Source organism: Sphingomonas sp. PP-CE-1G-424 (assembly GCF_004341085.1).
In the GTDB taxonomy this organism is placed as follows: Bacteria; Pseudomonadota; Alphaproteobacteria; order Sphingomonadales; family Sphingomonadaceae; genus Sphingomonas.
The window spans coordinates 745,463-860,805 of record NZ_SLXW01000001.1 but is presented as its reverse complement, the minus strand read 5'-3'; the positions used below and the strand labels follow the sequence as shown (position 1 = coordinate 860,805).

The 115,343-nt window shown below is 64.3% G+C and carries 90 protein-coding genes and 2 tRNA genes (2 of these 92 running past the window's edge); 44 read left to right on the top strand and 48 right to left on the bottom strand.

What is annotated here, in order from left to right; genetic code table 11:
* Positions 1–2,511, bottom strand: partial view of a leucine--tRNA ligase gene (gene leuS / locus C8J43_RS03875; RefSeq protein ID WP_133029774.1) — the 5' portion only. The gene continues 159 nt to the left of window position 1, outside the view; 2,511 of the gene's 2,670 nt are visible here — the first part of the coding sequence; the start codon lies at positions 2,509–2,511; its stop codon lies off the left edge, out of view.
* 11 nt (positions 2,512–2,522) lie between these two features.
* Complete coding sequence (locus tag C8J43_RS03870) at positions 2,523–2,954, bottom strand: DUF3576 domain-containing protein (RefSeq protein WP_056053843.1); 432 nt, start codon at positions 2,952–2,954, stop codon at positions 2,523–2,525.
* Positions 2,955–3,267: 313 nt separating this feature from the next.
* Between C8J43_RS03870 and C8J43_RS03865 the strand changes: the two genes are divergently transcribed.
* On the top strand, positions 3,268–3,975 hold the full coding sequence (locus C8J43_RS03865; RefSeq protein WP_183129138.1) for a hypothetical protein: 708 nt from the start codon (positions 3,268–3,270) through the stop codon (positions 3,973–3,975).
* A gap of 49 nt (positions 3,976–4,024) precedes the next feature.
* On the opposite strand, the gene C8J43_RS03860 is transcribed toward C8J43_RS03865, so the two are convergent.
* Complete coding sequence (locus C8J43_RS03860; RefSeq protein ID WP_133029773.1) at positions 4,025–4,579, bottom strand: thiamine phosphate synthase; 555 nt, start codon at positions 4,577–4,579, stop codon at positions 4,025–4,027.
* A 58-nt stretch (positions 4,580–4,637) separates the two neighbouring features.
* Here C8J43_RS03860 and C8J43_RS03855 point away from each other — a divergent pair, with 58 nt between their 5' ends.
* Positions 4,638–5,312 carry a YggS family pyridoxal phosphate-dependent enzyme gene (locus C8J43_RS03855; RefSeq protein WP_133029772.1) on the top strand — a complete coding sequence of 225 codons (675 nt, stop codon included), beginning with the start codon at positions 4,638–4,640 and terminating at the stop codon, positions 5,310–5,312.
* Positions 5,309–5,989 (top strand): HAD family phosphatase, encoded by a 681-nt coding sequence (locus C8J43_RS03850; RefSeq protein WP_133029771.1) that lies wholly within the window; start codon positions 5,309–5,311, stop codon positions 5,987–5,989. The genes C8J43_RS03855 and C8J43_RS03850 overlap by 4 nt, the downstream gene beginning before the upstream one ends.
* Positions 5,990–6,125: 136 nt before the next feature.
* Here C8J43_RS03850 and C8J43_RS03845 read toward each other — a convergent pair whose 3' ends face one another.
* From C8J43_RS03845 to C8J43_RS03820, 6 genes are all read right to left on the bottom strand, one after another.
* The gene (locus C8J43_RS03845) at positions 6,126–6,608 is read right to left on the bottom strand and encodes a YdcF family protein (RefSeq protein ID WP_165899539.1); all 483 of its coding nucleotides are present in this window, start codon (positions 6,606–6,608) and stop codon (positions 6,126–6,128) included.
* Positions 6,609–6,637: 29 nt separating this feature from the next.
* A complete protein-coding gene (gene ribA / locus C8J43_RS03840; RefSeq protein WP_133029769.1) occupies positions 6,638–7,684 on the bottom strand; it encodes a GTP cyclohydrolase II in 1,047 nt (348 codons plus the stop codon).
* Complete coding sequence (locus tag C8J43_RS03835) at positions 7,681–8,463, bottom strand: exodeoxyribonuclease III (RefSeq protein ID WP_120300828.1); 783 nt, start codon at positions 8,461–8,463, stop codon at positions 7,681–7,683. Before C8J43_RS03835 ends, ribA begins: the two co-directional genes overlap by 4 nt.
* Before the next feature lie 343 nt (positions 8,464–8,806).
* Entirely contained in the window at positions 8,807–9,436 is a 630-nt protein-coding gene (locus tag C8J43_RS03830) for an outer membrane lipoprotein carrier protein LolA (protein ID WP_133029768.1), read from the bottom strand.
* Positions 9,437–9,643: 207 nt separating this feature from the next.
* Positions 9,644–10,987 carry a carbohydrate porin gene (locus tag C8J43_RS03825; protein WP_243645392.1) on the bottom strand — a complete coding sequence of 448 codons (1,344 nt, stop codon included), beginning with the start codon at positions 10,985–10,987 and terminating at the stop codon, positions 9,644–9,646.
* A gap of 253 nt (positions 10,988–11,240) precedes the next feature.
* A complete protein-coding gene (locus C8J43_RS03820) occupies positions 11,241–13,553 on the bottom strand; it encodes a DNA translocase FtsK (RefSeq protein WP_133029766.1) in 2,313 nt (770 codons plus the stop codon).
* A gap of 143 nt (positions 13,554–13,696) precedes the next feature.
* Between C8J43_RS03820 and C8J43_RS03815 the strand changes: the two genes are divergently transcribed.
* On the top strand, positions 13,697–14,911 hold the full coding sequence (locus C8J43_RS03815) for a UbiH/UbiF/VisC/COQ6 family ubiquinone biosynthesis hydroxylase (protein ID WP_133029765.1): 1,215 nt from the start codon (positions 13,697–13,699) through the stop codon (positions 14,909–14,911).
* Positions 14,912–15,090: 179 nt separating this feature from the next.
* Positions 15,091–15,807 carry a DUF3800 domain-containing protein gene (locus C8J43_RS03810; protein WP_133029764.1) on the top strand — a complete coding sequence of 239 codons (717 nt, stop codon included), beginning with the start codon at positions 15,091–15,093 and terminating at the stop codon, positions 15,805–15,807.
* Positions 15,808–15,993: 186 nt separating this feature from the next.
* On the opposite strand, the gene C8J43_RS03805 is transcribed toward C8J43_RS03810, so the two are convergent.
* From C8J43_RS03805 to C8J43_RS03780, 6 genes are all read right to left on the bottom strand, one after another.
* Positions 15,994–16,179, bottom strand: coding sequence for a Trm112 family protein (locus C8J43_RS03805; protein ID WP_279388822.1), 186 nt, complete (start codon positions 16,177–16,179; stop codon positions 15,994–15,996).
* Positions 16,176–16,817, bottom strand: coding sequence for an LON peptidase substrate-binding domain-containing protein (locus C8J43_RS03800; protein ID WP_056064511.1), 642 nt, complete (start codon positions 16,815–16,817; stop codon positions 16,176–16,178). Before C8J43_RS03800 ends, C8J43_RS03805 begins: the two co-directional genes overlap by 4 nt.
* Positions 16,814–17,710 (bottom strand): tetratricopeptide repeat protein, encoded by an 897-nt coding sequence (locus C8J43_RS03795; protein ID WP_133030031.1) that lies wholly within the window; start codon positions 17,708–17,710, stop codon positions 16,814–16,816. Before C8J43_RS03795 ends, C8J43_RS03800 begins: the two co-directional genes overlap by 4 nt.
* A 248-nt stretch (positions 17,711–17,958) precedes the next feature.
* On the bottom strand, positions 17,959–21,486 hold the full coding sequence (locus C8J43_RS03790) for an error-prone DNA polymerase (RefSeq protein ID WP_133029763.1): 3,528 nt from the start codon (positions 21,484–21,486) through the stop codon (positions 17,959–17,961).
* A 7-nt stretch (positions 21,487–21,493) separates the two neighbouring features.
* The gene (locus tag C8J43_RS03785) at positions 21,494–22,963 is read right to left on the bottom strand and encodes a DNA polymerase Y family protein (protein WP_243645421.1); all 1,470 of its coding nucleotides are present in this window, start codon (positions 22,961–22,963) and stop codon (positions 21,494–21,496) included.
* Positions 22,932–23,729 (bottom strand): hypothetical protein, encoded by a 798-nt coding sequence (locus C8J43_RS03780; protein WP_133029762.1) that lies wholly within the window; start codon positions 23,727–23,729, stop codon positions 22,932–22,934. Before C8J43_RS03780 ends, C8J43_RS03785 begins: the two co-directional genes overlap by 32 nt.
* Before the next feature lie 358 nt (positions 23,730–24,087).
* On the opposite strand from C8J43_RS03780, the gene C8J43_RS03775 reads away from it, so the two are divergent.
* The 3 genes from C8J43_RS03775 to C8J43_RS03765 all read left to right on the top strand — a co-directional run bounded on the left by C8J43_RS03775 (position 24,088) and on the right by C8J43_RS03765 (position 28,284).
* Positions 24,088–27,102, top strand: a complete 3,015-nt coding sequence (locus C8J43_RS03775; RefSeq protein ID WP_133029761.1) for a TonB-dependent receptor — start codon at positions 24,088–24,090, stop codon at positions 27,100–27,102.
* A gap of 191 nt (positions 27,103–27,293) precedes the next feature.
* Positions 27,294–27,368 (top strand) — tRNA-Gly (locus C8J43_RS03770).
* 121 nt (positions 27,369–27,489) lie between these two features.
* On the top strand, positions 27,490–28,284 hold the full coding sequence (locus C8J43_RS03765) for a DUF72 domain-containing protein (protein ID WP_133029760.1): 795 nt from the start codon (positions 27,490–27,492) through the stop codon (positions 28,282–28,284).
* A gap of 91 nt (positions 28,285–28,375) precedes the next feature.
* On the opposite strand, the gene C8J43_RS03760 is transcribed toward C8J43_RS03765, so the two are convergent.
* Together C8J43_RS03760 and C8J43_RS03755 are read right to left on the bottom strand one after the other, a co-directional pair.
* Positions 28,376–28,666: a hypothetical protein gene (locus C8J43_RS03760; RefSeq protein WP_060526145.1), complete on the bottom strand. Its 291-nt coding sequence runs from the start codon at positions 28,664–28,666 to the stop codon at positions 28,376–28,378.
* A gap of 171 nt (positions 28,667–28,837) precedes the next feature.
* A complete protein-coding gene (locus C8J43_RS03755; protein ID WP_133029759.1) occupies positions 28,838–31,111 on the bottom strand; it encodes a CDC48 family AAA ATPase in 2,274 nt (757 codons plus the stop codon).
* 281 nt (positions 31,112–31,392) lie between these two features.
* Between C8J43_RS03755 and C8J43_RS03750 the strand changes: the two genes are divergently transcribed.
* On the top strand, positions 31,393–32,277 hold the full coding sequence (locus tag C8J43_RS03750; protein ID WP_133029758.1) for a LysR substrate-binding domain-containing protein: 885 nt from the start codon (positions 31,393–31,395) through the stop codon (positions 32,275–32,277).
* 119 nt (positions 32,278–32,396) lie between these two features.
* Here the strand turns inward: C8J43_RS03750 and C8J43_RS03745 are convergent, their stop codons facing one another.
* The gene (locus tag C8J43_RS03745; RefSeq protein WP_060526148.1) at positions 32,397–32,855 is read right to left on the bottom strand and encodes a peptidylprolyl isomerase; all 459 of its coding nucleotides are present in this window, start codon (positions 32,853–32,855) and stop codon (positions 32,397–32,399) included.
* Between the two features lie 108 nt (positions 32,856–32,963).
* Between C8J43_RS03745 and mgtE the strand changes: the two genes are divergently transcribed.
* Positions 32,964–34,373: a magnesium transporter gene (gene mgtE, locus C8J43_RS03740; RefSeq protein ID WP_060526149.1), complete on the top strand. Its 1,410-nt coding sequence runs from the start codon at positions 32,964–32,966 to the stop codon at positions 34,371–34,373.
* A 31-nt stretch (positions 34,374–34,404) separates the two neighbouring features.
* Positions 34,405–34,809: a DUF1489 domain-containing protein gene (locus C8J43_RS03735; protein WP_056053914.1), complete on the top strand. Its 405-nt coding sequence runs from the start codon at positions 34,405–34,407 to the stop codon at positions 34,807–34,809.
* A 265-nt stretch (positions 34,810–35,074) separates the two neighbouring features.
* Here C8J43_RS03735 and C8J43_RS03730 read toward each other — a convergent pair whose 3' ends face one another.
* From C8J43_RS03730 to C8J43_RS03705, 6 genes are all read right to left on the bottom strand, one after another.
* The gene (locus C8J43_RS03730; protein ID WP_165899538.1) at positions 35,075–35,800 is read right to left on the bottom strand and encodes a DUF2807 domain-containing protein; all 726 of its coding nucleotides are present in this window, start codon (positions 35,798–35,800) and stop codon (positions 35,075–35,077) included.
* Between the two features lie 37 nt (positions 35,801–35,837).
* On the bottom strand, positions 35,838–36,569 hold the full coding sequence (locus C8J43_RS03725; RefSeq protein ID WP_133029756.1) for a head GIN domain-containing protein: 732 nt from the start codon (positions 36,567–36,569) through the stop codon (positions 35,838–35,840).
* Positions 36,570–36,742: 173 nt separating this feature from the next.
* Positions 36,743–37,276 carry a CarD family transcriptional regulator gene (locus C8J43_RS03720; RefSeq protein WP_056053923.1) on the bottom strand — a complete coding sequence of 178 codons (534 nt, stop codon included), beginning with the start codon at positions 37,274–37,276 and terminating at the stop codon, positions 36,743–36,745.
* Between the two features lie 202 nt (positions 37,277–37,478).
* Positions 37,479–37,820, bottom strand: coding sequence for a ferredoxin FdxA (fdxA, locus tag C8J43_RS03715; RefSeq protein ID WP_031393648.1), 342 nt, complete (start codon positions 37,818–37,820; stop codon positions 37,479–37,481).
* A gap of 278 nt (positions 37,821–38,098) precedes the next feature.
* Positions 38,099–38,407: an RNA-binding S4 domain-containing protein gene (locus C8J43_RS03710; protein ID WP_243645391.1), complete on the bottom strand. Its 309-nt coding sequence runs from the start codon at positions 38,405–38,407 to the stop codon at positions 38,099–38,101.
* Positions 38,400–40,892, bottom strand: coding sequence for a helicase-related protein (locus C8J43_RS03705; RefSeq protein WP_133029755.1), 2,493 nt, complete (start codon positions 40,890–40,892; stop codon positions 38,400–38,402). The genes C8J43_RS03710 and C8J43_RS03705 overlap by 8 nt, the downstream gene beginning before the upstream one ends.
* 198 nt (positions 40,893–41,090) lie before the next feature.
* Between C8J43_RS03705 and C8J43_RS03700 the strand changes: the two genes are divergently transcribed.
* The gene (locus C8J43_RS03700) at positions 41,091–42,590 is read left to right on the top strand and encodes a M23 family metallopeptidase (RefSeq protein WP_243645390.1); all 1,500 of its coding nucleotides are present in this window, start codon (positions 41,091–41,093) and stop codon (positions 42,588–42,590) included.
* A 523-nt stretch (positions 42,591–43,113) separates the two neighbouring features.
* On the opposite strand, the gene C8J43_RS03695 is transcribed toward C8J43_RS03700, so the two are convergent.
* The 6 genes from C8J43_RS03695 to bamE all read right to left on the bottom strand — a co-directional run bounded on the left by C8J43_RS03695 (position 43,114) and on the right by bamE (position 49,809).
* Complete coding sequence (locus C8J43_RS03695; protein ID WP_133029753.1) at positions 43,114–44,808, bottom strand: DUF87 domain-containing protein; 1,695 nt, start codon at positions 44,806–44,808, stop codon at positions 43,114–43,116.
* A gap of 76 nt (positions 44,809–44,884) precedes the next feature.
* A complete protein-coding gene (locus C8J43_RS03690; RefSeq protein WP_056054789.1) occupies positions 44,885–45,604 on the bottom strand; it encodes a TIGR02186 family protein in 720 nt (239 codons plus the stop codon).
* Between the two features lie 56 nt (positions 45,605–45,660).
* Positions 45,661–46,575 carry a sulfite exporter TauE/SafE family protein gene (locus tag C8J43_RS03685; protein ID WP_133029752.1) on the bottom strand — a complete coding sequence of 305 codons (915 nt, stop codon included), beginning with the start codon at positions 46,573–46,575 and terminating at the stop codon, positions 45,661–45,663.
* Positions 46,576–46,618: 43 nt separating this feature from the next.
* Positions 46,619–47,635, bottom strand: a complete 1,017-nt coding sequence (locus C8J43_RS03680) for a hypothetical protein (protein ID WP_133029751.1) — start codon at positions 47,633–47,635, stop codon at positions 46,619–46,621.
* The gene (locus C8J43_RS03675) at positions 47,632–49,062 is read right to left on the bottom strand and encodes a glycosyl transferase family protein (RefSeq protein WP_207893315.1); all 1,431 of its coding nucleotides are present in this window, start codon (positions 49,060–49,062) and stop codon (positions 47,632–47,634) included. The genes C8J43_RS03680 and C8J43_RS03675 overlap by 4 nt, the downstream gene beginning before the upstream one ends.
* Before the next feature lie 237 nt (positions 49,063–49,299).
* Entirely contained in the window at positions 49,300–49,809 is a 510-nt protein-coding gene (gene bamE, locus C8J43_RS03670; protein ID WP_121885801.1) for an outer membrane protein assembly factor BamE, read from the bottom strand.
* Positions 49,810–49,953: 144 nt separating this feature from the next.
* Between bamE and C8J43_RS03665 the strand changes: the two genes are divergently transcribed.
* Positions 49,954–50,460 carry a ubiquinol-cytochrome C chaperone family protein gene (locus C8J43_RS03665; RefSeq protein ID WP_243645389.1) on the top strand — a complete coding sequence of 169 codons (507 nt, stop codon included), beginning with the start codon at positions 49,954–49,956 and terminating at the stop codon, positions 50,458–50,460.
* Complete coding sequence (locus tag C8J43_RS03660; protein ID WP_133029750.1) at positions 50,457–50,981, top strand: DUF177 domain-containing protein; 525 nt, start codon at positions 50,457–50,459, stop codon at positions 50,979–50,981. Before C8J43_RS03665 ends, C8J43_RS03660 begins: the two co-directional genes overlap by 4 nt.
* A gap of 251 nt (positions 50,982–51,232) precedes the next feature.
* Here C8J43_RS03660 and C8J43_RS03655 read toward each other — a convergent pair whose 3' ends face one another.
* Positions 51,233–51,769, bottom strand: coding sequence for a histidine phosphatase family protein (locus C8J43_RS03655; protein ID WP_133029749.1), 537 nt, complete (start codon positions 51,767–51,769; stop codon positions 51,233–51,235).
* 8 nt (positions 51,770–51,777) lie between these two features.
* On the bottom strand, positions 51,778–54,477 hold the full coding sequence (locus C8J43_RS03650) for an ATP-dependent DNA helicase (protein WP_133029748.1): 2,700 nt from the start codon (positions 54,475–54,477) through the stop codon (positions 51,778–51,780).
* A 223-nt stretch (positions 54,478–54,700) separates the two neighbouring features.
* Here C8J43_RS03650 and C8J43_RS03645 point away from each other — a divergent pair, with 223 nt between their 5' ends.
* The 5 genes from C8J43_RS03645 to C8J43_RS03625 all read left to right on the top strand — a co-directional run bounded on the left by C8J43_RS03645 (position 54,701) and on the right by C8J43_RS03625 (position 59,736).
* Positions 54,701–55,006 carry a hypothetical protein gene (locus C8J43_RS03645; protein WP_056053958.1) on the top strand — a complete coding sequence of 102 codons (306 nt, stop codon included), beginning with the start codon at positions 54,701–54,703 and terminating at the stop codon, positions 55,004–55,006.
* Positions 55,007–55,063: 57 nt separating this feature from the next.
* On the top strand, positions 55,064–56,629 hold the full coding sequence (locus C8J43_RS03640) for a lysine--tRNA ligase (RefSeq protein WP_133029747.1): 1,566 nt from the start codon (positions 55,064–55,066) through the stop codon (positions 56,627–56,629).
* 216 nt (positions 56,630–56,845) lie between these two features.
* Positions 56,846–57,403, top strand: a complete 558-nt coding sequence (locus C8J43_RS03635) for a 2'-5' RNA ligase family protein (RefSeq protein WP_133029746.1) — start codon at positions 56,846–56,848, stop codon at positions 57,401–57,403.
* Between the two features lie 91 nt (positions 57,404–57,494).
* The gene (locus C8J43_RS03630) at positions 57,495–58,499 is read left to right on the top strand and encodes a histone deacetylase family protein (RefSeq protein WP_133029745.1); all 1,005 of its coding nucleotides are present in this window, start codon (positions 57,495–57,497) and stop codon (positions 58,497–58,499) included.
* Position 58,500: 1 nt separating this feature from the next.
* On the top strand, positions 58,501–59,736 hold the full coding sequence (locus C8J43_RS03625) for an MFS transporter (protein WP_243645388.1): 1,236 nt from the start codon (positions 58,501–58,503) through the stop codon (positions 59,734–59,736).
* Between the two features lie 167 nt (positions 59,737–59,903).
* Here the strand turns inward: C8J43_RS03625 and C8J43_RS03620 are convergent, their stop codons facing one another.
* Entirely contained in the window at positions 59,904–61,145 is a 1,242-nt protein-coding gene (locus tag C8J43_RS03620) for a dipeptidase (protein ID WP_133029743.1), read from the bottom strand.
* 95 nt (positions 61,146–61,240) lie between these two features.
* On the opposite strand from C8J43_RS03620, the gene C8J43_RS03615 reads away from it, so the two are divergent.
* On the top strand, positions 61,241–62,371 hold the full coding sequence (locus tag C8J43_RS03615) for an acyltransferase (RefSeq protein ID WP_243645387.1): 1,131 nt from the start codon (positions 61,241–61,243) through the stop codon (positions 62,369–62,371).
* On the opposite strand, the gene C8J43_RS22525 is transcribed toward C8J43_RS03615, so the two are convergent.
* The 4 genes from C8J43_RS22525 to sucC form a co-directional block, all read right to left on the bottom strand.
* On the bottom strand, positions 62,357–63,121 hold the full coding sequence (locus C8J43_RS22525; RefSeq protein ID WP_133029742.1) for an energy transducer TonB: 765 nt from the start codon (positions 63,119–63,121) through the stop codon (positions 62,357–62,359). The genes C8J43_RS03615 and C8J43_RS22525 overlap by 15 nt on opposite strands.
* Positions 63,122–63,555: 434 nt before the next feature.
* Positions 63,556–64,485: an electron transfer flavoprotein subunit alpha/FixB family protein gene (locus C8J43_RS03605; protein WP_133029741.1), complete on the bottom strand. Its 930-nt coding sequence runs from the start codon at positions 64,483–64,485 to the stop codon at positions 63,556–63,558.
* Positions 64,482–65,228, bottom strand: a complete 747-nt coding sequence (locus tag C8J43_RS03600) for an electron transfer flavoprotein subunit beta/FixA family protein (protein ID WP_056064107.1) — start codon at positions 65,226–65,228, stop codon at positions 64,482–64,484. Before C8J43_RS03600 ends, C8J43_RS03605 begins: the two co-directional genes overlap by 4 nt.
* 245 nt (positions 65,229–65,473) lie before the next feature.
* Positions 65,474–66,676, bottom strand: coding sequence for an ADP-forming succinate--CoA ligase subunit beta (sucC, locus tag C8J43_RS03595; RefSeq protein WP_056053980.1), 1,203 nt, complete (start codon positions 66,674–66,676; stop codon positions 65,474–65,476).
* A gap of 321 nt (positions 66,677–66,997) precedes the next feature.
* Here sucC and C8J43_RS03590 point away from each other — a divergent pair, with 321 nt between their 5' ends.
* Complete coding sequence (locus C8J43_RS03590; protein WP_056053983.1) at positions 66,998–67,327, top strand: PilZ domain-containing protein; 330 nt, start codon at positions 66,998–67,000, stop codon at positions 67,325–67,327.
* Between the two features lie 205 nt (positions 67,328–67,532).
* Here the strand turns inward: C8J43_RS03590 and C8J43_RS03585 are convergent, their stop codons facing one another.
* Positions 67,533–68,204, bottom strand: coding sequence for an RlmE family RNA methyltransferase (locus C8J43_RS03585; protein WP_133029740.1), 672 nt, complete (start codon positions 68,202–68,204; stop codon positions 67,533–67,535).
* Positions 68,201–69,274 carry a Ppx/GppA phosphatase family protein gene (locus tag C8J43_RS03580; protein ID WP_243645385.1) on the bottom strand — a complete coding sequence of 358 codons (1,074 nt, stop codon included), beginning with the start codon at positions 69,272–69,274 and terminating at the stop codon, positions 68,201–68,203. The genes C8J43_RS03585 and C8J43_RS03580 overlap by 4 nt, the downstream gene beginning before the upstream one ends.
* A gap of 164 nt (positions 69,275–69,438) precedes the next feature.
* On the opposite strand from C8J43_RS03580, the gene C8J43_RS03575 reads away from it, so the two are divergent.
* From C8J43_RS03575 to C8J43_RS03560, 4 genes are all read left to right on the top strand, one after another.
* Positions 69,439–69,512: transfer RNA gene (locus C8J43_RS03575), tRNA-Gln, on the top strand.
* A gap of 403 nt (positions 69,513–69,915) precedes the next feature.
* Positions 69,916–70,521: a hypothetical protein gene (locus tag C8J43_RS03570; RefSeq protein WP_133029739.1), complete on the top strand. Its 606-nt coding sequence runs from the start codon at positions 69,916–69,918 to the stop codon at positions 70,519–70,521.
* Positions 70,518–71,669, top strand: coding sequence for a YaaC family protein (locus C8J43_RS03565; protein WP_133029738.1), 1,152 nt, complete (start codon positions 70,518–70,520; stop codon positions 71,667–71,669). Before C8J43_RS03570 ends, C8J43_RS03565 begins: the two co-directional genes overlap by 4 nt.
* Before the next feature lie 158 nt (positions 71,670–71,827).
* Entirely contained in the window at positions 71,828–72,136 is a 309-nt protein-coding gene (locus C8J43_RS03560) for a hypothetical protein (RefSeq protein WP_133029737.1), read from the top strand.
* A gap of 138 nt (positions 72,137–72,274) precedes the next feature.
* Here C8J43_RS03560 and C8J43_RS03555 read toward each other — a convergent pair whose 3' ends face one another.
* Both C8J43_RS03555 and C8J43_RS03550 read right to left on the bottom strand, forming a co-directional pair.
* On the bottom strand, positions 72,275–73,099 hold the full coding sequence (locus tag C8J43_RS03555) for an RES family NAD+ phosphorylase (RefSeq protein WP_133029736.1): 825 nt from the start codon (positions 73,097–73,099) through the stop codon (positions 72,275–72,277).
* Positions 73,096–73,656 carry a hypothetical protein gene (locus C8J43_RS03550; protein ID WP_133029735.1) on the bottom strand — a complete coding sequence of 187 codons (561 nt, stop codon included), beginning with the start codon at positions 73,654–73,656 and terminating at the stop codon, positions 73,096–73,098. Before C8J43_RS03550 ends, C8J43_RS03555 begins: the two co-directional genes overlap by 4 nt.
* A gap of 447 nt (positions 73,657–74,103) precedes the next feature.
* Between C8J43_RS03550 and C8J43_RS03545 the strand changes: the two genes are divergently transcribed.
* A complete protein-coding gene (locus tag C8J43_RS03545) occupies positions 74,104–76,473 on the top strand; it encodes a DGQHR domain-containing protein (RefSeq protein ID WP_165899536.1) in 2,370 nt (789 codons plus the stop codon).
* A 29-nt stretch (positions 76,474–76,502) separates the two neighbouring features.
* On the opposite strand, the gene C8J43_RS03540 is transcribed toward C8J43_RS03545, so the two are convergent.
* From C8J43_RS03540 to C8J43_RS03525, 4 genes are all read right to left on the bottom strand, one after another.
* Positions 76,503–76,946, bottom strand: coding sequence for a hypothetical protein (locus C8J43_RS03540; RefSeq protein WP_133029733.1), 444 nt, complete (start codon positions 76,944–76,946; stop codon positions 76,503–76,505).
* Positions 76,947–77,011: 65 nt separating this feature from the next.
* Positions 77,012–78,541: an ATP-binding protein gene (locus C8J43_RS03535; RefSeq protein WP_133029732.1), complete on the bottom strand. Its 1,530-nt coding sequence runs from the start codon at positions 78,539–78,541 to the stop codon at positions 77,012–77,014.
* On the bottom strand, positions 78,538–80,160 hold the full coding sequence (locus tag C8J43_RS03530) for a radical SAM protein (RefSeq protein ID WP_133029731.1): 1,623 nt from the start codon (positions 80,158–80,160) through the stop codon (positions 78,538–78,540). The genes C8J43_RS03535 and C8J43_RS03530 overlap by 4 nt, the downstream gene beginning before the upstream one ends.
* Positions 80,160–81,173, bottom strand: coding sequence for a DGQHR domain-containing protein (locus C8J43_RS03525; protein ID WP_133029730.1), 1,014 nt, complete (start codon positions 81,171–81,173; stop codon positions 80,160–80,162). Before C8J43_RS03525 ends, C8J43_RS03530 begins: the two co-directional genes overlap by 1 nt.
* Before the next feature lie 305 nt (positions 81,174–81,478).
* On the opposite strand from C8J43_RS03525, the gene C8J43_RS03520 reads away from it, so the two are divergent.
* The 11 genes from C8J43_RS03520 (at position 81,479) to C8J43_RS03465 (ending at position 97,424) form a co-directional block, all read left to right on the top strand.
* Complete coding sequence (locus C8J43_RS03520; RefSeq protein WP_279388824.1) at positions 81,479–83,371, top strand: PIN-like domain-containing protein; 1,893 nt, start codon at positions 81,479–81,481, stop codon at positions 83,369–83,371.
* A complete protein-coding gene (locus tag C8J43_RS03515) occupies positions 83,371–84,933 on the top strand; it encodes an ATP-binding protein (protein WP_133029728.1) in 1,563 nt (520 codons plus the stop codon). The genes C8J43_RS03520 and C8J43_RS03515 overlap by 1 nt, the downstream gene beginning before the upstream one ends.
* A 1,382-nt stretch (positions 84,934–86,315) precedes the next feature.
* Positions 86,316–86,546 (top strand): helix-turn-helix domain-containing protein, encoded by a 231-nt coding sequence (locus C8J43_RS03510; RefSeq protein WP_133029727.1) that lies wholly within the window; start codon positions 86,316–86,318, stop codon positions 86,544–86,546.
* A 215-nt stretch (positions 86,547–86,761) separates the two neighbouring features.
* Positions 86,762–87,529 (top strand): TnsA endonuclease N-terminal domain-containing protein, encoded by a 768-nt coding sequence (locus C8J43_RS03505; protein WP_133029726.1) that lies wholly within the window; start codon positions 86,762–86,764, stop codon positions 87,527–87,529.
* Positions 87,530–87,662: 133 nt separating this feature from the next.
* Positions 87,663–89,837, top strand: a complete 2,175-nt coding sequence (locus C8J43_RS03500; RefSeq protein WP_121904980.1) for a DDE-type integrase/transposase/recombinase — start codon at positions 87,663–87,665, stop codon at positions 89,835–89,837.
* Entirely contained in the window at positions 89,834–90,781 is a 948-nt protein-coding gene (locus C8J43_RS03495; RefSeq protein WP_133029725.1) for a TniB family NTP-binding protein, read from the top strand. The genes C8J43_RS03500 and C8J43_RS03495 overlap by 4 nt, the downstream gene beginning before the upstream one ends.
* Complete coding sequence (locus C8J43_RS03490) at positions 90,778–92,625, top strand: TniQ family protein (protein ID WP_133029724.1); 1,848 nt, start codon at positions 90,778–90,780, stop codon at positions 92,623–92,625. The genes C8J43_RS03495 and C8J43_RS03490 overlap by 4 nt, the downstream gene beginning before the upstream one ends.
* Before the next feature lie 280 nt (positions 92,626–92,905).
* A complete protein-coding gene (locus C8J43_RS03485; protein WP_056409626.1) occupies positions 92,906–93,490 on the top strand; it encodes a recombinase family protein in 585 nt (194 codons plus the stop codon).
* 309 nt (positions 93,491–93,799) lie between these two features.
* Positions 93,800–95,638: a recombinase family protein gene (locus tag C8J43_RS03475; protein WP_347812494.1), complete on the top strand. Its 1,839-nt coding sequence runs from the start codon at positions 93,800–93,802 to the stop codon at positions 95,636–95,638.
* Positions 95,635–96,534: a plasmid partitioning protein RepB C-terminal domain-containing protein gene (locus tag C8J43_RS03470; protein WP_056409769.1), complete on the top strand. Its 900-nt coding sequence runs from the start codon at positions 95,635–95,637 to the stop codon at positions 96,532–96,534. Before C8J43_RS03475 ends, C8J43_RS03470 begins: the two co-directional genes overlap by 4 nt.
* Before the next feature lie 74 nt (positions 96,535–96,608).
* On the top strand, positions 96,609–97,424 hold the full coding sequence (locus tag C8J43_RS03465) for a plasmid partitioning protein RepB C-terminal domain-containing protein (protein WP_133029721.1): 816 nt from the start codon (positions 96,609–96,611) through the stop codon (positions 97,422–97,424).
* Between the two features lie 1,570 nt (positions 97,425–98,994).
* Here C8J43_RS03465 and C8J43_RS03460 read toward each other — a convergent pair.
* Positions 98,995–100,296 (bottom strand): UDP-glucose/GDP-mannose dehydrogenase family protein, encoded by a 1,302-nt coding sequence (locus C8J43_RS03460; protein WP_121885787.1) that lies wholly within the window; start codon positions 100,294–100,296, stop codon positions 98,995–98,997.
* A gap of 268 nt (positions 100,297–100,564) precedes the next feature.
* Here C8J43_RS03460 and C8J43_RS03455 point away from each other — a divergent pair, with 268 nt between their 5' ends.
* The 4 genes from C8J43_RS03455 to C8J43_RS03440 all read left to right on the top strand — a co-directional run bounded on the left by C8J43_RS03455 (position 100,565) and on the right by C8J43_RS03440 (position 110,630).
* Positions 100,565–105,673 (top strand): hypothetical protein, encoded by a 5,109-nt coding sequence (locus C8J43_RS03455; protein WP_133029720.1) that lies wholly within the window; start codon positions 100,565–100,567, stop codon positions 105,671–105,673.
* Between the two features lie 184 nt (positions 105,674–105,857).
* Entirely contained in the window at positions 105,858–107,993 is a 2,136-nt protein-coding gene (locus C8J43_RS03450) for a type I secretion system permease/ATPase (RefSeq protein WP_133029719.1), read from the top strand.
* The gene (locus tag C8J43_RS03445) at positions 107,990–109,381 is read left to right on the top strand and encodes an HlyD family type I secretion periplasmic adaptor subunit (RefSeq protein WP_133029718.1); all 1,392 of its coding nucleotides are present in this window, start codon (positions 107,990–107,992) and stop codon (positions 109,379–109,381) included. Before C8J43_RS03450 ends, C8J43_RS03445 begins: the two co-directional genes overlap by 4 nt.
* A 184-nt stretch (positions 109,382–109,565) precedes the next feature.
* Positions 109,566–110,630: an acyltransferase gene (locus C8J43_RS03440; RefSeq protein WP_165899533.1), complete on the top strand. Its 1,065-nt coding sequence runs from the start codon at positions 109,566–109,568 to the stop codon at positions 110,628–110,630.
* Here C8J43_RS03440 and C8J43_RS03435 read toward each other — a convergent pair.
* Positions 110,623–111,954 carry a hypothetical protein gene (locus C8J43_RS03435; RefSeq protein ID WP_133029716.1) on the bottom strand — a complete coding sequence of 444 codons (1,332 nt, stop codon included), beginning with the start codon at positions 111,952–111,954 and terminating at the stop codon, positions 110,623–110,625. The two genes, C8J43_RS03440 and C8J43_RS03435, sit on opposite strands and share 8 nt — an antisense overlap.
* Positions 111,954–113,090: an acyltransferase gene (locus C8J43_RS03430; RefSeq protein WP_133029715.1), complete on the bottom strand. Its 1,137-nt coding sequence runs from the start codon at positions 113,088–113,090 to the stop codon at positions 111,954–111,956. The genes C8J43_RS03435 and C8J43_RS03430 overlap by 1 nt, the downstream gene beginning before the upstream one ends.
* A gap of 285 nt (positions 113,091–113,375) precedes the next feature.
* On the opposite strand from C8J43_RS03430, the gene C8J43_RS03425 reads away from it, so the two are divergent.
* The 3 genes in view from C8J43_RS03425 to C8J43_RS03415 are tightly spaced (each overlapping or abutting the next) and all read left to right on the top strand, a layout consistent with a single transcriptional unit that may run on beyond the window.
* Positions 113,376–114,692, top strand: a complete 1,317-nt coding sequence (locus C8J43_RS03425) for a hypothetical protein (RefSeq protein ID WP_133029714.1) — start codon at positions 113,376–113,378, stop codon at positions 114,690–114,692.
* The gene (locus C8J43_RS22135) at positions 114,689–115,267 is read left to right on the top strand and encodes a DapH/DapD/GlmU-related protein (RefSeq protein WP_207893314.1); all 579 of its coding nucleotides are present in this window, start codon (positions 114,689–114,691) and stop codon (positions 115,265–115,267) included. Before C8J43_RS03425 ends, C8J43_RS22135 begins: the two co-directional genes overlap by 4 nt.
* Positions 115,264–115,343, top strand: the start of a protein-coding gene (locus C8J43_RS03415) for a glycosyltransferase (RefSeq protein ID WP_133029713.1). Its footprint extends 1,159 nt past the window's final position; 80 of the gene's 1,239 nt are visible here — the first part of the coding sequence; the start codon lies at positions 115,264–115,266; its stop codon lies off the right edge, out of view. The genes C8J43_RS22135 and C8J43_RS03415 overlap by 4 nt, the downstream gene beginning before the upstream one ends.

Here is a 115,343-nt window from a genome sequence, read left to right as displayed (position 1 = left end):
GTTGACCTGCACCGCGATCGTGACCTCGTCGTCGACCAGCATCGCCGGGTCGACGATCGGCCAGGTGGCGTCGGCGATCAGGCCGTCATTGCCAGCGGTCGCCCAGGCTTCCTCGGCGACGTGCGGGACCATCGGGCTGACGAGCAGCAGCAACGTGCGGATCGCCTGGTCGCGGTCTGCGGAGGGCGCTGCCTTCTCGATCGCGCTGCACAACGAATAGAGCCGTGCGACCGCCTTGTTGAACTGCAAGGCATTGATATCGCTCTCGATACCGATGGTCGTGCGGTGGCAGAGTTTGCGCAGGGCGATGTCGTCGCCTTCGGCCTTGGCGGAATCATCGGACTCGATCAGGCGCCAGAGACGCTGGACGAACCGCCACGCGCCTTCGATGCCGGATTCGCTCCACGGAAGATCGCGTTCGGGGGGCGAGTCGGAGAGCACGAACCAGCGCACCGCGTCGGCGCCGTACTGGTCGACGATCGGCTCGGGATCGACGGTGTTCTTCTTCGACTTCGACATCTTCTCGACCCGGCCGACAGTAATGGGACTTCCCGTCCCAATCTCGACTAGGTTACCGTCTTGTCGCTCCACATCGCTAGGCGCAACCCAACGCATTGGTAGCCCTTCGCGAGCTTCATCGCCGCTCGTTCGCGCAATTGGAGTTTGATACGTCTCGTGCGTGACCATGCCTTGCGTGAACAGCCCGGCGAACGGCTCGGCGATGTCGAGCATGCCGATATGCTTCAGCGCGCGCGTCCAGAAACGCGCGTACAGCAGATGCAGGATCGCGTGCTCGACGCCGCCGATATACTGGTTGACCGGCAGCCATTTCTCCGCGCCCGTCCGGTCGAACGGCTTGGCGTTCGGCTGGCTGGCGAAGCGGATGAAATACCACGACGAATCGACGAATGTGTCGAGCGTATCGGTCTCGCGCCGCGCGTTCGCACCGCAGGACGGGCAGGGGACGTGCTTCCAGGTCGGGTGGCGATCGAGCGGGTTGCCGGGGATGTCGAACGAGACGTCCTCGGGCAGCACGATTGGCAGCTGGTCCTTGGGCACCGGTACCGCGCCGCACGCGTCGCAGTGGATGATCGGGATCGGCGTGCCCCAGTAACGCTGGCGGCTGACGCCCCAGTCGCGCAGGCGGAACACGGTCGTGCCCTTGCCCCAGCCTTCGCCCTCGGCACGCTCGATCACGACGCGCTTGGCGTCCTCGATGTCCATGCCGTCGAGAAAGTGCGAGTTCACGATCGTGCCGGCGCCGGTCCAGGCGGTGTCGCCGACAAACACGGGGGCCTCGTCATCGCCTTCGCTGACGACGCGCTTGACGGGCAGGTCGTATTTGCGCGCGAAATCGAGATCGCGCTGGTCGTGCGCGGGGACGCCGAACACCGCGCCGGTGCCGTATTCCATCAGCACGAAGTTCGCGATGTAGACGGGGAGGTGCCACGTCTTGTCGAGCGGATGCACCGCGCGGATGCCGGTGTCGAAGCCGAGCTTTTCCTGCGTGTCGAGTTCCGCCGCGGTGGTGCCGCCGCGCTTACAGAGCTCGATGAAGGCCGCGGCGTCGGGGTTCGTTTCGGCGATGGCGCGCGCGATCGGGTGATCCGCGGCGACCGCGACGAAGCTGGAGCCGAACATCGTGTCGGGACGGGTGGTAAAGACCTCGACGAATTCCTCCCCGGAACGGGGAGGGGGACCATCCGCAGGATGGGGGAGGGGGCTGTCAACGGGCGCTGCCGTATGTGGCGCGCCCCCTCCACCCCCGGCTTCGCCGGCGGTCCCCCTCCCCGTGCCGGGGAGGATTGCGAACTTGAACTGTAGCCCTTGGCTGCGGCCGATCCAGTTTTCCTGCATCAGCTTGACCTTGTCCGGCCAATGCTCGAGCGCACCCAACCCGTCGACCAGCTCGTCGGCAAAGTCGGTGATCTTCAGGAACCACTGCGACAGTTTCCGCCGCTCGACCAGTGCGCCAGAGCGCCAGCCGCGACCGTCGATCACCTGCTCGTTGGCGAGCACGGTCATGTCGACCGGGTCCCAGTTGACCGCCGATTCCTTGCGGTACACGAGCCCCGCCGCGAACAGGTCGAGGAACAGCGCCTGCTCGTGGCCGTAATAGTCGGGCTCGCAGGTCGCCAGCTCGCGCGTCCAGTCGAGCGCGAAGCCCAGGCGCTTCAGCTGCGCCTTCATCGTCGCGATGTTGGCGCGCGTCCAGGTGCCCGGATGCACGCCCTTTTCCATCGCCGCGTTCTCCGCGGGCATGCCGAACGCGTCCCAGCCCATCGGATGGAGCACTTCCATGCCCTTCATCCGACGGAACCGCGCGAGCACATCGCCCATCGTGTAGTTCCGGACATGCCCCATGTGGATGCGCCCCGACGGATAGGGGAACATCTCGAGCACGTACGAACGCGGCTTGGTCGACAGGTCGTCGGCGGCGAACGTCTTGCGCTCGTCCCAGACCTTCTGCCACGCCGCGTCCGCCTTCAACGCATTGAAACGCGACGCCATTATATCGGTCCTCAGCCCGCGATCGAGGCGCGGCGCAGGTCGCGGGCCTTGGTCAGGATGATGTCCTCGAGCTTCTGCGTGGTCGCGGCCTGGACCGGCGACGAGACCCACTGGCCGTTGCGGTTCACTTCGCGGAGTGCCGCGACGCGCAGCGCATCGGCGCGCAGATCCTGGTCGAGGATCGACACGGTGACCTTCATGCGCTCGGTCGGCGTCTGCGGATTGATGTACCAGTCGGTGACGATCACGCCGCCGTTGGAGTCGGTCTGGAGCAGCGGCATGAAGCCCAGCGTGTCGAGGCTTGCGCGCCACAGGTAGCTGTTGACGCCAATGGTGGTGATCTTCGACGCGGCGAGATCCGCCTTGGGACGTGCCGAACCGCCGCCGCAAGCGACAAGAGGCAGGGCAAACAGCACGACTGCGATACGCGAGCGGCGGAACATGGGCATCATCCTGGCAAGAAAATCAGCCCTTGCTCTACAGGCGAGCCCGCGCGCCCGCAAGCAGACGCGGGTATCCCAGCCATAGGGCTGAGCGAGCGCCGGACGGGACGATATTCGCGCGGCAAAACGAGTCGGTTAGGACCGATCCGGTAGCGCTAACGCAGCGATCTGTGTGCTGATTGCAACACTGTCCGACAAATCAGCGACGAAGAGGGCAATCCGCCGGGTCTGCGGCCTTTGCGGTGGATCAATTCGTGATAGACGCAGTTTCACGAGGATCCGATTACGGGATTCGAAGGACAGATTCGTTGTGATGACGCGTGGGGGAATTTTCGGGGTGGTTGCCGGGGCGCTTGTCGCCACCGCCGCAATCGTCGCGCCTGCCTTCGGCGCCAGCGAACAGCCCGCCCGTATCGCCAAGCACAACGTCGCCGCGGTTCGCGGTATCGGATCGTTTACGCCAGCCGCTGCGGACCCCCGCCTTGCCGCGATGTTCGCGCGCGGTGGCTTCGACGCCGGCAGCTTCCGCTTCACGCCTGCCGAAACGCGCCAGGACAACCGCGCGGTGACCGTTGCAGTGCGTGCGCAGACCAACCGCGGTATCGCGAACACGGCCAGCCTTGCTTCGACCACGCCGACCGTCGGTATTGCACCGATCGCGTATAACCTCGGCATGTCGGTCGGCTGGAAGCGGTTCGCGATCTCGGGCGACGTGAACAAGCTTGATCTGGGTGCTATGCCGGGTGGCCGTGAAGCGGCCGACCTCGCGGTGAGCTATAGCGCGAAGAAGTTCAGCGGCACTGTGAAGGCTGTAGCGGATCGTCCGCTCGCCAACGCACCGCACCTGGTCGAGGAAGCGCCGAGCTATTCGGTCGATGTCGGTGGCTCCTACGCCCTGACGCGCAGCCTCGCAGTGACCGCGGGAGTCCGGTACAGGTCTGACCGCGAGCGCTTCGTGAAGGTCGACGACGACCGTCGCGATAGCCAGGCCGTGTATCTGGGTACAGCCTTCCGCTTCTAGGCATCCGGTGGAGCGATGCTCGGCTTTCTTCCCGTCATCCTGACGAAAGTCAGGATCCAGTGCCATGAGATGCAGCGATCAGTAACCCTAGGTCCTGACTTTCGTCAGGATGACGGCGCACTGTAGGCATCCAGGCATCGATCGCGGCCCAGCCGTGGAAGCCGAACCGTCGGATGCGCCGCCAGCGCGACTCGTTCATTCCGCCGAGCGCGATCAGTGGTATCCCGAGTCCTCGTCCGATCCGCATAGCCTGCGCCGAGCCGATGCCGGCCGCACCCTGGTGCGATCGAGTGACGTGGATCGGCGACACGAACAGGGCAACTGCTCCGGCGCGCTTGCCAGCCAAGGCCTCGCTTCTCGAATGCGCTGGCCAGGTTCTGATCCCGTGAGTCTGTGCCCGACCATGCACGCCGTCCGCCGCGATCATAGACTTTCCGGCCACCACGACGACTAGCCGCCGCGAAAGTGCGATGCGCTTGACCCTCCGCAGCAACGTCCGCTGTTCCCGCTCAGGCGTGGCATAATGCCGAAACACCACGCCGGATCCCGGCGGCAACCGGCTGAGCGCACGCCACAAAGCGTTGCCCATACGCTCGTCGGTCATCAACCAGCGTGTGGGAATGGGGTTACGACGAGCCACGCCGCTGCCTATAGCGCGCCGCATGATTGCTGACGACACCACCAAATTGCAGGCCATCCGCAGCCGGATCGCCAAGGCCGCTGAGATCGCGGATCGCCGCGCGGACGACGTGACGCTGATCGCGGTCTCCAAGACGCATCCGGTCGAGGCGATCGAACCGCTGCTCGCCGAGGGCCAGCGCGTTTTTGGGGAAAACCGTGTGCAGGAAGCCTCGGAGAAATGGCCGGCGTTGCGCGAGAAATATCCCGACGTCGAACTGCACCTGATCGGCCAGCTCCAGTCGAACAAGGCAGCCGAGGCGGTGGCGTTGTTCGACTCCATCCACGCGGTCGATCGCCCGTCGCTGGTCACCGCGCTGGGGAAGGCGATGGCGGCGAGCGATCGTCGGCCGGACTGCTTCCTCCAGGTCAATATCGGCGACGAGCCGCAAAAGGGCGGCTGCGCGATCGCGGACCTGCCCGCGCTGATGGAACAGGCGCGCGCCGCCGGCCTGCCGATCGCCGGGCTGATGTGCCTGCCGCCCGCGGACATCGAGCCGGCGCCATATTTCGCGCTGCTCGCCAAGCTTGCGCGCGATCACGGGCTGACCGGCCTCAGCATGGGCATGTCGGACGATTTCGAGACTGCGGTGACGATCGGCGCGACTCACGTCCGGATCGGCAGCGCGTTGTTCGGCGCAAGGGGGACGGGCGCATGAGCATACCGGTTCGGTTCGATGCGCTGCTGTTCGACTTCGACGGTGTGCTGATCGACAGCGAAGCCGTCGGCAACCGCCACATTGCCGAATGGCTGACGGCCGCTGGTCACCCGACCACCGCAGACGAGTCGATGGCGAACTTCATGGGGCTCGCCGGGCCGCAGTTCATCGATGCGATCGAGCGCTGGATCGACCGGCCACTGACCGAGGACTTCTACGCCGCTCGGGAAGCTGAGGACGAGCGCGTATTGGCGGCGGGGGTCGACGCGATCGACGGCGCGGTGGCGTTCGTCCGCTCGCTCCCTGCCGACCTGCCCAAGGCGATCGTGTCGTCTAGCCCGGTCTCGTGGATCGCGCGTCATCTGGAGCATATCGGGCTGCGCGATGCGTTCGGCGACCATCTCTATAGTGGGCGGGAGCATGTGACGAACGGCAAGCCGGCGCCGGACCTGTACTTGTTCGGGGCGCGGCAGTTGGGCGTCGATATTGCGCGGACGGCGATCCTCGAGGATTCCCCTGTGGGAGCGACTGGGGCGGTAGCTTCGGGGGGCTATGTCATCGGCTTGTCGGCGGGGTCGCATTGCAATGCCGAGCATGGTGCGCGGCTGAAGGCGATTGGTGTCGACGCGCTGGCGGAGAGCTTCGCCGACGTGACCCGGTTGATTGAAAGCATTTGATCGGAGCCTTGGGGTCTCCTGCCTTCTTGTGCTCCTGCGAAGGCGGGGGCCCAGTCTGGGTCCCCGCCTTCGCGGGGAAACAAACTAGACGACGGCCAAGGGTGCTCCGCTCGACCAGCGTGGAGGCGATGGTCGCTTAGCCCGCCCGCTTCCGCTGCCAGATCGCACCGATCCCCGCGACCAGATCATACGGGATCGCCGCCGCTTCCCGCGATCGCATTTTGAGCTGGTACCGCCGGCTCCCGCCGTGCGGCACGTGGATCGCGCTCGCCGGCATGCCCAGCATCGCGAACAGCATCCGGATGCGCGGTTGGTGATAGCCGTCGGTGCAGATCATGCACTGCGCGTACTCGCCCGAGCGTGCGAACGCGGTCGCGGCGACGACGCTTTGCAACGTGTCTACGCTGGCCTGGTCGAGATGTATTCGCGACCGGTCGACCGTCTCGGCCAGCACATCCGCCATCACCGATGCTTCCGAAGGGCCATGCGCCCCCTTTGCGCCGGAGCAGAACAGGTCCGCATCGACGTAGCGCGCCGCCGCCGCCGCTGCGAACGCGATACGACGGGCGAGGGTGGGGCTGGGGCTGCCATCGGGACGAACGGCCGCGCCGAACACCACGATCAGGCGCCGTGAGGGTGGGATATCGGTCAGAACTGGTGCCCCGTGCGGTCGCGCTTGGTCGCGAGATACTGGGCGTTATGCGGGTTCGAGGGGAGGAAATGCGGCACGCGTTCGATCACCGTCACGCCTGCGGCTTCGAGCCCCGCCACCTTGGCGGGATTGTTGGTCAGCAACCGTACCTCGCGCTGGCCGAGCAGAGTCAACATCCGCGCCGCCACGCCGAAATCGCGCGCATCGACCGCAAAGCCGAGCCGCGTGTTCGCGTCGACCGTATCGAAGCCCTGGTCCTGCAATGCGTACGCCCGCAGCTTGTTGACTAGGCCGATCCCGCGACCTTCCTGCCGCAGATACAGCAGGATACCCCAGCCGCTCTGCTGGATCGCGTGGATCGCGGCGCGCAGCTGCGGCCCGCAATCGCATTTGAGGCTGCCGAGCACGTCGCCCGTCAGACACTCGCTGTGGAGGCGGACGAGCGGCGGCTGGCCGTTGGGCTGGCCGATCAGCAGCGCGATGTGCTCGTCTGCGCTTTCGGGGCTGCGGAACGCGACGATTTCCGCATCCTCCGCGCCCTCGACCGGAAGCCGTGCGCGCGCCGCGAGCGTCAGGCGGTTCGCGTCTTCGTGTGCGTCGATGTCCGCAGTGGTTATGTCGACTTCGGGTTCGCCGGTGCCGAGGAAGAAGGCGGGCAGCAGTCCGGCAATCCTCGCTAGGCGTAATGCGGCGGCCGCTGCTTCGGGATCGGTTACCGGGAGCGTACGGAACGGACCTTTCAATGGCGTCGCCAAGTCGAATTGCGGATCGGCCAACGCGGTAGCGGCGGCGAAGTCGATCCAGGGGGGGCGATCGACGAGTACGGGCTCGGTCGGATCCGCCGCCGCGAGCTGGTTCGCGAGCTTCAACGTTGCCGCGCGCCCCGACGAGATCAGCACGCCGCCATTCGCCTCCGGATCGAACGCGGCCAACCGCTCAGCATCCGCCGTCTCGACCGCGAGCAACACCAGCCCCTCGATCGAGATCGGCCAGCCACGTCTGAGCGCATCGACCGCGCGGGCGGCGGCGCGAGGGTTGCTCAAAACGCGAACTCGGTCATGATCGGGACGTGGTCGGACGGTTTGAGCCAGCTTCGGCAGCGTTCGTAGACGTGGTGCGACACCGCGGCTTCGGCGGCCGCACCGGTCGCCCACATGTGATCGAGCCGGCGGCCGCGATCCGACGCGGCCCAGTCCTTGGCGCGGTAGCTCCACCATGTGAACAGGCGGGCGGGGGCAGGGTGGAAGCGGCGGCCGAGATCGACCCAGTCGCCTGCCGCCTGCAACTTGCCGAGCGCCTCGACCTCGATGGGGGTGTGACTGACGACGTCGAGCAACTGCTTGTGGCTCCACACGTCCGATTCGAGCGGGGCGATGTTGAAGTCGCCGACCAGGATCGTGGGGCCGGGCAGCGTTTCGGACCAGGTCGTCATACGTTCGATGAAGTCGAGTTTCTGGCCGAACTTGGGGTTCACCTCGCGATTGGGGACGTCGCCGCCGGCGGGGACGTAGACGTTCTCAAGCCGGACGCCGTTCTCCAGCCGGACGCCGATGTGGCGCGCCTCGCTGTTCGCCTGCCAGTCGAATCGGTCGTCCTCGACGATCGGCACACGGCTCAGGATCGCGACGCCGTGGTGCATGCGCTGGCCGTGCAGGACGATGTGTTCGTAACCCAGTGCGCGGAACGCCTCCAAGGGGAAGTCGCCGTCGATCACCTTCGTCTCCTGCAGGCACAGGATGTCGGGCTGCTCGTCGCGCAGAAACTGTTCGACGATGGCGATCCGGAAACGGACCGAGTTGATGTTCCAGGAGACGATCTTCACGAGCGCGATGTAGCGTTGCCTTGGGGTGGGGACAAGGAACGCTGCTGGGGGTGGGAAGAAGGTGAGAAGTTAGAAGGCGCCATCGGCAAAGCCGCTGTCGTCGACCGGGCTTGGCCCGTCGGCCGCGCTTGAGCGAGTTAGGAAAATTGATTTTCCTGCCGCTCTACGCGAAAGACCCCCGCTCCGGGGGCATGGAGCGAGGGCCAACTCAGCGTTCGTCACGCAGGCAAGAAATGGGGAAACCATCCGGGCAACAGGGGGAAAAATCCCGAATGCCCCACATCCGCAGGCCACTCTCTAGGGGGCCGAACCTGTCGCTTGCATGAATGACACCGATTTTATGTTACTTTCTTACACCCGTGCGGCGTGGATCGTTCCAGCGGAAGGTGTTGTCGCTGACCGGTTCGCCGAACTTCTGGTTGGTCAGGCGGATCGTCGTGCGGTTGTTCTGGCTGTCGAGCGCGACCCAGCCCTGCAGCATCAGCCCGCCCGGCGCGGTCGCGTTGCGGACGAACACCAGCGTGATCCGGCCATATTCCGGGTGCTTCGGATCGTTCGCCTCGACCGACACGATCCGCTGGTCGTAGCCGGGGACGAGCTTCGCATAACGCGTGATGTCGCGGGTCGGATCGAGCAGCACGCCCAGCGGCGAGTTCTTGATCGGCCAGCGCTGCACCTGCTTCACCGAATAATCGATGAAGGTGAGCGCGCCGCCCTCGGCGACGATCAGGATCGGCACGCCTTTCTCATACTGGAAGCGCAGCTTGCCGGGCTTCTTCAGCGTCAGCACGCCGGTCAGCACCTTGCCGTTGCGATCCGCCTGCGAGAAATTCGCGGTCATCGTCTCGACGGATTGCAGGTGCTTCTGCACGGCGGCCAAGTCACCGGTCGCCTGCGCGGCGATCGGCGAGGGCACGGCAACGACGGACAAAGCGGCGATCGTCGCGATCACCACGGGGCGGGTATTGAACATCGAAATCTCCTTGGCGCGGACCGTTGCCCGCGCGCGCTTGAACCGCCACTGAATTCGATGTGCGGTCACTGCACAACCTGCATCCGTCATCCTGACGAAAGTCAGGACCCAGGATGAAGCAGGGCAGCGAGTGTTACTCTGGATCCTGACTTTCGTCAGGATGACGGGGGAGGCGGATGTCGGCAACGTGTAAAGTCGATACCCCCGTTACAGCGTAATCGCGCCCTTCAGGCCGAGCACCGCGACGTCGTTCGCGTCATGCACACCCCCGGGGTTGTGGATGAACTGCACGTTCGGGCGCAGTTCCAGCCACCGCGTCGGATGCACGCTGTAATAGATCTCCGACGCATATTCGGCGTCCTGCACGGCGGGCCGCGTCGGATCGAGCGCCTCGCCCTTCGCGACGCGCCCGTTGACGTTGGTCCGCGCGATGCCGAAGCCGAGGATGTCGCCCGGCCGCCACGGCACCAGGCCCTTGTAGAACAGCCCGGCGGCGATCTGGTTGTCGGTGGTCGAGGTCGCACGATCGGCCTGCGTCGCGTTGAGGAAGACGCTGAGCCCGGTGACGGACTTGCCGTCCTTCGACGTGCCGGTGACCTGTTGCTGGAGATTGAGATACACGCCGTAGCGTGCGCTGCGGCGGAGGGGTTCGAGCCCGGTGATCGCGATCGGCTGGCGGTTCACATCGTAGAACACGTCGTCGCCGTTCGACGTGTTGACCCAGCCGCCGACCTTGTACGCGCCGACCCGGCCATCGTTATCGCCGCGATGCCATTCGGCCTCGACCGGGATCAGCGCGCCGATCGCGCCATGGAACCGGCCGATCACGAAGGCCTTTTCGAGATTGCGCGGGTTCACTTCGTAGGCGGCGGTCTTCAGCGTCAGATGATCGTTGACGTCGTAGCGCAGCCGCGCGCCCCATTGGCCGACCGGCCAGTTCTGCCAGTAATCGCCGACCAGATTGCCGGGCTGCGCGCCGCAGAAGCTGAGGTTCTGGAAATAGCAGGAGAAGACCGCGAAATCCTCGCCGGGATTGGTCCGGCCCGCCTTGATCTCGAATTTCTCACCGATCTTTTGCTCGTACCAGAATTGCGTGAGGCGGACGGTCTGGCCGCGGCCGTATACTTCCTGGACCTGTTGCAGCACGCCAAGATTGGCGTCCGCGCCGAGATCGCGGCCACGGCGATAGGTGACGGTCGCTTGGAATGCGCCGCCCTTCAGTCCAACCACCTTGTCGAGATCGAGCAGTACGCCGACGTCGAACTGGCCTGTCTCGCGCAACAGCTTCCGGTCGCCGCCCGAGAAATTGTAGCCGCTTTCCGAGGCATAGCGGGCGCTGACACCGATACCGCGATCCGCGAGGCGCTTGCGGATGTCGAACCAGTCGGCGAACAAACCGGGGGGCGGGGTGCGCCGCGTATCGGCGGTCAGCGCGGAAGGGGAGAGATCGCTGTCGCGGCGAACGCCCGCGCGGGGACGGTGCTGCGTGTCGGTCGCGGTACTGCCGGGGGTCTGCTTGGCGGTGTCCTGCGCGGAGACTTGACCGGACATGGCGAGCGCCACCGCTGCCGTAAACAACCGCCGATACTGCATCACGCCCACCTGTTTTTCGTAACTTGTATCAACCCCGTATACCGGGCGTAGGCTGATCGAAACCCCGGTCTGCGTGCGTCACTTAGTGAAGGGCGCCCTCCCAGTTCTCCCGCGAAGGCGGGAGCCCAGGGTTCCAGACGATATCGTTCTTGGTTCCTGGACCCCCGCGTTCGCGAGGGACAGCGAGGCAAACGACCGCGCGCGGGCAGGGCTAGATCGCATGCCCCTCGGTATCGCGCAGCACTTCGCGGCGGCCGACATGATCCGGACGGCCAACGATGCCGTCCTTCTCCATCCGCTCGATCAACCGCGCGGCGGAATTATACCCGATCCGCAACTGGCGCTGGAGCCACGAGGTCGAGGCCTTCTGCGACTCGCAGACCAGCTGGATCGCCTGGCGATACTGCTGGTCCTCGGCCGAATCCTCACCGGTCGGCGAGCCTTCCAGCGCGAAGCTCTCCTCGGGCTCCTCAGTGACGGAGGAGATGTAATCCGGCAGCCCCTGCGAGCGCCAGTGATCCGCCACCAGCCGCACTTCGTCGTCGGTCACGAACGGCCCGTGGACGCGGACGATGCCCTTGCCGCCGGGCATGTAGAGCATGTCGCCCTTGCCGAGCAGCTGCTCTGCGCCCTGTTCGCCGAGGATGGTGCGCGAATCGATCTTCGACGTGACATGGAAGCTGATCCGCGTCGGCAGATTGGCCTTGATGACGCCGGTGATGACGTCGACCGACGGCCGCTGCGTCGCCATGATCAGGTGGATGCCCGCCGCGCGTGCCTTCTGCGCGAGCCGCTGGATTAGGAACTCGACCTCCTTGCCCGCGGTCATCATCAGGTCGGCGAGCTCGTCGACGATTACGACTATCTGCGGCAGGACGTCGTATTCGAGCTTTTCTTCCTCGTACATCGGCGCGCCAGTATCGGGGTGATAGCCCGTCTGCACTTTTCGCCCGAGCGGCTGCCCCTTGGCCTTCGCCCCACGCACCTTGTCGTTGAAGCCGGCGAGGCTGCGCACGCCGACGGAGGACATCTGGCGATAGCGATCCTCCATCGTCTCCACCGCCCATTTCAGCGCACGCACCGCCTTGGCGGGATCGGTCACGACCGGCGACAACAGGTGCGGGATGTCGTCGTACATGCTCAGTTCGAGCATCTTCGGATCGATCATGATCATCCGGCACTGGTTCGGCGTCAGCTTGTACAGCAGCGACAGGATCATGCTGTTCAGCCCGACCGACTTGCCCGAGCCGGTGGTGCCCGCGACCAGCAGATGCGGCATCGGCGCGAGATCGGCGATCACCGAATCGCCCGCGATGTTCTTGCCGAGAATGATCGGCAGCTGCGCCGACTGGTCCTCGAACGTCTGGCTGCCGACGAGTTCGTGCAGGCTCACCGCCTCGCGCCGCGCATTCGGCAGCTCGATACCGATCACGTTGCGCCCCGGGATCACAGCCACACGCGCGGAGATTGCGGACATGTTGCGCGCGATATCGTCGGCCAGCGCGATCACGCGGCTTGCCTTGATACCGGGCGCGGGCTCGAGTTCGTACATCGTCACGACCGGTCCCGGCCGCACCTCGATAATCGAGCCCTTCACGTGGAAGTCGTCGAGCACGTTTTCCAGCAGCCGTGCGTTACGCTCCAGCCCGGCCTTGTCGATCACATTGCCCTGGCTCGGCGGCGACGGCGTCAACAGGTCGAGGCTCGGCAGCGTGAAATTGTCGCGCAGGTCGAGCGACGACTGGCGCTCCTTGGGCTTGGCCTGCGACGGCGCGTTCTGGCGATCCGCGATCACCGGGGCAGGGCGGGGGTCCGGCTCTGCCAAAGCACGCGGCTCGACCGGCTTGCGCGTCAACGTCAGCGGTTCGTCGTCGTCCTCGTCGATCTCCGCGAAGCCGTCATAGCCGAGCGCCTCCGTCCGGTTGCGGCGGGGGAGGCGCCATTTGCGCTCGCCGAGATCGATCTCGATGCTCTTGCCCCAGACGATCGCGCCCGCAATCGCGGCGACGAGCCCAATCGCGCGCGCGGTCCAGAGTTCCGCAACCGGCTGACCGACAAAGCTCAGCCCCCAATGCACGGCGCTCGCAACGGACAAGCCAATGACCCCACCCCATCCGGCAGGCAGTGCCAATACCGAGGTGCCCGAGACGAACGCCAGCGCGCTCGCCATCAGCGCGACGCCGATCGCCGCGCCGCGCACCATCCGCAGCCAATGCCCAAGCGGCAGGTCGCGCCACAGCCGCATCCCCAGAATCGGGCCGATCGGCAGCAACAGCGCGACCGCCGGCCCGAACAGGGTGAGCGCGATATCGGCGAACCACGCGCCCGGCGGGCCGACGAGATTGTCCGGATAGGCGCCCGACGCTGTGTTGAGTGCCGCGTCGCTCGGGTGATAGCTCGCCAAGGCCAGCGCCATCAGCAGTGTGCCGACGAACAACGCGATCGCCGCGATCAGCGCGCCGCTGCGGACGGCACCCGCCTTCACCGTCTCACGCCACAAGGCTGGCTGCGCGCGGCTGGCCATGACCCGTATTCTCCAGTTTCTCTACAATAGAGAAATGCATCGTCCCCGGCAGCGTCAACGTCAAGATAACCGCGCTGCAACACGGGTTAAACCGCGTCGGGAACGTCGTTGGCAGCGACCGGCTACCGGGATAAAGCGCGACCATGGACACAGATGTAATCATCCTCGGTGGCGGGCTGGTCGGTGCGACGCTCGCCGTGGCGCTCGACGTGCACGGCATCTCGACGATCGTGATCGACCCCGCCGACCCCGCGGTGACGCTGGCGCCCGGCTTCGACGGACGCGCGTCCGCGGTCGCGAGCGCGAGCCACCGGATGCTCGACGCGATCGGCATCGGCGCGACGCTGGCGGGGCAGGGCTGTGCGATCCGCCAGATCCGGGTGAGCGATGGCCTCGAACCCGGCGCACTCGATTTCGTCCCCGCCGCGGACGACGGCGCGCTCGGTACGATGTACGAGAACAAGCTGCTCCGTCGCACGCTGTTCGACGCCGCGACCGCCGCGCCGCATGTCGACCTGCGCATGCAGACGCGCGCGACGACGGTCGACCGTGCCGAATCGGGCGTCACCGCCACGCTGGACTCAGGCGACACGATCCGCGCGCCGCTGTTGATCGCCGCGGAGGGCCGCAACTCGCCGACCCGCGAGGCCGCCGGAATCACGATCGCGCGCTGGTCGTACGAGCACACCGCGATCATCGCCGCGTTCCACCACGAACGTTCGCACGAGGACGTCGCGTACGAGATCTTCTACGCAAGCGGCCCGTTCGCGCTGCTCCCGCTCCCCGACGACGCCGACGGCCACCGCTCCGCGATCGTCTGGACGGTCGACGCGAAGAACGCGCCCGGCATGCTGAAGCTCGGCGACCGCGCGTTCCTCGCCGAAGCGGAAAAGAGCATGGGCGGCTTCCTCGGCGCGCTGTCGATGGCGACGCCGCGGTCGAGCTACCCGCTCGGCTTCCACCACGCCGCGCGCATCACCGACCAGCGTCTCACGCTGGTCGGCGACGCCGGCCACGGCATCCACCCGATCGCCGGGCAGGGCCTCAATCTCGGCTTCCGCGACGTCGCGACGCTCGCCGAAGTCCTGGTCGAGGGCAAGCGCCTCGGCCTCGACCTTGGCGACGCGGCACTGCTCGCGCGCTACCAGCGCTGGCGCGGGCTCGACACGTTCATGACCGCGGCCGCCACCGACACGCTCACCCGCCTGTTCGGCCTCCCGGGCAAGACCGCCAGCGCCGTCCGCCGTTTCGGCATCAGCGCCGTCAACGCGATCCCGCCGCTCAAGGATCGCTTCATGGCGGAAGCACGCGGTGAAAGCGGCGACTTGCCCAAGCTGTTGCAGGGGATAACGGTCTGAGGCTGCGAGTCTAAGTCGGTTGTCCGTCATGTCGGGCTTGTTTCGGCATCCATGATTACGCACAGCCGATAGAGTTTTGGTCGCGCCGGCCATTGGGAAGGCCCAACTCGCCAAAACTAATGGTAGCAAAGTTGCGTAAATGCTGGTGGGAAGTGATTTTTCTCGGTAGGAGCTGATTCTTGCATCTCATCTACTATGACGAAGTAAAGTTTGGCCCGCCTGAGCAGCCCTCCTATTGGCTGGGTGGCGTATGCGTTGCGCACGAGCTGGTACCGGAGATCGAGGCTAAGATCAGTGCTATCGCGGAGCGCGCATTCGGCTCGGCGGTGCTGAATAAGGATACCGAGATCCACGGAATCGAGCTCTGCAGGGGTAAGGGCAACTTCAAAGGTCGGGACTTTGGCGAACGCCTGGAACTTCTCAAGGAGCTTCTCGCGATCGTGGCGCGAGAGGATGTCATGCTCATTCGCGTCAAGGTGAACCCGGCGAACATTACTCACTCAAGCGATTCCCCCGCAGACATAGCGTTCATGTTTTTCGTTGAGAAGGTAGACGAATTGCTTCGCGCCAGATCGTCCCTTGGCATGCTATTTGGGGACTACGACGAGCCTGCAATTGGTACATCCGTCGCGAACCTATCGGAGTTTCGGCGGGGCAGTACTCGTTGGGCAAAGGGCAAAGGCATCGAGAATCTCATCGATACCGTACACTTTGCCAAATCACACCATAGCAGGATGATCCAACTCGCGGATGTGCACCTCTACGCAAGCCAGTTCATGTGGGGAGATAACAGCTCTGGATGGCGAAAGGCGGTAGCCGAGGTGATTAGTGCCAGCCGATCATTGGGGCCGACGAAGTACAAGGATTGGCCGCATGAAGCACGATGGTATAGGTAGACGCGACCGACGCCCGAAGGATCTGGCAGGGCTACGCCGATGCGCTGCCGGTCGCTTACACAAGATGACGCAGTTCAGCGTTTTGTCAACAGTCGGCCGCGTTTCGCCGGCTAACCACCAGATCGAGACAATGGCGTGTTGCGAAAGCAGTCTCGCTAACAATGCCACCCGTGATTTCGCACCCGATCAATAAATTTTTAATTCGATCTGCCGCGCTTCTTCGATAAGCATAACAGGCACACCGTCCCGGATCGGATAGGCCAGACCGGCCGCGTCCGAGACGAGCTCCTGTGCTGCTTCATCATAGCGGAGCGGCGTTCGCGTCATCGGGCAGACGAGGCGTTCGAGCAGCCACGGATCGAGCGCGCTCACTGCAACGTCACCGATTCGTCGCCGTCATGCCGCCCGAAGAACTGCATCAGCTGGATGATCAGTTCGGCGCGCTGCTCGATATCCGGTGCCTCGAGCAACGCCTGCTTTGCGGCTGCGTCGAATGGTGCGATCTGCGCGATGCCGTTGACCAGGCTCTCGTCGTCGAGCCGTCCGACCGCATCCCAGTCGACCGCATAGCCCTGCATGTCCGCGAACCGGCGCGATTCCAGTTCCAGCGAAGAGCGCCGCCCGAGCGACAACGCATCGTCCTCGATCAACGGCAGCAATTCCGCCTCGACCTGGCGGAACGCGGTCGTCACATCCAACTCGCGGACGATTCGGAACAGCGCGATGCCCTCCAGCACGACATTGTAGCGCCCGTCGTCGAGCGCCTCGACTTCGGCGATCTTGCCGACGCAGCCGATGTCGTACAGCGCATCCGCGTCGTCATGCGGTCCACCCCGCGGCTGGATCATCCCGATCCGCCGATCGCGCGCCATCGCATCGCTGATCATCGCCCGATAGCGCGGCTCGAACATGTGCAGCGGCAGGTGCATGCCGGGGAACAGCAGCGCGCCCGGCAGCGGGAAGATCGACAGCCGCGTTGTGGCGCGAGGAGGGGCGGACTCGGTGGTCATCCGAACAGGATCGCAGACAGGCGGCGTCGCTGTCCAGACACCCACGGGTCTTCGAGCCCGACGACCTCGAACAATTTCAGCAACTGCGTCCGCGCCGCGCCCTCGTTCCAGTCGCGCTCGGTGGCGATGATGCCCAGGAACGTGTCGGCGGCGGCATCGCGGTCTTTCGCCGCCATCTGGCCATTGGCGAGCGCGAACCGGGCCTGCAGGTCGTCGGGGTTCGCTTCGACCGCAGCCTGCAGAGGCGACAGGTCCTCGACCGGCGTCGCCGACTGCGCGAGCGCGAGTGCCGCCTGGGCGCGGTGGATCGCCGGGTCCTTGGCGATCGCCGGATCAAGGTTCGCCAGCCAGTCCGTCGCTTCGTCGAGCTGCCCGGTCGCGACCAGCGCGCGGACGAAACCGGCATGGACCTGCGGATGCTCGGGCGCGATCTCCGCGATCTCACGAAAAATCCCCAGCGCGCGCTCGCCGTCATTGGCCGCGAGCGCCTCTTCACCGATCGCGATCAACGGCTCGACGTCGGGCACCGCGTCGGTTGCGCCGGCTTCGATCGGCAGCTGCTTGAGCAACTGGTCGAGGATCACGCGCAGCTGCGATTCGGTGCGCGCGCTGGTCATGTCGGCGACCAGCTGGCCCTGGAACATCGCATAGACGGTGGGGATCGACTTGATCTGGAATTGCGCGGCGATGAACTGGTTCTTGTCGGTATCGACCTTCGCCAGCACGACGCCCTTGTCGGCATAATCGGCGGCGACCTTCTCCAGCGTCGGCGTCAGCGCCTTGCACGGCCCGCACCATTCCGCCCAGAAATCGATGATCACGAGGCTGGTCATCGACGGTTCGACGACGTCGCGACGGAACGCCTCGACGGCGTCCTTCTCCGCGGGGGACATTCCAAGCGTGGCCAAGTTCAACTCCCGTGTAATTCTCGCGTGCTATCTGGGGCGCCCCCGCGGCGAATGCCACCTCTAGAGCCCATGTCTAGACCATCGCGTCCGAAATTCCACGCGCGCACCAGCTTGTCTCGCCAGTGGCCAGTCCGTCACCCCCCATTCCGTCACGCAGCAAAACTGGGGTATTTCACGTAGCACGCGACCTGCGCCCAATAGGGAGACCTTGGCGTTCGCGGGGGTGACGGGCATCAATGGAAGTCGCGCGATTTGGGTAGCACGCGGACGTCCCGGGGATGCTGGGCGCGCGGATGCTGGGCACGCGGTGTCCGTCCGTCAGGGCCGCGTGGGATGACCGGCCGGATCACCTCGTCCACCCTCGCGAGCGGCGGCTCCAGCGCATGATCCTCCGACAACAGCCGCAGCATCTCGGTGCGGTCCTGCACGCGCGACGTCATCAGGTGCGTGACGCCTTCCTCGCTGCGCTGGATCACGCCCTCCAGCACCATCAGCCGCGAGGCCATCACCGCGCGGCGGTTCGCCTCGAAGTCGCGCGCCCACATCAGCCCGTTGGTGATCCCGGTCTCGTCCTCGATCGTCACGAAGATCGCATTGCCCTTGCCGGGGCGCTGGCGGACCAGGACGACACCCGCCACCTTCGCGCGGCGCCCGTCCTTGGTCGCATTGGCCTGCGCGCTCGACAGGATCCCCTCGGCGGCAAAGCGTTCGCGGAGGAACGACATCGGATGCGCCTTCAACGACAGCCGCGTCGTCTGGTAATCCGCCGCCACCTGTTCGGACAGCGGCATCGCCGGCAGATTCGCGTCGGGCTCCGCACCAAGCTCCGGCACCTCTGCCGCCGCGAACAGCGCAAGCTGCTTGGGCGGCGTCCGGCGCACATCCCACAAAGCCTCACGCCGTTCCTTCGCCACCGACCGGAACGCATCCGCATCGGCCAGCAGATTCATCGCCCGCTGCGGCAAATTGGCGCGCCGCGCGAGGTCCTCGATGCTAGCGAACGGCGTGGTCCGAACACGAACGATCTCGTCGGCCCAATCCTTCCGAAACCCATCCACCTGCCGGAATCCCAGCCGCACATCCTCCCCGGAACGGGGAGGGGGACCATCCGCAGGATGGTGGAGGGGGGGCGCCGCAGACACTCCGCCTGGAAGAGTGGCAGCCGAAAGCGCGCCGTCAGTAACAGGGACACCCGCAATCGATACGTTCGCGGAAGCCCCCCTCCACCCCGCTTCGCGCGGTCCCCCTCCCCGTACCGGGGAGGATTCGAGCGAATTGTCCCACCCACTCGCATTCACATCGACCGGCAGCACGGTAACCCCGTGCTCCACGGCATCCCGCACCAGTTGCGCCGGCGCATAAAACCCCATCGGCTGCGAATTGAGCAGCGCGCAACAGAACACCGCGGGGTGAAAGCATTTGATCCACGACGACACATACACCAGCCGCGCGAACGAAAGGGCGTGGCTCTCTGGAAACCCGTAGGATCCAAACCCTTCGATCTGCTTGAAACAGCGCTCTGCGAACTCTGCCTCATACCCACGAGCGACCATGCCGCCGATCAGCTTGGCCTGGAAATTGTTCATCCCTCCGACCTTGCGAAACGTCGCCATCGATTTCCGCAGTTCGTTCGCCTCGTCGGGTGTGAACTTTGCCGCGACGATCGCCAGCTTCATCGCCTGTTCCTGGAACAACGGCACGCCGTATGTCTCGCCAAGCAGCACTTCGAGTTCGTCGCTTCGACCATGCTCGGGCGATGGCGAGGGATAGACCACCACCTCCTTCTTCGCCCGCCGCCGCAAATATGGATGCACCATGTCGCCTTCGATCGGCCCGGGCCGAACGATCGCCACCTGAACCACCAGATCGTACAGTTTCCGCGGTCTCAGACGGGGCAGCATGTTGATCTGCGCCCGACTCTCGACCTGGAAAACGCCGATGCTGTCACCCTTGCACAGCATATTATAGACGTCCGGATTCTCGTCGTTGGCGATCGTCTTCAGTTCATGATCGCCGAGCCCGTGCTGTCGCATCAGATCGAAGCTCTTGCGGATGCACGTCAGCATGCCGAGCGCGAGAATGTCGACCTTCATCAGGCCGAGGCAATCGATATCGTCCTTGTCCCATTCGATGAACGTACGATCCTCCATCGCGCCATTATGAACCGGCACGATCTCGTCGAGGCGTCCCTGGGTCAGCACGAACCCACCGACATGCTGCGACAGATGACGTGGAAATTCGAGCAGCCGTTCGACCATGTCCCGCAACCGGGCGATTTCCGGATTGGCGACATCGAACCCCGTTTCGGCAAAGCGACGTTCCGGGAAACGGTTCGAAAAGCTGCCCCAAACCGTGCTGGTCAGGCGTTGCGTAACGTCTTCGGTAAAGCCGAGCGCCTTGCCGACCTCGCGCACGGTGCTGCGCGATCGGAAATGGATGACGGTCGCGGCGATCGCCGCGCGCTCCCGACCGTAGCGGCGATAGATATACTGCATCACCTCTTCGCGCCGCTCATGTTCGAAATCGACATCGATATCGGGAGGCTCGCTCCTTTCCGCAGATACGAATCGCGAAAACAGTAGGTCGTGCTTCATAGGGTCTACCGACGTGACGCCGAGCACGTAGCAGACCACCGAGTTGGCCGCCGATCCGCGTCCCTGGCACAGGATCGGCGGATCCGCACTGCGCGCGAACCGGACGACGTCGTGGACGGTCAGGAAGTAATAGGCATAGTTCTGGTGCCGTATCAGCGCGAATTCCTCGCGGAGCGATGCCAGAAGCTTGTCCGGCACATAGCCATCATATTGGTCGATCGCCGATTGCCAGGCGAGATGCTCCAGCCAGTCCTGAGGGTCCCAGCCTGCGGGGACGGGCTCATGCGGATATTCGTATTTGAGTTCGTCGAGCGTGAAGTCGATCCGCGCGAGCAGCTTTGCCGTCTCGTCGATCGCGTGCAGCCGGTCGCGGTAAAGGTGTGCGATCTCATCCGCATCCTTCAAATGGCGTTCGCCATTGGCACCGAGCCGTTTGCCGGCTCGCTGGATCGTCGTGCCCTCACGGATGCAGGTGACGATGTCGTGAAGCGAGCGATCGTCGGCGACCGCATAGCGCACGTCGTTGGTCGCCAGGATCGGCACGCGCGCCTTGACGGCGATCCGGGCAAGCCGGGTCTGACGTCGCCGATCGCGACCGCCATGCGGCATCGTAACCCCAAGCCACACCGATCGCCGCGCCAGCGGACGGAGCGCGACAAGCGTAGCCTCGAGACTGGCATCGTTGCGGACTGGAAGCACGAAATCCTTGTGTGCGACCACCGGTCGCGCGGTGCACTCGGGCATGACGATCAACAGGATTTCGCCGAGATGCGCGACCAGATCGTCGAAGCCGAGGATGCAGCCGCCTTTCTCGGCCCGCCGGTTGCCGAGCGTCAGCAACCGCGTCAGCCGTCCCCATCCGGCCCGGGTTGCGGGATAGGCGATGATGTCCGGCGTACCGTCGGCGAATACGAGACGCGCGCCGACCACCAGCTTGAAATCGAACGGCGGCAGCTTCGCACCGAGCTGACCCCGTTTGGCGCGTTCCAAGGCATCATAGGCGCGGACCACGCCGGCAACCGTATTGCGATCGGCGATACCGATACCGGCCAGCTTCAATTCGATAGCGCGCCCGACGATGTCGCTGGGGTGACTCGCGCCATCGAGGAACGAATAGTTGGTCGCGGCGACCAGTTCCGCGAACGCTGGCGCGGCCCGCCCGTTCATCCGATCCTCACGCGAAGACGCCGTGGAGGTACCAGCGGGGTGCCTCCATCTCGGAATACAGGCCGTGGCGGAAGATCCAGAAGCGGCGGCCGCGGCGGTCTTCGATGCGGTAGTAATCGCGCGTCGGGATGTCCTGGCGTCGCCACCATTCGCCGGCGATCCGTTCGGGGCCTTCGCTGTGCGCGACGTCGTGGACGGTACGGCGCCAGCGGAACCGGTGCGGCGGGCCGTCGGGGACCTCGGCCATCATCGATTCGATCGGTTGCGGCGGATCGAACAGGTAGATCGGCCGCAGCGGCGGTTCGTCGGTTTCCGGCGCGATCCACGGCGTTGGGGCGGGCACTTCGGCGGCGGGCAGCATCAGCTCGGCCTGCTCGGGAATATGATTGTCGCGCGCGGAGAACCGGCGGACGCGCGTCCTGCCTAGCCGCGTGCCGAGCTGGTCGACGAGCTGCGCGACCTCTCCCTTCTGCGCCTCGCCGCCCTCCAGCTTCAACTGCGACGCGTCGAGCTTCTCCGCGAGCGCCACGTCGAGCCGGACCAGATCATAGCCAAACCCCGGATCGAGCGGATCGGCGAGGCTGTCGATCCGCTCGCGGAACAATCGCATCAATAACGCCACGTCGCGTGTCGGCTGACCCGTCTCGATCCGCAGCCGCTGTACGAGGCCGTCGGCGCGGAACAGGCGGGCTTCCCAGCGGCGGCCGCCTTCGTGACGGTCGGCGAGCTGAGCTGCGGCTTCGGTGGCGAGTTCGGCCAGCATTTCCAGCGCGTATTCGGTGCGTGCGATGGGTTCGGCGAAGCGGCGTTCGACGCCGATCTTCGGCACCGTGCGGCGCGCGACGATCGGCCCCTTCACCGAGCTGTCGAGCCGGCGGATCATCATCGCCGCCTGCTCGCCGAACCGTGCCGCGATCGTCGCGAGCGGTCGTGCCATCACGTCGCCGACCGTCTTCAGCCCGGCGCGCGACAAGGCGGTCGTCGCATCCTCGTCCAGCCCCAGCGCCGCCACCGGCAACCGCTTGACCGCACGCTTTTCATCCGGCGCCGGCGCCCCCGCATACCGCGCCAGCGCGCGCGCCGTGTCGGGCGTGTCCCCGAACGCGTGGCGCACCAGCAGCCCGCGCCGGGCTAGCCGCTCCTCGAGATCGGCGGCAAGGCGCCGTTCGCCCTCGAACTCGTGCACGCACCCGGCGATGTCGAGGATCAGGCCATCGGGCTCGTCGAGCGCGACCGACGGCGTATAGCGCTGGCACCCGTCCGCGAGCCGCTCGAGCCATTCATGGTCGGCATGCGCGTCATGCTCGTAAACCTCGAGTTCGGGTACCTGCGCCCGCGCATCCGCCAGCGTCAGGCCGGGCCGGAGACCTGCTCGCATGGCTTCACGGTCGAGCGCCTTTAGCCGGATTCCGCCCGACACCGTCTCGACGAACGCGATCGGCGTCTCAGCCCGTCCGACGAACAGATGCGGCCGCATCGTCCGCAGCCGCTCGATCGGCAGCCACGGAAAAACCAGCGCCAGGTAGCGTCGCGGAATCACCAGAGGCGAAGGCGATCTGGTCGAAGGCGGTATTGTCGAAGATGTACGCGTCACGGTCCCACTCCACACGCCAGCGAAGCCCGGCCTGGCCTCCGCGTCGACGCAGCAATTCGATGTCGAAGGCAGGTTTGCCCGGTGCGTCGGCCTCCAGCGGCCGCGACCGACACGCGGCGACCTGCCAGCGCGATGCAGCCGCACTCGGCACCGGTTCGGCACCGATGCGCAGGCTGAGAATGGTGACGCCCGACGCTTCGGCCGCCAGCATCAGCCGCCGCGTCGCGGTCAGGTCGAGTCCTGGCGCGCGTCCCCAGGATTCGATCAACAACGTGCCAAGCCCATGACACCGCGCGGCATCGGCGGCGGCACGCAACAAGTCCGCCTCGTCCTCGACCAGCCCCAGCACCAGCGACGTCACGTCGAGCCCCATCTCGACCAGTCCGGTCGCATGCAGCCGCCCGCCTTGGCGCTCGCTAGCCTCGGTGCGCAACCACATCACCGGGGCCGCGCGCGCCGCCAGAACCGAGGCAACCGCGAACCCCGCGCCGCTCGCCGAATCGTCGATGGCGGTAAAAATCTCGTGCAGTTGCGCCTTGGCCATGCCCTGCGTCAGCCACGCATCGTCGGCACGGCCATCCCCCTGGGTCGGCATCCCGGTCGTGGCGATCCGCTTCAGGCGGGCAATCAGGGCGGACGACTCGTTCACAACTGTTCTTGTAATGTTCCGACGGGTGAGTCGCCAAGCGGAATCTTTTTTCGAGCGTGTCTGGGCGCAGGAAATTTCGTCTTTCAGTCTTAATGACACGCTCATTCATTTGCTCGCGGGCCGGGCACGCTTCGTCGCTCGGACACGCTCCCACATGAAAAATGCGTCAGGAACAGTGTCTATTTCGTGACATGTCCGTACCGAAGATTCCCCCAATCCTCGCGGTTATTTACAGTTTTACGACAGCGTTGCAGCCTTGCGCCGTGCCGTATTCCTCCCCGGATGACGCGGCCGTCCCGGAACGCGCTCGCTGTCTTCCCAAGGGGGAGGGAGGAGCCTTGCAAGAGATCGCCTCATCATGACTAAAATTGCTTTCCGGCCAACTTTGCTGCGGAGCTCTGCGCTTTCGGCGCTCGCCCTGGTCGGGCTGATCGGCACCGCGCCGGCGTTCGCGCAGGATGCGCAGGTCCAGCCGGGCACGTCGGTATCGACCCCGCCGCAGGGTGACGTCTCGCCCGCACCGGCAGCGCAGGCCACTGCCGCCCAGTCTAGCACCGCCCAGTCTAGCACCGCCCAGCCCGGCACCGCCCAGCCCGGCACCGCCCAGCCCGGCACCGATGCCGGCCAGCCGCAGGACATCGTCGTCACCGGCACGCTGTTCCGCCGCACCGATACCGAGACGCCGTCGCCGGTCACCGTGTTGACCTCCGACTCGCTCGCCAAGGCCGGCATCACTACCGTGTCGGACGCGGTCCGCTCGATCTCCGCGGACAGCAGCGGCTCGGTCCCGACCTCGTTCACCAACGGCTTCGGCGCCGGCTCGTCGGGCGTATCGTTGCGCGGCCTGACCGTGAGCTCGACGCTGACGCTGATCGACGGTGTCCGCACCGCCAACTATCCGCTTTCGGATGACGGCCAGCGCTCGTTCGTCGATCTGAACACCATCCCGAACGCGATCGTAGACCGCGTCGAAGTGCTCAAGGACGGCGCCTCGTCGAGCTATGGCGCCGACGCGATCGGCGGCGTCGTCAACATCATCATGAAGAAGGAGATCGTCGGCGCGTACGGCACGGTCGAGGGCGGCGTGTCCCAGCGCGGCGACGGCGGCGAACAGCGCGCGACGCTGACGCTCGGCACCGGTCGTCTGAAGGAGAAGGGCTTCAACTTCTACGTCAGCGGCGAATACCAGCATGACGACCCGATCTACAATCGCAACCGCGGCTTCCCGTACAACACGCAGGATCTGACCTCGATCGGCGGCGACAACAACAACCCCGGCTCGGTCGCGCCAAGCCAGACCACCAGCGCGGTCGTCGCGCCCACCACGCAGACCACACCCGGGAACATCCTGTCGGGTACCGGCCTCGCGACCGGTGCCTTCCAGGTGCTCAACTCCAATGGGTGCGCCGCGGGGCAGACGCTCGTCACCACGCCGCGGTCGGGCTCGACCTTCATCGACCAGGGTTGCGAACAGAACCTCGTCTCCGACTACGGCCAGATCCAGCCCGAGCAGACTCGTTTCGGCGTCACCGCCCACGGTACCGTGCAGATCAACGACAAGACGCAGGCCTATCTGATCGCATCGTATTTCCAGAACGACGTAAAGTCGGAGGGTAGTCCTGCGCTGATCCGCTCGGCCAATCCGGTCAACACGCAGAACATCGTCCTGCCGGCGGTGCTGGCGAACGGCACGTTCAACACCACCAACAACCCGTTCGCGACCCAGGGGCTGGCGGCGGCGATCCGCTATCGGTTCGGAGACATCCCCGCCTCGTCCGAGTACAAGAACCACGTGATCCGTGCGGCGGCGGGCATCGACGGCCAGTTCGGCGAGGGCTGGGGCTATTCCGCGTCGATCACCGCGGCGCATTCGTGGCTCGACATCACGCAGAACGGCTATCTCAACCTCGCCGGACTGCAAACCGCGATCACCACCGGCAGCTACAACTTCGCCAATCCCGATCTGAACACCGCGGCCGTCCGCGCCGCGATCTCGCCGACGGTCCGTTCGCAGGCCACCAGCGACCTCGACATGATCCAGGGCGTCATCACCAAGGACCTGTTCCAGCTTCCCGGCGGTCCGCTCCAGGTCGGCGTCGGCGGCTCGGTCCGCTACGAGGCGCAGAACGATCCGAGCCAGAACCCGGACTTCACGACGATCAACCTCAACCAGTTCTCGGCGGTCGGCAACCGGACCGTCGAATCGGCCTATTTCGAGGTCAACGCGCCGATCCTGACCAGCCTCGAGATCGACGGGTCGGGCCGGTTCGATCATTATTCGGAAGGGTTCAGCCACTTCTCGCCGAAGATCGGGGTGAAGTTCACGCCGATCCGTCAGGTCGCGCTGCGCGGTACCTTCTCGAAGGGCTTCCGGGCCCCGAGCTTCGCCGAGACGTCGGGTTCGGTGGTCGGCTTCACCGCCGCCGTGCCGCCCTGCTCGCTTCAGGCGCAGCATGGCGCCACGCTCACCGGCACGACGTGCTCGGGCGGCAGTGCGTATAACCAGTCCTATTCGATCGGCTTCAACACCGCCGGCAACCCGGACATCAAACCCGAACTGTCGCGCAGCTTCACCGGCGGCGTGGTCGTCCAGCCGACCACTTGGTTGAGCTTCACCGCGGATTACTACAACATCAAGAAGACCCGCGTGATTACGGGCGGCCCGCTCTCGAACCAGGCGCTCGCCGCCTATTACGCGGGCACCGCGCTGCCGACCGGCTACAGCGTGACGCCCGACGCGATCGATCCGTCGTTCCCGAACGCACAACCGCGCGCACTGTTCGTCAACTCGCCCTTTGCCAATGCGGCGGCGCTGAAGACCTCGGGGCTCGATTTCTCGGCGCTGGTCCAGCTCAAGCCGAGCGACGACTTCCACTTCACTAGCCGTGCGGAGGCGACCTACATCCTCCATTACGACTTCAAGCAGAGCGATGCGGATCCGTTCGTCGATTTCGTCGGTACGCAGGCGCCCTACATCACCTCGTCGGGCGCAGGTACGCCGGCATGGCGCGGCAACTGGCAGAACAGCGTCGACTACAAGGCGTACACGCTGACCGCGACGGCGTATTACACGTCGGGCTACAAGGCGGTCGCCTACGATCAGTTCGGCACCACCGACTGCAACGGCGGCAGCACGTACGGCGGCACCGATCCTGAGTTCAACTGCCACGTGAAGCACTTCGTCGATGTCGACCTGACCGGCAGCGTGGCGGTGAACGACAAGTTCAAGCTGTACTTCAACGTCGTCAACCTGCTCGATCAGAAGGCGCCGTTGAACGCGGGCAACTATGCCGCGGTCAACTACAACCCGACCTATACGCAGATCGGTGCGGTCGGCCGGACGATGCGCGTGGGGGCGAACTTCCAGTTCTGATCGCTTTCCCGACGCATGGCCAGGAAGGGGCGGACGGCAACGTCCGCCCCTTTTTTGTGCGCTGCACACAGCGGTTCGACGAAATATCGCGATGATAGTGCGAAAGGCGCTTGCCGTTCCGCAAACACCGGGCTAACAGCGCGCCTCACCCAGTCACCGTGTCGCTTCAGACCGGAGACTACGGCGCCAGAGCGGGCGTAGCTCAGGGGTAGAGCACAACCTTGCCAAGGTTGGGGTCGAGGGTTCGAATCCCTTCGCCCGCTCCAGTCGCTGCCAGGACGGCAGCGACTTTGCCGATGCGGTTTGCACAATCCCTTCGTCATCTCCCGATATGTCCACCCGAATGGCCCATCGCCAAAACGGCTTCGCGCGCGCTACACTTCGGCGATGAGCGATATGAGAATCGGTATTGGCGGCTGGACCTACGAGCCGTGGCGCGGGACGTTCTACCCCGAGAAATGGCCGCAGAAGCGCGAGCTCGACTATGCTGCCGCGCACGTCACCGCGATCGAGATCAACGGCACCTATTATGGCAGCCAGAAGCCCGCCACCTTCGCGTCCTGGGCCAAGGCGGTCCCCGACGGCTTCGTGTTCAGCCTGAAGGCGTCGCGCTATTGCACCAACCGCAAGGTCCTGGCCGAGGCGGGGGAGTCGATCGCCAAATTCACCGGGCAGGGCATCGTCGAGCTCGGCGACCGGCTCGGGCCGATTCTGTGGCAGTTCATGGCGACCAAGCAGTTCGACGCGGACGATTTCGCCGCGTTCCTGAAGCTGTTGCCGGCGAAGCAGGACGGCATCGCGCTACGTCACGCGGTGCAGGTCCGGCACGCAAGCTTCGCGGTGCCCGCGTTCGTCGCGATGTGCCGCGCGGCGGGGGTGGCGATCGTCTACGCGCAATCCGCCGACTATCCCGCGATCGCTGATCTGACCGGCGACTTCGTCTACGTCCGGCTGGAGGACGCCGAGGAGCGCTTCGTCGCCGGCTATGCACCGGCCGCGCTGGACGACTGGGCGGACAAGGCAAAGCTCTGGGCGGCGGGCGGTAGACCCGAGGGGCTTCCCTATGTCGAAGAGGCGCTACCGCCCACGCATCCGCGCGAGACGTTCGTCTTCTTCATCAATGGCGCCAAGGTCAGGGCGCCCCACGCGGCGATGGCGCTGATCGAACGCGTATCGGACTAGCAATCGTCTATCTGCTAGCGGCCAAGCCCGAACCTGCGCCCGCTTCTCCTTGCCGGGCACTGGCGCGATCGGCGCCAGTGCCCGTGTCGGATCAATGCGAGGTCTTGACCTTGACGCTGCGGTCGCCGTCCGAGCTCACCGAGCTTTCGCGTACCGTCTTGTGCTCGACGGTCTTGTGACCGACCTTCACGCCAAGGATCTTCTTCGGCCGGTGCGTCTTGCGCTTGCTGGTCGTGGTGACTTTCGTCGTTGCGGTGGCGACGCCGTCATGGACCTTGGTATCGTGATCCACCTTGGTTTCCCGCGTCGTCTGGGCGAGCGCCGGCGTGCCGCACATCATCGTCAGAGCGGCCGCGATAGCCGTAGCATGCTGAATCTTCATGATATGTCCTTCTCTCGTGATCCGTTCGCCAAACGCCCGTCGCGACGAAGGGTTCACTTTCGATCGTGCCGAGGTGGCCACTACGAGGCGGAGCAAGCGCCCAACCATCCCGGAGCCTGTTCCCGTCTCACGACAGGGGCAGGCCCGGGATGGCGATGGGTAACACCCGATTCAGTCGTCTTTTCTCGGCGGGAAGGCGAAGCCTAGGGGTTGGATCGCCGTCGCATCCTGCTTGAGGCGCGCGGCCATCTGTTCGTACTCGCGCTCGGTTTCCGGGGTGATGCTGGCGCGCGACTCCTTCAGCGCGCCCTCGAAGTCGGCCATCGTCACGTCGGTCGAATCGATCGAGCGGCGCAACGCCACCAGGCCGGCGCGGCGGACGACGTCCTCCAGGTCCGCACCTGAAAAACGGTCGGTGCGGTCGGCGAGGCGGTCGAGATCGACGTCGGACGCCAGCGGCATCTTTTCGGTCTGGATACCGAGGATGCGGCGGCGGCCGGCCTTGTCGGGGACGCCGACATAGACGAGTTCGTCGAACCGGCCGGGACGCAGCAACGCCGGATCGATCAGGTTCGGACGGTTGGTCGCGCCGATCACGACGACCGACTGCAGCTCTTCCAGCCCGTCCATTTCCGCCAGGATCGTGTTGACGACGCGCTCGGTCACCTGCGGCTCGCCCGCGCCGCTGCCACGTGCAGGCACCAGCGAATCGAGTTCGTCGATGAAAATCACGCACGGCGCGACCTGGCGTGCGCGCTGAAACAGCCGGGCGATCTGCTGTTCGCTTTCGCCGTACCATTTGCTGAGCAGGTCGGACGATTTGGTGGCGATGAAGTTCGCCTCCGCCTCGCGCGCGACCGCCTTCGCCAGCAGCGTCTTGCCGGTGCCGGGGGGGCCGTAGAGCAGGAATCCCTTCGCCGGCCGGATGCCGAGGCGGCGGAACGCGTCGGGGTTCTTGAGCGGGAGTTCGACGCCCTCCTTCAGCCGCATCTGCGCATCGTCGAGCCCGCCGACATCGGCCCAACGCACGGTCGGCGCCTGCACCATGACTTCGCGCATCGCCGAGGGCTGGACGCGCTTGAGCGCCCCCAGGAAATCCTCGCGCGTGACCGACAGTTCGTCGAGCACTTCGGGCGGGATGGTGCGCTCCTCCAGGTTGAGCTTCGGCATGATCCGCCGGACCGCCTCGATCGCCGCCTCGCGGGTCAGCGCGGCAAGATCGGCGCCGACGAAGCCGTACGTGGTGCGCGATAGCTCATCGAGATCGACGCGATCGCCGAGCGGCATGCCGCGCGTGTGAATGCCGAGGATCTCGCGACGGCCACGCTCGTCCGGCACGCCGACGACGATCTCACGGTCGAACCGGCCCGGACGACGCAGCGCTTCATCGATCGCCTCGGGACGATTGGTGGCGGCGATTACGACAAGGTTCGCACGCGACTCGATACCGTCCATCAGCGTCAACAACTGCGCGACGAGACGCTTTTCCGCCTCGCCTGACACCTGGCCACGCTTCGGCGCGATCGAATCGATCTCGTCGATGAACACGATCGAAGGCGCTGCCTTCGCGGCTTCCTCGAACACTTCGCGGAGGCGCGACTCGGACTCACCATAGGCGGAGCCCATGATCTCGGGGCCGTTGATCAGGAAGAACTGTGCATCCGATTCGTTGGCGACGGCGCGCGCAAGGCGCGTCTTGCCGGTGCCGGGAGGGCCGTGCAGCAACACGCCCTTGGGTGGATCGACGCCGAGCCGCTGGAACAGTTCGGGATAGCGGAGCGGCAGTTCGACCATCTCGCGCAATTGGTCGATCGTCTGCGCCATGCCGCCGATATCGTCGTAGGTGACGTCGGCGCGGCGTGCGGCCTGCGGCTCCTCATATTCGGAGCGCAGTTCGATCTCGGTGTTCTCGTCGATGTGCACCACGCCCTTGGGGCTGGCGGCGATCACCGCGAGGCGAATCTCCTGCAACGCATACGCCGGCGCGTTCATGAACTGCTGAACGTTGGGAGGCATGTTGCCGACACGCTGATGCCCCGCGGTCGCGACGATATCGCCCTGGCAGATCGGCCGGCCGAGGAAGGTGCGCTTGAGTGCGTTGGTCGAGCCCTGGAGGCGAAGGTTCTGCTGCGCGGGCGCGAACACGACGCGCGTCGCCGGTTTCGACTCGGCTTTGCGCACTTCGACGTAATCGCCCGAGCCGACGCCGGCATTGGCGCGCTGGAGGCCGTCGAGGCGGAGGATGTCGAGGCCCTCGTCCTCCGGATACGGACCAACGGCGCGCGCGGGCGTGTTCTGCTTGCCGAGGATTTCGATCACGTCGCCTTCGCCGATGCCGAGCGTCGCCATCAACGCGCGCGGCAGATGTGCCAGGCCGCGGCCGCTGTCCTCGGGACGCGCATTGGCCACCTGAATTTTTCGCGTGGGGATTTCGCTATCGGGCATCTCGACTCCTTCGAACTCGAAGGATCAGATGGGGGGTGAACCACGCGGTTTCGAGGACCGGCCCTGTTCGCGCGTCCGAAAACGCACAAAAAAAGGGCCGGCCAATGAAGGCCAGCCCGTGAAAGTTTTTAGGAGAGGATGCCTGAAAGGCGAGGTCTTTTTGCAGCGAGACGGTTCATGTTGCAAGTGCGAAGGGATCAGCTACGATTGCGCTAACTGCAATCGTATGGCTGAATGCGTCCAGCGGTCATTGTCACACTCGTCGAGTCGAAAGAGGAAACATGCGCAGGCTGCCGCCACTGGGGGCTATCGAGGCGTTCGTGCAGGTCGCGCGGCTGGGGTCGATCAAGGCCGCGGCGGAGGATCTTGCGCTATCCGCGCCTGCGCTCAGCCGGCGCGTGCAGAGCCTGGAACGCTTCATCGCCAAGCCGCTGTTCGCGCGGCGGCATCAGGCGATGGTGCTCAATGCGGATGGTGAGCGGCTTCTGGCGCAGATCGCACCGGTACTCGACTCGCTGTCGGATGCGGTCGAATCGCTGACCAGCACGACCGAGGTGCTGCGGCTGCGGCTCGGGATACTGCCGCTCTATGCGTCGCAGAAGCTGTTCCCCAAGCTGGGCGAGTTGCGCACGTCGCACCCCGAGCTGCATCTCGATATCGATACCGCAGCGCATCTGGTGTCGCGGCTCGGCGACGGACTGGATGCGGTGATCGCCTTGTCGCGCGAGATCGACCCAGCCTTCTACGCGCGGCGGCTCGATCGGAACTCGGTGTATGTGATCGGGGCAAGGAGCCTGTTGGAGCGCGCGGATCCGGTCACGCGGCCCGAACAGCTCTCGAGTCTGACAGCGCTGGTGCACCGCGACATGACGGATACGTTCACGGCATGGCGGACGGCGGCGGGGCTCGACGAGATCGAGCCGTTGGCGATCGATCATTTCGATTCGGGGGCGCTGATGCTGGAGGCAGCCGCGCAGGGGCTTGGCGTCGCGTTCATGCATGCGAGCCATTTCGAGGATGCGAACGATCCGCGACTGGTCCGGCTGTTCGATATCGAGGTGGAGAGCCCGTACAGCTATTGGTTCGTGTGCCGCCCAAGGGCGTTGCAGACCAAACCGGTGAAGCTGTTCCACGATTGGCTGATACGGACGGTAGCCGAGGTCTGACGGTTACTCCCCTCCCGCTGCGGGAGGGGTCGGGGGAGGGGCGTGCCTCATGCACCGGACCCCGGTACGTACGTCGCTCCCTCCCCTAGCCCCTCCCGTTAGCGGGAGGGGAATGTAGCTTACGCAGCGCGTGCCTTGACGATCTTGCCCGGCGTCTTCGGCGGCTCGCCCTTCGGCAGCGCGTCGATCAGGTCCATGCCGTCGGTGACTTCGCCCCAGACGGTGTACTGCTTGTCGAGGAAGCGTGCGTCGTCGAACACGATGAAGAACTGCGAGTTCGCCGTGTCGGGCTGGTTGGTGCGTGCCATCGAGCACACGCCGCGGACATGCGGCTCGGCCGAGAATTCCGCCTTGAGGTTGGGCTTGGTCGAGCCGCCGGTGCCGTCGCCGTTACCGCCGTCACCGCCCTGCGCCATGAAGCCCGGGATCACGCGGTGGAAGGGGACGCCGTCGTAAAAGCCTTCGTTCGCCAGCTCGGCGATCCGCTCGACATGCTTGGGCGCCAGATCGGGGCGGAACTTGATCGTGACGTCGCCGCCATCGAGGGTCAGCGTCAGCGTTTCGGGGGTATCGGACATTCATCGTCTCCTGAATTGATGCGCGGCAGATAGGGAGCCGCACTCCGACTGGCAAATGCATGCGCGTCGCGTTAGGGCCCAACCGACCATCTTTTAAGGGAGGCAGCCATGAGCGAACTCGAGCTTCCCGAGCCCGAAACCGAAACCGCGCCCGAGACGCAACTCGATCGCGACGACCATCTGCGGCCTGAATTCGTCCGGGCCGTGCTCGATGCGGTCGAGGACGGCAACGACGAGGCGGCGCGCGCGCTGGTCGAGCCGCTGCACCCGGCCGACATCGCCGATCTGTTCGAGCTGACCCCGCAGGAGGATCGTGCAGCACTCGCGCGGGCGGTTACCGACCTGCTCGACGGCGACGTGTTCGCCGAGATGAACGATTACGTCCGCGAGGATCTGATCGATGCGCTCGAGCCGCACCAGGTCGCCGATCTCGCGTCCGAACTCGATACCGACGACGCGGTCGCGATCATCGAGGACATGGACGAGGACGAGCAGCGCGCGGTGCTGCGCGCGCTCGATCCGGACGACCGCGCGGCGATCGAGGAGGCGCTGAGCTACGCCGAGGAATCCGCCGGCCGCCTGATGCAGCGCGAGCTGATCGCGGTGCCCGAGCATTGGACGGTCGGGGACGCGATCGATTACCTGCGTGGACACGAGGAACTGACGACCGATTTCTGGGAGATCTTCGTCGTCGACCCCGCGCACAAGCCGATCGGCACGTGCCAGCTGTCGTGGATGCTGCGCACGCCGCGCGGGATCGCGATCGCCGATGTGATGAAGCGCGAGCAGACGCTGATCCCGGTCGACATGGACCAGGAGGAAGTCGCGCTGCGCTTCCAGAAATACGCGCTGATCTCGGCGGCGGTGGTCGATCATGGCGGCCGGCTGGTCGGCATGATCACGGTCGACGACATCGTCCACATCATATCCGAAGAGGCGGGCGAGGATACGCTGCGTCTGGCCGGCGCCGGCGACGGCGACATCAACGAGCCGATCCGGCTAACGGTACGCACGCGCTTCACGTGGCTTGTGGTCAACCTCGGCACCGCGATGGTCGCATCGTCGGTCGTCGGCCTGTTCCAGGGGACGATCGCCAGCTTCGCATTGCTCGCGGTGCTGATGCCGATCGTCTCGGGGATGGGCGGCAATGCCGGCACGCAGACGCTGGCGGTGGTGGTCCGCGCGCTGGCGACCAACCAGCTGACGAGTTCGAATACCGCGCGGATGATTGGGCGCGAGTTCCGCATCGCCGCGGCCAATGGTGTGATGCTCGGGGCGCTGATCGGATGCGGGACGTATGTCATTTTCCGCAACACCGACCTGTCGCTGGTGATCGCGGCGGCGATGCTGGTCAATAATATCACGGCTGGGCTCAGCGGCGTGCTGGTGCCGGTGACGCTCGACAAGTTCCGGATCGATCCGGCGGTGTCGTCCGCGGTGTTCGTGACGACGATGACCGACACGATGGGATTCTTCTCGTTCCTCGGGCTGGCGAGTCTTTGGGGTCTGCACGGTTGATCGGCCGGTATTAACGCCCATTTCCAACGGTATGCCGCTCCACCTCACTAAAGTCGCGTTCGGCGCGGAAAGCGTCGATCACCTCGCCGAGCGGCTCCGCCTGCGCGGCGAGGAGGGGCCGGTGTTCCTCACCACGCGGTATCTGCCCAAGCGGCACGAGGAAGTGGCCGGTCAGGGTTCGATGTTCTGGATCCTCAAGCACCAGCTGATCGCGCGCTCGCCGATCCTCGGGTTCGGCGAGGCGGAGGAGGGGCGCGTCGCGATCCATATCGATCCGAAGCTGGTGCTGGTGCAGGCGCGACCCAAGCGTGCGCATCAGGGGTGGCGATATCTGGAAGGCGCCGATGCGCCGCTCGATCTGGGCGGGGATGCGACCGGGCTCGACGTGATGCCGCCGGCGCTGATGACCAAGCTGGCGGAATTGGCGCTCATTTAAGGGGGGGGGGGCCAGAACTCGTCGAGGTTCATCCCACTCGACGATAAATTCCATCGTCATCCCCGCACGTGCGGGGATCCATATCCTCAGAGGATAGCGATCTCAGCGTGAGGTTAGCCAGTATGGGCTCCCGCCTCCGCGGGAATGACGATACGCGTGCGGAAGGTATGAGGGCCGATACCGATAGGGTGACTGGCGCGATCCAGATGCCAATTTCGGTCGGAAGGGGCCGGTGTGGATCGGGCCACAAACGCGCCCTCCTCTCTCACGGAGCAGATACTCCTGCCGCCGGCTTACCGCATACCACCGGCCCGCCAGCCGCCGCATCCACCCGGCATTTCGCGGGGCCCGCGACCGTCACCGTTCCCAGTCCGCTGTTCGTCACCTGCGCGGTGTAGCGCGCTGCCGCCTTCACGTCGCCGACGCCGTCGAGGTGCACGGTCAGGTCGTTGACCGCCAGCCCGGTGGCATCAATCGCGCCCGGGCCGCTGGCGATCAGGCGCGCGCGGGCGGCGCGGCCGGCGAGCGTCATCCCGCCGGTGCCGATCAGCGTCGCGTTCAGCTGGTCGGTGTCAGCCTCAGTCAGCGCGAGGCTGCCATTGCCGCTGACCGTCACGTCGACCCTCATCCCGCGCATCTTCGCGATCGTCAGCCGCCCGCCTGCCGCGACGCTCGCCGAGACGAGGCTGGGCGTCGAGAGCGTGACGACGATCGGCCCGCCGCCGCCGCTCGCGCCACGCGGTTGCTCGCCCCAGCCGCCGGTGCCCTTGCGGACCGACAAGGTCGTGCCGTCGACGCGCACCGCCACTCCCTCGTTCACGTCGTCGGCGATCGTCGCGCGCGGCGAGCCGATCGTAACGCGCACCTCGAACGGGCCCTCCACGCGGATCCTGTCGAAGCTGCCGACCGAGACCGTCCGGCTCGTGACCGGCGCCGCACCGGCCAGCGTGGGCGAGGACAGTAGCAGCAGCGGAGCGAGCAGATATCTCATGCCCGCGACCGTCGCTGCTTCCGCGCCCGCCGGCAAGTCAGTTCCCGCAGCGCACCGACCCCGAGCCCGACTTCGAAATCGTGCAGCGCGCGTTCGGGCCGAGATCGACATCGCCCGAGCCCGATATGTCGACGATCGCAGGTCCGTCGACGACCGCGCGGACGCTGCCCGAGCCGGGAATATCGATCTTGGCCGACTGGGCCCGGAGCTTCGGCGCATCGACATCCCCCGACCCGGCGATCTCGACGTTCAGGGCGCGGGCGGTGCCGCTGGCGCGCAGCGCGCCCGAGCCGGTGACGGAGAATCTTGCCTCGTCGACTTGGATCGTCGCAAGGGCCATGTCGCCCGATCCGGCGATCGTCCCCGTGAACGCTTTTCCCTCGACGCGGTTGACGGCGATGTAGCCCGAACCCGAGATGGTTGCCGCGGTCAGCCGCGGCAGCGTGACGTACACCTTTACCTTTGCGCCCTTGTTCCAGCCGAAGCTTGCCCCGTTCTTACGGCCGATGTCGAGCGTCTCGCCGTCGCGGTCGATTTTCAAACGGTCGAGCTGGTCGGAGGGACCTTCGGCGCGGATCGAGAAGCCGGTGCCAACTCGCACGTCGACATCGTCCGAGCCGCGCAGGTCGATCTGATCGAACCCGGTAACCTGATAGGTCCGCGTCGTGCCCGAGCCGGACGCCGCGACACCCGATCCCTCCTTGTCGCCGTCCCAGCTGAACGAGCAGGCCGCGAGAGGAATGATCAGTCCGAGCGCAAGAAAGTTCATCGCATCCTCCTGTGTGTTATTAAAGCAATACACCTGATGGGGGACGGCGCAATGGGAAACTTGTCTGACGCGCGTTCGCGGTACTGCCTGCCGTCGTTGAAAAAAGGGGGGTAGAACGAAAAAGGGCGGCCCCGCAGGACCGCCCTTTCGCGTTCGGATCGAGTGCGAAGGCGTTATGCCGGCACCTTGTCCTTGTTGTAGATCGCAGCCGCGGCGCGGAGGATGTCGAGAATCTTCTCCTGCGCCTTGGGCTCGTCGAGCTCTTCCATCGCAGCCAGTTCGCGTGCGAGGCGGCTGGTCGCGCCTTCGAAGATCTGGCGCTCGGAATAGCTCTGCTCGGGCTGGTCGTCGGCACGGAACAGATCGCGGACCACTTCGGCGATCGACACGAGGTCGCCCGAATTGATCTTCGCCTCATATTCCTGCGCACGGCGCGACCACATGGTGCGCTTGACCTTGGGCTTGCCCTTGAGCGTGTCCATCGCCTCGCGCATCGTCTTGTCGGACGACAGCTTGCGCATGCCGACGCTTTCGGCCTTGTTGGTCGGTACGCGGAGCGTCATGCGCTCCTTCTCGAACCGGAGGACGTAGAGTTCCAGTGTCATGCCGGCGATTTCCGAGCGCTGGAGCTCGATCACACGGCCGACCCCGTGCTTGGGATAAACGACGAAATCACCGACATCGAAGGACAGTGCCTTGGCAGCCATTTGGGGCCTTTCCGGATCAAGCCTCGCCGCGACGCCTCGACGAAGGACTCGTCGCTGCTGCATCGGGGGAGGGATAGGTCTACACGTCAGGCGGATGACGTGAATCATCGCGCCCGTCGCGGACTCTTCTAGCAGCTTTGCAACAAAATTACCAGCCGAACGTGGCAGGCGGCTTGCCCTTTTCGGGATTCGCCGCCTCTTATCAGTCGCCTGCGCCGGGCTCGGGCGAGAAATACTTGTCGAACTTGCCCTCGACGCCCTTCATCGCGTCGGCGTCCGGCGGCGTCTGGTTGTCGTTACGCGTGACGTTGGGCCATTGCGCCGAGAAGGTCGTGTTCAGCTCGAGCCACTGCTCAAGCCCGCTCTCGGTGTCGGGCAGGATCGCCTCGGCGGGGCATTCGGGCTCGCACACGCCGCAATCGATGCATTCGCTGGGATTGATCACCAGCATGTTCTCGCCTTCGTAGAAGCAGTCGACCGGGCACACTTCCACGCAGTCCATGTACTTGCAGCGGATGCAGGCATCGGTGACGACGTAGGTCATTGCAGAACTCCTGGGCCGGATTCCTTTCCGGCGACGAACGCGCCAGCGACTATGCGCGCCTGCCCCTCGCGTCAATCATAGCAAGCCTTCTGCGAGACGTTATCAGGCTTTGTCGTTCCGATCCCACACTGCTTAAGCCCTTCTGCGTCATCCTGACGAAAGTCAGGACCCAGAGCAACGAGGCGCTGCCCTTGGTATCCTGGGTCCTGACTTTCGTCAGGATGACGGAGGTTACGGCGTCGTTCGATTTAATGATCGCGGGTGTCGATACGGCTAGTTCACTCGGAAGCCGGATCGCGGACGGTACCGGCCGGCGTCCTCCCCGCGATCAAATCCTGATAGCATCCTTGCGCTTCGGGCGCCGGCCCCCGCCGCGCGGGCAGCGCCTCCACCCGGATCACCCGAACCTGATCGGCCACCGCAAACGTCAGCACATTCCCGATCCGCACCGGGCAATGCGCGCGATCGATCGGGCGGCCGTCGATGCGCAGATGCCCCTTCTCGGCGATCGCCTGCGCGGCGCTGCGCGTTTTCGCGAGCCGCACGAACCACAGGAACCGATCGATCCGCATCGTGCCTTCAACCATGGCGCACCAGTGCAGCCAGCCCGGCAAACGCATTCTGCCGCGACGGATCGATTGGCGTCGGCGCCGCGGGGCGAGCAGGCGGACGACCGCGCCAGACCCAGCGCGGCGTGTCCCCCGCCAGCGCCTTGAACCCGAGTTCGGCCATCAACCGCTGCATCGACGCTGCATCGACGCCGATCGAAGTCGCCAGCGCCGGATCGGGCGCAAACGGCGTGCGACCCTGCCGCGAGTCGTGCGCGGCACGGGCGATGCGTTCGATCAAGTCGATCCGGACCGCCTGGAGCCCAAGCGGACGGAACCCCGCCTCGAGGACAGCACCCTCGCTGCCACGCGCCAGCACGGTAGCGCCCTCGCGTGGGGGCGCGATCGTCACGCCGCGCGCCGCCGCGAGGATACGTCGCCACCGCGCCGATTCGGGCTTGAGCAACCGCGCATCGAACAGATCGAGCGCACCGACCGTAATCCCGATCTTGCGCAACCGCTTGCGCTCCTCGGGATCGATCGCGTCGAGCGCCAGCCGCATCGGTAACCGCGGCAGGATCCCGCCGGCCTCCTCGATCGCGCTGGCGACCGCGCGCAACGCGGGCGTCGCGTTCGGATCGCGGCTCAATTCGGCGAGGTGGACTAGCACCGCGATCCGCCGCTTCAGCATTCCCGCAAGCCACAGCGACAGCCGCGCCTCGATCCGATCGCGCGCGGGCTTGTCGAGGCAGTCGAGCGAGCGATCGAGGATCAGCTTCGGCCGCGCGAACGACGGCCCCGCGCTTAATTTGGCGACCGGATGCCCCGCCCAGACGATCTGCGCCGCATCGTCGAGCGCGATATCGGCGTCCGGCGCATCGACCAGCGACTGTCCGCGCCGCGACCGCTCGCCGGTGAGACGCTTTTCCGCCGCCGCGAGAAGCAACCGTTTGTCGCTGGCCCGCGCATCCGCGGCGACGGTGAACCGGAAACCGTCGAGTCGACCGATCGGATGATCCTCGACCATCACCTCGCCCTCCGGGCCGATCACCACAGGTAGCGCGCCCGCATCCGCGCCGATCTGACGCATCAACGCGGTTGTGCGCTTGTCGACGAACCGCTGCGTGAGACTCGCGTGGAGCGCATCCGACAGGCGCTCTTCGAGCGCCGCCGTGCGCGCCGCCCACAGCGTCGGCTCGGCCAGCCAGTCGGCGCGCTGCGCGATATACGCCCAGATCCGAGTCGCGGCGATCCGCCCGGCGATCATCGGCACGTCGCCCGCCACGGTATCGAGCCGCGCGATCTCGTCCGCAAACCACTGGTGCGGGATATGCCCGCGCCCCTCGCTCAGATGCCCGAACACCCGCGATACGAAACGCGCATGCGGATCGAGCCCGACTTTGCGGAAATCGGGAACGCCGCATGCTGCCCATAATCGCGCAACCATCGCCGGATGCCGTGCGCGTTCGCGGACCCAGCCCTCCTCGGCCAACCGCTTCAACACCCCAAGGTCCAATGCCTGAGGCGCAGCACGCAGCACGCCGGCGGGCGGGCGCGCTTCCAGGCTCGCGACCAGCGCGTCGATGCTGGAAAAATCAGGCTCGCCCTGCCGCCAATACAGGTTCTCGAGCCGCGGAAACCGGTGCTCCTCGATCGCCAGCACTTCCTCGGGGAGGAACGCGCCGGGGCCGTCGTCGGACAGCGCCCCGAACGTGCCGTCCCGCTGGTGCCGCCCCGCACGCCCCGCGATCTGCGCCATCTCGGCCACCGTCAGGCGACGCTGGCGCTTGCCGTCGAACTTGTTGAGGCTGGCGAACGCGACGTGCGCGACGTCCATGTTCAGCCCCATCCCGATCGCATCCGTCGCGACCAGATAATCGACCTCGCCCGCCTGGAACATCGCCACCTGCGCGTTGCGGGTGCGCGGGCTAAGTGCGCCCATCACGACCGCGGCACCACCGCGCAGACGCCGCAGCATCTCCGCAACCGCGTAGACCTCCTCCGCCGAGAACGCGACGATCGCCGAGCGCTTCGGCAGCCGGCTGATCTTCTTCGCGCCCGCATAGGTCAGCGTCGAGAAGCGCGGCCGGTTGACGATCTCCGCGCTGGGGACGAGCTTCTTGATCATCGGCCGCAGCGCTTCGGAGCCGAGGATCATCGTCTCCTCACGCCCGCGCGCGCGCATCAGGCGATCGGTAAACACATGCCCGCGTTCGGGATCCGCCCCCAATTGCGCTTCGTCCAACCCGACGAAAGCGACGTCGCGATCGGGCATCGACTCGGCGGTACACAGGAACCAGCGCGCATCGGGCGGCACGATCTTCTCTTCGCCGGTGACCAGCGCGACCCGGTTCGCGCCCTTGATCGCCACCACGCGGTCATAGACCTCGCGCGCCAGCAATCGCAGAGGAAAGCCGATCATGCCGCTTGAATGCGCGCACATCCGCTCGATCGCGAGGTGCGTCTTGCCGGTGTTGGTCGGGCCGAGAACCGCCGTGATCCCGTCGTTCGCGCCGTCGTTCATCCCAGCAACATCGGGGGTAAAGTCTGCGTGCGCAATGACCTGCGCAGAGTTTCCTCGGTATTAACGATCCGGCGCCAAGACCGCACATCTCGCCGCGATCCTGGCGATGCGCACACACCGGTTAATTTGACTTTAGCAGGTTGCGACCACAACGACCGCCTGACGCCGGGGGGACCGGCACCATCGGGGCGGGCCTGCGTGTATCTTCGTAACGATCAGGGCTTCGAATTGGCGGGCGCGGCACCGGGCCAGGGGTTTGGTCGTGCGCCTGCGCCGCTGCTCCAGCCGACGCGTGCGCTGTTGCGCGACCAAGCGATGCGGATCGACTGGGTGCCCGATCTGGGCGCGGGGATCGGAAGTCTCGACTGGTGGCGCGGGTTCGCGACCTGCACCGCGCTGTGTGCCGCGACCTGGCTGCTGTCGCCGGGGTTCAAGCCGCTCGTCGGTGCCGTGCCGTCGCCACTTGCCGGTGCGGAGTGGGAGGAAACGCGCGCTCAGGGCATCGCGTCCTTGGCGCAGGGCGCGACGACCGGGCGGCGGATGGCAGCGAACGACCTCGTCGCGCCGCTCGCCGACGTGCCCGAGCGGCCGAGTATCGACCTCTCCGCGACGCTCGGCGACGGGGACAGCTTCGACCGGGCGCTGATCCGCGCGGGCGTCGGTCGCAACGATGCCGAAGCCGCCGCGGCGCTGGTGGCGCAATCCGTCGATCCGAAGGCGATCCCGGCGGGCACGCGGATCGCGCTGACGCTCGGGCGGCGGCCGGATCGCACCGTCGCGCGGCCGCTGGAAAAGCTCGATTTCCGCGCGCGGTTCGATCTGGCGCTGTCGCTCGTGCGCGGTGCGGGCGGGCTGACGGTCGACCGCAAACCGATCGCGATCGACTCCACCCCGTTGCGGATCCAGGGGCTGGTCGGCTCAAGCCTGTACCGCTCCGCGCGCGCGGCCGGCATCCCGGCCAAGGCAGTCGAGTCCTATATCAAGGCGATCTCGACCCGACTGTCGATCGGGCGCGATGTCGATGCCGCGGACAGCTTCGACGTGATCGTCGAGCGGCAGCGTGCCGCAACCGGCGAAACCAGGATCGGCGACCTTCTGTTCGCCGGTCTCGATCAGGGCCGCCACAAAGTGCAGCTCGTGCGGTTCGCTCCCGACGCCGCGACCGTCGATGCCGACGACGAGTCGAGCCGCGGTGGCTGGTTCGACGCGAACGGCCAGACCGAGCGTCGCGCCGTGTCGGGCATGCCGGTGCTGGGTCACATCACCTCGAATTTTGGCCTGCGCATGCATCCGCTGCTAGGCTTCACGCGGATGCACAAGGGCCTCGATATCGGTGCGCCCTACGGCTCGCCGATCCACGCGATGACCGACGGCATCGTCACGTTCGCAGGGCGCACCGGCGGCTACGGCAATTTCGTCAAGCTGGTCCACGGCGGCGGGATGGCGAGCGGCTACGGTCACATGAGTCGGATCGCGGTGACGTCGGGGACGCGCGTCCGCGCGGGCCAGGTAATCGGCTATGTCGGCTCCACGGGCATATCGACCGGCCCGCATCTCCACTGGGAAGTGTGGAAGAACGGCGCCGCGATCAACCCGCGGACGGTCTCGTTCGCCAGCGTCGCGCAACTGTCTGGTGGCAAGCTGCGTGCGTTCAGCGCTAAAGTCGCGCGGTTGCTGGCTGTGCGGGTCGGCGGATAGCGTACGTTCCTGATGCACTTGATGCGAAAGTCACAAGTTTTGCATCAGCGCCGCGGCAAAAGCAGCGCGGTCGGCAAATGTCCACTTGCAGCCTTTCATGCCTCGTGAGACGATCCCGGCATGGCGCTTTGTTAGGGGTTTCTGCAGTGAGGAACACTTGAACCATGTTGCAAGCGACAACGCCGCGTTGCACGTGGATGCGCCGGTTGGCTCCGTTGGTGGTGCCTCTCGCGGTAATGCCTCTTTTTTGGCATTCGGACAGGATGCATTGGTTGATTTGGAGCTTGGGCGCCGCAGGCGGTGCTTTGCTATTGATTGCGTCCTTCATTGGAGAGCGACGTTCTCGTAAAGGACGTTCGTCACCGAGTTGAAGCGAACTTTCTGCAAACCGGTAGGTCCAGTCGTTAGCGATGCAAAACGCATAAGTTCTGCATCCCACGGGGATTAATCGGGCGTGTTCGACCTCGATACCCGAAGTCGCCCCGTCCGGTTTTCAAAGCCATAGGTCCCTAACGAGACGTCGCTATTTCCCCTGCGCACGCCAGCGCTGGATCGTGCGGGCGATGATCTGCTCTTCGCCGCCGACGTCGCGCCAGAGTTCGGAGAACAGCGGGTCGCCCGAGGCGGGGCGCTTGGCGTCCTCGAGATCGTCGAACGAGACGCGGATCGGGATCGTCACGCCTTCGCCGCAGATGATGCATTCGCGGTTGCGCAGTGCGGGAATCGAATCGAGGAACCCGCGCGCACCTTCGGGCATGGCGGCGCGGACGAACGCCTGATCGCGGTCGTTGTTGAGCCGCATCGCGATGATCGTGCCGCACTGCGACAGCACCCCTTCGGCGAGATCGGAGGGGCGCTGCGTGACGAGGCCCAGCGACACGCCGTATTTGCGGCCTTCCTTCGCGATCCGACCGAGGATCCGACCGACCGCTGTGTTGGTGTCCTGGCCGGCGGGGATGTAGCGATGCGCCTCCTCGCACACCAGCAGGACCGGGCGTTGCGGTTCGTTACGCGACCAGATCGCGAAATCGAACGTCATCCGCGCCAGCACCGCGACCACCACGGCGGTGATGTCGGAAGGTACGCCCGAGACGTCGATGATCGAGATCGGCTTGCCGTCGCCGGGCAGCCGGAAGATCCGGCCGAGGAACGCGGCCATCGTATCGGCGACCAGCATCCCCGAGAACATGAAGCCATAGCGCGGATCGGCCTTGATCTCGTCGATCTTGGTCTTGAGGCGCAGGTAGGGCGCGGTATCGCCGGCGCGGTCCATCTTGCCCATTTCCAGGCTGATGATGTTGGTCAGGTCGCTGAGCAGATACGGGATCGGCGCATCGACCGTCAGCTTGGCGATCTCCTGGCCGAGCCGGCTCTTCGCCTTCGCCATCAGCAGGCATTTGGCGAGGATATCCGCGTCGAACTGCCGCGCGGAGCCGCTGCTGGTCAGGAAGACCTCGCAATGCTCCTCGAAATTCATCAGCCAATACGGCATCTGCAGGTTCGTGACGTCGTAGATCGCGCCGTTGGTCTTGAACGCCGCGGCATATTCGCCGTGCGGATCGATCATCAGGACGTGGCCTTGTGGCGCCAGTTCGCAGATCCGGTGCAGGATCAGCGCGGCGCCGGTCGACTTGCCCGTGCCGGTCGAGCCGACGAGCGCGAAATGCTTGCCGAGCATCGCATCGACGTACAGCGCGGCACGGATGTCCTTGGTCGGATAGACCATGCCGACCTCGATATTGGCGCGGTCGCCGGCGGCATAGATCTGCTTGAGGTCGGCGCTGGTGACCGGAAACACCTCGCATCCCGGCATCGGATAGCGGGTGACGCCGCGACGGAACGTGTAGAGCTTGCCCGTCAGGCGCTCCTCGTCGCCCTCGCCGAGATAGTCGATCTCCGCGGCGATACAGGTGCCGGCGGTATCTTCCAGCTTGAGCGAACGGATGTTGGCGACCAGCCACGACGCCCCGATCCGCATTTTGATCTGGCTGCCGACCTGGCCCGCGGCGGCAACGACGGGATCGGGGTCGTCGGACAATGCGACGATCGACGCGCGATCCAGGAGTACCCGGCTGCTCGATCCGGCGATCGCGTAGACCACGCCGATCGGGGCGGTCGCCTGCACGACGGCCAACAGGTCGTTCAGTTGCGTACCGGCGAAAGGCCCGGCCAAAGGTGAGGCATCGTGAAACGCGTTCGAGCCCGGCATTTCCGTCATTGTTCCTGGACCCCGCTCATCGCACCGACGCTATGTCGTCAAAGGCGTAAATATCCGGTGAGGATGGAGAAATTCCTTACAGTTTGCGCGCGATCCACCCCGCCGCCCAGCCCAGGAACACCGACAGCGCGACCGCGACCAGTCCGTAGACGACCGACGAACGCTCCGCGGCGCGCGCGACGAATCGTTCGAAGCCGGATTTGCGGATGTCGATATCGCGCACCGCCGCCGCCAGCACGCGGCCGTCGCGGATCAGGAACGTCTCGGCGGTGAAGCGGCCGACGGGCACGCGGGCGGGGATCGTCACGCGCGCGCGATACAGCACGTCGTCGGTGATTTCGACCGCGCGCGGCGCCTCGTAATACAGGCCAGCGCGGCGCTTCAGGTCGACGAGCCCTTTCTGGAATCGGTCCTGCGTGTCGGTCGGCGCGCTGGACGCGGGCGACAACTGCAGACTGTCGAGCCCGAGTTCGTAGATCGCCCGGGTACGGTCGTCGACCAGTCGACCGATCGGCTTGGACGAGGCGATCGCGTAGAAACTGGGGGCGGAGCGATAGCGCAGCCGCGACGCGTTGACCCAGATGCCCGCGACCTTCTCCTTTTCGCGCATCAGGATCGACTGGGTCGGGCCTTTTACGACCACCACGATATCGGTCGGATGCTCGCCGCTCGGCAGGCGCCCGCCGGGATACAGGATCGCGCCGAACAGCAGCAGCTCGGCACCGGTGAAGCTGTAGGCGATCTCGATATTGCGCTGCGACACGTCTGGGACAAGCACGGGCTTGGCCTGCGCCATCATCAGCGGCGCGAGCAGGACCAGCCAAGCGGGCTTCAGCGCTCGGGTCCCAACCCTCACGAAAGCGTGACCGAGAAGATCTCCTCGGGCCGCCAGACCAGGCCGAGCAGGATGCGGACCCCGACCAGCAACACCATCACCGCGAGCGCGAGGCGGAGATATTCGGGTTTGAACTTGGTCGCGAATCGCGCGCCGATCTGCGCACCGACCACCGAACCCAGCAGCAGCAGCCCGGCGAGCACGATATCCACCGCCTTGGTCGTCGTTGCGTGGACCATCGTCGCGACCGCGGTCACGAACAGCGTCTGGAACAAGGAGGTGCCGACCACCACCGATGTCGCCATCCCGAGCAGATAGATCATCGCCGGGATCAGGATGAAGCCGCCGCCGATCCCGAGCAGGATCGTCAGGATGCCCGTACAGAAGCCGAGCAGCAGCGGCGCGAGCGGCGAGATATAGAGGCCGGACGCATAAAAGCGCGTGCGGAGCGGCAGTGCGGCGACCAGCGGATGATGACGCCGCTTGCGCGCTTTCGGCGGCCGGCCGGTCCGCGCGCGACCGATCGTGCCGATCGATTCCTTCGCCATCAGGCCGCCGATCGAGCCGAGCATGACGACGTAGACGATCGCGATCACCGTATCGATCTGGCCGCTCTGCTGGAGCAGGCGGAACAGCCACGCGCCGAAGAACGAACCGAGGATACCGCCCGCGACGAGCACGCCGCCCATCTTGGTGTCGACGCCCTTGCGGCGGAAATGCGCGAACACGCCCGAGACGCTGGCGCCGGTCACCTGGCTCGCCGACGACGCCGCGGCGACGGTCGGCGGAATGCCGTAGACGATCAGCAGCGGCGTGGTCAGGAACCCGCCGCCGATCCCGAACATGCCCGACAACAGCCCGACTCCCCCTCCGAGCAGGATGATCACGAGCGCGTTGACCGACAGGTTGGCGACGGGGAGATACAGGTCCACGAACACGCGTTACACCGGAACCCGGCGGCGGGGCTAGGCTGTCTTAAAAGTCGCTGCCGATCGACAGGGCAGGGCCGGAACCAGGACGCGCGGCGCCGGCTACGCGTTCGCGCCAGTCGAGCGTGAGGCGCAGCGATTTGCCGGCGATCGGCACGCCGACGACCAGCGACGGGCCGATGTCGAGGCGTTCGGTGCCGCGTTGCGCGCTGCCCCATATCCCGACCCCGATATCGATCCGGGCGCCCGCGACATGGCCGAGCGGATGCGTGATCCGTGCGGACGCGTCGACGAACTTTTCGACGCCATCGCGGGCTATGATGCCGGCCTGGCCGTAAGCCTCGATGCGGACGCCGGGGGCGATGTCGGCGGGCCCGTAGCCGGCTATGATCCCCAGGGTCGGGCCGCCGCGACCGCCGTCCAGCACGAACCGCTGCTCGGCGATCAGGCGGATCGGCAGCGTGGTGGGTCGCCATTCGACGCCGAGCGCGGCTTCGCGGCCTTTGCCCTGCAGCGGCGCCGCAAGACGTGCGGCCAGCGCGAACCGGCGGCGTCCTCCCAGCGCGTAGGTCAACCGCACCCCGCCTTGCGAGGCGCCGAGCTGACCGCCCGACACTGTGCCTGCGGGGCCGCCGCGGACGAGCAGCCACGCGCTGCCGTTCAATCGTTTTGCGTCGCGCACGCGCGCTGGTGGTGCGAACGGGGACGGTAGCGGGACGATTTGCCGTTTCCACTCAGGGGGAGGCGAGGGCGGAGGCGCCGGAAACCGGAGATCGGTCCGTTCGGGAGTGCCGGATGTCCGCGCGCGCGCGGGGAAGGGAAAGCTCGGCGTGAAGATTGGTGCGACGATAGGCGCGGCGATACGCCTGCCGACCGTGCGCGGCCGTCCTTCCGTCCGCGCCAACACCGTGGCGACGGCATCGGGAACCAGAATCCTGATCACCGCGGGGATGGCGCCACCAACGGGCAGCGCCCGGCCATCGGACAACACGAACGCGATCCTGATCATCGTCCACCCGCCCAGCGCCATCGCCAGGAACCGCAGCGGACGACCGCCCGTCATCCCGCGGCGGCGATGGACTGCGGCGGACTTGACGGGAGCGTATCGGTGTCGGCCGGCCCGGCAGGAAACTCGTGGCGAGTCTTGTCCCAGACCGGCGCCGCGCCGCGCAGCATGCCGATATAGACGATGACCGCGCGCGGTGCGGCGATCAGCGAGACGAGATTGCCGACCAGAAAGCGCGGCAGCGACCAGAGGGCCTCGCGCAGGCCATAGCTTCGTGCGGTGAAGATCATCCGCATCGCGAGCCGCCAGACCAGCAACGCGGCGTTGGCGACGAGCAGGACGAAGGCGATCGGGTGCGGCGCGGGGTAGGGCATGGCCGCACCGATCTGCCAGTGCAGCAACAGCGCCGTGGCCCATGCCGGAATCGAGACATAGGCGACCGCGAGGACGACGACGGCGAGCGGCGCGCGGCGGTCGCGCATCCGCATCCAGTGATCGGCAAACGCGCGGGGGGATGCCCATCCGGTACGATCCCAGCCGGCCAGCGCGATACCCGTCATCCAGCGGGTCTTCTGCCGTACCGAGGTGGTGATCGTCCCCGGGAAATACGCACGGACCGCGACCACGCCGCCCGCCTCGTCGGTTGCCACCCGCGCGAAAATGCCGCGTGCCCCGAGTTCGGCGAGGCGCAGGCCAAGCTCGTAATCCTCGGTCAGGCTGGTCGCGTCGAATGGCTCGCCGCCGCGCGCCTGGGCGATCATCGCCAGGACCTCGGGCGCGATCGCGCAGCCCGTCCCCGCCAGCGGCATCCCCGCACCGAGCGCCGTGCGGACGATGATCTGCTTGGCATGCGATTCCGCGAACTCGTCGGCATAATGGCCGGACACGAGCCGCGACCCGTGGTTGACCAGCGGCAAGACCGGCAGCTGCACCACCTCGTACCGGTCGATCAGGCTGTCGAAGACGCGCAATTCCTGCGCATGCACGACGTCCTCGGCGTCGTGGAGGACGATCGCCTTGGTTCTGGCGTCGTCTCGCGCATCGTCGCGGCGCAGCGCCTTCCAAAGCGTGTTGAGGCAGTCCGCCTTGGTGGTCGGGCCGTCACGCGGCCCGATGACCAGGCGGATGCGCGGGTCGCGCTCTGCTACTGCCGCGGCGGCGTCGATCGTCGCCCGGTCATTGGGATAGAGACCGACATAGATGCGATAGTCGTCATGCTCGTAGCGCTCGACCGCTGCCGACAACATGCCGCCGATCACCGCCACTTCGTCCCATGCTGCGACGAACACGGCGATCCGACCGACGGTGTGCGGCGGCTCCAGTGTGGCGAGCGTCAGACGCGGCCGGCGCCCATAGAGGATGCGCCTGACGATATAGACAAGGTCGATCAGCAGGTCGTCGATGCCGCCGAGCAGCAATCCGACTCCGGCAAACAGCAAGGTCTCATGCGCGAATGCGTCGACGATCCACAACGACTCGCGCACATCGCACCCCCGCCGCGGAGGGTATAGAAGGTTCGATCCGTTTCGGTCTCAACCTGATCCGAATCGAATGTTTGCCGCGCGCGGGAATGGGAGAACCTTCGCGCACCTTGCGCGTTAACCAGCCGATCCCTTTCCCCCCTTTCGGGATCGGCGCCGAACCGTTATCGGGCCGGCCGCGCCGATGCGTAGCACGCGGCGCGGCCAAACCGGCCTTAAGACGCGCGAATCACACCGAAATTACGGCCGGTCGCGACCGCCGCCACCGGTATTGCTGCCGTTGCCCGCACCACCGCCGCCGGCACCCGCAGCACCGACCGTGCCGATGTTGCCGAACAGATCCTGGAAGAACCCGCGTTCGCGACCCAGCGTCGGCGTCTTCTTGCCATACGGCTTGATCGAAGCGACCTGATCGAGCCCGCCGCGACGGATCGCGGTGACGGTGCCCTTCTGGTCGAAGCTGATCTGGAGCGTGATCTGCGCGTTCGGGCGCGGATTGCGGAAGGCGAGGTTGCGGCTGTCGCGCGCGAGATAATACCAGTCGCCCTGGTCGAACTGGCCGGCGATCGTCGGCTTGCCCAGCGTCGCGAGCACTGACTGGCGGTTGTCGACGCCCGGCTGGACCGAGTTGACGAGGTCGGTGTCGACGACATAGCCCTGGTGCGAGCGCAACTGGGTGCAGCCCGCACTCGCCAGCGCGACGAGGCCGATGGCCGCGACTTGGACGATACGGGTGGAAACGACGCTCATATACTCTCCCGGGGCCATACTAAGCCGAGACTGGGTCACGCGGAACACGAGCGAACGCATTTGCATCGGCCGCCGATCGCCTCGATATGCGAGGTTGCGCGGGCAAACAAGCCGAAGCGCGGTTGCGACCTGAAGGACGACGGATTGGGCTGGTTCGGAAGACTGCTCGGCGAGAAGCCGGACGAGGCGCTGCCGCTGTACAATGCGGTGGTCGGTCGGGCGCGCGCGGAACATTGGTATGTCGAGGGCGCGGTGCCGGACACGGTCGACGGCCGCTTCGACATGATCGCGACGTTGCTGGCGATCGTCATGCTGCGGCTCGAGACGGAGCCCGCTGGCGGCGAACCCGCGGCACGTCTGGCCGAACGATTCGTCGACGACATGGACGGGCAGCTGAGAGAAATCGGGATCGGCGACATCATCGTCGGCAAGCATATCGGCAAGATGATGAGCATGCTTGGCGGGCGTCTCGGTGCCTACCGGGATGGGCTGGCAGCGAACGATATAGCGCCCGCCCTGGTGCGCAACCTGTACCGGGGCGTGACGCCCGACGCCGCCGCGCTGGGGCATGTCCGCGAGTCGGTGATGGCGTTTCATGCCGGACTGGCGGCGATGCCACTACCGAATCTGTTATCTGGAGAATTGCCGTGAAGTCCGAGTTCAGCCGCCCCGAACGCCTCGACACGATCGGCGAGCGCGAGCGGACCGTCGAGATCGCCGCGACCGAGGACGAGCGCGCGGCGCTGGCGAAGCGGTTCGCACTCCTCTCGATCACGCGACTCGACGCGCGATTGGGGATCAAGCGTACTGAGAGCGGTATCGTCGTTAAGGGGCGCGTTACCGGGGCTGCGGTGCAGGCATGTTCGGTGACCGACGAGCCGCTCGATACGAAGATCGACGAGCCGGTTGCGCTGTTGTTCGTCGATCAGTTGGTTTCGGAGGGCGACGAGGTCGAACTGTCCGACGATGCACTCGACACGGTTGCGATCGAGGGCGGCACGATCGACCTGGGCGAGGCGGCGGCGGACACGCTGGCGCTGGCGATCGATCCGTTTCCAAGGGGGCCTAATGCGGCGGCGGCGCTGGCAGCGGCTGGGGTGATCAGCGAGGACGAGTTCCGGCCGGCGAATGCGTTCTCGGATCTCAAGGCGAGAATGGCGGAGAAGAGCTGAAGCGGCGGCGACGGATGTGAAGGCAAGCCTATCCAATACCCACCCCGGCGAAGGCCGGGGCCCAGTTGGAAAGGTGGGAATAACGAAGCGATTGCCTTCGTTAGCGACGTACCCCAACTGGACCCCGGCCTCCGCCGGGGTGGCGGCTTACTCGAGTGGCGCGTGTCTGGCGTTGCGCTCCCGCCCCCTCTTGTTCTCCCGCGAAGGCGGGAGCCCAGTCTGGGTCCCCGCCTTCGCGGGGAAACAATGGTTTAGTCCGCGTCGGGGCCTAAAGTCGGATCGAGATCACGGGGGCGGATGAAGCGGGTCAGGCGGGCGGTGCCGGTCGCGACATCCCCCCATTCCCCCTCGAACTGAAGCTCTGCAATACTCGCCGTTGGATACTTGTCCTCCACCGCATCGCGCAGCGGATCGGTCCCATCCGCGACCAACATCAGGACGAGGTCCTCCAACCCCGGATTATGCCCGACTAGTAGCGCACTCTCCGCCTCGGCCGGAAACCCGTGGACCACGTCGAGCAACGTCGCCGCCGACGCCAGGTACACCCGTCGATCCAAGTTCGGCGCAATCGTCCTGCCATAGCCGAATTCGATCTGCTCCAAAGTCTCCGAAACCCGCACCGCCGGCGACGCGATGGCGTGATCGAACGCAAGCCCCAGCGACCGCATGTGCCGACCGACCATCGCCGCGGCACGCTTGCCCTTGGCATTGAGCGGGCGGTCGAAATCGCGCGCGACCGGATCGTCCCAGCCGGACTTGGCGTGGCGCAACAGCGTCAACGTCTTCATGGCAATCCTCAAGCGGGTTCGCGGCTTTCATGCCCTACCGCCGCCCGCGAGGAAAGCCGGCTTGCTACTCGGGCTACCGCTTCTTCGAGCGTGACGCGCGCAATCGGCACCCCCGGCGGGAACGCGCTGAGCAACCGCGACGGCATCGCCGCGGACAGCATCACGAAAACGCCGGAATCGTCCGCGCGGCGAATCAGCCTGCCAAACGCCTGCGCCAGACGCGCGCGAACAAGCCGGTCGTCATAAGCCGAGCCGCCACCCGCGAGCCTGCGCGCGGCGTGCAGAACGGACGGTTTCGCCCAGGGCACGCCCTCCATTACTACTAGCCGCAGCGATTCGCCGGGCACGTCGACGCCGTCGCGCAGCGCATCGGTGCCGAGCAACGACGCCCCCGGATCGTCGCGGAAAATGTCGACCAAGGTTCCGGTGTCGATCGGATCGACGTGCTGCGCGTGGAGCGGCAGGCCTTCGCGCGCGAGTCGATCGGCGATCCGGCCATGCACACCGCGCAGACGCCGGATCGCGGTGAACAGCCCGAGCGTGCCGCCGCGGCTGGCGACGATCAGCTGCGCATAGGCGTTGGCGAGCGCGCCGATGTCACCACGCTTCACGTCGGTGACGATCAGTACTTCGGCTTGGCGGGTATAATCGAACGGGCTCTTCGCCTCGAACCGTGCGGCGGGGCGCAACAAATGCGGCGCACCGGTGCGGGCTTCGGCGACTTCCCAGTCGCCGCCGCCGGTGAGCGTCGCCGAGGTGACGAGCGCGCCGTGGGCGGGCTTCAGGACGATCTCGGCGAACGGCCGCGTCGGGTCGAGCCAGTGGCGGTGCAGCCCGATATCGAACTCGCGGCCTTCGATCCGGTCGACCGCGAGCCAGTCGACGAAATCGCCGTCGACCGGCCCGCCGACGCGCGCGAGCAGCGACAGCCACGACGCCACCGTCTCCGCACGCCAGCCGATCGACGCGATCGCGCCCTCGACTCGCGCTCGGGCGGGCGCGTCCATCCAGTCGGGGGCTTCGGCGAGCACGGCTTCAAGCCGGCGACCGAGCGTTACGAGCGGGCGGACGAGTGCGTCGAGCGCGGCGGCGGCGGGCGCGGCGGCCTCGATCAGCGTCGCGTCGGGTTCGGCGAGTTCGGTCTCCAGGCCGTACCCTGCGTCGCCGGGTTGTTCGGCCCTCGCGTAGGTGAGCCCGCGGACGGCGGCGAGCAGCGTCTCGATCGGCCCGAACGGCGCGCCTTCGCCCAGGCGTTGCAGCCAGCCATCGGACGCCAACGCTCCCGCTGCGGTGACCGCATCGCTGATCGCCCGCGCGCCCTGTTCGTCATAGCTGGCGAGATCGGACAGGCGCGCAGCGAGCCCTCGTCGGCGCCCGCGACCGCTCGATTCGGGGCCGAGGATCCAGCGGCGCAGTTCGATTGTCTCCGCACCGGTCAGCGCGGTCGCGAACATCGAATCGGCGGCGTCGAAGATATGATGCCCCTCGTCGAACACGTAGCGCGTCGGCCGGGTCGCGAGTTCGCGCCCCCTTGCCGCGTTGACCATCACCAGCGCGTGGTTGGCGATGACGATGTCGGCGTCGGACGAGGCGCGGGCGGCGCGTTCGATGAAGCATTTCCGATAGTGTGGGCAGCCCGCATACACGCACTCGCCGCGTCGGTCGGTCAGCGCGGTCGAGCCGTTGCGGCGGAACAGGGTGGGCAGCCAGCCGGGGAGGTCGCCGCCGACCATGTCGCCGTCCGCGCTATACGCGGCCCAGCGCGCGACGAGGTGCGCGAGGATCGCCGCACGCCCTGCGAACCCGCCTTGCAGCGCGTCCTCCAGGTTCAGCAGGCAGAGGTAATTCTCGCGGCCTTTGCGCGTGACGACCTTGGCTTTCCGGATCGCGGCGTCGGGATACAGGCGCGCGGTTTCCTGGCCGAGCTGGCGTTGCAGCGTCTTGGTGTAGGTCGAAATCCACACCGCGCCGCCGGCCTTCTCCGCCCAGAGCGAGGCGGGCGCGAGATAGCCAAGGGTCTTGCCGATTCCGGTCCCTGCCTCGGCAAGGACGAGGTTGGGCGTGTCGCGCATTGCCCGCGGCGCGAAGGCAGCGGTGGCGGCGCCGGCATAGGCGCGTTGGCCGGGGCGCTCCTCGGCACCGTGGCCAGTGAGGTCGACGAGGCGCGCCTCGGCATCGCCGGGCTCGATCGTGACGGTGCGGGGAGCGGGTCGCGGTGCGTGCTCCTCCCATTCGGGGAGCGACGAGAACAGCCAGCGTTCGTTGACTGCCGGCTTCTTCAGCCGCTCGGCGACGACCGGCGCCCAGGGCCAGCGCAGGCGGAACAGCGATTGCGCCGCGGTCCACGCGCCCTCGCGCTCGGGCCATTCGCTATCGGTGAGCGCCAGCATCGCCTCCGCCGCGCGGAGGAGGAACGGCGCGACCTCCGCATCCTCGGTCGGCACGTCGAGCCCGGTGACCCGCGCGATCCCCTTTGGCGTCGGCACCGCGAACTGCGCCGGGCGAAGAAAGGCGTAGAGTTCGAGCAGGTCGAGCCCCGACAGATCGGGATAGCCGAGCCGCTGCCCGACCAGCGGCGCGTTGAGCATGATGACCGGCGTATCGGCCGCGATCCGGATCGCCTCGCCCCGCCCTATAGGACGCGCGCCCTCCGTGTTCGCGATCCAGATGCCGGCGTGGCTGGCGTGGAGGGCGGGATAGCGAAGCACCGCGCCACCTTGCTGCAGTGAGAACGAAAGGGCAACCTTTTGTGCCGTGAGCTAACGTATTTGAGGGTGTCGTCGCCAAGAAAGTGCCGCCGCCGATCATCCAAATGCAAACAAGGCCGTCGACTCCGGCCTGTTACGCAACCGACATGAAGCGCATGCGTTGCGCCTGTATCGATACCGAACTTTATCTACATCATCATCTACATCAACAGGGACGATCATCATGCGGAAGTTTCTCATGGCGCTGAGCGCGCTCTCGCTCGCAATTCCAGCGGCTGCCGTAATCCCCACGGGCAAGGCCGAAGCCCGCTCCAAGCGCGAATATCGCGGGCATGACCGTCGTTACCGCGCCAAGCGTTGCCGCCATTCGAGCGGCACGACCGGCCTCGTCGCAGGCGGCGTCGGCGGCGCAGTGCTCGGCAATGCGGTCGGCGGCGGGCTGCTCGGCACGCTGGCCGGCGGTGCAGCGGGTGCGCTCGGTGGCCGCGCGGTCGACCGGACGATCACCGCAAAGGATCGTTGCCGCTGATCGGTATGCGGCGGTGGGGGTGACGGACACGAATGCACGCGCTAGTCGCGCTGTATCATGACCGACGAACTCCGCACCGCCGCCCTCCAGTCCAAAGCCTGGCCGTACGAGGAGGCGCGCAAACTCCTCAAGCGGTATCCGAACGGCAAGTCGGGCGATCCGGTGCTGTTCGAGACAGGCTACGGACCGTCGGGCCTGCCGCATATCGGCACGTTCAACGAGGTGTTGCGCACGACAATGGTGCGCAACGCCTTCCATGCGCTGAGCGACACGCCGACGCGGCTAATCGCGTTTTCGGACGACATGGACGGTCTCCGGAAAGTCCCGGACAACGTCCCCAACGGCGACATGCTGCGCGAGCATCTCGGCAAGCCGCTGACGCAGATCCCCGATCCGTTCGGCACGCATTCGAGCTTTGCCGCGCATAACAACGCGATCCTGCGCGAATTCCTCGACCGCTATGGTTTCGACTATGAGTTCGCGTCGTCGACCGAATATTACACTGGCGGTCGTTTCGACGAGGCGCTGAAGGGCGTGCTTCGCCACTTCCAGGGTATCCAGGACGTGATGCTCCCGACTCTGCGGGCAGAGCGGCGCGCGACCTATTCGCCGGTGCTGCCGATCTCACCGACCAGCGGGATCGTGCTTCAGGTGCCGATCGAGGTGATCGATGCCGAGGCCGGGCTGATCGCATTCGAAGACGAGGGCCAGCGGATCGAGCAGAGCGTGCTTGGCGGTAAGGCCAAGCTCCAGTGGAAGGTCGACTGGGCGATGCGCTGGGTCGCGCTCGGCGTCGATTACGAGATGGCGGGCAAGGATCTGATCGATTCGGTCACCCAGTCGTCGAAGATCGCGCGCGTGCTCGGCGGCCGTCCGCCCGAAGGCTTCAACTACGAGATGTTCCTCGACGAGAATGGCGAGAAGATCTCGAAGTCGAAGGGTAATGGCCTGAGCCTGGAGCAGTGGCTGACCTATGGCCCCGAGGAATCGCTGGCGTTCTATGCGTACCGCGAGCCGAAGAAGGCGAAGTCGTTGCACATGGGCGTGATTCCGCGCGCGGTGGACGACTATTGGCAGTTCCGCGGCAATTATGCCGGCCAGGACCTGAAGCAGAAGCTCGGCAATCCGGTCCATCACATCCACGACGGCAAGCTACCGATGGGCGAGTTGCCGGTGACGTTCGGACTGTTGCTCAATCTCGTCGGCGTGATGGGTGATGCGAGCAAGGAGCAGGTCTGGGGCTATCTCGCAAACTATGTGCCCGATGCGTCGGCGGACAAATACCCCGAGCTCGATCGGCTGATCGGCTATGCGCTGGCCTATAGCCGCGATTTCGTGGCGCCGACGTTGAAGCGGCGTGCGCCCGAGGGCGTCGAGGTCGCGGCGCTGGAGCGGTTGGACGCGGAACTCGCCGCGCTGCCCGCGGAGGCGAGCGCGGAGGATATCCAGAACATCGTCTATGAGATCGGCAAGACCGGCGGGTTCGAGAATCTGCGCGACTGGTTCAAGGCGTTGTACGAGACGCTGCTGGGCTCGGAGCAGGGCCCGAGGATGGGCAGCTTCATCGCGCTGTACGGCGTGGCGAACTCGCGGAAGCTGATCGCGAAAGCGTTGGCGCGGTAGAAGGGCGAACTAGCAACGATGCACCCCCCGGCGGAGGTCGGGGCCCAATTGGGGGACGTTGCTAACTCCCCTACACGCTTCGTCACTCTGACCTTTCCAATTGGGCCCCGGCCTCCGCCGGGGTGGTGTTTGAGTCGTATGATCGCGCGCGCCAACTAGACGAAAGCAGTGGAACATATTAGCAACAAGTCCGCCTCCCCCGATTCGGAAACCGGCATGTTTCATCGACCACTCGCGCGTCATCGCCTGTTCTTCGCGCTCCGCCCGCCACTCCCGTTAGCGCGCCAGATCACCGCTGCAGCGTCGTGGTTCGAGGCCGACGGGGACAAGCTGCGCCCCGAGCATCTCCACGTCACGATCGACATCCTCGACGACCAAGACCGCGTATCGACCGCGCTGGAGCGGGACCTGAAGGCGATCGGCGATGCGGTCGAGGCAGCGCCGTTCGCGATCGAGTTCGATACCGTGATCGGCAGCGATCGATCCATCGCGATGCGTCCCCGCCGGCAGAACGCATCCTTCGCCGCATTGTATCAGCGGATCGCCGTAGCGCGCGAGGCGGCAGGGCTACGCGCCCGCGCCGGCTTTCGCTCGAGTGCTCACATGACGCTCGGCTACCGCGACGGCGCGCCGTTCACGCAAGACATCGCGCCGATCGGCTGGACCGCGGATGCGTTCGTACTGGTCCACAGCCATATAGGGCGAACGCGACACGACGTGCTCGGCCGCTGGCTGCTCAGCGGCGGCGATGATCGGCAATTGGCGCTGTTCTGAGCCTTCGAATTTGCCGGGCGCGCGCGATCCCGTAGGACCCCGGAGGCGATCGGTTGGTTCTTCCCTCGCGACCGCGCACCAAGGAGCGACAATGCGGCTGTTCTTCGACGACGCCCAGCGAACCCATGCGCCCGCGCGCGAACTCCACAACGGCGCGTTCACCGCCTATGCCGAGACGCCCGCGCGGATAGACGCGATCCTCCGCGCGATCGGTCCGCTCGAGACGCCGCAGGATCGTGGTGAAGGACCGGTCCTCGCGGTGCACTCCCCCGCCTATGTCGCGTTCCTGAAAGACGCGGCGCGACTGTGGCGCGAAGCGGGACGCGACGGCGATGCGATCCCCTACACCTTCCCGATCCGCGGCCGCCGTCCGCTAGACCTCACCCGGATCGACGCGCTGATCGGCGCACACAGCTTCGACGCGACCACGCCGATCACGCCCCAGACCTGGGCCGCATCCTACGGCAGCGCACAGTCCGCGCTCGCCGCGACGCACGCCGTACTCGACGGCGACCGCGCCGCGTTTGCGCTGTGCCGCCCGCCCGGCCACCATGCCGGCGCAGACTATTGCGGCGGATATTGCCACCTCAACACCGCCGCGATCGCCGCCCATGCCGCGCGCGATGCCGGTGTCGCGCGCGTCGCGATCCTCGACATCGATTATCACCACGGCAACGGCACGCAGGACATCTTCGCGCACAGGGGCGACGTGTTCTACGCCTCGGTCCACGCGGATCCCAAGACCGACTACCCCTTCTACTGGGGCCATGCCGACGAGACCGGAGATGGCGAAGGAGTCGGCACCACGCTAAACATCCCGCTTCCCCACGGCACGCAGATCGATGCCTTCCGGGCCGCGCAGACGACCGTGCTCGACGCGATCGCCACGTTCGATCCCGGCCTGCTCGTCGTCAGCTTCGGCGCGGACACGTGGGAGGGCGATCCGATCTCGCACTTCAAGTTGACCACGCCAGATTACGCGGTTCTCGCGCGCGATATCGCGGCACGCAACTGGCCTACCGTCATCGTCATGGAAGGGGGATACGCGGTCGATGCGCTAGGCCACAATGTCACGAGCTTCCTCAATGGGTTCTGACGTGCCAATTGCCTTGGGCACGCCCGCCTATCGTCGGCTGACGCTGGCGATGCTGTTCGCAGGGTTCTCGACCTTCTCGCTGCTGTATTCGGTACAGCCCTTGCTGCCGCTGTTCGCCGCACAGTTCGGACTGACCGCGGAGGGCGCATCGCTCGCGGTGTCGCTGGCGACCGGGCCCTTGGCGATCGGCATATTGTTCGCCGGGTTCGTCTCGGATCGCGTGGGCCGGCGCTCGCTGATGATCGTGGCAATGTTTGCAGCCGGTGCGCTGACGCTGGCGGCGGCGGTTGTGCCGGGTTGGAGCGGGTTGCTCGTGTTGCGGTTCCTGACCGGCGTCGCGCTCGCGGGCGTGCCGGCGGTAGCGATGGCCTATGTCGCGGAGGAGGTCGATTCGGGGTCGGTCGGCGCGGCGATGGGGCTGTATATCGCCGGCAGTGCGCTCGGCGGGATGGCCGGGCGACTGGTCGTCAGCATCGTCGCCGATCTCGAAGGCTGGCGCTGGGCACTTGCCGCAGTCGGCGTCGCTGGCCTCGCAATGGCGGAGGCATTCCGCAGGCTCGCGCCGCTCTCGCGCAATTTTACGCCGAGCGTGGGACGACCGGGCGCGCTGTTGCGCAGTGCCGGCGCGCTGTTCACCGATCGCGCGATGCCACTGCTGTATCTCGAGGCGTTCCTGCTGATGGGCGTGTTCGTCACGATCTATAACTATGCAGGCTTCCGGTTGATGAGCCCGCCCTACGGCCTCAGCCAGGCGGCGGTCGGCGCAGTATTCCTGTTGTATGTTCTCGGGTCGGTCAGTTCGGCGAAGTTCGGGACGCTGGCGGGACAGCTCGGGCGGCGGAAGGTCTTCTGGATACCCGTCGTGCTGCTGATCGCCGGCGTCGCGCTGACCGCGATGACGCCGCTGGTCCTGGTAATCTCCGGGATCGCGGTCGTGACGATCGGCTTTTTCGGCGCGCATTCGATCGCGAGCGCCTGGGTTGGCAGGCGAGCACAGGTTGCAGGCGGCGGCGGCTCGCGCGGGCAGGCGGCGGCGTTCTATCTGTTCTTCTATTACATGGGGTCGAGCGTGCTGGGGTCCGCCGGCGGGTTCGCCTGGACTCACGCCGGTTGGCCGGGGGTAACCGCGTTCTGCCTGTTGCTCGGCGTGGCGGCGTTGGTGATCGGGCTGGTGCTGCGCACGGTGCCGCCGCTGGTGGTCGAGCCGCCGGTGCCGCAGCGTATGCCGGATCCTTGATCGATAGGTTCTCCCCTCCCTGGAAGAAAGGGGTTGGGGGTGGGCTGGCCGGTTTGAGTTACCGGCACTGGAATTCGCGGAACCCGACCCACCCCCGCCCCTCCCTTCCCTTCCAGGGAGGGGAGAAGAAGTCCGGTTTCGTTCAGACTTGGAAACGGGAGCCCGCTCTACCAAGACGCTACGTCGGTCGCGTCGATGGGCGGCATACCCGCCATGCTCTTAGTGACCGCTTCGACCCGCTCCATGACGCGCAGGACGTTGCCGCCCGACAGCTTCACCATATCGCCATCGCTCCACCCCCGCCGCGCCAGTTCCGCGAACAACAGCGGATAGCCGTCGACGCCCTTCAGGCCGATTGGTCCGGTCCCCTGGATGCCGTCGAAATCGCCGCCGATCCCGACATGATCGTGACCAGCGATCTTCGCGATATGCTGGACATGATCGGCGACCGTCGCGGCGGTGACCTCCGGCTCCGGATGCGTGGCGTCCCACGCTACCAATGGCGCAGGCGATTTCGCGCCGTAGACGTTCGCGGGCACGCCGACCGACTTCGCACAGGCCGAGCGTGCGACATCCCAGGCACGCCATGCGCCCGACAGGAACGACGGGTAGAAGTTCACCATCACCACGCCGCCGTTCGCGCCGATCGCGCGCAGCAGGTCGTCGGGGATATTCCGCGGCGCATCCGCGATCGCCCGTGCGCTGGAGTGCGACGCTATCACCGGCGCCTTGGTCGCTGCCAAAGCCGCCGCCATCGTTGCGTCCGAGACGTGGGAGACGTCGACGATCATGCCGACCCGGTTCATCTCCGTGACCACCTGCCGTCCGAAGTCGCTCAGTCCGTTGGCACGTGGTGCGTCGGTCGAGCTGTCCGCCCAGTTCAGGCTCTTGCCGTGCGTGAGCGTCATATAGGCCACACCGAGCGCGCGATATTGGCGCAGCACCGACAGCCGCCCATCGATCTGGTGCCCGCCATCGACGCCGATCAGCGAGGCGATCCGCCCCGCCTTCTCGATCCGACGTATGTCCGCGGCGGTAGTGGCGAGTTCGAACGTTGCCGGGTTCGCTGCGACGAAGCGGTGGACGATGTCGATCTCCTCCAGCGTCATTTCGACCGCGCGCGGCGCATCGGCGGGAATGTAGACCGACCAGAACTGCCCGCCGACATGGCCCTTTCGCAGGCGGGGAATATCGGTCTGCAGCGAGTTCGGCAGCCGCGCTGTGTCGGCAGAGAGATCGACCGCCTCGACCTTCGCGTCGTGCAGTTCGCGGATCTCCCAGGCGAGATCGTTATGCCCGTCGATCACCGGACTGCGCTCCAGCACGCGCGCGACGCGCCGCGCGATCTGCGGATCCGGCACCGCGGCCGGGCTCGCCTGCGCGGCGATGAGCAGGAAGGCGGCGATCATCTCTTGGTCCCCCGTAACGGCCGTTTCATCCTGAAGGAGGTGTTCGCGCGCGACAAGCCGGGTACGCCGCGTCGAACCAGAGCGAAGTGGCGGACTTGAGCACCAGATCGATCGATATACGCGCCGGAAGCAGTGCCCGGACCAACGACACGCGCCTGTCCACTGCGATCGCGATCGCGCGGCTGATCGGGATCCTGGGGATCGTCTACGTCCACGCCTGGACCGGGCGCACCGCGGAAGAACTGGCCGCGGTGGCGTTCAGCTGGCAGGCGGTGCTGCGAACGGTGCTCGGCGAAGTGTTCGGACGGAGCGCGGTGCCGCTGCTCGGGATGATTTCGGGCTGGCTGGTCGTGTCGACCGCGATGAGGCAACCGTACGGCGCGTTCCTGCGTGGCAAGGCGCGCACGATCCTGCTGCCGATGGTCTTGTGGAACGCAATCGCGCTGGTGCTGGTCGGGGCGGCGGCGACGTTCGGCGATCTGAAGGCGCCGACGCCGTCGAGTATCGGATGGACGTTGAACGAACTCGTTCCGATGGTGCATGCCGACGATATCAACGTGCAGATGCCGTTCCTGCGCGACCTGTTCGTCTGCATGATGATCGCGCCGGTTCTGGTGCGCGCGTCGAGCGCGTGGCTGGCGGTGGTCGCGCTGATCGCGGTGGTGTGGAGCGTGTTCGGGGTGCACGTCCCGTTGTTGCTGCGACCGCAGATCCTGCTCTTCTTTACCGCTGGGATCGTCGCGCGGCGATCTGGCGTGGCGGAGCGGGTGGCGGGGTGGCCTGTCGCCCGATGCGCGCTACCATTCGTCGTACTGATCGCGCCGCGGCTGTGGACCGCGCTGCTTGGGAACGCGTTCTTCGATGCACATCCGCATCTGATGGCGGCATTCGACATCGTGTTTCGATTGGCCTCGGCGGTGCTGTTCTGGCGGCTCGCCTGGGCGCTGGCGGGAAGCGACGTTGCGGACCGGTTGCGCGGGATCGAGCGGTACGGGTTTCTTGCATTCTGCGATCATCTGGTGCTGCTGTGGCTGTTCGGGCCGGTGATCGGATTGGCGACCGGCGCGCTGGGGGCGGGGCTGTATCCGGCCTATCTGCTGGTCCAGCCGTTGCTGGTGCTCGGCGTCACGGTCGTGCTGGGGCAGGTGATGATGGCGCTCTCGCCGTCAGTCGCGCGGGTGCTCAGTGGCGGGCGGCTGAGACGATCCGCTTCAGTCACCGCGTGACGGCGGCGGGCCGAGCTGGTTCACCCATTCCTGATTGTGGACGACGGTCGAGCGGACCGGGCGGCCGGCGGCGTCGAGCCAGGGGCGGTAGCGGAAGCGCAATTCGATCAGGCGGCAGGTGGTCGCATCGAGCACGCCGTTTCCGCTGGAGCGCGTGACCATGCAGTGCGTGACGCTGCCGCCGGTCTCGACCGTGTAGCGCACGCCGACGATCCCGCCCGCGCCGATCACCGCCTCGGCGTTGGGGAAATCCTTGTTCTTGAAGCGGCCTTTGAGGAGGCGGGGCGGCGTCTCGTCGCCACCGTCGCCGTCGCCATTTCCAGAGCGCCCGCTGCCCGTGCCGTTCCCTTCGCCGCCTGCGCCCGTGCCGGGTCCGGGGACGGGCGCGGCACCCGTCGTGGCGTCGTTGCCGGAGCCTGGTTTCAGTGTGGCAATAACCGGGGGCGGTGGAACGATGGGAGGGACGATCGGCTTGGGGACGACGAGTTCGGTCGCCTTCGAGCGGAGGTTGGCGGGGGACGCCGCGCCTTCGGGACGGTGGCTTTTCGCGGGGCGGGGGACGATCTTTTCGGGTGGCGGCGGTGGAGGGGATTTCGGGCTAACCGCGAACGTCTTCAGCGCATCGGGGATAGCAGTGGGAATGCTGACACCGAGCCCGATGATTAGCGCGTAGCCGATGACGGCGCAGAGTAGCGCGGCGCTCGCAGCAGATATCAGGCGGTCGCGCGGGTTCGAGTGGACGCCGTACATGCTGGGTAATTGGGGAGGCGGGCGGTGGGTGGCAACTGCGCGTGAGGGCGCGAGAACGATCTCGGTAATCCGGACGTATTCGATAGGTATCCCGCTTCGACAGATGCACCTCCCCGGCGCAGGCCGGGGTCCAATCGGAAAGGTCGATGTAACGAAGGACCGTCCGTCGTTACCTCCGTTTCCCAATTGGGCCCCGGCCTTCGCCGGGGAGGTGGTCACTTTGGGTGAGATAGACCTGGGTTTGGAAACAAAACCGGTTCGGCGTCGGCAGACCTGTGCGTTCGGCAGACGCTAGAACGGGCGGCGCGACTTAAGTCACACCGCCCGTTCGTGGCGCGCGACGCGGGAGTAAATCCCGCGTCGTCGGTCGGCGCTGGAGCGCCGCCGGCCGGGCTAGCTGTTGCGCGAGGCTTCGCCTGCGCAGCGGCATTCGCCTACAGCTTCGCCGTCAATTCCGGCACGATCTTGAACAGATCGCCGACCAGGCCGATGTCCGCGACCTGGAAGATCGGCGCGTCCTCGTCCTTGTTGATCGCGATGATGACCTTAGAGTCCTTCATCCCCGCGAGATGCTGGATCGCGCCCGAAATGCCGACCGCGACATACACTTCCGGGGCGACGATCTTGCCGGTCTGGCCGACCTGATAGTCGTTCGGCGCATAGCCTGCGTCTACCGCGGCGCGCGATGCACCCACGCCCGCACCAAGCTTGTCCGCCAACGGATCGATCATCGCGTGGAACTGGTCGCTAGAGGCAAGCGCACGCCCGCCCGAGACGATGATCTTCGCGCTGGTCAGCTCGGGACGCTCGTTCTTCGCGATCTCCGATCCGGCGAAGGTCGACAGACCCTTGTCGCCGGTCGATGCGACCGCCTCGATCTCGCCCGAGCCACCCTCGGTCGCAGCCTTGGCAAACGCCGTGCCGCGGACCGTGATGACCTTCTTCGCGTCGGTCGACTGGACCGTCGCGATCGCATTGCCGGCGTAGATCGGCCGCGTGAACGTGTCTTCGCTCTCGACCGACAGGATATCGCTGATCTGCATGACGTCGAGCAACGCGGCCACACGCGGCGCGATGTTCTTGCCGTGCGTGGTCGACGGCGCAACGAACGCATCGTGGCTTGCCATCAGCTCGACGATCAACGGCGCGACGTTCTCGGCGAGCGCATGCGCGAATGCGGCGTCGTCGGCGACATGCACCTTGCCGACGCCGGCGATCTTCGCAGCTTCGGCAGCGACGCCGTCGACGCCCTGACCGACGACCAGCAGGTGGACTTCGCCGAGCTGGCTTGCCGCGGTTACGGCAGATAGCGTGGCATCCTTTACGGCCTGACCGTCATGTTCGACCCAGACGAGCGTCTTCACTTGGCGACTCCCATTTCCTTGAGCTTGCCGACCAGCGCGTCGACGTCGGCGACCTTGATCCCGGCCGAGCGCTTGGCAGGCTCGACCACTTTTAGCGTGGTCAGGCGCGGCGTCACGTCGACACCGAAATCGGCCGGCGTCTTCTGCGCCATCGGCTTCGACTTCGCCTTCATGATGTTCGGCAGCGAGGCATAGCGCGGTTCGTTGAGGCGAAGATCGGTGGTGATGATCGCGGGGAGCTTCAGCGTGTCGGTCTCGGCGCCGCCGTCGACTTCGCGCGTCACGTTAACCGAACCGTCGGCGATCTCGACCTTCGACGCGAACGTGCCCTGACCCCAGTTCAGAAGGCCGGCGAGCATCTGCCCGGTCTGGTTGTTGTCGTCGTCGATCGCCTGCTTGCCGAGGATCACGAGGTCGGGCTTCTCCTCTTCGACGATCTTGGCGAGGATCTTAGCGACGCCGAGCGGCTCGACCTTGGTCTCGCTGACGACGAGGATCGCGCGGTCGGCACCCATGGCGAGCGCGGTCCGCAGCGTTTCCTGGCTCTTCTGCTCGCCGATCGAGACGACGACGATCTCGGTGACGCCCTTGTCCTTGAGACGAATGGCTTCTTCGACCGCGATCTCGTCGAACGGGTTCATGCTCATCTTGACGTTCGCCAGATCGACGCCCGTTCCGTCCGCCTTCACGCGGGGCTTCACGTTGTAGTCAAGCACGCGCTTGACCGGCACCAGCACCTTCATCGGGGTTCCTTCCAAGGTGAATCTATTCGTTTCGCCCGCTGGTTACCCAGCGGCGTTGGCCGGACAGATGGCGGTTTCGCGTCGTTTTCGCAAGTCCGGTATGGAAACATCGCGATGCCGTAGCGTCACAACGAGATGCCGACCGGACCGCCTGCCAGGTAGTGTGCACCATCAACGAAAAAGGGCCCGGACGTTTCCGTCCGAGCCCCCCTTTTCGCAGAATCAGTATGCGCAGTCGACGGCTGTTAGGCTGCGACCTTCTGCACCTCTGCGACGATCTTCTTCGCGGCATCGCCAAGGTCGTTCGCCGGGACGATCGCGAGGCCAGAGTTCGCGAGGATCTCCTTGCCCTTCTCGACATTCGTGCCCTCGAGGCGGACGACGAGCGGCACCGACAGGTTCACTTCCTTCGCCGCGGCGACGATGCCGTCGGCGATGATGTCGCACTTCATGATGCCGCCGAAGATGTTGACGAGAATGCCCTTCACGTTCGGATCCGCGAGGATGATCTTGAACGCCGCGGTCACCTTCTCCTTGTTGGCGCCGCCGCCGACATCGAGGAAGTTGGCCGGGAACATGCCGTTGAGCTTGATGATGTCCATCGTCGCCATCGCCAGGCCCGCGCCGTTGACCATGCAGCCGATGTCGCCATCGAGCTTGATGTAGGCGAGGTCGTACTTCGACGCCTCGAGCTCGGCGGGATCTTCCTCGGTCTCGTCGCGCAGTTCGAGCAGATCCTTGTGGCGGAACAGCGCATTGCCGTCGAACGCGACCTTCGCGTCGAGCACCATCAGCTTGCCGTCGTTGGTGACGGCGAGCGGGTTGATCTCGATCTGCTCGGCATCGGTGCCCATGAACGCGTCATACAGCTTCGACGCGGTGTTCGCGGCCTGCTTGGCGAGATCGCCGGTGAGCTTCAGCGCAGCAGCGACGGCGCGGCCGTGATGCGGCATGAAGCCGGTCGCCTGGTCGATATCGATCGACTGGATCTTCTCGGGCGTGTCGTGCGCGACCGCTTCGATGTCCATGCCGCCTTCGGTCGAGACGACCATCATCACCCGGCCGGTGGTGCGGTTGAGCGTCAGCGCGAGGTAGAATTCCTTGTCGATGTCGACGCCGTCGGTGACGTACAGGCGGTTGACCTGCTTGCCCGCGTCACCCGTCTGGATGGTGACGAGCGTGTTGCCGAGCATGTCGGTCGCGGCCGCGCGAACCTCGTCCTCGGTCTTGGCGAGGCGGACGCCGCCCTTGGCGTCGGGGCCGAGCTCGACGAACTTGCCCTTGCCGCGGCCGCCGGCGTGGATCTGCGCCTTGACGACATAGAGCGGTCCGGGAAGCTTCTTCGAGGCCTCGACGGCCTCCTCGACGGTCAATGCCGCGAAACCGGCAGGGACGGGGACGCCGAACTTGGCCAGCAGTTCCTTGGCCTGGTATTCATGGATGTTCATCGGGAAGGCTCCACGCAATTTTTAGGAAACTCGGGAATTGGTTGAGCGTAAAGCACAGGGCCGGCTGCAAATCCACCCTTAAGGCATATGCACTTGCGTCTCGTTCGCAATAGACGCGAATTGGCTGACCAAACGCGTTGAGTTTTAGGTAGTTTCGGGGCGCCAGCGTTGCCCGCGTTAGCCATAGATTCAGCCCAAGCTTAATGTCGCGTTTCTATCGTGACATCCTAAGATTGCCGAGAAACGTCGCTAAACCGCAGATATGTTCGGCGTGCGATCGCGTTTGCATAAAAGTAACCCTTTTCAGGGCATTATCTTCGCATGACACAGCCTGCGACTCCATTGCCCCACGATCTGACCAGCGAAGAGCTCCGTCAGTCGCTCCGCAAAGCGGTGAAGATGCGGGCGCATTTGCGCGATCGTGGTCAGACACGGTTCGAGATCGAGGTCACCGACCTGTCGCTCTCGGGGTTTCGCGCGGAAACCAGCTTCACGCTCTGGCCGGGGACGGTGGTGTGGCTGACGCTACCGGGACTCGCCGCGCTGGAGGCGGTCGTGGCCTGGCGCGACAAGTTCAAATATGGCTGCGCGTTCGCCAAGCCGCTGCATCCGGCAGTGTTCGATCATATCGTAGCGCTCAGCCAGCGATAGGCTCGGCCACGCCCGAGCCGATGCGCGAACGCGCAATCGCTGGCTCGGCCGGTGGGTCGCTTCAGCGAACCCATCCGACGACGGCTTTGCCGGCGGCCTTGTCGAAAGAAGTAGAGAGAAGCAAGTCGCGCCGTGGCAAAGCCACGTCGTCAGTCGTCGCTGTGCGACGCTGGCCGGGCTTTCGACTTATCCGAAAATAGCTGCGCTATTTCGGGTCTCGGCCTTTAAACCCCTGCGCCACAACAAACCACTCGACCGACCCCTTGCGACTCGCGGGCGGCTTGGCATGCTTCACCGTCTTGAAGTTCCGCTTCATCTCCGCGACCAGCTCCGAATCGGCGCCACCCGCGAACACCTTCGACACGAACGTGCCGCCCGGTTCGAGCACCTCGCACGCAAAATGCAGAGCGGTCTCGACCAGCGCCATCGTCCTGAGCGCGTCGGTCTGCGGATGCCCGACCGTATTCGCGGCCATGTCGGACAGCACCAGATCCGGCGCGCCGCCCAAGGCTTCGATCAGCTTACCCGGCGCGGCATCGTCGAGGAAATCCATCTCGAAGATCGTCACGCCCTCGATCGGGTCGACCGGGAGCAAGTCGATCCCGACCACCGAAGCCTTGGGGATCCGCCGCCGAATCACCTGCGCCCAGCCGCCCGGCGCGATGCCGAGATCGACGACGCGCTTCGACCCGCGGATCAGATCGAATCGCTCGTCGAGCTCGATCAGCTTGTACGCGGCCCGGCTGCGATAGCCATCGGCCTTCGCGCGCTTCACATACGGATCGTTCAGCTGGCGCTCGAGCCAGCGCGTCGACTGCGCGGTGCGCTTCCGCGCGGTGAGTACGCGAACGTGCCCGCCGGAGCCGCCGCGGCTCATGCCGCCACTCCCGACTTGCCCGGTTTGCCACCAGGTCGGGGGGCGCCCATCAGTCGGCGGAGGATGCCCTCGCGAATGCCGCGGTCGGCGATGCCGAGCCGTTCGGCGGGCCACAAATCCATGATCGTCTCCAGAATGGCACAGCCCGCGACCACTAGGTCGGCGCGCTCGTTGCCGATGCACGGCAGCTTGGCACGCTCCGTGATCGACATGTGGGAAAGGTCGGCGCTGATCTTCCGCATCGCCGAGGCAGGCACGATCAGCCCGTCGACCACCGAGCGGTCGTAATGGCTAAGCCCGAGATGCACGCTGCCGAGTGTCGTCACCGTGCCGCTGGTGCCGAGCAGCCGTGGGCGCGCGACGTGCCGGGGCAGGCGGCTGGCGAACCCCGCGAAACTGTCCGCGACGACGCTGCGCATCCGGGCATAGGCGGCACGGCGACCGTCCTCGCCTTCGCCACCGCCGGCATGCTCGGTCAGCGACACCACGCCCCATGGCGCCGAATGCCAATCGAGCACGGTCGGGATCGGCGTCGACGTATCGATCAATACGAGTTCGGTCGACCCGCCGCCGATATCGAACACGAGCGCGGGATCCTCGCCAGGCTCGATCAGCGCATGGCAGCCGAGCACGGCCAGCCGCGCCTCCTCCTCGGCGGAAATGATGTCGAGATGGATTCCCGTCTCCGCGAGCGCGCGGGCGATGAAGTCGGGCCCGTTCGAGGCCTGCCGACACGCCTCGGTCGCCACCGACCGCGCTAGCGTGACGTTGCGGCGCTGTAACTTGTCCGAGCATACCCGCAACGCCGAGATGGTCCGCTCGATCGCCGCATCGCTGAGCTTGCCGGTCGACGCCAGACCTTCGCCCAACCGAACGATTCGCGAGAACGCATCGATCACCGCGAACCCGCCCGCCTGCGGTCGCGCGATCAGCAATCGACAATTGTTGGTGCCAAGATCAAGCGCGGCAAACGCTTGCGCATCGGCCCACCGCCCTCGACCGGGCCGGGTCGCCGCCGGACGGGCAGGAGACCCCTGCCGGAACGGCATTCGGGTGGAAACATCCCCCATCGCCGCAAAACTCGCTATCTATATCTGCCGCCGCAGGAAAATACCCGCCCGGTGCTTGGCATCGAATGTAGCGGGGTGCAGCGATTACGCAAGCGATGTGGCGAATCCCTACGATCTTGGCGTTGACAGCCCGACCTCCCCCGCCTAGATCGCGCCCTCGCTGATGCCCCGTCGTCTAATGGTAAGACTGCGGTTTCTGATACCGCCTATTGAGGTTCGAATCCTCACGGGGCATCCAGCGATCTATCCTTTGACACCGAAACCGGACCTCTGTGACAGGAGTACGCCTTGGGCGTGCTTCCCCTTGTTGGCTCGAGATCGCCGCGTTTCTCTGGGATGTGGGGCTGATGGCTGGTAAGAGGTAAAGTCGCTGGGATGAAATGCGCTTCGCCCCGAGAGAGATTCCTACAAGATCATATGCGGCGGATTAGGGAGCTGTGCGCCTAAGACCCATATTCCGACATTCACGCCGCCATTACCGCTTCCCCAAACCGGACGCTTGTTCATGAAGAATCGCGACGGGTCTGCCGTCATCTGTATAATAGCATGCGCAGCGAGTGGATGATGGTCCAACTGGCGCGGAGCTGATGATGGGAAGACGCCGCAACGATCGACACGAATGGGCTGACGAGCCAGATCGCTTGCTCTTCCACGAACGGGCGCTGGACGTCTGGGCGAAGCTCGACTGGGAGACGAACGAGTTCAAGGGCCGGATCTCGTCGGCCCCGCCGATTGACATCGATGGGTGCGTCTACCTCCTTCAGAGCGCCTGCATCTCGGCGGTCGCCGTGATTGACTGGCTACGGCACGATCTCCAGCAGGCTGCAGGTGGTGCCGGGACCGTGCTGGACGAAGGCTCGTTCCGCTTGGAAGTCGACGTCTGGCTCCCCGATTTATCCCTCGCCCGGGCGATTGCCAACACCTTCAAACACCGCGAATATCGAGACGAGGGCTGGGGTGCCGCCGAAGCCAGGCTAATCACTCTGTTCGAGCCGGAGCAACATGCGCGCCTCGATGCGACCCACGGCACAGACCGGTTTTCGGAAGCATTCGCTGAAGAGGCGGCCGAGGCGACGTTCATGATCGCGTTCGGCCGCAAGGAGGACCGCCGCGAGGTAAACGCGATCGACTTTATGCAACAACTGTCGGCCGGCGCCCTGCGATTGCTCGACGCCAATCCCCCGGATGACGACCGCTTGTTCAAGCCCCCTGCCGACAGTAGCGCTCGCCGGGGCAATCCCCGATGAGCGGGGACGCAGGCGAGGACGCACTTCCCGAGGAGCGTCGGGGCATAGGACTCTCGGCGCAGGGCCGGAAGATAGACGTATCGTTTTGGCCGATACGACCGTCCGGCGCGTCAGGCGTCCCGAGCACCCGTCTCTTCTCGCTCGACCCTTGGGCGATTATCAGACAGGCGATCGAGAGCGAATGTCCACCGCCGCGCCGCGCCGAAGCCCTCGCGTGCCTCGCCCAGGCCAGCGCGTTCTTCGAGGTGGGGACTGGCCGCGGGATCGAGGCTGCCCGACCACTCGCGCTCTACTACAGCTACCTTAACTTAATGAAGGCCTACTGCCTGACACGGGGCGGAGTAACGACCTTCGACCGATCGCTCCACGGGCTTTGGGAGGATCATTCCGCGGGTCACGGCGTCGAGCACGCCGTGCTATCGACGGTCAAACCGGGCAGGCCATATCCGAACGACCTGAAGGTGTTCGAGCAGATCGCGACGATCCTTCCGGGCCAGACCGCCGCGCTCGAGGAGAGATACCGGCTCGCATCCGTCGTGCCTCAGATTCTTTCGGGACACCGCCTTTGGGCGGAGGCGGCGCACGAGACCGAGCGCTTCTTCATCATCAGGAACATCGCGTTCCGCCACGACCCTACAACCGGCGATGTGTGGCTACGCATCGATATGCTGCGCGAGGACCTGTCGCGTTTTGGCATAGAACCAGACGAGATGCTGACACGAGCCGGGCTGGCGGGCATGTTCCGCCAGGTTAGGTGCAACCGGGGAAAGCGGATACGGTTCGAACAGATCTCGTCGCGGCCTTGCGTCGGCGGCAATCCCTTGCCCGAGCTCCAACACCTCATCACGGAACTTCGACCCTCGCTGTGGATGACCGTGACCGTCATCCCTCCCTATCGCCGCTATTATCTCTATCTGTCGCCACCGGGGGAGCTGAGCCAACGGTTGCCCCAACTCTTATCGATGTATGCGGTCACCTACTGGCTTGGCTCGATCACCCGCTACCGCCCGCATCATTTTGACGACCTGCTGAGCGGAGACTACGGCCCACGGATCCGGGACTTCGTCACCGGGCAGCCCTTGCAGTTCCTCTACCTGATGGCATCAGAGATCGCGCAGCGCGACGTCGCGCGCCCGAGCATCCTCTAACTGCTGGGATCAAATTTACGGCTCACACGCCGCAAGCGTAGTCGATCCTCGACGGCGGCATCCAACTCGCGAACTTTGGGAATCGAGACCCGCTTTGTGCCGATAAAGCCGGCCGGCAGGTGCGCACGTACCGGAGCTTCGGGGCCATTGTACCCTACATGAGCGAGCGCCCGATCAAAGTCGAACAAAAGGAAGATGAGGTGGTCGGCCCTGCCCTCGCCGGGAGTGAACGCCGGCCCCTTGCCAATGCCGGTGGCTTTAACCTGTACGCTGCGCCCATCTGGCGCGTGCGCGTCCACACCCGCGGTCCGGACCCGACAGAGCTGGAGGCCGAATGCGTCGGCAGCGGTTGCTTCTCCCAAATCGCCTACAAACTTGCCATCAAGAGTGAAACGCAGGTTTGTCGAGGAAAATGCCGCCACGAGCACTGCATGGGCGGCGACGAGCGCACGCACAGCGTCTGGTAGTGCGATGCGGCGCCAATCGTTTACTTCCATAGCAGTGACTTTCCCTCGAACGCGCCCAACGACGCCATGTGGCGTCCGGGTCGGTCAGAATACCCAGCTTGGTGGATCCTACCGCCGAACATTCTTGCTAGCCCAGTCTCAGGCGCTGCTTTTCGACCAAGGATTGCCGTTTTCCTCGGCGACCACTTTGATAGAGCGGACGACATACGGCGCGCAGCCGACGATCTCGATCACCTCGGGATCGAAGATCGCGATATTAAAGCCGAGCCTGTCGCCCTCGTCGCCGAAGTGACTCTTGTAGCCAATCGCATCATAACCTGCGCTTTGAAAAAGCTCCGCCAGGATCTGCGTCGGGGCATAGTCGGCACGATCGTCCGATGCTGTCACTGGCTGCGAGAAAGCGTTGTCGATATCGATCCAGACAGCTCTCTCCTTCTCGTCCGGGGTCAGGTCGCGTTTGCCGAGCAGATGGCTGAAAACGGGGCCCGCGAACGACGACTTGCCGTGGCCCAGCGTGAGATCAAGCACGCGGATCGGACGTATAAGCCTGCAAAGGGCGACCGAGACATCGGCGCCGACCCAAGGCCTGATCTCAGAGATCGCAGTCTGGATCGTCGTGCCGACATATACCACGGGGATGCCAGTGGGGTTGGCGCGCCCCTCCCTTGCACGGTCAGAGAGGGGCTTCATGCGCGCGGCGCCGTATCCCCACGTGTCCTCACCGATCCAGTTCCCATCCTCGTCGATCCGGTCGATGACGTCGACACCCTGTTGGGCTCTGTAAAAGGTGCGGCCCGCTTGAAACTCGACGTCGCGATTTCGGATCGTGGCAACCACCGACTTCAGGAAGGCACGCTCCTCGCCGCCCCAGACGTACCGTCCTTTAAAACGGACGTGACGTGCGAACCGGGAATAACTGTCCCAGCTAGCGAACTCGGGTCCGATCTGGTTAATGTCGCTCATGGGTTCGCGACGCTCGACGCATCGGCGAGCATTAGCCCAAGCGCCGGACGATAAGGGGTGGCGATCTGTTCCGGGGCGGAGTTCACATATCGTGCCGCGTTGACGCGAGCCTCAGGCGGGAGTGCCGCGAGGTGGCGTTCTATACGCGCCAGCGACGGCGTTACGTAGGATCGGGATTGCCGGTCGGCGCGCATGCCCGGCCGCAGCGCCGTCCATACGACGCCGTCAAAACCCTTCGCATTCATCCAGCCACCAATAACCTCGTCGAAAGCGTGCTGGCGCGCCACTGCTGGCCACCGACCGATTGCGCCATCGAACCGCACCTTCTCGCGCAAACGCAACGCTTCGCTTGCCTGCTCGATGTCACGCACTTCGAGTTCTGCCCACAGAACCGAGACCGGCCGATCGTGATCAACTAAGACGAGAGTCATCCGGCCGTCCTCTGATTCGCGCGCGAACTCAAGCGGTAGCGCCGGCCCGTCGGTCGACCAGTCGCCGACGATAGGCAAGGCACCCGGGTTCCAGACGAGCGATCCCCAAGCCAAGCAGACAATCATCTTACCCCCCGTTCCGCCGCGGACACTGAGCGCCTCGCTATCGACAGATGGCGGTCGCAGAACCTCAATTATAGTGGTGCTCAGTCCCGAAGGACCGCCAGACCAATGTGGCATCCACCATCCTCGCCGGCAAGTCGGCTCGGATAAGGATGGTGAGGCCTACCTTGTAACGTCACCGCCACGCCTGTCTCTTTATAACGCCTAACTTCGGTCTCTTACCTCTGCTTTCCCGCTCGCCGAAACTGCTATCTGTTCGGTTTGCTCTTGCAGCGCCAAGTCCCGTCTACGCAAGTACGTGTACACGGGGGAGACGCCGGCCTGTTGTGGCAGTCTTCATGGGACTTGCCGTTCGACGCATGACGTGCTCGCTATGAATGCGGTTGCGCTGGACGTGCTTGTTCCTTCACGACAATGTGCGGGAACGGAGACCCGGGGGAAAGTTTGCGAATGACGGCGACGCTTGGGAATCTGGTCAGCGGCGATGAGCTGCGCAGCACATATGGGTTGCGCTCGAAGCGCGTCGACGAGAAGACGGTAACCGCTGCGTCGGCGACCGCGCTTAAGATGAAGCGCGAAGCCGAGGAGCACGATGGCTGGGAGCTGGCCAAGGAGAACAAGCGCTCATTGCGGATGCAACGCCGCAAACCTGAAGACCGCCAGCTCGAGGATGATGTGTGGACCTTGTTCTACCGGATGGGCTTCAAGGAGATGAATGCGGACCGGAACCTCATGGTCACCGGGAAGGACGGTTCCTCGAAGCGTCAGCTCGACGTCTTCGCCAAGGACGACGAGACGGTGTTTATCGTCGAGTGCACCCACTCGCGTGACGGCGGCGCCAAGTCGATCAAGGGTCTGCTGGACAAGATCGAGGCCGTCCGTGAGGACGTCATGGCCGCCGTGAAGGCCAAGTTTGGTCGCGACAGCAAGCTGAAGGTCAAGCTGGCGATTGCTACGCGAAACGTGGACATTCGAACGGCGGACCGGGACAGGGCGGCAGCCGCCAAAGTGCCGATCATCACCGAGGCGGATTTAGAGTATTTTCAGCGCCTGACAGGCATCCTGAAGGTCGCAGCGCGCTACCAGTTCCTGGGACGATACCTGCGCGATGAGAAGGTTGAGGGTCTTCGCACTTCGTTGCCCGCGACGCGAGGACGCGTCGGGGACACGACCTTCTACAGCTTCCTAATCTCGCCGCACGACCTGCTCCGAATAGCCTACATTAGCCACATGGGTAGGTCGAACGACGACCTCGATACCTACCAACGCATGGTGAAGCCAACGCGTCTGAAGTCCATCGGCGCCTTCATCGACGAGGGCGGGACGTTTCCGACCAACATCGTTGTCAACATCAAGCGCGACGGTCTGCGTTTCGATCTGAAGGACCGCTTTGGCGACACGGCGACGGGCACACTGGAACTGCCTGGCCAGTATGGGTCGGCTTGGGTAATCGACGGCCAGCATCGTCTCTACGGGTACGCCTACGCGGGGCGGGATGCTGAGGAGGACCGTTCAGTCGTCTCGGTGCTGGCCTACGAAAACCTGCCGGCAACGGCCGAGATCAAGATGTTCGTCGACATCAACACCCAACAGGTGAAGGTGCAAAGCAACTTGGTGAAAGAGCTCGTCTCCAACCTGGATATCGAGGATGAAGATCCGCGTAAGCGGCTTGAGGCGATCTGCGCGCGGGCGGTGCTGAACATGGGCTCCGACAAGGCGTCTCCTTTGAAAGACCGCATCCTGCTGACCGGCGACGACAAGACCAACAGCAGGTGCCTGACGCTTACGTCGCTAGTCGACGGCATTAAGGGCAACAATCTTGTCGGAAAGGTTCAGAAGCCCCTTGGTCGCAACGGCGCCTCGGTCCTGCAGCCGGGGCCACTCGGTCACCTTTCTACGAACGCGACCGACTCGATGCGCAAGCTACAGCGCGGACTACAGCTATACTTCGGCCTGTTCGCGACGGGTGCCCAAGACCATTGGGATCTGGGCGACGCCAAGGGAGGCTATCTTGGCACCAACCTCGGTCTGCGCGCGCTTCTCGTACTCTTGAGGAAGATCCTGCATTTCGTAGAGTCGGACGGGACAAGGGTCGTGTCATCATCGCCCGAGGAATTAATCGAGCTCGTTCAGCCGTACGCGCAGCCGGTCATCGACTTCTTTGCTCAGGCGACCGCCAACGAGGTCACTTACTTCCGCGCGCGTGGAAGCTCGCTGACGAGTGTGGATCAAAATGCTCTGCAGATGATGGCAATCGTCGCGTCTGCGAAGCCTGATTTCGACCTCCCCGAAATTAGGGACTATCTGGAATCTCAGGACGCCGCCGGCACGGAACAGGCGCGCGACATGATTCTTGAGATCCATAAGATCCTGTACGACGACGTGGTCTCAACGTTGAAGGCGCATTACGGTGAAACCCGGGATTCCTGGTGGATCTCCGGAGTGCCGAAGCAGGTCCGGATCGACTGCGATGTCCGCTACAACACCGAGGGAGACACCTCTCGCGACAGGTGGCAGTCACTCAACCTAATCGATTACTCGCAGATCGTTGTCTATGAGGGCAATTGGGACCTCTTCAAGGACCGCTACAACTTCTACGGAAAGGGCGCGAAGGCTAAGCTGGCGCGCTGGATTGGCAGGATCAGCCGCCTGCGCAACATCACGACGCACGTCGAGAAAGGGCCGCTTTCGCGCGACCAGGTCGATTATGTTCGGGATGTCTACGCGCTTGTTAAGCGACATATCGAGGGTGAGGAGCCGGTGGATGGCAAGACCCAGCTGCTATTCGACGAGCCCGAGGAGCAGCGCGAGGCGGCTTGAGTGAAAAGGGTGCAGGCCGAAGGCCTCGATCAGCGCATGTGCGTTGATCGGTCGAGTCTCCGTCCTATGATCGGACTTGGGAACGGTACTATAAGCACTCGCCTGAACCTCAGCTCGCGGTTCTGGGCGGCAAGGTAGTTGAGGACCTTCAACAGGTCAGAGCGCGTAGCTTCCCAGCGTAGCACGCGAAGCTGATTCACCGGCTTCGTAATGCCCGAGCCACCGAAGATCGCGTCGAGGATTACGAGCGCCAAGTCGAAGTAGTGATAGGAGAACTGCTCGTCGTTCGGCTTACGGTCGAAAGAAACTGCAAGATATTGCGGTTCCGCCCTACTCTTACGCAGGATGTCGCGGATCGCCTCGTCTTCCTCTAGCTGACCTTGGATGTCGCTGAAGAATTGCCGCTTCGTGTTCGCCTTGAACTCGCCCCAAAGCTCCTCGAAAGCAATGTCAAAGCGGGACTTGCGCGGCATACGGCCTCACCCGGCCTGCTGGCCGGGCCGAAAACGACGTAACCTGCGTGTTGGGCGATCCTTTCTCACGCTACCTTCGACATGATACGATCGACTAGGCTCTTCGCCGCCGATCGGTTGGCCGAGCATTCGTATATCAGCGAGAACATCTCTTCATAAAACCCGCGGCGATCGGGACTCAGCCGATCCAGCGGTGAGCCGGCGGAGGCGTTGCTGCCGGCCAATTGTTCGAGTTCGGTGCGCAAACGTGTCACTTCGCCCCGGACGACGCCGTTGGCGTCGTCGACCAGATCAGGTTCGCCGAGCAGCTTCTCTGCCCGCATCAGCGAGAGTTCTACGCCGAGCGCCATCCGGTCTCGGCCGGCCGCATTGAGGCCACCCTGGGCAAGTACTGCGAGGCCCTCGCGCGCAGCGGCCTGCTCCAGTACCAGGTCACGAAGCCGCTTCCGGTCGCGCGAACTAGTACGGCAGCGGTTGGCGACGTCGCGGCCGAGCGGAGCCAGGTGGTTCTTGAGGTTCGCGAGATGCACGTTGCGCTCGAAGTCGTCGCGTCGGCCGTTGGGGATGATTCGCGGGTCGAGAACATGAATCTCGCCGACGGTCCAGGCGTCGAAGCGTGATTCCGGGAAGACATCGGCGAGGACTCCGGCTTCGCCGACCTGCACGTCGCCGGCGCGGACGCGTAGACCACGGACATGCGTCGAAGCGTGAATAGCCCCTTCGTAATCGTGATGCGCGATCCATCCGACGGCAGCGATGCCGCCGTCGATGGAAGGCACCTCGACGAAAGCGACCTCGCGCAGCCTCAGCGGACGGCCGCCATCAATCGGAAGCTCGTCACGGAATGGTCGCGTGAGCGGCTCGCGGCCATTGATGGTGATCGTCAGGTCGCCGAGCGCAACGGTACCAATGAGTCTCTCGGCGATAGCCGTGCTATGGGAGAAGGACGTATCGAGCGGCACCGGCGCAATTTCGGAGAGATAGTCGGCGACGGCGCCCTGTGACACCACCCTATCGTCGCCCTGCCGTGCCACGCCGTCGAGGCGCACCTCGAAGTAGGGATCGCCCGCTTCGTCGGTGACTGTGGTGGTCGTGATGGCGTCGATGATCGCCGTGAGGTCCCGCGTGTCGGCTGGGTCGCGTAACGCACTTCGTAGGGCCTGACAGTTCCACGTCATCGTCGAGACCCGGGCCTCGCCGGCAGCACGCGACTGGAAAGTGAGCGATCGGGCGTAGGCAAGCCCCGACAGGCGTCCGACACCACGGAACCCACGGGCTTCGGTTCCCCGTTTGGCGCTGGCGCCGACTGAGGTGAGCACGCGCCGGAAATGGGACGCGGGAATGCCCGCCCCGTCGTCGCGGATCGACACCGTCCTGGCGGCGGCGTCCAGCACGATCTCGATCCGCCCCGCGTCCTTGCCGCCTGCCCTAGCCTGGTCAATCGCGTCGGCGGCGTTCTGGACGTACTCTCGGTAGATCGTGAGCGGTTCGACGTACATCGCTGTGGACAATAGCTCGAGCACGTCCTTGCCGACGACCGCCGGGCCGCCCTCAACCACTTCGGATGCCTTCGCAAGTCGAATGGGCGCGCTCATGCGGCCTTCCTTGCGCGTGCCGGTTCCGCGATAGTGATGATAGGCTCCTCCTCGGCGTCTAGCCCTGCGTCCTCAACGCGCTCGTCCTCGGGCACATTGAGCGCGTGGGCAACAGCGCTCCACTCTGCTTGCTTTCGCCAAATTGACATGAGCTCGTCCTTCGGACGGGGCATGTAGAACTGGAGGATCGAACGGATACCCTCGTCATCGGTCAAGCCGGGCAACGTGTGGTAGTGCCGCGGGTCGCAAGACGACAGCAGCGTTTTGAGCTCGTGGCGTCGCTCGGGCGACAACCGCTTGGCCTCCGCCAGGTACTGGTCGTACTCGCCCCGTCCGTCGAGCTTGTCGTACCAATCTCGGTTAAAGATCATGTCGTGCGGCATCATCAGGATAGTTTCGTATTCGGCTACGGTGTCGCCGAAGGCGCGCCGGAAGAAGGTCGGCTCGCCGCTGACCACTCCGTGGGTCGCCTGCAGAATGATCTGCATCGAGCGCAGCTCGAAACGCGACCACTTGTCACCGATGTGGCCGCGGTCGGGACGGTTGGTCGGCTGATAGCGCATCGGAAACGACCAGACGCGGATGTTGAGCTCCTCATTCAGCGTGACGTTGAGGCGCATGCGCTCGAACAGGTCAGCGGGATCGTCGTGGAAGTTGTAGAGCATGTAGTTCGAGAGCTCGGTCAGTCCGTGCTCGTGGGCGTAGCGGACGGCCTGCTCGTATGGCTTGCGGACGCCGAGATGGTCGAACGCGATGCGGAGCGGCTTGAGGCAGATCGTCGCCAGCTCGCGCAGGTACATCGGGTCCTTGCAAAGGATGCGCGCGTCGACGCCCTGGTTGAAGTCGACCCTACGCTGGACGGCGACGCGGGATCCCGGCCGCGTCAGCTTCGCGCCTGGCGTAAAGCCGAGGTCTCGAATCTCGGCGATGATATCCTTGAATCGCGGACTGGCGACGACGTTGTTGTCCATGAGGATCAGGTCCTTCTTCGGACCATACATCTCGTCAATGGAGCGGACGATGGCGGTTAGCGACTCAACGTCGCGCTGCATACCCTCGAGCTTGGGAACGCCGCAGAAATGGCATTTCCGGATGCAGCCGCGCGACGTGTAGGCGAAGTAGGCGTCGCGGACCGGGTATTCGTAATCGATCTGCGAGAGGATGCTGTAATCGGGAACAAGGTCCTCAATTGCTGTGTTGCTATAGTCGTCGGAGTAGAGTTCCTCCGAAAAGTCGTCGAGCTGCAGTGCTTTGGCGGGTGGTCCAGTGAGCAGACCCTTGATAAACCGTACGCCCTGCCAGCGACGCTCCTCAACGAAGCGTTCGTGCATAAGCGACGCCGCGATCCCGCCAACGAAGACTTTATCGGCCTGTCCGTTGGCGACCTTGAGGGCGTAGTCGATGCTCGTCGAGATCTTAGGGTACTCGAACGAGAACAGCGTCGTGACGTAGATTCGGTCCCACGCCTGCGACAGCACCGATGGATCCTCGCCCTTTACGAACGTGACGTGGTCGTTTTTGCCGTTGGGCCCGTGATACTGGGCGATCTTCATCAACCCGAGCGGAGGATACTTGTTCTTGTAGCCGGGTTCGATGAGCAGGATGCGCTTGCCGGCCATCAGGCAACCGCCCGCAAGGTCTGCTGGATGCGGATGCTCCGCAGCACCGCCACGGCGGCGGTTACGCCACCCTCTCCGCCCAGCCCCTTGAACGGCCCGTCCGATGACCAATCGACGTCGACGGCTAGGTCGGAGAGATGCGCGATCATAAGGTCGCGGGTCAATGCGCAGCCGCTTTCGCGCCACATGTCCGCGGCGATGTCCATGAGGGCATACACGCCGACACCCTTCGCGATAAGCGATCCTCGCGGCCGCGCCCAGGCGTCGCGCATCGCGATGGATACCGCGATCCAAAAGTCGAGCACAACCCTCGCGGCCTCCTCGACCGAGCGCTGCTTCAGAATGGATGACCTGTTGAGAAAGCGGCGTACCGCCTTCTGCAGAGTGCGCAGCGACGCTTTGCGCGTCATGCCGGACACCTTGTTGCCGCCCACGTCTAGCTGGCCGCACCACGGAGACGCGGGATCGTTGGACAGGCAAAGCGCGATAAAAAGTTCAGGCCGGTCGTTCGCCAAATCCTCGCAGAGCCGGGCGTCGTGGAAGTCGAGCAGACTGCGGCTGAGGCCCTTGGCCTTGCGGTTGATGACCGTGAACACCGCCATTTCCTCCTCTACGGTGAGCCCGACGAAGCACATGAACGGCAGCTCAATGTCTAGATCGGCGAGGTGGCCGAGGCGATGCTGGCAATCGACTTGCGCCATCACTGGCTCCGCTGTGGAATCGATGGTCAGATGCGCTGTGCCAGAGCCGTTCTCCACCAGCGTCCAGCCACGGCTATCCGTCGCCCGAAGGTTGAAGGTCAGCGGGATGGTCGTGCTTCCGGCCTCCCGGATATAGCGCCGGAAGTCGAGGCTATGTCCGGAATTGAAGCGGCGCTGATAGCCTTCGCCGCTCCGCTCGTCGAGCACGTCGGGAAAGCTAATTGCATGAAGGACTGACGCACGCGCGAACCCGAGAAGCACCTTACGGTCGCCAGACCGACCGGTGCTGCAAGTGATTTCAACTTTAGGCATCCGGCTACCTCGCATTGTGACACTGCGCAATCTGCATCGCCTCGATGCAGGTAGCGCATCGCTGCATCGCGATCTAGTCCGCCGCTGTCAATACACGATGGTGGCCCGCAGCAAGTGATTGCAAATCCCACATTGCTCGCGTCCGTGTCCTACGTTAGGTCTTGCAGGTGGAAACGCGTCGCCGCACGGCGCGCGAAGAGCACAAAGGCGCTAATGCGCCCGGGGGGGGCGATCTGCAAGTCCACAAAAAGGTGATCGCATTCCGAGATTTGCTTCGGCGCACAGGCATAAACTCGCGACGCACAATGGAGGTCCCACGCCAAGGGAATCGAGACGCGTCACTGCGGCTACCGATCGATAGCGAGGATGTAACGGCATTCACCGCACGCGTCGATCTCGCGCTGCGAGCGCCGGGTAGTTACGTTTATATTGATACGTCGTTTCTGATGTGGCTGATCAAGATTAGCCCCGCTTCGCGGGCCGAATTTTACGGATGGCTCGAGGGGGCGTGCGCTGAGCGTGTGGTCGTCCCCACTTGGTCGCTTCACGAATTGTACCGTCACCATGTCGAAGGCAGGATAACCATCGACCTGGACGAACATATCAAGAAACTGACGAAAGTAATTGGGGAAAGCTTTCCGACAATGTGGACTTTGTTTGATGAGCCCCTCAATGGCGCATCAAGCGTTTCACAGCAGCGTGAACAGGCAAAAGACGCACTCAGAGCGGTTAGGACGCTGACCGATCGGACAACCGCATGGAAAGCCAGTTACGAACGCAACGCCCGTGAGGTTATCGAGTTCGCTAATGCGAGAGCGATGAAGGGCGGAGAGATCTTCGACCGTTTCCATTCAATCGAGACGCTGGCCGACGCTCGCTTCACGGGCCGGGTGCCGCCTGGATTTCAGGACAAGCGCAAAAAGGAAACCGAAACAGACGATCATGACGGCAATGACGTCGTGATCGGTAGCAACCGGTGGGGCGACCTTGTCTTCTGGCAGGAAATTTTAGAACACGCGCGCGCCCACCGCGTCAGGACAGTCGCAATCCTGACTAAGGACGTAAAAAACGACTGGCGGATGGCTGGCAAGCTGCCCGTGCGGGGAGATAACGAAGGCAAGGCCAGTGGCGTCCAGCCCCCGCACCCAATGCTTAGTTTCGAAGCAGCGCGAACCGCCGACGCCCGTGAACTGGTGCTCCTCGATCAGGCTCGTCTGGCAGAAGTCATGAAGCGGGGACCGGGTGATGTCGCAGGTTTCGTCGCGGCTGCGCAACCACCCAGCCTTCCGCCCCCAAAGACGGATGCGGAGTTGCGGAATGAGGCACGTGAGCGGCAGGAGCGTGAATTGGAAAGGATCGCTGAAGGCGCAGCTCGTGCGAGCAGCGTCCGGTTCCTCGACCCTTCGAACCTAATTGCGAGTGACGCGGTCGTGCAGCGCGCCCTATATGACACCCGGGACGATGCCGTGTCTCCGGGGGGGCTTGAGGAATTCGAATCAAAGTTCGGCAAAGCGCTCGCATCACAAGACGTCCTCGACCTGATAACTAGCGGGATCGCGGGAAGCATTGGCGGCGCGGGTCTGGTTGGGTTTGCTCGTCGACTTCTCATTTCAGCTAATGGTGATACACAGCGCGCTGCGGCCGCGGCCGATCTCGCAGCCTCGTTGAGTTCGTTCCCGCAGGAGACAGCAACGTTCCTGTTTATGGGGCTCCTTGCCGGCACTTATCTCGATGGCAAAAACAAGCTGCTATGTACGCCGAATGGTCTTGTGGCGCAGAAGCTGCTTGTCATGCTCGACCAGCCAATCGCTCGGGCACCGATCGAGCAAATACGAAAGAAGGCGCTATCGGCGCCTCGCTTGCCACTGTTCATACCCTCGGACCCGTTGCCAATATTTGCTGAAATCAAAATAGACACGGAGCTCGACCGAAACAGGGCGCTACGCGCAATCTGGATCAACGATCATAACCTGATTATTGACGTTCAAGCGGACCCGAAACTCCGAATCGCTCGCCGGTTCGAAAGCGCCCAGCTCACAACCGAGCTTTTGCTGGACCATCTTGCTGATCTCTACGTTTTGCCGCGGCGCCAGCTCGGCCCCGCCGGCACAGCGATGGACGGTTATACTTATGACGAACATATAGGGTTGCGTGCGCCGACCGAGGTCTGGCGAGATGTCACCGGGGAGAAGAAGTAATGGCCGGTACCCGCAATATTGAGGTCGATCCGTATTTCGGTGGATTTGTCCTCGAGACGCTGACGATCGGAATGTACGAGGAGACCCGGAATGCGATTCGAGAGTATGTGCAGAACGGCTTCGATTCGATCCAGCGTGCGGTAAACAAGCTACACCAGCTCCGACCGTCTGATGGGCTTATCCGCATCATTTTCGACGCTGACGGTGCCGGTATCCGCATCCGTGACAATGGCGCCGGTCTGTCGTCTGACACTGCCGTAAAAACGCTCACATCGATCGGGGCATCCGCGAAAGACTTCTCGACCGACGCAGGATTTCGAGGGATCGGGCGCCTTGCTGGCGTCGCGTTCTGCGACACGCTTACGTTCACCACGAAGGCAAGTGGAGAGAGCACCTCTACCAAAGTCGTTTTTGATGCGAAGAAGATGCGTGAGATGATGTCGCCGGAGCGGGGCAGTCGCTACACCGCTCAACAGCTCCTAAAAGATTGCGTGAAGGCCACTCAGGACGACGCGCTTGCTGCCGATCTTCCATTCTTTGAAGTCGCAATGCGCACTTTCGTTGAAGCGCCGAAAGAGGTGACATCCGCGAAGGAAATGGCGCTTTTCCTCGAGCAAGTGTCCCCCGTGGATTACCGCGATGACTTCCCATTCGCCGATGCGATTCGGGAATATGCTAAGTCTGCGCCTGTGCCGATCGAAACTGTAAAGATTGTAATCGAGGAGCCCGGCCAAGAGCCAAAGCCGGTGCTAAAACCGTTCACGGCAAAGTTCGCTATCCAAGACGTAGAAACAAAGGTCGTGCTATCAGACAAAAAGTTCTACACTTCTCCCACTAAACAGTGGTGGGCCTGGGTAGGCAAGAAGGAGGTGCCTGGCTCATATACTGACGAAGAGGTGCGAGGCATTCGCGTTCGCGCGAAGAACATTCAGATAGACGGCACTGCGGTCGTTCGCGAAATTTTCCAGCGTCAAAACAAGTCAAATGGGCGTTATCAGGATTGGTTTATCGGGGAGATTTTCGTCGATCCGAAGGCGATTGTGCCCAATGCGCGGCGCGATGGCTTCGAGGACACTAAGGCGTGGACGACGATACGGGGCGAAATCGGTTCGAGCGTTTGCAAGGACGCCGGCACTTGGGCGCAGGACGTGTCCAATCAAGGTCAGCTCTCCTTGGAGAAGCTGACGCAGAGAACGGAACGGATGGTAGAGGATTTTGAGTCCCTTCGCCGCAATGCCTTCAGGAATGGTGACCGGACGCTCAAAGTTTCTGCGGATATGACAAAACTTCACTCGGAGGTCAGCAGAGCATCACGCAACGCAAATGCGGCAACGCTCAGTTCGCTGCAGTCGCTCGGTGCTCGGTTGCTCGACATGAAGACCGAGGCGGTAGGCAAGCTCGCACCGCCAGCGCCTGAGATAGATACGGACAGAATCGAAAATGAAGCGCGCGACGCTTTGCTAGGGGAACTGATGGCTGTCTTCGAACAACATCTAGAATTGCCCTGTTTAACCAGCGTGCGAGGAATTGTACGTCGCGACTTTGGCTGGCCAAGGTCATAGATTATACCGCAGAGCACCGATCGATTACCTCATTAATCTTTTCAGAATGCAGCCGGTTGAGTTAGCCAATACACCACGTGCCGTTTAGAGGGTGGAGCAGGAGGGATTGGTCATGCAATATTGGGGATCCCTCAAGCGTTATACGAGCACGCTCGCAGCGCTCGACACGTTCATCAACCGTCGGATCACCTTGCTAAACCCGCTTGCTTGGGCGGATCGTAACGACCGTGAGCTGATGGACCTTGACGCCAGCACTACCCCAAGACGGGTTGCCTTCGCGTATTGCATGGCAGAAGGAAACGAAACGGCGCATCATTGGCAGGTTTTCGCTGACCGAGGCTTCGGCGTGTGCATCGCAGCGATAAGGCGAAGCTTATCGAAGCGGTTTCGCTCGATCCCGCTATTAAGTACGGCCCGGTGAGTTATGTAAATTGGCGAGATCTCATCTTGCAGAAACCGTTTCATGCCCTACCGTTCATTAAGCGGCAAGTCTATCGGGCTTAGCGCGAGTACCGGCTTGTAGCCGTTCCCGATGCGCCTTTCGGAGAACTTAGTTACAATCTAGCAATCCCGCTCAATTGCATCACGAGCGTTACCATGAGCGGGGAGGTCGCTGCCGCCCACTTCGAAACTTTCAGGGGGTTAGTCCGCACTCTTCCCGATTGTGGCAAACTATCAGTACGCCATTCCGGTCTCCTTCGTAACCGACGGTGGGCTGAGGCTGTCGATGCGGCTCGCACGTATCAAACCGTAGACGATGCCGTACCTGATCCAGCTTAAGCAACCAGATTCCCGCGACGAACATGCAGACCCCCGCGCCATTGTCTGAACGAAGGTCCGCTAATCGCCGAGCGCTGCTTGAAACCGGCCATTCCGGTTTCCACCAGGATTGGTGGCTAAGTGCGACGTGTGCAGCCGCTTCCCATGATACTGACTTGTGACCAGCAGACCGTGTCTGCATCGACTTTAGGCAGGTCGAGAGCGTCTCGAAAATCAATTTTTCAGATGATTCCAAGAACCGGGTTGTCATGTTTAATATGCGTTGCAAGCGGACAATTTGATACTCGGCGCCGAGGCAATATTACGGAATACAATGATAATCACATGTGATTACTGGTGTGGTATTTAATCGCATTATAAAGTTATTAACAATGGTACAAAATATAAAGCATGAGGATTTAATTTGAAGATATCGCAAAGCGAATATATCAGAGAAAGGTTACGAAATATATTTTCGTCAACACTTGTAAACAGTTTGGCCATTTATATTGACACCATAACTAATTGACGGACGCATGGTTTCATGATTCAAATCGCTTGTGGGTCGTGAGGGCAAAGCGCCGCTGCGACTTGGCGCAAACGACTTCCCAGTGAGGCAGACAATGGGCGGCGAAGATTGGCACGGACACATCAAATGGGCGCTGGAGCGCCGTGGCACTTCGCTGTCGCAGATCGCCCGCGATTTGAGCGTCAGTCCCAGCACTGTCACCAGAGTTTCCAAAGGCCTCGTGCGCTCGCGCCGGGTGGAAGAGGCCATCGCCGCAGCGGCAGCCTTTACGCCTGCCCAGCTCTGGCCTGCGAATTATCCGCAACCAGCTGGAGGTGATCGATGATGTCGTAGCAGATAGCCGCGCGAACGCGCGGAACTATTACAAGCTACGGAAATGAAAAGGCCCCGCCGGGTGCAACCAGCGAGGCCCATAGAAGATCAAGGACCTTACTGCCCCTGATCTCCTTCATTCCGTGAAACCTGTCAAGGTTCGGCCCCCCCCCGGATCATGCCCCCTCACGTCCATCGCATCCGATTGCGAGATGGAAGGAACGATCGATGACATTCAAAACCACAGGCCATGCTTACGTGGCAGACCCAGCATCCAGTGCTAATATCGCCCCGATTGCCAGTTTCACCCGCGACAAACATAGCGATGCGCATCATGTGCGGATGATCCGGGCTGACGATGGCGGCGCGCTGCGCACCTTCAACGGCGGACTCGCGCATGAAAATGGCTGGTACACAAGCCGTAAGGCCGGACGTGTTCTCCACTGGCAGGGTGCGGCGCAGTACGATTTCCTGACACGCGCCGAGGTGGAGTTCACGGTGGTTCGGGTCGCGTCAGAATCTGTGCGCTTTGAATTCACGCGGCGAGGCAAAAAGCAGGTTTACACCATCGACGTCGAGCTGGTTGCACCTGATGGCACCGTCACGCTTATAGAGATCAAGCGAGATGAGCGTGATCTTGCCGATCCGGAGTATCGCGCGAAGCTGACGGCGGTTCATGAAATTTGTGATGAGCGCGGCATCCGGTTCAAGGTCATCCTCCGCCACCAGATCTGGGACAGCCTCGTTCATCGTCGCAATGTAATGCTGTTTTGTTCACGCAGGTTCGTGACGATCCTACCGGAGCATTTGGAGCGTCTGGAAGCTCACGAACGGCTGGTGGGCACGAATGCTACCTTCGGAAGCGCCGCCAAAGCGATCGCGCCTAACTGCCCACGCACTGGCGAAGCCGTGCTTCAGGCGCTGACGGTTGCTCGGCGCATTGAAATCGACCTTACCCGTTCGCTCTTGGATACTACGCCGGTGACCATTCACTGAGGCGGCGGTGTCTGCCCGGGATCCGATCGCCTCAATGGTCTGGGCCACTATCCATTCTAGATCCGAAGCGCCTGTCGCCGGCATCATCTCGATGCCGACCACCTACCGGCGCGTTCCAAAAGGTTAGAATTCCATGGCGCACATCCGCTTTTCTCCCGGCGCGATCGTCGACGTTCGCGGAGCCGAATATCATCCTGCCTATGCTCACGGCCGGGTCCAGCTTACCCACCTGATCACGGGCGAGATCCTCAAGTACGAGCAGAAGGACGGATCGCTCGAACTGCCGACCGTCGAGCAATTCCAGCTTATGCAGCACGGTGGAGATGCTGTGACTCGAACGCCGCGTTCATCCGACACAATCCGCAATTACAACGATAGCGCAGAATGGACCCGCGATCAGGCGGGCGCGATCTCTGCCCGCGCTTTGCGTATGGCGACCGCTTGCCAAATGCTGGACGAACGGGGCGTTCCGCAAGGCACTGGTGCCATCAAAGCCGCCCTCGACGACTGCTGGACGCCCGAGTTGGCCCATCGATTCGGACAAAAACCTTCCGCATCGTCGGTGAAGAATTGGCGAAAGAACCGCGGCAGCATCGGAAATCGCCATCCTCGTCACATGGTCCCGCTGTCCGGCAGGCGCATCGTGCATTCGCCGAACGGCAGCATCGATCAGCAGCTCCTCTGGACATGCGTGCTCGAGGGCAGGAAGGCGGGGCGCCACGTCGCGGACATCCATGCCGATTACGCCTATCGGCTCAATCTGGTGAATGACGGGCGTCACCCGTCCATCGACAAGCCGCACGAGCCTTTTGAGGTCTGCTCAGAGCGCACCGTGCGACGCCGTTTCAACGAACTAGAGTCGGACAAGACCTTGGCCACCTCCATAGAGGTAGAGGCCGTCAAGCAGGATTGGTCAGGAGCGGGCAAGCCGCTCGCGGCTGATTTCGTCATGCAGTATGTGATAGTGGATCACACTTGGCTCGACGTACATGTCGTATGTCCGGCCCTGCAGATGGTTCTTGGACGACCGTGGCTGACACTCGCTATCGACGTCAAAAGTCGCGCCATCGTCGGCCATCTGATAACCTTCCAAGATCCGTGCCGATGGTCGGTCAGCGAGATATTGCGGCGCATCGTTCTGCCCAAACGTCCCCCGCCGGCCATGACAAGCCGATATCCGGTTCTTGCGATGCTTTGCGGCAAGCCGGGCTGCCTGATCCTCGATAACGCCGTCGAATTTCGTAGCCACACGCTCGAAGCGGCAGCGCGGGATGCGGGATTTTCCGTTCGGTTCTGCCCGATCAAGCAGCCAACCTACCGAGCGATTGGCGAGCGTGCGATCAAAACTCTGAATGATCAGACAACCCGTCTGCTGCCAGGGCGAGCATTGACGCTGAACGATGCCAGACGTTGGGGTTACGACGCCGAGGCTCAAGCCATCGTCATGCTCGATGAGCTGGAGGCGATCGCGAACCAGATCATAGCATCCTACAATGTCGAGCCGCATGACGGCCTGGGTAGCCAGCAGCCTGCGCTTGTATTCGAACGTGATATCAATCGCTTCGGCATCAATGACTTCGCGGACTTTGCATCGTTTGCGCGCGACGTGATGGAGGTGCGCTCCGGCGCGCAGCTTTCCCCCTCCGGCATTCGTGCCTTCAACCTGCGCTATCATGAGATTCAGGCGGTGCCGGAACTGTTGCGCGACCTTGTACCCATCGAGCCGCGCCGCCAGCGGCGCAGCGATGCCACCGCGACCGTCGAGTTCCGCTACGACAGTATGGATATCAGTCGCATCCATGTCTGGAACCGCAAGACCCGGAAATATGTCGAACTGATGTGCGCCGACGAGAGATACAGCAGCGGCATGCCCTTGTGGCTGCACGAGCAGATCGAACGCGAGGCGCAAAAGCAGGGGTTGGCGTTCAATACGCAGGAGGAGCGGATGAACGCCCGCGGGCATCTCATTGACGCTATCCGTAACATCAGCCCTGGCGACCTTGCAGCTTCACGAAAGCGCCTGGCCACCCTCATCGAAGTGCCACGCATAAGGCAAACTACAGGAAACATCGTTGATCTGGTCCACACGACGCCCTCTTCGGTAACGCTTGGTGATTTCATCGCCAATGACCGCGCAAGGTTGACCTCGCTCGACCAGGACATCCTCTCATCACGACCTGATCCGCGTACCAAACCGGCCAAATCGGCGCTCGAAGGTCGCCGCGAGCATGCCGCGACGGGGCAAATCGAACTCGACGCCCCGGCTCGCAAGCGCCGGCTGCCTATGACCAAGGGGGGGTACCAATGACCGAACGGTTCAGCTCTGCCCCCGAGCAGGAGACGATCGCCAGCGCAGCCACCCGCGTCGGCAAGGCCAAGGCGCGGTTTGATGCCATTCGCGTAGATTACCCACCTCAGACGGCGGTTGTTGCAGCGCTTGATGAGATGCGCATTGCAGCGATAGGCCGCCCGGCACATGCTCCTTGCGGTGGAGCCATGCTTGTCGCGCCCCATGGTTGCGGCAAAACCGAGTCCATCGTTGCACTTCGCCGTCTCCTGGAAGTATCGGCCGACGAGGGCTGCAAACCGTTGCTCCATGTCGAGACAGCTGGGGCAGGGACGACCGACTCCCTGCCAACCTCAATCCTGCAGGCTCTCGGAGCAGCTAGGCCGGATGTTGGCACCGAAAAGGCGCGCTGGCCCAGAGCGATCGCGGAGATGCGGCGCTGCGGTGTGCAGATCGTCGTCTTCGATGAGTTCAACCGCGCCGCACGTAGACCTCGAATGAGCCGTTCGATCGCCACGGCGATCCGCGAAAAGATCATGGACGCTGGTATCGCGCCGGTAGCCTTTGTCGGCTCGGAAGATGCCGGTTCGGTCCTGGCCCAAGTACCCGAATTAATGGAGCGGCTTGACGATGACATCGATCTGTCGCCGCTACGCTGGGACACGAAAGGGGACCGCGCCCTCTTCGTAAGCTTCCTGGCCGATCTGGACGATGCGATGGTGGATGCAGGCATTCTGGCTTGCCTGTCGGGTCTTACGCACGAGGGTATTGCGCGACCGCTTTGGGAAGCATCGGCGGGCAGGGTGCGGCGCATCTGCAAGATCGTGCGTGCCGCCATGGCGGTTGCCCTGCACGATGGCCGGGGCTCTATCGATCGGAACGATTTGGCAGAGGCAGTCGATAGCTACTGCATCCCGCGTGATTTCTGCCTGAGCAACCCGTTTCTCAGGCAGTCTGGGCAATGAGCGCCGCTCTTTCGTCTTGGCGCGTAACGCGCGTTCTTCCGATAATCCCGGGGGAATCGTTGGATGGCTATGTCGCGCGCGTTGCGGCGGCTCATCACATGCCGCGAATGGCGAAGATCACCGAGGTCACGGGTGACATTCAGTCGGACCGCCCTCATGCCTCCTTCTGCGACGATACGGGTCTGGAAATCCTTGCCGACTGTCTGGGGGTCAGTCCTGAAATTACCCGGCTGCATTCCCCGCTATGGTCACCCGATGCAAGAATGCTCAATCTCTTCGGGACGGCCGTACCTCGGGAGTTTCTGCAATTTTCCTACAGGCGCTTTTCACCCAAGGCATTGTCGATGTCCGCGCATCATCGTGGCCTATGGCAGGTCCGCCAACTCCCGATCTGCACTGAAACATGGGAGTATCTTGAAGAGCATTGTCCGAACCCGTGCTGCCGTCGCCGTCAGATCTGGCGACGCACGGCAGGCATCGACCTATGTGATTATTGCGCAGAACCACTTACGCGGGCCCAGGCAATACCAGTGCCCGAAAACCTGCGTGAATGCCTTGGGATGCTCGTCGGCTTGATACACCATGACCCGGACAGGCGACGGATCGCCCGGTGTCATCTGCCACCCGATTTGGCCGAGTTGAACGGTGGACATTTGCTCGAACTCGCTTGCACGCTCGCTCCAGTCGTCGACCGGCGGGTGACTTCCTTGTTCGGCGACAGATCGCTTTGTCTCGACAGTGCTCGGAACCATGTCGTTCCGGCCCTTGCAGCGACATGGCCCTTTCTGGCTGGCTGGCCCGGCGCGATCGAGCAGCATGTCGCCGAAAAGCTTAACGTCGGTGGTCGCGAGAAAGGTGGTAGTACCCGCAAAGCATTTTATCAGGTGCTGTGCGATCGCGATGATCCGCGACTATCGCCTGTCGTCCAGAAGGTTCTCTCCCAACTCGTTGAGCGATGCCGGGCTGCACGCTTAAGTGGCGTTACCATCGCTGAAATGACGAAATTGACCGGTGCGGACCGGCCAACCCTTTTGGAAATGCGCAAGGCGGGCAAGTTGCCTTCGTTCCTGGCGCTTGACGGGATCAGGTTGCAGGTTCTCGTCGATCGAGAAGCGGTGGCGCCAATGCTCACACCCAAAAAGCCTCGCCTGCGTTTAGTTCATGCTGCCGAGATGCTCGGTACGCCGACGTACGCTATCCGCGAATTGGCTCATCTCGGCTTGGTAGCAGTTGCATCCGTACCGCCGGGCCGTGGAGACTCTCAGCAGCTCGCCGTGTGCCGAGACAGTTTGGAGGCTTTCCACGGCAAGTTGTCTCGCCGTTTAATCCGGTCAAAAGGGGGATATCCAATTAGGCTTACCGAGGCAATGCGGGGGATTGGCGGGTATTCAAAGCCTTGGGCGAGAGTGCTTGAAGCGATTGCGGAGGGCGACTTGGCGGCAAGCTCGGTTGATGGGGATGAGCCATTGGCGCAACGTATAACGGTTAGATCTGAGGGCATTCTCTCACTCGAATGTTTTCAGCAGACCAAAGGGATGGATTGGAGCGGCTGCATGGTAACAAAATCCGACCTTGCTGAGATTATGAACATCAGCCCCCCTCATTTTAGTCGCCATTCCGAGTTCCTGCTTGGACCAGGCCCCGCTTTTCGGGAGATAACTATGGATACAGCTCATGAATTAGCCCGAAGGTATATCAGCACGAGTGAGATGAGCCGAAAATTACGCTTGTACCGGCGCGCAGTTGGCAATTTCGCTAGGATCCATGGAGTTAAACCTCAGGCTTCGGGCTTGTTCAGCCGTACTGAGGCCGAACAGCTTTTACCGGGTCTGCTCGTTAGCTGACACTGTGGTAGGGACCACAGCGGCATGATCGTTGCAGCCATTCGTCGCTTGTCCTGATTTTCGCGACATCTGTGCGAGAAACCGCGCTGTGAAACGTCGATAACGATTGGCGTATATTGCGGGCACTAGATGCTATCCGACGTGATGACGGGAAACACATGATAGGCGACACCCGGGCGTAAGCTTTTGCCAAACCAAACGCCCCGTAGGCTTTAACAATCGACAAACCCTGTCGCTTTGATAGTTTGTGTGGAAACATGCTTTTGAGGGTTTGTCGTACATGCTGGTCGGATACATGCGGGTATCGTCGGCCGACGATCGCCAGACGGTCGATCTTCAGCGCGATGCGCTGGTTGCAGCTGGCGTCGATCATCGTCATCTTCATACCGACAAAGCATCAGGCGCGCGTGACGATCGACCGGGGCTTAAAGCCTGTCTCGACTATCTGAACGCAGGCGACACGTTGGTCGTTTGGAAGCTCGACCGGCTCGGACGCTCGCTACCCCACCTTTTGGCGATCGTTACAGACCTGAAGGGGCGAGGCATCGCGTTCCGGTCCCTAACTGAGCAGATGGATACAACCACTCCCCACGGCGAGTTACTGTTCTCTATGTTCGGCGCATTGGCACAATATGAGCGTGCGCTGACGCGCGAACGGGTGATGGCGGGACTATCCGCGGCCAAACGCCGGGGCCGCCAGGGCGGCCGCCCGCCGATGATTGACGTTGAAACACTCGAACGAATTACGGCCGCGTTAGATGGCGGGGCCAGTAAGGCGTCTGTCTGCCGAACCTTTAAAGTGCCGCGCTCCACCCTACTTGGGACGCTTGCACGGATCGGCTGGACCGCGCAGACGAAAACTTAAGTCCCTGGTCGGCTTTGGGTTCTTCTCGCACGGGCGTCTCTCATAAGTATACTTCAAAAGGCCGATGCTCTGATCAGGCGGTTCGAGATGGACGGTCGTAACGATTCGGATGCAGAATCCGGGACGCGATGAAACGGGCTACCGCGTTCCGAGAGCTCGCCGTCGGCGTAGTACCTCGAATGCTCCGCTTGCTTTAGCGAGCGCAACCTCCACCGCGTGCAGATCACTTGCAAGTCCCAACTCAGGTCGCGCAGCCATGGTGAGCACGGCAGAGAGCACAGCATCGGACTCGCGCGCTAGCCTCACCAGATGATGGCCGCTGGGTCCGACATTCCCGCTCAGCCAGTTCCGCGCCGTACGGTCGGACGCTTCTGTCCATCGCTGAATCTGCTTAGAGGCTCCGGCGCCTGTTCCAATCTCGGTCCGCAGGGCTTCGCTGATCGCAGCAATATAAGCGGCTTCGGTCAGCCTCCCTCCCTCATTTTGAAATCCCTTGCCGGTTTTCGGAAACATGTTGCCGTCCCTTTCAGGATAGTGGCGGCGGCGGGCGCGCGCGCCTTTGGTGAGAGGCCGCTAATGGTTATCAACTGGAACACACCCGACAATGACGAGTCACCGGTGCCACCACGCATACGAGCGGCTGAATACGTCCGCATGTCGACCGAGCATCAGCAATACTCGACCGACAACCAGGGGGTTGCGATCCGGCGCTTCGCTGACACGCATGGCTATGAGATCGTCCACACCTACAAGGACGATGGGAAGAGTGGCCTCAATCTCTCTGGCCGCACAGGTCTGAAGCTGCTGCTCGCTGACATCGAGGCAGGGCGTACCGACTTTCAGGCGTTGCTCGTTTACGACGTAAGCAGGCTCGGCCGCTTCCAGGATCCGGACGAGGCCGCTACGCATGAACTGCGTATTCGCGCTGCCGGCATTCAGGTCGAATATTGCGCTGAGCAGTTTCGCAATGACGGCAGCATCAGCTCATCGATAATCAAGACCGTCAAACGCACCATGGCAGCCGAATACAGCCGCGAGCTTTCGGTTAAGGTGTTCGCGGGACAGGCCAACCTTATACGGCGCGGTTACCGCCAAGGCGGTGCCGCCGGCTTCGGGCTGCGCCGGCTCCTCGTCGACGTGAATGGCGAACCTAAGGGCGAGCTCGGCCGCGGTGAACACAAGAGCATTGCGACCGATCGCGTCATCCTCGTGCCAGGGCCGCCTGATGAGGTGGCCCTAGTCCGAGAAGTCTATCGACTGTTCACCGATGCGGAGAAGTCGGAGCGTGACATCGCTAACCTGCTCAACAAGCGCGGGCTCGTCACCGATCTTGGACGCGCCTGGACCAGGGGCACCGTCCACCAGCTACTCATCAACGAAAAATATGTCGGCGACAACGTCTGGGCGCGCACATCATTTAAGCTCAAACGGAAGCACGTCTTGAACACTGAAGATGAGTGGATCAGGGCCGAGGGCGCGTTCACGCCCGTCGTCGACCGGGTCGTTTTCGCGCGAACACGCGCCATCATCGACGCGCGCTCTGCAAGGTTGAGCGACGAGATGATGCTTGCGCTGCTGGCATCTATCTTCAGCACCAAGGGTATGCTGACCGGTCTTATCATCGACGAAGCCGAGGAGGCACCGTCGAGTAGCGCCTATCGTAGCCGCTTCGGCAGCCTGCTGCGCGCCTACGAGCTGGTCGGCTTCGCCCCCGATCGTGACTATCGCTATTTAGAAATCAATCGGAAGCTGCGGCAGCTCCATCCCGCGATTGTCTACGATACAATGGCCGCGCTGGAGCAGGCCGGCGGCACCGTTGTTCGCGACGCTGACACCGACCTACTCACCATCAACGGCGAGTTCACTGCGTCGCTAGTAGTGGTGCGCTGTGCCCAGACCGCGGCAGGTACACTCCGCTGGAAGGTCAGGCTTGATACTCCACTCAAACCCGACTTGACGGTTGCGGTACGTATGGCACCGGGTAACGAGCTTCCCCGCGACTACTATCTCCTGCCCCGGCTCGACATCGGTGACGCCGTGCTGCGCCTATGTGAGCATAACGGCCTGTCGCTCGACGCATATCGGTTTGACGATCTGTCCGCCTTTCACCGCATGGCGGCGCGACGTTTGTGGAGGGCTGCCGCATGAGCACCGCCCGCCCCGCTCAGCGTGTGGAATGGATCCCGCTCGAGCGGATTACCGTTGTTAATCCGCGAGTCCGCAACAAGCGTTCGTTTACGGAAATCGTCGACAATATCGCTCAAGTCGGGCTCAAACGACCGATTACTGTCACGCGTCGAGTGGAGGCAGACGGGCCCTTCTACGATCTCGTTTGTGGTCAAGGACGCCTTGAAGCGTATCAGGAACTCGGACAGATCGAGGTGCCTGCCCTCGTCGTGTTAGCCGATCCCGAGGATTGTCTGATCGCCAGCCTGGTCGAGAATTGTGCCCGGCGCCAGCACAGTGCGATTGACTTGCTCCAGGACATCGGCGGCATGCGCAAGCGCGGGCACAGCTTGCCCCAGATTGCTCGCAAGACCGGCCTCACGCTCGAATATGTAAGTGGCGTCGGTCGCCTCCTCGAAAAAGGCGAACAGCGCTTGCTACGTTCGGTCGAAGCGCGGACTATTCCATTAAGCGTTGCCGTTGATATCGCTGAGGCGGAAGATCACGACGTACAGCGTGCTCTTCAACTGGCTTATGAAAAGGGAACGCTGCGCGGACGTAAGCTGATGGCGGCAAAACGCATCGTCGAAGAGCGGCGCCGGCGTGGTAAGCACCTAAGACAGCAGACCGGTAAGCCGCCAGTTAACCAGAAACTGTCGCCGGCAGCGCTGATCCGTGCATACCAGGAAGACGTCGATCGGAAGCGCGGCCTGATCCGAAGGGCTAACGTTGCACGTGACCGACTTCTTCTTGTTACCGAGGCGCTGCGCCGGCTTAGTCTCAGCGAGCAGTTTACGGCCCTAATCGAGGATGAGGGGCTCGGGACCATGCCCGAGAATCTCGCATTGCACCTTGATCGCATGGAAGCCTCGTCGTGAGCAGTCGGCACACGGCCATCCCAGTCAAGCTGGCTTTTGAGGAGGCGAGCCTTCGCATTCCTATTGACTGCATCATGCCGCTTCGCACGATCTCCGCGTCGGTGAAGAAGTCGGTAAAGTACGGGCAGATCGCCGCTTCCATCGCCGAGGTCGGTATCATCGAGCCGCCCGTGGTCGCTCGAGATGCAACCGATCCCGAACGCTACCATCTGCTTGATGGACATCTGCGTGTTGAGATCGTGCGGGAGCGCGGCGACACTGAGCTCGTATGCCTAGTTGCGACCGACGACGAAGCCTTCACCTATAACAAGCGAGTCAGCCGGATCGCGACCATTCAAGAGCATCGGATGATCCTGAACGCGGTCAAGAAGGGGGTATCTGAGGAAAGGCTCGCGCGGGCGCTGAACGTCGACATTGCCAGCATTCGAAAGAAGCGGAACCTGTTGGTTGGGATTTGCCCTGAGGCGGCTGAGCTACTTAAAGACCGGCACGTGCCCATCCACGTGTTCACCGAGCTTCGTTTTATGAAGCCCGTCCGCCAAGTCGAAGCCGCCATGGCTATGGTCACTATGAACCGGTTCTCGGTAAGCTATGCCCGTTCGCTAGTCGCCTCCACACCCGATGATCAACTCGTCGCCGGCAAGCCGCGGCGCATGGCCGGCCTAACCGAGGATCAGGTGGCGACAATGCAGCGCGAAAGCGAGAACGTCGACCGGCAGCTGCGCGCGGTTGAGCAGACCTACAGTTCTGATCAGTTCGACCTGATGCTTGCAGCCGGCTACGTGAACCGATTGCTTGGTAACGTCCGCATAGTCCGCTACTTGGCGCAGCATCACGCCGACATTCTCACAGAGTTTCAAAAATTGAGCGATCTGCAGAAGGCAGCGTAGCCGAAGCCTCGCCCTTCATAGCGGAGTTAAGAGAGGCGGCGACAGCTTTGGCCCGCATCGGGCGTGCCTAGGTGAGCGTCTTGCCAAAAATGGTAAGGGCGGCACCCGACTTGGCCATCGCACGATCATCAGGATGATACGGGGCCGTGTCATGTCTCAACATGCTCTGGCGGAAGATCGGAATGGCAAGCGCGATCAGGTGCGGTGCGTTAGCTACGGGCTTCAACCTCGGTCAGTGATAAATCGCGGCCATGTTATTTGTTGGTGAGCGAGAGTACATCGGGGCGCGAAGCCGCCGGGTAGTCAATTGCCACCATGCCGCTCGTACCAGGCGCTGCTTGCTACTGCTTCGACCCCATAATTCGCCAATCCGCCACGCGAGATGCCGGAGGGCAGGGGCTTGGGTGATCGTCTAGGACAAAATCTTGTCAAAAAATTGCGTGATCGGTCAACAATTCTGTCAGCTGGTTTTGACAGATCATGTTCTGTTCTGACGTGAGCGGTCAGGTTTATGTGTCAAAGGACACGATCTCTCTGAAATCGTCGTGTGCTACCGATGGTGATCGTCGATTGCCGTCTGCTGCGCGAGTGGTGAGGGGGGCGTTTCGATTGTGCCGCCGCGAATCGCGCTTGTGGCTGGTCGGCGAACCGCTTCGCGCCGTCCACGACGACACTGCGCTCCTAATCGGGGCGGCGGGCTCGGTGGTCGATATTTGGATGGGTGACGTCGCTTCCGCCGATAGCGAGCGCTGACGATCGGTCAGCCATGCTTGGCGCATGCGAAGCGTTGGCTGCTTGAGTTATTCGCTACGCGTCGAGGTGTGGCATAACGCCTCAAATCTGACTGCGGGCCGCGCAAAAGATTTATCGGACGCGCTTCGGCGCTGGTTACGTTGAACCACCCGCCGCGCGGGCATGGATGGGCGCTGCTACGCGTTCAGGCTGACGCGTGAGTAATGCGCATCCGCAAACGACCACCCGCGGAAATGCCGCGGCCGGATCTCAGATCCGGTGGCCGTGTATCATATTCGGTTTGTCACGGGTCCGAAACGACTCGGCGTGGATCCGTGGATCGATCAGTGAAGGACGACGAAGCCGATCGCGATCGCCCAACACGCGGACGACATCGACAATAGTACCAAGGCGCCCTTTGCCTTGCGCGCGTCCCAGGTCGAGCTCAAATGCATCATCTCTCTCCAGCGGCGATTAGCGCCGTCTTGGTAAAAATGTTCTATTGTGAGACAAACATCAAGATATTTTTAGTCATAAAACCGTAACGGCGCTCGATTGTTCTCGCGCCTCGGCGGCACCCGAGTTCGGCACGCCTGCGGAACGGGCGAAAGACGGTTTCGTAGGCGGAAAAAACCGGCACGATATCTGGCTCGAAATCCGCGGTGCCGGGTACGCGAAAGGCCTCGCAATACCGGCGAGACAGTGCGAGCGGCGATATCGCGAGACGCATTTGAGCCACGCCTAAGACACGTTTCTTTCTATTCCGCGATGGGCAGGCGTCGGCGGCCCTTCGCGGTAACGCGACCCGACCACGTGCGTGGTCGGGTCGCCGCAGAGATCAGCGACCGACCGCGATGTATTTGAAGCCGGCGGTCTCGACGACCTCGCGCGGATAGATGTTGCGGAGGTCGATCAGGATCGGCTCCGACAGCAATGCCTTGACCCGCTTCAGATCGAGCGCGCGAAACGCGTCCCATTCGGTCACGATCACGAGCGCATCGGCGCCTTCGATCGTCGCATAGGTGTCGGTCTTGAAATCGACGTTCTGGAGCAGCTTGGCAGCCTGTTCCATGCCCTCGGGGTCATAGGCCTGGACGCGCGCGCCGGCGTCCTGGAGCAGCTGGATCACCGCAATGGCGGGGCTGTCGCGCATGTCGTCGGTATTCGGCTTGAACGTCAACCCGAGCACTGCGACGGTCTTGCCGCGGACGTCCTCGCCCATCGCGGCGATGACCTTGCGGCCCATCGCGCGCTTGCGGTTCTCGTTCACCGCGACCACCGCCTCGACGATCCGCTGCGGCGCTTCGTAGTCCTGGCTGGTCTTGAGCAGGGCGAGCGTGTCCTTGGGGAAGCACGAGCCGCCATAGCCCGGCCCTGCATTGAGGAACTTCGACCCGATCCGCTTGTCCAGGCCGATGCCGCGCGCGACCTCCTGGACGTCGGCACCGACCTTCTCGCACAGGTCGGCTATCTCGTTGATGAACGTGATCTTGGTCGCGAGGAACGCGTTGCCGGCGTATTTGGTCAACTCGGCACCGCGCCGCGACATCTCGATCACCGGCGAGCTGTTGAGGCTGAGCGGGCGATAGATTTCGCGCATCACTGCCATCGCACGCTCGTCATGGCCGCCGATGACGACTCGGTCGGGGCGTTTGAAGTCGTCGATAGCGGCGCCCTCGCGGAGGAATTCGGGGTTGGAGACGACCGCGAATTCCGCGTCCGGGTTGTTCTCGCGCAGGATCCGCTCGACCTCGTCGCCGGTGCCGACCGGGACGGTCGACTTGGTGATGACGACGGTGAAGCCGCTCACCGCGGTCGCGACTTCGGCAGCAGCGGCAAAGACATAGCCGAGATCGGCATGGCCATCGCCGCGCCGCGACGGCGTGCCGACCGCGATGAAGACCGCTTCGGCACCCTTGACGCCTTCGGTCAGGTCGGTGGTGAAGCCGAGGCGACCCGCCTTGACGTTGGTCTCGACCAATGCCTGGAGGCCTGGCTCGAAGATCGGGATGCGACCCGCGTGCAATGCATCGATCTTGCTCTCGTCCTTGTCGACGCAAATGACGTCATGACCGAAGTCGGCGAAGCAAGCCCCCGACACGAGTCCGACATATCCCGTTCCGATTACTGCGATCCGCATGGTCGTTTACTCACATCTTGCGAAGCCCGCGCAGGCACGGGCAATCTATGCTGCAAGGCAGCGTTTATACAGTGCTGGTGCCGCGTCTGGGCGATTTTGGCAAGTGGCGCACAGGGTTCCGTCGTCCCCACGGCGCTGTTCGACGCGTTGCTGCAGCGCGAAACGTTTTTGTAAATATAATACGGTTAATCGGAATTTAACGGCCTTGCTTAGGGTTGGTTGCAGGACTTTCTGCGATTGCACGAGTGACGTCATGGAGATGCAAACCGTGCCCACCACACCCGCTTCCGCTACATCCTTCCTGTCCACGCTGGGCGTCAACGCTCATTCCGGGAACGCCAACAACGCGTACGGCAATGCGAGCTTGACGATCAACAGCCTGAATTATCTCGGTATCGGCACCGTGCGCGACACGTTGCCCGGGTCCGGGATCGGTAACGCCGTCGTCAACGCGATGGCGGCGGCGGGCGTCAAATTCGACTTCGTCACGTCGTCGGCGCTGCCCGCGACGGGCGCGTCGGGGTTGGCGAGCTATGTCGCGACGCTTGCGGATTTCCAGACGCGGCATGCCGGCAGCATCGTCGCGGTCGAGGGATTGAACGAGGTCAACACGCAGCCGTTCAGCTATAACGGCAGCGGTTCGCTGGCGGCGGCGGTCGATTACCAGAAGGCGCTGTATACCGCGGTCAAGGGCAGCACCGGCCTGTCCGGCGTGTCGGTCATCAATCTGTCGGTCGCGCTGGAAAGCCCGTCGGCCTATGCGGCGATCGGCGATCTCGGCGCGTATTCCGATTTTGCCAACGCGCATGCCTATACCGCGTCGGGCAGCACCTCCGACAAGGTCATGGAAGCGTCGATGGCGCGCGCGGGCGCGGCGTCGAAGGGCGACAAGGTGGTCATCACCGAAACCGGTTATACCACGTTGTCGAGCGACCCCGGCCTCGGTGTCAACGAAAGCGCGCAGGCCAAGCTGACGGTCAATGCGCTGCTCACCGCGTTCGAGAACGGATCGAGCCAGACGTTCCTGTACGAACTGTTCGATAGCAGCCTCGATCCGAGCGGTGCGGAAAAGGAATTCCACTTCGGCCTGTTCAACGCGGACGGGACGCCCAAGATGGCGGCGACCGCGGTCCACAACCTGACCAGCCTGCTGTCCTATGTTGATGCCGGCACCGGCACGGCGGCGTCTGCCGCGACCGCCTATTCGCTGGGTGGCATGCCCGCGGACGGCCATTCGCTGACGCTGACCAAGGCCAATGGTGCCTATGACATCCTGCTGTGGCGCGACGCCAATCTGTGGAACACCGCGACCCAGTCCGAAACGACGCTGGCGGCGAAGACCGTGACGGTCGACCTCGGCGGCCTGCAGAAGACGGTCTATGTCTATGATCCGCTGAAGGGCAGCACGCCGATCGCGACCTATACCAACGTCAGCCAGATCACGCTGGCGGTCGGCGATCACGCGCTGGTCGTCGAAGTGGGGTCGAAATCGGCCTATACCGATACGGCGACGGCGGTTCCGGCGGCGTTGAGCACGACCGCCGACGGCCTCGTTGCGCAGATCGACAAGCTGGCGGCGTCGACCGGGCTGCAGACGATCGCGTTGAGCGACAGCGCGGTGCTGAGCGTCGCGTCGGTGTCGACGATGCGGTACATGATCGCAAACTACGGTGCCACGCTTGCGAAGGTGTCGGGCGGCTATTCGTTCCTGGTCACGCAGACCGGCGATGGCTGGAAGGAAGACCAGTCGTTCGACGCGAAGGGCGTCCTCGTGTCGACCGCCGACTACGGCTATGTCGGCGGTGTCGTCTCGAACATCCACACCGAATTCGCGGGTGGCGTGGTCAGCGATCAGAGCTTCACCACCGGCAAGCTGTCGGCGACGATCGTCAACGATCCGAAACTCGGTCGCACGGTCACGAGCTACGACATCACCACCGGCAAGCCGACGACGATGACCGTCACCAACATCGACGGCAGCAGCGCGGCGACGGTGTACAAGAACGGGATCGTCTCCACCTACACGGCGATCGCGGCGAACGGCGCCAGAATCACTGACACCTTCGATGCCAACGGCGCGCGGGTCAGCGAAGTGCAGGTCGACACCGGCAACGTGTGGACGACGTTGCAATATGACGCGAACGGCGCGGTCGCGCGCAAGTTCGTCCAGCGCCCGGACGGCAGCAGCGAGAGCTATGGCTATAATCTGACCGGCCTCGCCTATGTAACCGAGCATCAGGTGATGAACGCCAAGGGCGTGGTGACGCTGGTCGAACGGTCGCGCGCCGACGGCACGCTGGTGACCACCGCACAGGTCCTGGCCGATGGCGGCAAGGTCTCGAGCAGCTTCGGACCCAAGGGTCAGTTGCTGACCAGGGTCACGAATGCGGCGGACGGCACGATGACCTCGCTCACCTACGACGCGACCACGGCCAAGCTGGCGTCCAGCGTCGTGCAGACCTCGGCCGGCGCGACGACGACGATCAACTATGTCGCAGGTGTGATGTCCGATCGCACGCTGGTCCGCGCCGATGCCAGCCGTACGGCCGAAACCTTCGACACGACCGGGATGAAGACGCGGCAGGTCGATGTCGACACCGCCAAGACCTACACCACGCAGGTCTTCGACGCGACGACCGGCAAGCCGCAGCGCACCTATGTGCAATATGCCGACGGTCGCAGCATCGTCACCAGCTACAACGTCACCGGCAAATCCTACGTTACCGAGACGCAGACCACCGACAAGGCGGGCAAGGTTGTGTCGGTCGTGCGCAGCCATGCCGACGGCACGCCCGATTATACCGACTCGTACGCGAGCGACGGCGTCCGGACGACGATCGCCTACGACGCCACCGGGCACCGGCTCAACCAGACCATCACCGCGGTCAGCGGCGCGCGGGTGATCACGACCTACGATACGGCGACCGGCGGACTGAAGAGCCGCATCGAACAGGCCGCTAACGGCGCGATCATCAGCAACCAGACCTACAGCGGCGGTGGTTTGGCGAACGAGGAGGTCGCGAGCGATCAGGGCAAGGTCAGCTACACCTATAACAGCGCGGGCGCGAAGCTCTCGCAGGTGCAGACCGCCACCGACGGCACCAAGACCACGACGCTGTACGACGCGACGACGGGGGCGGTCACGAAGGTCTATCTGGCCAATCCGGACGGCAGCAGCGAAACCCGCGCCTATGGCCTGACCGGGCTCGCCTGGACGACGGAAGTCCAGGTCGCCGACGCGGCGGGCAAGCTGGTGTCGCTCACCCGCAGCGGAGACGGCGGACGGCTGGTGTCGACCGATATCGTCCAGGGCACCTCGCGGGTGACGACCGCCTACGATTCGCAGGGACGCCGCCAGACCGAGACGACGGCGACGGGCGACGTGACCAAGGACGGCACGCGGACGATACTGACCTATGATCCGGCGAGCGCGACATTGGTGTCTCGCGTGTTTCAGTCGGCGGCCGGTGGGACGGTCACGACCAGCTTCAAGGCCGGGATCGTCGCACAGATCGTCTCGGTCCTGCCCGACGGCAGCCGTTCGACGATGACCTATGACGCCGCCGGCAAGAAGACCAACGAAGTGACGGTCGATGCCGCCGGGACCTGGACCACGACGGTGCTCGACGCCACGGGTGCGGCGTCGAGGCGCTATATCCAGAACGCCGACGGCAGCGGCGAAACGCAGCTGTTCGGTATCACCGACCAGGCCTGGACCACCCAGCGCAGCGTGTTCGACGCCAAGGGCAAGGTCACGCTGGTGGTGCGCAGCCACGCCGATGGCAGCGCGGCGTATCAGGAGGCGAATGCCGCCGACGGATCGCGTCTGCTGCAGACCTACGACGCGACCGGCAAGCTCGTTCAGTCGGTGACGATCGCGGTCGGTGGCGAAACGCATACGCAACAGTTCGATGCGACCACCGGGTTGATCACGCGCGATATCGGCCAGCTGGTCAATGGCGACGTCGCGACCTCGCTCTACACCGACGGGAAACTCGCAAGCCGTCGTACGCAACTCGCGGCGGGCGGCAGGATCGTCGAGGCGTACAACACCGACGGATCGCGCACCGCGGACACCTATACCGCTGCGGGACTGCGCACGACGGCCGTCGTCGTCGATGCGGCGGGCACCTGGAGCACGACCCTGTATGACGCGGCCGGCAAGCAGACGAGCAACTTCGTCGAACGCGCCGACGGCACCGCCGAGAACACGTTGTATAACCTCACGGGCAAATCCTACGTCACGCAGACGCAGCAGGTCGATGCGAAGGGCGCGGTCGTTTCGGTCGTGCGCACGCATGGCGACGGCACGCTCGACTACACCGAAACGCGCGATCCCGACGGCACCCGCACGCTGACCTATTACGATGCGAAGGGGCGGAAGACGCAGGCTGCGACGGTCAGTGGGAACACGACGCAGACCAGCGAGTACGACGCGGCGACCGGCAATTTGCTGACTCGCACCGAACAGGGCGGGGGGATCACGCACAGCCGCGGGTTCGACTCCGCCGGGCTGCTCACCAAGGACGTCACCGTCACCGCGACGGGCCAGTGGACGACCCTGCTGTACGATCAGTCGGGGGCGGTTACGCGCCGCTATGTGACGGCGCCGGACGGCTCGGCGGTCAACACCGTCTACATGCCCGCAGGCTCCGACTATGCGGTTGGCGTGATCAAGACCGATGCGACCGGCAAGACGATCTCGGTCGATCGCACCCGCGCCGATGGCAGCCGCGCCTATGCCGAGGTGAGCGACACGACCGGCCAGACGCAGCAATATTTCGACATCGCCGGCCGCGAGCAGGGCAAGGTCGTGACCGACGCCAGCGGGCGCACGACGATGACCTTCGATACCGCGAAGGATCAGCTCTACACGAGCAAGACCGAGCTGGCCGGCGGGGGCAGCATCGCCCGCAGCTATACCGCGGGCGTCATGACCGGGCGTACGACGACCACTGTCGCGGGCGTGGCGACGACCGAGAGCTTCGCTACCGCGGGCCACGCGATCGCCGATGTCCGCAGCGCGGCAAGTGGCTATGACGCGATCCTGGTCGGCGGTGCGGGCGGGGTGACCGGCTCGGTGGCGGACGAACTGTTGCTCGTCGACCGCAGCGGCGCGACCGTCGCGGGCGGGGGTGGCAACGATCGCTTCCTCGTCACGCTCGGGACCTCGGCGACGATCGCGGACTTCGGTGCGGGCCACGACCTGCTCGATCTCTCGGCGTTCGCCAAGTCGGGGTATCAGCCGATGATGGAGATCTCGGGCAGCGACCTGACCGTGAAATACGATCAGGGCGCGACGATCACGCTGACCGGGGCGGCGGCACACAAGCTCGTCCAGACCTCGGCGAGCAGTGGGGTTTACGCCTTCGGCTGACGCTTTGCGGCGCGCGTACCGGTTTAAGCGGTGAAGCGCGCCGCACCGCAACATCCGATTAGGATTTAGGGCTTAACCATAAACAACACCGAATCGGTTTTGTGGAAGATGTTATGACCCCAGTCCGTATTCCCGCCGCCCTTGCGCCGGCCGGCCGTGTTCCTGCTGCGGGCCGGCCTGGCGCATGAAGTATCAGGCGATCCAGGACGATAGCGGGCTGGTCGCGCTGACCGCGCTGCTCGCGATCCACCGCATTGCGGTAGATTCCGATCAGTTGCGGCACGGCCTCGGCCATTTCCATTCGCTCGACGCCGATGCGCTTGTCCGGCTGGCGGGGGGCATCGACGGTGTCCGTGCAAAGACGCGGACCGCCAAGCCCGAGGATCTCGCTCGCCTGCCGCTGCCGGCGCTGGCGGATGGGCCCGAGGGCTGGTTCCTGATCGGCCGGATGCAGGGTGAGGAGGTGCTGATCCAGCGCGCGCACCAGCCGGTCGAAAAGATCGACCTCGCGACGCTCGCGACCCTTTGGTCGGGCACGCTCGTGCTGGTCACCACGCGCGAGAGCGCGGCGCTGGCGAGCAAGGGGTTCGACTTCTCGTGGTTCATCCCGCAGATCGTCCGCTATCGCCGGCTGATCGGCGAGGTCCTGCTGATCACGCTGGCGCTCAACCTGCTCGGGCTCGCCGCGCCGTTGTTCTTCCAGAGCGTGGTCGACAAGGTGCTGGTCCACGGCACGCTGTCGACGTTGTCGGTGCTGACGATCGGTTTCGTCGCGGTGTCGTTCTGGGAGACCGCGTTCGGCTGGCTGCGCACGCGCCTGTATTCGGAAACGAGCCAGAAGATCGACGTCGAGCTCGGCGCGCGGCTGTTCCGCCATCTGCTGCGGCTGCCGCTGAGCTATTTCGAATCGCGCCGTGTCGGCGACACCGCGATGCGGGTCCGCCAGCTTGAGACGATCCGCGAATTCCTCACCAACGCCTCGCTGACGGTGCTGATCGATCCGGTGTTCGCGGTCGTCTTCCTCGCGGTGATGGCGCTGTATTCGATCAAGCTGTTCTTCGTCGCGGTGCTCGCGATCCCCGCCTATCTCGCGGTCGCGCTGCTGGTGACCGGCCCGTTGCGCAGCCGCCTCGACGACAAGTTCGAGCGCGGTGCGGCCAACAACGCGCTGCTGGTCGAGAGCATCGCCGGGATTCAGACGGTCAAGGCCGCCGCGGTCGAGCCGCAGTGGCAGGACGCGTGGGAGCGCCGTCTCGCCGGCTATTCCGCCGCCAACCAGCGCGTCATCGACCTCGGCAACACCGGCAACAACGCGATCCAGCTGATCTCCAAGCTCAACATGGCGGCGATCCTGTATTTCGGCGCGCAAGCGGTGATCGCGCACGACCTGACGGTCGGCGGGCTGGTCGCGTTCAACATGTTCGCGCAGCGCGTCTCGGGGCCTGTGATCCGCATGGCGCAGCTGTGGCAGGAGTTCCAGCAGGTCCGGATCGCGGTCGAGCGGCTCGGCGACGTCCTCAACCACCGCGTCGAGCCGGGTGCCGGCAGCCAGACCGCGCTGCCCGCGATCCGTGGCAGCGTCACGTTCGAGAATGTCCGCTTCCGCTATGCCGAGGACGGTCCGTGGACGCTCGACGACATCGACCTGGTCGTCCCCGCCGGCTCGACGCTCGGCATCGTCGGCTCGTCGGGGTCGGGCAAGTCGACGCTGACCAAACTGCTCCAGCGGCTCTACGTCCCCGCCAACGGCCGCGTGCTGGTCGACGGCGTCGACGTCGCGCAGATCGATCCGGCATGGCTCCGCCGCCAGATCGGCGTGGTGCTGCAGGAGAACGTGCTGTTCAACCGCACGGTACGCGAGAACATCGCGCTCGCCAACCCAGCGCTGCCGATCGACAAGGTCATGGCCGCCGCCGAGATGGCGGGCGCGCACGAGTTCATCAGCCGGATGCCGCAGGGCTATGACACGATGATCGAGGAGCGCGGCGCCAATCTGTCGGGCGGCCAGCGCCAGCGGCTCGCGATCGCCCGCGCGCTCGTCACGCAGCCGCGCATCCTGATCTTCGACGAGGCGACCTCCGCGCTCGACGCCGAGAGCGAGGAGATCATCCAGACCAACCTCAAGCAGATGGCGGTCGGCCGCACCGTCATCATCATCGCCCATCGCCTGTCCGCGATCCGTCAGTGCGACCGCATCGTCGCGCTCGAGAAGGGGCGCCTGGTCGAACAGGGCTCGCACGACGAGTTGCTCAGCCACGGCGGCCGCTACGCCGACCTCTACCGACGCCAGATGGGCGTCCTGTACGGAATCGCCTCATGACCGCGCTCACCCACCATCTGTCGCTCGTCCGTCGCGCCTGGATCGAGGATCGCGCCACCCGCCGCGACCGTCGCATTCCGCTCGAGACCGCGTTCCTGCCCGCGGCGCTCGAGGTGATCGAGCGCCCGGTGTCGCCGACCGCGCGGATCACCGCGTGGCTGCTGCTCGGCGGGATGGCGGCGAGTGGGCTGTGGCTGACGCTCGGCCATGTCGATATCGTCGCGACCGCGGAAGGGCGGACGATTCCCGCCGACAGCGTCAAGCTGGTCCAGTCGGTCAGCGGCGGTCTGGTTCGGCGGATCTGGGTGCATGACGGCGACGTCGTCAAGCGCGGCCAGCCGCTGGTCGATCTCGATCCAACGCTGTCGTCGGCCGACGAAGCGCAGGCGCGCCAAGCGCTGCTCACCGCCGAGATCGACGTCGCGCGCAACGCCGCGATCGTCGACGGGCTGAGCGGCGGGCGCGGCGTGTTCGTCGCTCCGCCCGGCACGCCCGCCGACGTGCTCGACACGCAGCGCCGGCTGGTCGCGGCGCAACTCGGCAGCGCCCGCGCCGCCGACGCCGGGCTCGCCGCCGCACGTCGCTCCGCGCTTGCCGATGCGGCCGGGGCGGGGGACCAGATGCGCGCGCTCGACGCCAACCGTCCGCTGATGGAACGCCAGGTCAAGGCGATCGAGACGCTGGCGGCGCGCGGCTATGCCAGTGGCCTGCGCGTGCTCGACATGCAGCGCCAGCGGCACAGCGAGATGGGCAGCCGCGACGTCGCCGCGCAACAGCGCACGCGGGGGCTGTCGGAGGCGCAGCGGTTCGGCGAGGAACTCAACCATTCGCGTGAAACGGCGCGGCAGACCGCGCTCGGCGATCTCGCCAAGGCGCAGTCGGATGCGATGCAGCGTCGCCAGGATCTCGCCAAGGCCAGCCAGCAGAGCCGGATGCAGCGGCTGGTCGCGCCGGTCGACGGCACCGTCCAGCAGCTCGCGATCCATACCGTCGGCGGCGTCGTCGAACCGGTCCGCGCGCTGATGGTGGTGGTGCCCGACGGCAAGCTGACCGTCGAGGCCAAGCTGCTCAACCGCGACGCAGGCTTCGTCCACGCCGGCCAGCCGGTCGCGCTCAAGCTCGAGGCGTATCCGTTCACGCGGTTCGGCACCGTGCCCGGCCGGATCGTCTCGGTCAGCCGCGACGCGGTGCAGGACGAGAAGGGGCCATCCTATTACATGGCGCGGATCGCGATGGACCAGCGCACGGTCACCGCGGACGGTCGGCCGATGACGCTGACCCCCGGCCTCGCGGTCACCGCGGACATCCGCACCGGCCGCCGCCGCCTGCTCGATTACATGCTCGATCCGGTGTCGCGCGATGTCTCCGAAGCGGCGCGAGAGCGGTAGGGGTGGGCGCATCCGCACCGGATGTGCCGCATCATCTTGCGCCGATGCTGCAAGATGACCTAGAGGGCCCGCGGCGCGATATCGCGGGCCAGGCCTCTTGGTCCATCGACCGAACGCGGGTTTCCCACAGTCCGTTTCGATCGACTTCGGATGCAACGGGCGAGGCGGATCGGAACGAATGCAGATGACGGATAAGCCCGGAACGGTAGTTCGGCGAGAGCGCGACGTCGCCGCCGATATCTTGCGCGGGTTGGCGATCGTGCTGGTCGTCTATGGCCATCACGCGCGTGGCGTCATGAAGAATCCCGATGCTTCGGCTATGCTGCGCGTGCTCCAGGCGATCGATTTCGCGATCTACACGACGCACATGCCGGTGTTCTTCCTGGTCGCCGGCTACAACGCGTTCTTCTCGATCCGCAAGGTCGCGGCCGGGCACTATCTCCGGTCGCGGGGATGGGCGATCATCTATCCCTATGTGTTGTGGTCCGCCCTGTTCTGGGCGAGCATGACGGCGGCGCGGCTGATCATCCACGTCAACGGCGATCTGCCTCTCGATGCGCTGCTGCATATCGCGACGCACCCGATCGGCATCTTCTGGTTCCTGTACGCGCTGCTGCTCATGCAATTGGCGGCCCTGCTGTTCGCCGGGCGCGCCACGGTCGCCGCCGGTGCTGCCGCGCTCGCGTTGCTGGCCTTCACGTTTCTGTCCGACGCGCCGCCGACCGACGTCGTGCCACAGATGATCGTCCACGCGCCGTATTTCGTGGCGGGCCTATGGCTGGCGCAGCATGGCCGCAAACTGATGCATCCGATCCGTTCGCGGATCGGCATCGCTGTCGCCGCGATCCTGTTCGTTGCGGCCGCGCTGGCCTTGTGGCGGCGAGGCGACGTCGTGGCGGTCAGCCTGTGGACGATCCCGGTGTCGATGCTGGGTCTGTCGCTGATGATGACGCTGGCCTGTGCGCTGGCACCCGCCGGGCGCGCCGCTCGTCATCTGGCATGGCTCGGAATGGTGTCGCTGCCGATCTACCTGATGCACGTCATCTTCCTGCCGACGGCGCCGCGGCTTCTCGCGACGCTGCACCTGCGCAGCGTTCCGCTCGATCTGGCGTTCGGCACGGCCGTCGGGCTGTATGTTCCGGTCGCCGTCTTCATGCTGGCCGAGCGGCTCGGCATGGCGGACTGGGCCGCGCTGACCGGCAAGTCGCCGTTCAAGCGGCACCGGCCGGCCCCGTCACCAATCAGGTAGAGACTGCGGCGTCGGCATCGGTTTCGGCCGAGCGGCGCGCGCGCCGCTGCCAGGGCTTGCCGCGCAGGAACATGTCCGAAAACGCATAGCCGATCGAGATCGTCGCGAACGACGGACCGTAGCACTGCACCGTGATCGTGTAGATGTTGAGGATGAAGATCATCACCAGCTTCGACCGGATCTTGGTGCGGAACGGCGCGATCGCCATGCCGACCATGAAGACCAGCCACGGAACCCCCATCATCAGGTACGTGCTGAGATAGAAATTATCGACCGGTACGGTGTATCCCGACATATCCGTATAGGCCATCGGATAGGAGAAGCAGCCGAGCCCGCAGCCGACGAACAGGCCGGCAGGAAAGAGATCCGACAGGTAGGTGAAGGGTAGCTGCCAGCTGTTGTTGATTCGGTCCTGGAGACTGAACAGCGACGAACTCATCTCGGACAGGTCGACGCCGCCGAGAACCGCGATCAGCACGAACGGAATCGGCACGCACAGGAACGACCATTTGGCGAGGTTGCGCTCGATGTCGTATTTCTTCAACGAGGGCATCAGGATCTCGGTAGCGAGATAATAGAGCGCGAAGCACACCGCGACCAGCATCGCCGACCGGCTGGTGCTGATATGGATCGCCCAGTAGATCACCGGCCACAACGCCAGATTGAGCCATTTGGGAATCCGGTGGAACAGCATCAGATACGGAAAGACGACCATGTACGCGGCCATCGTGCTGTCGCCGGCCAGCCCGCCGTACCGCACGACGCCGTCGATCCACCAGACCCGGCCGACTTCCTTGCTGTTGCCGAAATTCTCGAACTCCGCGCCCGTCCAGGGATAATCGAAATAGGGCGCGGCGATCAGGCCGACGATCGAGGCGATCATCAGCCCGATCATCATATACCGCACGAACTTGTACTGCGTGATGTCGCTGCCGCAGAGCGCCAGACCGACGTAGAACGGAAAGAACAGCTTGAGCGACGAGATCAGCGCAAACGGCGATTCGGACATGAAGATATAGCCGACCATCGCCGCAGTGATCGTGTTCAGGACCAGCAGAATGGCGAAGGGCGAGCGGTCTCGAAACGCGATATGCCAAGCGAAATAGCCGAAGGCGCCGATCGAGAGCAGGTCGGGGATGAACCACAGCGGCGACAGATGCGTCAGCGCCAGCGCCCAGCGCAGCACCGCGGTCAGCGTATCGCGAAACGCGAACATCAGGAACAGACCGGCCAGCAGCTTGTTGGCCAGTTCCTGGTTCATGCTCGTCGACCAGTTCCGCTGGACCGTCGTCCGGGCGGGAAATGCATCGATCGTGGTAGCCATCAGCGAGTTTCCGGTTCTTCAGTGACGATGACGCCGGCGCGGCCGGGCGCGGGCTGGCCGTCGCCCATACCAGTGCTGCCGAAGCGACTCCAGCGGCGGTTGAGAAAGGCGAGCATCGGCTTTTCGATGAAGCGGTGGACGATCACGGCGCCGATCACCGCGCCGACGAACACGAGCGGCAGCAGCAGTTCCGGTGCGCGGTCCAGGATGCCGAGCTTCTGCGCGATGACCTGGGCCAGCTTGATCGCGATCGGATGCGACAGGTACAACGCGTAGGACGCGTCGCCACCCGCGACCAGCAGACGGGTCAGGCCGGTGGGGGCGACCTGGCGTCCGCCGACCGGCTCCAGCCCGAGCACGGCCGCTGCCATGATCAGCGTGGCGGGGATACCGCCGGTGACGATCCGGCCGATCGTGTCGTAGGCGTCGGTCTGATACCCGATCACCGCGAGCACCAGCGCGAACGGGATTGTCGCGAGCGCGATCGGGCGGGGGATGCGGACGCCCTTCAGGAACAGGTGCGCGAGCCCGATCCCCGCGAGGAACTCACCGGTCAGCGGATAGCCCCAGAAATGCAGCATCCGCCAGTCGGCCGGGGCAAGATGCGCGACGGCCATCAGCCCGAGGATCGCGGCGACGATGATCGCGATGCCGGTGGCGCGGCGGAACGGCAGCGCGACCGCGAACACCGCGTAGAACATCATTTCGTAGTTCAGCGTCCAGCCCAGCGTGAACACCGGAAAACAATAGTCGCCGCACACCGGCCCCGGCAGGAACAGGTACGAGAACACGATGTTCAGCGCGCCCGGCCGCGGCGCGCCGGTCGCGACCAGTACGGCCAGCGCAAGCGTGGTGAAAACCCAGTAGAGCGGCGCGACCCGGATCAGACGGCGGCGCAGGAAGTCAGCGGCGGCGCCTGCCTTCCCGAACCGGTCGTGCATCATGTAGTACATCACGAAGCCCGAGATCACGAAGAAGACGTCGACCCCCAGTCCCCAGTCGAGCGGAACGAAGCTCCAGTATCCGGCGCGTGCGCCGAGATGATCGACCAGCGCGTGCTGGCTATGCCCGCAGAGTACGAGAAAGGCCGCTAGGAAACGCAGGATCTGGAGGCTGTCTATCCGGCCTAGACGCATCGGGAAAACCTTAGGTTGGGAATCTACTCACTGCTGAATGCACTCTGCAACGTCAATTGCGGAAAATTACGGTGCGGTGCAGCACGCCCCGAAACGAGGCAGGTCGGCCGCCCGAACCGATCGTTTTTCGCGGTCCGCCGGTCGCGAGTAGGGTCGGGTGGGATCGGCGTGGGTGGACGTGCGGGACCGAAATCGCCTAGTGGCATGCTGTAGTGCAGTATGACCCGGCAGTCGGCCGGCGATCGGGTTCTGTGCCGATGTCCTAGCGGAGAGACCGCCCACATCATGTCTGTCTTACTGACACGATTGATCCGCGGTGGCGCGCCGAACATGGTTCTGCGTGGTTCGACGCTGTTCCTTCGATTCGCGCTGTCCTTTTACATCGTCAGCCAGCTCGGTCTGGCGGCGGCGGGCGTCTATGGCCTGGCGATCGGTGCGATCGGCATCGTCCCCGCGACGGTCGGCTGGGGCCTGAACTATTTCGTGTCGCGCGAAGTGGTCGGGCATACCCCCGCGACCGCCGCGCCGCTGATCCGCGACCGGCTGATCATCACCTTCGCGTCGTTGCTCGCAGGCACGCTGATCGCGGTGCCGGTCCTGGTCTGGCAGACCGGCGGGATCACGCAGACGCAGGTGCTGATCCTGATCCTCTTGTGGCTCGAGACGGTCGCGCTCGACATCTACATGCCGATGATCGGACTCGAACTCGCGCTGTTCGCCAACGTCCTCGTGTTCGTTCGCTCCGCCTTGTGGATCCCGATCGTCGTCGCGATCGGGTTCGCGCTGCCGGCGTTGAGGACGCTCGACATGATTTTCATCGGCTGGATCCTCAGCCATGTGCTCGCGATCGCGATGCTGTTCGTCTATCTGCGCCGCTGGCCGATGAAGGCGAGCCTGCGCGAGGAAAAGAAGCTGAGCGTGCTCGTCACGCGGGCCCGCCGCGCCTGGTATATCTATTTCAGCGACCTCGGCATCGTCGGACTGGGCTATGCCGACCGCTTCATCCTGAACGCGCTGCTCGGGCTGGTCGCGACGGGTATCTACAGCTTCTATTTCTCGATCACCAACGCGCTCCAGACCTTGATCTCGACCGCCGTGGTGCAACTCGCGCTACCGCGGATGGTGCGCGCGTTCCGCGGCGGCGATCCGGTCGAGTGGCAGGCCGAACTGCGCCGCCAGATGATGAAGACGATGACCTTCGCCGCGGTGTTCAGCGTCGGCATCTTCCTCGCGACCGAGATGATCTTCTACTTCGCGCCGGCGGGGCGTTTCCCGGTGTTTCGCGTGCTGCTCGCGATCATGCTGCTGGCGGCGACGATCCGTTCGGGCTCGGACCTGCTCAACGTGTCGATCACCAGCATGGGGCGCGACCGGATGTACGCGGTCAACAACGTCGCAGGCGTGATCGTCGCGATCGCGTTCGGCACCGGGTTCATGTATTTCTTCGGGCTGATCGGGGCGGGGCTGTCGGCCGCGGCTACCGCCAGCACGCTGTTCATCGTCCGTTTGCTCTATCTGCGTCATGTGCTCCGCAAGATGAAGCAACCCGAGCCTTTCTCGCAAACGGGGGGCGGCTCGGCAACGGAGATGCCCCGCCCATGACCGATACGCCCATGACCGACACGCGCAAGCCCCCCGCGTGGGCTACGTTCGCCGAGCATCTTCGTGGCGATCTGGTGCGCGTCGCCAAGGTCGGCGGGCAGCGGCCGGGCGGTGCGTTCCTGGTCTATGCGTGGCTGTTCCTGCCGGGTTTTCGCTTCATCCTGCAGCACCGGATCCAGCGGCTGCTCGCGTCGCTGCCAGTCGTCGGCCGGGTCGTCGCGCGGCTCTATTGGGCACGGACCTGTCGGCGATCGGGGTCCGAGATCGCCGCGATCGCGACTGTCGGCCCCGGCTGCTACATGCCGCACCCCTATGCGATCGTGCTCGGCGACTGCACGCTCGGCCGCAACGTCGCGGTCCTGCAATGCGTGACGATCGGCAAGCGCGGCGACGATGCGCCGCGCGGGCCGATCATCGGCGACGACGTCGAGATCGGCGCAGGCGCGACCATCCTCGGCCCGATCACGATCGGTCGCGGTGCCAAGATCGGCGCGAATTCAGTGGTGCTGAAGGACGTCCCCGCGGGCGCGGTCGCCGCCGGATCGCCGGCGCGCGTCCTCGGCGGCGCGCGATGACGGAGACTGCCGCGTCCGGTCGCCGAGCGCTGCGGGTCTTCTATATCGGTGCCGGCGATCCGGTCGATCCGCGCTC

What these genes read in the sequence shown, in the direction of transcription:
- C8J43_RS03870 (WP_056053843.1), bottom strand. Translation starts at nt 2,954, where the DNA reads ATGTTCCGCCGCTCGCGTATCGCAGTCGTGCTGTTTGCCCTGCCTCTT.
- C8J43_RS03865 (WP_183129138.1), top strand. Translation starts at nt 3,268, where the DNA reads ATGACGCGTGGGGGAATTTTCGGGGTGGTTGCCGGGGCGCTTGTCGCC.
- C8J43_RS03860 (WP_133029773.1), bottom strand. Translation starts at nt 4,579, where the DNA reads ATGACCGACGAGCGTATGGGCAACGCTTTGTGGCGTGCGCTCAGCCGG.
- C8J43_RS03855 (WP_133029772.1), top strand. Translation starts at nt 4,638, where the DNA reads ATGATTGCTGACGACACCACCAAATTGCAGGCCATCCGCAGCCGGATC.
- C8J43_RS03850 (WP_133029771.1), top strand. Translation starts at nt 5,309, where the DNA reads ATGAGCATACCGGTTCGGTTCGATGCGCTGCTGTTCGACTTCGACGGT.
- C8J43_RS03830 (WP_133029768.1), bottom strand. Translation starts at nt 9,436, where the DNA reads ATGTTCAATACCCGCCCCGTGGTGATCGCGACGATCGCCGCTTTGTCC.
- C8J43_RS03825 (WP_243645392.1), bottom strand. Translation starts at nt 10,987, where the DNA reads ATGTCCGGTCAAGTCTCCGCGCAGGACACCGCCAAGCAGACCCCCGGC.
- C8J43_RS03820 (WP_133029766.1), bottom strand. Translation starts at nt 13,553, where the DNA reads ATGGCCAGCCGCGCGCAGCCAGCCTTGTGGCGTGAGACGGTGAAGGCG.
- C8J43_RS03815 (WP_133029765.1), top strand. Translation starts at nt 13,697, where the DNA reads ATGGACACAGATGTAATCATCCTCGGTGGCGGGCTGGTCGGTGCGACG.
- C8J43_RS03800 (WP_056064511.1), bottom strand. Translation starts at nt 16,817, where the DNA reads ATGACCACCGAGTCCGCCCCTCCTCGCGCCACAACGCGGCTGTCGATC.
- C8J43_RS03795 (WP_133030031.1), bottom strand. Translation starts at nt 17,710, where the DNA reads ATGTCCCCCGCGGAGAAGGACGCCGTCGAGGCGTTCCGTCGCGACGTC.
- C8J43_RS03790 (WP_133029763.1), bottom strand. Translation starts at nt 21,486, where the DNA reads ATGAACGGGCGGGCCGCGCCAGCGTTCGCGGAACTGGTCGCCGCGACC.
- C8J43_RS03785 (WP_243645421.1), bottom strand. Translation starts at nt 22,963, where the DNA reads ATGCGGCCGCATCTGTTCGTCGGACGGGCTGAGACGCCGATCGCGTTC.
- C8J43_RS03775 (WP_133029761.1), top strand. Translation starts at nt 24,088, where the DNA reads ATGACTAAAATTGCTTTCCGGCCAACTTTGCTGCGGAGCTCTGCGCTT.
- C8J43_RS03765 (WP_133029760.1), top strand. Translation starts at nt 27,490, where the DNA reads ATGAGCGATATGAGAATCGGTATTGGCGGCTGGACCTACGAGCCGTGG.
- C8J43_RS03760 (WP_060526145.1), bottom strand. Translation starts at nt 28,666, where the DNA reads ATGAAGATTCAGCATGCTACGGCTATCGCGGCCGCTCTGACGATGATG.
- C8J43_RS03755 (WP_133029759.1), bottom strand. Translation starts at nt 31,111, where the DNA reads ATGCCCGATAGCGAAATCCCCACGCGAAAAATTCAGGTGGCCAATGCG.
- C8J43_RS03750 (WP_133029758.1), top strand. Translation starts at nt 31,393, where the DNA reads ATGCGCAGGCTGCCGCCACTGGGGGCTATCGAGGCGTTCGTGCAGGTC.
- C8J43_RS03745 (WP_060526148.1), bottom strand. Translation starts at nt 32,855, where the DNA reads ATGTCCGATACCCCCGAAACGCTGACGCTGACCCTCGATGGCGGCGAC.
- mgtE (WP_060526149.1), top strand. Translation starts at nt 32,964, where the DNA reads ATGAGCGAACTCGAGCTTCCCGAGCCCGAAACCGAAACCGCGCCCGAG.
- C8J43_RS03735 (WP_056053914.1), top strand. Translation starts at nt 34,405, where the DNA reads ATGCCGCTCCACCTCACTAAAGTCGCGTTCGGCGCGGAAAGCGTCGAT.
- C8J43_RS03730 (WP_165899538.1), bottom strand. Translation starts at nt 35,800, where the DNA reads ATGAGATATCTGCTCGCTCCGCTGCTGCTACTGTCCTCGCCCACGCTG.
- C8J43_RS03725 (WP_133029756.1), bottom strand. Translation starts at nt 36,569, where the DNA reads ATGAACTTTCTTGCGCTCGGACTGATCATTCCTCTCGCGGCCTGCTCG.
- C8J43_RS03720 (WP_056053923.1), bottom strand. Translation starts at nt 37,276, where the DNA reads ATGGCTGCCAAGGCACTGTCCTTCGATGTCGGTGATTTCGTCGTTTAT.
- fdxA (WP_031393648.1), bottom strand. Translation starts at nt 37,820, where the DNA reads ATGACCTACGTCGTCACCGATGCCTGCATCCGCTGCAAGTACATGGAC.
- C8J43_RS03710 (WP_243645391.1), bottom strand. Translation starts at nt 38,407, where the DNA reads ATGGTTGAAGGCACGATGCGGATCGATCGGTTCCTGTGGTTCGTGCGG.
- C8J43_RS03705 (WP_133029755.1), bottom strand. Translation starts at nt 40,892, where the DNA reads ATGAACGACGGCGCGAACGACGGGATCACGGCGGTTCTCGGCCCGACC.
- C8J43_RS03695 (WP_133029753.1), bottom strand. Translation starts at nt 44,808, where the DNA reads ATGACGGAAATGCCGGGCTCGAACGCGTTTCACGATGCCTCACCTTTG.
- C8J43_RS03690 (WP_056054789.1), bottom strand. Translation starts at nt 45,604, where the DNA reads ATGGCGCAGGCCAAGCCCGTGCTTGTCCCAGACGTGTCGCAGCGCAAT.
- C8J43_RS03680 (WP_133029751.1), bottom strand. Translation starts at nt 47,635, where the DNA reads ATGACGGGCGGTCGTCCGCTGCGGTTCCTGGCGATGGCGCTGGGCGGG.
- bamE (WP_121885801.1), bottom strand. Translation starts at nt 49,809, where the DNA reads ATGAGCGTCGTTTCCACCCGTATCGTCCAAGTCGCGGCCATCGGCCTC.
- C8J43_RS03655 (WP_133029749.1), bottom strand. Translation starts at nt 51,769, where the DNA reads ATGAAGACGTTGACGCTGTTGCGCCACGCCAAGTCCGGCTGGGACGAT.
- C8J43_RS03645 (WP_056053958.1), top strand. Translation starts at nt 54,701, where the DNA reads ATGCGGAAGTTTCTCATGGCGCTGAGCGCGCTCTCGCTCGCAATTCCA.
- C8J43_RS03640 (WP_133029747.1), top strand. Translation starts at nt 55,064, where the DNA reads ATGACCGACGAACTCCGCACCGCCGCCCTCCAGTCCAAAGCCTGGCCG.
- C8J43_RS03635 (WP_133029746.1), top strand. Translation starts at nt 56,846, where the DNA reads ATGTTTCATCGACCACTCGCGCGTCATCGCCTGTTCTTCGCGCTCCGC.
- C8J43_RS03630 (WP_133029745.1), top strand. Translation starts at nt 57,495, where the DNA reads ATGCGGCTGTTCTTCGACGACGCCCAGCGAACCCATGCGCCCGCGCGC.
- C8J43_RS03620 (WP_133029743.1), bottom strand. Translation starts at nt 61,145, where the DNA reads ATGATCGCCGCCTTCCTGCTCATCGCCGCGCAGGCGAGCCCGGCCGCG.
- C8J43_RS22525 (WP_133029742.1), bottom strand. Translation starts at nt 63,121, where the DNA reads ATGTACGGCGTCCACTCGAACCCGCGCGACCGCCTGATATCTGCTGCG.
- C8J43_RS03600 (WP_056064107.1), bottom strand. Translation starts at nt 65,228, where the DNA reads ATGAAGGTGCTGGTGCCGGTCAAGCGCGTGCTTGACTACAACGTGAAG.
- sucC (WP_056053980.1), bottom strand. Translation starts at nt 66,676, where the DNA reads ATGAACATCCATGAATACCAGGCCAAGGAACTGCTGGCCAAGTTCGGC.
- C8J43_RS03590 (WP_056053983.1), top strand. Translation starts at nt 66,998, where the DNA reads ATGACACAGCCTGCGACTCCATTGCCCCACGATCTGACCAGCGAAGAG.
- C8J43_RS03585 (WP_133029740.1), bottom strand. Translation starts at nt 68,204, where the DNA reads ATGAGCCGCGGCGGCTCCGGCGGGCACGTTCGCGTACTCACCGCGCGG.
- C8J43_RS03580 (WP_243645385.1), bottom strand. Translation starts at nt 69,274, where the DNA reads ATGGGGGATGTTTCCACCCGAATGCCGTTCCGGCAGGGGTCTCCTGCC.
- C8J43_RS03565 (WP_133029738.1), top strand. Translation starts at nt 70,518, where the DNA reads ATGAGCGGGGACGCAGGCGAGGACGCACTTCCCGAGGAGCGTCGGGGC.
- C8J43_RS03560 (WP_133029737.1), top strand. Translation starts at nt 71,828, where the DNA reads ATGAGCGAGCGCCCGATCAAAGTCGAACAAAAGGAAGATGAGGTGGTC.
- C8J43_RS03555 (WP_133029736.1), bottom strand. Translation starts at nt 73,099, where the DNA reads ATGAGCGACATTAACCAGATCGGACCCGAGTTCGCTAGCTGGGACAGT.
- C8J43_RS03550 (WP_133029735.1), bottom strand. Translation starts at nt 73,656, where the DNA reads ATGATTGTCTGCTTGGCTTGGGGATCGCTCGTCTGGAACCCGGGTGCC.
- C8J43_RS03545 (WP_165899536.1), top strand. Translation starts at nt 74,104, where the DNA reads ATGACGGCGACGCTTGGGAATCTGGTCAGCGGCGATGAGCTGCGCAGC.
- C8J43_RS03540 (WP_133029733.1), bottom strand. Translation starts at nt 76,946, where the DNA reads ATGCCGCGCAAGTCCCGCTTTGACATTGCTTTCGAGGAGCTTTGGGGC.
- C8J43_RS03535 (WP_133029732.1), bottom strand. Translation starts at nt 78,541, where the DNA reads ATGAGCGCGCCCATTCGACTTGCGAAGGCATCCGAAGTGGTTGAGGGC.
- C8J43_RS03530 (WP_133029731.1), bottom strand. Translation starts at nt 80,160, where the DNA reads ATGGCCGGCAAGCGCATCCTGCTCATCGAACCCGGCTACAAGAACAAG.
- C8J43_RS03525 (WP_133029730.1), bottom strand. Translation starts at nt 81,173, where the DNA reads ATGCCTAAAGTTGAAATCACTTGCAGCACCGGTCGGTCTGGCGACCGT.
- C8J43_RS03520 (WP_279388824.1), top strand. Translation starts at nt 81,479, where the DNA reads ATGGAGGTCCCACGCCAAGGGAATCGAGACGCGTCACTGCGGCTACCG.
- C8J43_RS03515 (WP_133029728.1), top strand. Translation starts at nt 83,371, where the DNA reads ATGGCCGGTACCCGCAATATTGAGGTCGATCCGTATTTCGGTGGATTT.
- C8J43_RS03510 (WP_133029727.1), top strand. Translation starts at nt 86,316, where the DNA reads ATGGGCGGCGAAGATTGGCACGGACACATCAAATGGGCGCTGGAGCGC.
- C8J43_RS03505 (WP_133029726.1), top strand. Translation starts at nt 86,762, where the DNA reads ATGACATTCAAAACCACAGGCCATGCTTACGTGGCAGACCCAGCATCC.
- C8J43_RS03500 (WP_121904980.1), top strand. Translation starts at nt 87,663, where the DNA reads ATGGCGCACATCCGCTTTTCTCCCGGCGCGATCGTCGACGTTCGCGGA.
- C8J43_RS03495 (WP_133029725.1), top strand. Translation starts at nt 89,834, where the DNA reads ATGACCGAACGGTTCAGCTCTGCCCCCGAGCAGGAGACGATCGCCAGC.
- C8J43_RS03490 (WP_133029724.1), top strand. Translation starts at nt 90,778, where the DNA reads ATGAGCGCCGCTCTTTCGTCTTGGCGCGTAACGCGCGTTCTTCCGATA.
- C8J43_RS03485 (WP_056409626.1), top strand. Translation starts at nt 92,906, where the DNA reads ATGCTGGTCGGATACATGCGGGTATCGTCGGCCGACGATCGCCAGACG.
- C8J43_RS03475 (WP_347812494.1), top strand. Translation starts at nt 93,800, where the DNA reads ATGATGGCCGCTGGGTCCGACATTCCCGCTCAGCCAGTTCCGCGCCGT.
- C8J43_RS03470 (WP_056409769.1), top strand. Translation starts at nt 95,635, where the DNA reads ATGAGCACCGCCCGCCCCGCTCAGCGTGTGGAATGGATCCCGCTCGAG.
- C8J43_RS03465 (WP_133029721.1), top strand. Translation starts at nt 96,609, where the DNA reads ATGCCGCTTCGCACGATCTCCGCGTCGGTGAAGAAGTCGGTAAAGTAC.
- C8J43_RS03460 (WP_121885787.1), bottom strand. Translation starts at nt 100,296, where the DNA reads ATGCGGATCGCAGTAATCGGAACGGGATATGTCGGACTCGTGTCGGGG.
- C8J43_RS03450 (WP_133029719.1), top strand. Translation starts at nt 105,858, where the DNA reads ATGAAGTATCAGGCGATCCAGGACGATAGCGGGCTGGTCGCGCTGACC.
- C8J43_RS03445 (WP_133029718.1), top strand. Translation starts at nt 107,990, where the DNA reads ATGACCGCGCTCACCCACCATCTGTCGCTCGTCCGTCGCGCCTGGATC.
- C8J43_RS03440 (WP_165899533.1), top strand. Translation starts at nt 109,566, where the DNA reads ATGACGGATAAGCCCGGAACGGTAGTTCGGCGAGAGCGCGACGTCGCC.
- C8J43_RS03435 (WP_133029716.1), bottom strand. Translation starts at nt 111,954, where the DNA reads ATGGCTACCACGATCGATGCATTTCCCGCCCGGACGACGGTCCAGCGG.
- C8J43_RS03430 (WP_133029715.1), bottom strand. Translation starts at nt 113,090, where the DNA reads ATGCGTCTAGGCCGGATAGACAGCCTCCAGATCCTGCGTTTCCTAGCG.
- C8J43_RS03425 (WP_133029714.1), top strand. Translation starts at nt 113,376, where the DNA reads ATGTCTGTCTTACTGACACGATTGATCCGCGGTGGCGCGCCGAACATG.
- C8J43_RS22135 (WP_207893314.1), top strand. Translation starts at nt 114,689, where the DNA reads ATGACCGATACGCCCATGACCGACACGCGCAAGCCCCCCGCGTGGGCT.